At 41.3% G+C, this 115,343-nt stretch carries 89 protein-coding genes, 1 tRNA gene, 1 other RNA gene and 1 riboswitch (2 of these 92 only partly in view); of the genes, 13 read left to right on the plus strand and 78 right to left on the minus strand.

Annotation, left to right across the window (positions count from 1 at the left end; translation table 11 throughout):
* Positions 1–2,642 carry the 5' portion of a S8 family serine peptidase gene (locus tag ACYH0O_RS21440; RefSeq protein WP_482630252.1) on the minus strand. The gene continues 1,222 nt to the left of window position 1, outside the view, so only the first 2,642 of its 3,864 coding nucleotides appear in the window; it begins with the start codon at positions 2,640–2,642; its stop codon lies off the left edge, out of view.
* A gap of 1,276 nt (positions 2,643–3,918) precedes the next feature.
* Here ACYH0O_RS21440 and ACYH0O_RS21445 point away from each other — a divergent pair.
* From ACYH0O_RS21445 to ACYH0O_RS21455, 3 genes are all read left to right on the plus strand, one after another.
* Entirely contained in the window at positions 3,919–4,548 is a 630-nt protein-coding gene (locus ACYH0O_RS21445; RefSeq protein ID WP_482632639.1) for a YdeI/OmpD-associated family protein, read from the plus strand.
* Positions 4,545–4,709 (plus strand): hypothetical protein, encoded by a 165-nt coding sequence (locus ACYH0O_RS21450; protein WP_482630253.1) that lies wholly within the window; start codon positions 4,545–4,547, stop codon positions 4,707–4,709. Before ACYH0O_RS21445 ends, ACYH0O_RS21450 begins: the two co-directional genes overlap by 4 nt.
* Before the next feature lie 200 nt (positions 4,710–4,909).
* A complete protein-coding gene (locus ACYH0O_RS21455; protein ID WP_482630254.1) occupies positions 4,910–5,626 on the plus strand; it encodes a YwaF family protein in 717 nt (238 codons plus the stop codon).
* A gap of 161 nt (positions 5,627–5,787) precedes the next feature.
* Here the strand turns inward: ACYH0O_RS21455 and ACYH0O_RS21460 are convergent, their stop codons facing one another.
* The gene (locus tag ACYH0O_RS21460) at positions 5,788–9,879 is read right to left on the minus strand and encodes a S8 family serine peptidase (protein ID WP_482630255.1); all 4,092 of its coding nucleotides are present in this window, start codon (positions 9,877–9,879) and stop codon (positions 5,788–5,790) included.
* A 127-nt stretch (positions 9,880–10,006) separates the two neighbouring features.
* The gene (locus tag ACYH0O_RS21465; RefSeq protein WP_482630256.1) at positions 10,007–11,353 is read right to left on the minus strand and encodes a helix-turn-helix domain-containing protein; all 1,347 of its coding nucleotides are present in this window, start codon (positions 11,351–11,353) and stop codon (positions 10,007–10,009) included.
* Between the two features lie 144 nt (positions 11,354–11,497).
* Here ACYH0O_RS21465 and ACYH0O_RS21470 point away from each other — a divergent pair, with 144 nt between their 5' ends.
* Entirely contained in the window at positions 11,498–12,724 is a 1,227-nt protein-coding gene (locus tag ACYH0O_RS21470; RefSeq protein ID WP_482630257.1) for a helix-turn-helix domain-containing protein, read from the plus strand.
* 54 nt (positions 12,725–12,778) lie between these two features.
* Here the strand turns inward: ACYH0O_RS21470 and ACYH0O_RS21475 are convergent, their stop codons facing one another.
* The 5 genes from ACYH0O_RS21475 to ACYH0O_RS21495 all read right to left on the minus strand — a co-directional run bounded on the left by ACYH0O_RS21475 (position 12,779) and on the right by ACYH0O_RS21495 (position 23,725).
* Entirely contained in the window at positions 12,779–16,939 is a 4,161-nt protein-coding gene (locus ACYH0O_RS21475) for a S8 family serine peptidase (protein WP_482630258.1), read from the minus strand.
* A gap of 567 nt (positions 16,940–17,506) precedes the next feature.
* Positions 17,507–18,784 (minus strand): MFS transporter, encoded by a 1,278-nt coding sequence (locus ACYH0O_RS21480; protein ID WP_482630259.1) that lies wholly within the window; start codon positions 18,782–18,784, stop codon positions 17,507–17,509.
* A 95-nt stretch (positions 18,785–18,879) separates the two neighbouring features.
* Positions 18,880–20,784, minus strand: coding sequence for an alkyl/aryl-sulfatase (locus tag ACYH0O_RS21485; RefSeq protein ID WP_482630260.1), 1,905 nt, complete (start codon positions 20,782–20,784; stop codon positions 18,880–18,882).
* Positions 20,785–20,949: 165 nt separating this feature from the next.
* Entirely contained in the window at positions 20,950–22,158 is a 1,209-nt protein-coding gene (locus ACYH0O_RS21490) for an iron-containing alcohol dehydrogenase (protein WP_482630261.1), read from the minus strand.
* A 46-nt stretch (positions 22,159–22,204) separates the two neighbouring features.
* A complete protein-coding gene (locus ACYH0O_RS21495) occupies positions 22,205–23,725 on the minus strand; it encodes an aldehyde dehydrogenase family protein (protein ID WP_482630262.1) in 1,521 nt (506 codons plus the stop codon).
* A 449-nt stretch (positions 23,726–24,174) separates the two neighbouring features.
* On the opposite strand from ACYH0O_RS21495, the gene ACYH0O_RS21500 reads away from it, so the two are divergent.
* Positions 24,175–25,077, plus strand: a complete 903-nt coding sequence (locus ACYH0O_RS21500) for a LysR family transcriptional regulator (protein ID WP_482630263.1) — start codon at positions 24,175–24,177, stop codon at positions 25,075–25,077.
* Between the two features lie 115 nt (positions 25,078–25,192).
* Here ACYH0O_RS21500 and ACYH0O_RS21505 read toward each other — a convergent pair whose 3' ends face one another.
* The 7 genes from ACYH0O_RS21505 to aspA all read right to left on the minus strand — a co-directional run bounded on the left by ACYH0O_RS21505 (position 25,193) and on the right by aspA (position 43,815).
* Positions 25,193–25,417 (minus strand): hypothetical protein, encoded by a 225-nt coding sequence (locus ACYH0O_RS21505; RefSeq protein WP_282138535.1) that lies wholly within the window; start codon positions 25,415–25,417, stop codon positions 25,193–25,195.
* Positions 25,418–25,601: 184 nt separating this feature from the next.
* Positions 25,602–29,747, minus strand: coding sequence for a S8 family serine peptidase (locus ACYH0O_RS21510; protein ID WP_482630264.1), 4,146 nt, complete (start codon positions 29,745–29,747; stop codon positions 25,602–25,604).
* Positions 29,748–29,945: 198 nt separating this feature from the next.
* Positions 29,946–31,199 carry a helix-turn-helix domain-containing protein gene (locus ACYH0O_RS21515; RefSeq protein ID WP_482630265.1) on the minus strand — a complete coding sequence of 418 codons (1,254 nt, stop codon included), beginning with the start codon at positions 31,197–31,199 and terminating at the stop codon, positions 29,946–29,948.
* A gap of 218 nt (positions 31,200–31,417) precedes the next feature.
* Entirely contained in the window at positions 31,418–35,578 is a 4,161-nt protein-coding gene (locus ACYH0O_RS21520; RefSeq protein WP_482630266.1) for a S8 family serine peptidase, read from the minus strand.
* A gap of 494 nt (positions 35,579–36,072) precedes the next feature.
* A complete protein-coding gene (locus tag ACYH0O_RS21525) occupies positions 36,073–40,131 on the minus strand; it encodes a S8 family serine peptidase (RefSeq protein WP_482630267.1) in 4,059 nt (1,352 codons plus the stop codon).
* Positions 40,132–40,782: 651 nt separating this feature from the next.
* Positions 40,783–42,042: a helix-turn-helix domain-containing protein gene (locus ACYH0O_RS21530; protein ID WP_482630268.1), complete on the minus strand. Its 1,260-nt coding sequence runs from the start codon at positions 42,040–42,042 to the stop codon at positions 40,783–40,785.
* A gap of 342 nt (positions 42,043–42,384) precedes the next feature.
* On the minus strand, positions 42,385–43,815 hold the full coding sequence (aspA, locus tag ACYH0O_RS21535) for an aspartate ammonia-lyase (protein WP_482630269.1): 1,431 nt from the start codon (positions 43,813–43,815) through the stop codon (positions 42,385–42,387).
* A 218-nt stretch (positions 43,816–44,033) separates the two neighbouring features.
* On the opposite strand from aspA, the gene ACYH0O_RS21540 reads away from it, so the two are divergent.
* The gene (locus ACYH0O_RS21540) at positions 44,034–44,456 is read left to right on the plus strand and encodes a VOC family protein (RefSeq protein ID WP_482630270.1); all 423 of its coding nucleotides are present in this window, start codon (positions 44,034–44,036) and stop codon (positions 44,454–44,456) included.
* A gap of 76 nt (positions 44,457–44,532) precedes the next feature.
* Here ACYH0O_RS21540 and ACYH0O_RS21545 read toward each other — a convergent pair whose 3' ends face one another.
* From ACYH0O_RS21545 to ACYH0O_RS21575, 7 genes are all read right to left on the minus strand, one after another.
* Complete coding sequence (locus tag ACYH0O_RS21545) at positions 44,533–45,507, minus strand: alpha/beta hydrolase (protein WP_482630271.1); 975 nt, start codon at positions 45,505–45,507, stop codon at positions 44,533–44,535.
* Complete coding sequence (locus ACYH0O_RS21550; protein WP_482630272.1) at positions 45,507–46,145, minus strand: GNAT family N-acetyltransferase; 639 nt, start codon at positions 46,143–46,145, stop codon at positions 45,507–45,509. The genes ACYH0O_RS21545 and ACYH0O_RS21550 overlap by 1 nt, the downstream gene beginning before the upstream one ends.
* 206 nt (positions 46,146–46,351) lie before the next feature.
* Positions 46,352–46,651: a cytochrome aa3 quinol oxidase subunit IV gene (gene qoxD, locus ACYH0O_RS21555; protein WP_149156577.1), complete on the minus strand. Its 300-nt coding sequence runs from the start codon at positions 46,649–46,651 to the stop codon at positions 46,352–46,354.
* On the minus strand, positions 46,651–47,262 hold the full coding sequence (qoxC, locus tag ACYH0O_RS21560; RefSeq protein ID WP_482630273.1) for a cytochrome aa3 quinol oxidase subunit III: 612 nt from the start codon (positions 47,260–47,262) through the stop codon (positions 46,651–46,653). The genes qoxD and qoxC overlap by 1 nt, the downstream gene beginning before the upstream one ends.
* A gap of 2 nt (positions 47,263–47,264) precedes the next feature.
* Positions 47,265–49,229, minus strand: coding sequence for a cytochrome aa3 quinol oxidase subunit I (gene qoxB, locus ACYH0O_RS21565; protein ID WP_482630274.1), 1,965 nt, complete (start codon positions 49,227–49,229; stop codon positions 47,265–47,267).
* A gap of 16 nt (positions 49,230–49,245) precedes the next feature.
* A complete protein-coding gene (gene qoxA, locus ACYH0O_RS21570) occupies positions 49,246–50,271 on the minus strand; it encodes a cytochrome aa3 quinol oxidase subunit II (RefSeq protein ID WP_482630275.1) in 1,026 nt (341 codons plus the stop codon).
* Positions 50,272–50,686: 415 nt separating this feature from the next.
* A complete protein-coding gene (locus ACYH0O_RS21575) occupies positions 50,687–51,514 on the minus strand; it encodes a DUF2935 domain-containing protein (protein ID WP_482630276.1) in 828 nt (275 codons plus the stop codon).
* A gap of 160 nt (positions 51,515–51,674) precedes the next feature.
* Here ACYH0O_RS21575 and ACYH0O_RS21580 point away from each other — a divergent pair, with 160 nt between their 5' ends.
* Positions 51,675–52,166: a hypothetical protein gene (locus ACYH0O_RS21580; protein ID WP_149156574.1), complete on the plus strand. Its 492-nt coding sequence runs from the start codon at positions 51,675–51,677 to the stop codon at positions 52,164–52,166.
* A gap of 109 nt (positions 52,167–52,275) precedes the next feature.
* Here ACYH0O_RS21580 and ACYH0O_RS21585 read toward each other — a convergent pair whose 3' ends face one another.
* Positions 52,276–52,794 carry an undecaprenyl-diphosphatase gene (locus ACYH0O_RS21585; RefSeq protein WP_482630277.1) on the minus strand — a complete coding sequence of 173 codons (519 nt, stop codon included), beginning with the start codon at positions 52,792–52,794 and terminating at the stop codon, positions 52,276–52,278.
* A gap of 215 nt (positions 52,795–53,009) precedes the next feature.
* Between ACYH0O_RS21585 and ACYH0O_RS21590 the strand changes: the two genes are divergently transcribed.
* Positions 53,010–53,180 carry a hypothetical protein gene (locus tag ACYH0O_RS21590; protein WP_482630278.1) on the plus strand — a complete coding sequence of 57 codons (171 nt, stop codon included), beginning with the start codon at positions 53,010–53,012 and terminating at the stop codon, positions 53,178–53,180.
* Between the two features lie 146 nt (positions 53,181–53,326).
* Here ACYH0O_RS21590 and ACYH0O_RS21595 read toward each other — a convergent pair whose 3' ends face one another.
* The 4 genes from ACYH0O_RS21595 to ACYH0O_RS21610 all read right to left on the minus strand — a co-directional run bounded on the left by ACYH0O_RS21595 (position 53,327) and on the right by ACYH0O_RS21610 (position 58,241).
* Entirely contained in the window at positions 53,327–54,367 is a 1,041-nt protein-coding gene (locus ACYH0O_RS21595; RefSeq protein WP_482630279.1) for a Gfo/Idh/MocA family protein, read from the minus strand.
* A 112-nt stretch (positions 54,368–54,479) separates the two neighbouring features.
* Complete coding sequence (locus ACYH0O_RS21600; RefSeq protein ID WP_482630280.1) at positions 54,480–55,841, minus strand: ABC transporter substrate-binding protein; 1,362 nt, start codon at positions 55,839–55,841, stop codon at positions 54,480–54,482.
* Positions 55,842–56,307: 466 nt separating this feature from the next.
* Positions 56,308–57,453 carry a Gfo/Idh/MocA family protein gene (locus tag ACYH0O_RS21605; RefSeq protein ID WP_148970172.1) on the minus strand — a complete coding sequence of 382 codons (1,146 nt, stop codon included), beginning with the start codon at positions 57,451–57,453 and terminating at the stop codon, positions 56,308–56,310.
* Positions 57,453–58,241, minus strand: coding sequence for a sugar phosphate isomerase/epimerase family protein (locus ACYH0O_RS21610; protein ID WP_482630281.1), 789 nt, complete (start codon positions 58,239–58,241; stop codon positions 57,453–57,455). The genes ACYH0O_RS21605 and ACYH0O_RS21610 overlap by 1 nt, the downstream gene beginning before the upstream one ends.
* A gap of 271 nt (positions 58,242–58,512) precedes the next feature.
* Between ACYH0O_RS21610 and ACYH0O_RS21615 the strand changes: the two genes are divergently transcribed.
* Positions 58,513–59,274 carry a helix-turn-helix domain-containing protein gene (locus ACYH0O_RS21615; RefSeq protein ID WP_482630282.1) on the plus strand — a complete coding sequence of 254 codons (762 nt, stop codon included), beginning with the start codon at positions 58,513–58,515 and terminating at the stop codon, positions 59,272–59,274.
* A 428-nt stretch (positions 59,275–59,702) separates the two neighbouring features.
* Here the strand turns inward: ACYH0O_RS21615 and ssrA are convergent.
* The 15 genes from ssrA to ACYH0O_RS21690 form a co-directional block, all read right to left on the minus strand.
* Positions 59,703–60,066, minus strand: a transfer-messenger RNA (tmRNA) gene (ssrA, locus tag ACYH0O_RS21620).
* A gap of 150 nt (positions 60,067–60,216) precedes the next feature.
* Entirely contained in the window at positions 60,217–60,687 is a 471-nt protein-coding gene (smpB, locus tag ACYH0O_RS21625; RefSeq protein ID WP_044338267.1) for an SsrA-binding protein SmpB, read from the minus strand.
* 120 nt (positions 60,688–60,807) lie between these two features.
* Positions 60,808–63,153, minus strand: coding sequence for a ribonuclease R (gene rnr / locus ACYH0O_RS21630; protein WP_482630283.1), 2,346 nt, complete (start codon positions 63,151–63,153; stop codon positions 60,808–60,810).
* 27 nt (positions 63,154–63,180) lie between these two features.
* Entirely contained in the window at positions 63,181–63,927 is a 747-nt protein-coding gene (locus ACYH0O_RS21635; RefSeq protein ID WP_148970176.1) for an alpha/beta hydrolase, read from the minus strand.
* 326 nt (positions 63,928–64,253) lie between these two features.
* Complete coding sequence (gene secG / locus ACYH0O_RS21640) at positions 64,254–64,481, minus strand: preprotein translocase subunit SecG (RefSeq protein ID WP_148995353.1); 228 nt, start codon at positions 64,479–64,481, stop codon at positions 64,254–64,256.
* Positions 64,482–64,820: 339 nt separating this feature from the next.
* Positions 64,821–66,113, minus strand: coding sequence for a phosphopyruvate hydratase (gene eno / locus ACYH0O_RS21645; protein WP_044338271.1), 1,293 nt, complete (start codon positions 66,111–66,113; stop codon positions 64,821–64,823).
* Between the two features lie 13 nt (positions 66,114–66,126).
* Entirely contained in the window at positions 66,127–67,662 is a 1,536-nt protein-coding gene (gpmI, locus tag ACYH0O_RS21650) for a 2,3-bisphosphoglycerate-independent phosphoglycerate mutase (protein WP_482630284.1), read from the minus strand.
* Positions 67,655–68,419: a triose-phosphate isomerase gene (gene tpiA, locus ACYH0O_RS21655; protein WP_482630285.1), complete on the minus strand. Its 765-nt coding sequence runs from the start codon at positions 68,417–68,419 to the stop codon at positions 67,655–67,657. Before tpiA ends, gpmI begins: the two co-directional genes overlap by 8 nt.
* A 59-nt stretch (positions 68,420–68,478) precedes the next feature.
* On the minus strand, positions 68,479–69,663 hold the full coding sequence (locus ACYH0O_RS21660; protein WP_482630286.1) for a phosphoglycerate kinase: 1,185 nt from the start codon (positions 69,661–69,663) through the stop codon (positions 68,479–68,481).
* Positions 69,664–69,845: 182 nt separating this feature from the next.
* The gene (gene gap, locus ACYH0O_RS21665) at positions 69,846–70,853 is read right to left on the minus strand and encodes a type I glyceraldehyde-3-phosphate dehydrogenase (protein ID WP_148970180.1); all 1,008 of its coding nucleotides are present in this window, start codon (positions 70,851–70,853) and stop codon (positions 69,846–69,848) included.
* 54 nt (positions 70,854–70,907) lie between these two features.
* Positions 70,908–71,927, minus strand: a complete 1,020-nt coding sequence (locus ACYH0O_RS21670; protein ID WP_148970181.1) for a sugar-binding transcriptional regulator — start codon at positions 71,925–71,927, stop codon at positions 70,908–70,910.
* Between the two features lie 149 nt (positions 71,928–72,076).
* Entirely contained in the window at positions 72,077–72,322 is a 246-nt protein-coding gene (locus ACYH0O_RS21675) for a glutaredoxin family protein (RefSeq protein ID WP_482630287.1), read from the minus strand.
* 105 nt (positions 72,323–72,427) lie between these two features.
* On the minus strand, positions 72,428–73,768 hold the full coding sequence (rpoN, locus tag ACYH0O_RS21680; RefSeq protein ID WP_482630288.1) for an RNA polymerase factor sigma-54: 1,341 nt from the start codon (positions 73,766–73,768) through the stop codon (positions 72,428–72,430).
* 421 nt (positions 73,769–74,189) lie between these two features.
* Positions 74,190–74,447: a hypothetical protein gene (locus ACYH0O_RS21685; protein ID WP_482630289.1), complete on the minus strand. Its 258-nt coding sequence runs from the start codon at positions 74,445–74,447 to the stop codon at positions 74,190–74,192.
* A 508-nt stretch (positions 74,448–74,955) separates the two neighbouring features.
* A tRNA-Arg gene (locus ACYH0O_RS21690) sits at positions 74,956–75,027 on the minus strand.
* Between the two features lie 230 nt (positions 75,028–75,257).
* On the opposite strand from ACYH0O_RS21690, the gene clpP reads away from it, so the two are divergent.
* The gene (clpP, locus tag ACYH0O_RS21695) at positions 75,258–75,854 is read left to right on the plus strand and encodes an ATP-dependent Clp endopeptidase proteolytic subunit ClpP (RefSeq protein ID WP_098352025.1); all 597 of its coding nucleotides are present in this window, start codon (positions 75,258–75,260) and stop codon (positions 75,852–75,854) included.
* A gap of 177 nt (positions 75,855–76,031) precedes the next feature.
* Here clpP and ACYH0O_RS21700 read toward each other — a convergent pair whose 3' ends face one another.
* The 7 genes from ACYH0O_RS21700 to ACYH0O_RS21730 form a co-directional block, all read right to left on the minus strand.
* Positions 76,032–76,289, minus strand: a complete 258-nt coding sequence (locus ACYH0O_RS21700) for an HPr family phosphocarrier protein (protein WP_148970361.1) — start codon at positions 76,287–76,289, stop codon at positions 76,032–76,034.
* Positions 76,290–76,316: 27 nt separating this feature from the next.
* Complete coding sequence (gene whiA, locus ACYH0O_RS21705) at positions 76,317–77,264, minus strand: DNA-binding protein WhiA (RefSeq protein ID WP_148970193.1); 948 nt, start codon at positions 77,262–77,264, stop codon at positions 76,317–76,319.
* A 57-nt stretch (positions 77,265–77,321) separates the two neighbouring features.
* Positions 77,322–78,284 (minus strand): gluconeogenesis factor YvcK family protein, encoded by a 963-nt coding sequence (locus tag ACYH0O_RS21710; RefSeq protein ID WP_482630290.1) that lies wholly within the window; start codon positions 78,282–78,284, stop codon positions 77,322–77,324.
* The gene (rapZ, locus tag ACYH0O_RS21715) at positions 78,281–79,174 is read right to left on the minus strand and encodes an RNase adapter RapZ (RefSeq protein WP_113969146.1); all 894 of its coding nucleotides are present in this window, start codon (positions 79,172–79,174) and stop codon (positions 78,281–78,283) included. The genes ACYH0O_RS21710 and rapZ overlap by 4 nt, the downstream gene beginning before the upstream one ends.
* Before the next feature lie 48 nt (positions 79,175–79,222).
* Complete coding sequence (locus ACYH0O_RS21720) at positions 79,223–79,681, minus strand: 8-oxo-dGTP diphosphatase (protein ID WP_148970362.1); 459 nt, start codon at positions 79,679–79,681, stop codon at positions 79,223–79,225.
* A gap of 426 nt (positions 79,682–80,107) precedes the next feature.
* Positions 80,108–80,824 (minus strand): GDSL-type esterase/lipase family protein, encoded by a 717-nt coding sequence (locus ACYH0O_RS21725; protein WP_482630291.1) that lies wholly within the window; start codon positions 80,822–80,824, stop codon positions 80,108–80,110.
* A 132-nt stretch (positions 80,825–80,956) separates the two neighbouring features.
* Positions 80,957–81,271: a MerR family transcriptional regulator gene (locus ACYH0O_RS21730; RefSeq protein ID WP_148995369.1), complete on the minus strand. Its 315-nt coding sequence runs from the start codon at positions 81,269–81,271 to the stop codon at positions 80,957–80,959.
* Between the two features lie 182 nt (positions 81,272–81,453).
* On the opposite strand from ACYH0O_RS21730, the gene ACYH0O_RS21735 reads away from it, so the two are divergent.
* Positions 81,454–81,606, plus strand: coding sequence for a Fur-regulated basic protein FbpA (locus ACYH0O_RS21735; protein ID WP_482630292.1), 153 nt, complete (start codon positions 81,454–81,456; stop codon positions 81,604–81,606).
* Between the two features lie 53 nt (positions 81,607–81,659).
* Here the strand turns inward: ACYH0O_RS21735 and trxB are convergent, their stop codons facing one another.
* From trxB to uvrB, 21 genes are all read right to left on the minus strand, one after another.
* A complete protein-coding gene (gene trxB / locus ACYH0O_RS21740; RefSeq protein WP_482630293.1) occupies positions 81,660–82,607 on the minus strand; it encodes a thioredoxin-disulfide reductase in 948 nt (315 codons plus the stop codon).
* A 150-nt stretch (positions 82,608–82,757) separates the two neighbouring features.
* On the minus strand, positions 82,758–84,269 hold the full coding sequence (locus tag ACYH0O_RS21745; RefSeq protein ID WP_482630294.1) for a tetratricopeptide repeat protein: 1,512 nt from the start codon (positions 84,267–84,269) through the stop codon (positions 82,758–82,760).
* Between the two features lie 122 nt (positions 84,270–84,391).
* Positions 84,392–85,021 carry a bifunctional phosphoribosyl-AMP cyclohydrolase/phosphoribosyl-ATP diphosphatase HisIE gene (gene hisIE, locus ACYH0O_RS21750; protein ID WP_482630295.1) on the minus strand — a complete coding sequence of 210 codons (630 nt, stop codon included), beginning with the start codon at positions 85,019–85,021 and terminating at the stop codon, positions 84,392–84,394.
* Positions 85,018–85,776, minus strand: coding sequence for an imidazole glycerol phosphate synthase subunit HisF (gene hisF, locus ACYH0O_RS21755; RefSeq protein ID WP_482630296.1), 759 nt, complete (start codon positions 85,774–85,776; stop codon positions 85,018–85,020). Before hisF ends, hisIE begins: the two co-directional genes overlap by 4 nt.
* Positions 85,770–86,504: a 1-(5-phosphoribosyl)-5-[(5-phosphoribosylamino)methylideneamino]imidazole-4-carboxamide isomerase gene (gene hisA, locus ACYH0O_RS21760; RefSeq protein ID WP_482630297.1), complete on the minus strand. Its 735-nt coding sequence runs from the start codon at positions 86,502–86,504 to the stop codon at positions 85,770–85,772. Before hisA ends, hisF begins: the two co-directional genes overlap by 7 nt.
* Positions 86,501–87,136: an imidazole glycerol phosphate synthase subunit HisH gene (hisH, locus tag ACYH0O_RS21765; protein WP_482630298.1), complete on the minus strand. Its 636-nt coding sequence runs from the start codon at positions 87,134–87,136 to the stop codon at positions 86,501–86,503. The genes hisA and hisH overlap by 4 nt, the downstream gene beginning before the upstream one ends.
* A 3-nt stretch (positions 87,137–87,139) precedes the next feature.
* Positions 87,140–87,727, minus strand: a complete 588-nt coding sequence (gene hisB / locus ACYH0O_RS21770) for an imidazoleglycerol-phosphate dehydratase HisB (RefSeq protein ID WP_482630299.1) — start codon at positions 87,725–87,727, stop codon at positions 87,140–87,142.
* 51 nt (positions 87,728–87,778) lie between these two features.
* A complete protein-coding gene (gene hisD / locus ACYH0O_RS21775) occupies positions 87,779–89,053 on the minus strand; it encodes a histidinol dehydrogenase (RefSeq protein WP_482630300.1) in 1,275 nt (424 codons plus the stop codon).
* A 179-nt stretch (positions 89,054–89,232) separates the two neighbouring features.
* The gene (hisG, locus tag ACYH0O_RS21780) at positions 89,233–89,856 is read right to left on the minus strand and encodes an ATP phosphoribosyltransferase (protein WP_148995379.1); all 624 of its coding nucleotides are present in this window, start codon (positions 89,854–89,856) and stop codon (positions 89,233–89,235) included.
* The gene (locus ACYH0O_RS21785) at positions 89,853–91,040 is read right to left on the minus strand and encodes an ATP phosphoribosyltransferase regulatory subunit (RefSeq protein WP_482630301.1); all 1,188 of its coding nucleotides are present in this window, start codon (positions 91,038–91,040) and stop codon (positions 89,853–89,855) included. The genes hisG and ACYH0O_RS21785 overlap by 4 nt, the downstream gene beginning before the upstream one ends.
* 503 nt (positions 91,041–91,543) lie before the next feature.
* Positions 91,544–92,083, minus strand: a complete 540-nt coding sequence (locus ACYH0O_RS21790; RefSeq protein WP_482630302.1) for an acyltransferase — start codon at positions 92,081–92,083, stop codon at positions 91,544–91,546.
* Positions 92,080–92,730: a pyrophosphatase PpaX gene (ppaX, locus tag ACYH0O_RS21795; RefSeq protein WP_482630303.1), complete on the minus strand. Its 651-nt coding sequence runs from the start codon at positions 92,728–92,730 to the stop codon at positions 92,080–92,082. Before ppaX ends, ACYH0O_RS21790 begins: the two co-directional genes overlap by 4 nt.
* Positions 92,702–93,667: a nucleoside recognition domain-containing protein gene (locus ACYH0O_RS21800; protein ID WP_482630304.1), complete on the minus strand. Its 966-nt coding sequence runs from the start codon at positions 93,665–93,667 to the stop codon at positions 92,702–92,704. Before ACYH0O_RS21800 ends, ppaX begins: the two co-directional genes overlap by 29 nt.
* Before the next feature lie 19 nt (positions 93,668–93,686).
* Positions 93,687–94,523 carry a prolipoprotein diacylglyceryl transferase gene (gene lgt / locus ACYH0O_RS21805; RefSeq protein WP_482630305.1) on the minus strand — a complete coding sequence of 279 codons (837 nt, stop codon included), beginning with the start codon at positions 94,521–94,523 and terminating at the stop codon, positions 93,687–93,689.
* 68 nt (positions 94,524–94,591) lie between these two features.
* Complete coding sequence (gene hprK / locus ACYH0O_RS21810) at positions 94,592–95,527, minus strand: HPr(Ser) kinase/phosphatase (protein WP_148970214.1); 936 nt, start codon at positions 95,525–95,527, stop codon at positions 94,592–94,594.
* A gap of 169 nt (positions 95,528–95,696) precedes the next feature.
* Positions 95,697–96,053, minus strand: coding sequence for a phage holin family protein (locus ACYH0O_RS21815; RefSeq protein WP_324745413.1), 357 nt, complete (start codon positions 96,051–96,053; stop codon positions 95,697–95,699).
* Positions 96,053–96,256, minus strand: coding sequence for a PspC domain-containing protein (locus ACYH0O_RS21820; RefSeq protein ID WP_148970216.1), 204 nt, complete (start codon positions 96,254–96,256; stop codon positions 96,053–96,055). Before ACYH0O_RS21820 ends, ACYH0O_RS21815 begins: the two co-directional genes overlap by 1 nt.
* Before the next feature lie 21 nt (positions 96,257–96,277).
* Positions 96,278–97,411, minus strand: coding sequence for a DUF4097 family beta strand repeat-containing protein (locus tag ACYH0O_RS21825; RefSeq protein WP_482630306.1), 1,134 nt, complete (start codon positions 97,409–97,411; stop codon positions 96,278–96,280).
* 22 nt (positions 97,412–97,433) lie between these two features.
* Entirely contained in the window at positions 97,434–97,748 is a 315-nt protein-coding gene (locus ACYH0O_RS21830) for a magnetosome magnetite crystal formation protein family (RefSeq protein WP_426892372.1), read from the minus strand.
* Between the two features lie 211 nt (positions 97,749–97,959).
* Entirely contained in the window at positions 97,960–100,833 is a 2,874-nt protein-coding gene (uvrA, locus tag ACYH0O_RS21835; protein ID WP_482630307.1) for an excinuclease ABC subunit UvrA, read from the minus strand.
* Between the two features lie 7 nt (positions 100,834–100,840).
* Positions 100,841–102,823 carry an excinuclease ABC subunit UvrB gene (gene uvrB / locus ACYH0O_RS21840; protein ID WP_482630308.1) on the minus strand — a complete coding sequence of 661 codons (1,983 nt, stop codon included), beginning with the start codon at positions 102,821–102,823 and terminating at the stop codon, positions 100,841–100,843.
* Between the two features lie 623 nt (positions 102,824–103,446).
* Here uvrB and ACYH0O_RS21845 point away from each other — a divergent pair.
* Positions 103,447–105,444, plus strand: a complete 1,998-nt coding sequence (locus ACYH0O_RS21845; RefSeq protein ID WP_482630309.1) for an N-acetylmuramoyl-L-alanine amidase — start codon at positions 103,447–103,449, stop codon at positions 105,442–105,444.
* A gap of 72 nt (positions 105,445–105,516) precedes the next feature.
* On the opposite strand, the gene ACYH0O_RS21850 is transcribed toward ACYH0O_RS21845, so the two are convergent.
* From ACYH0O_RS21850 to ACYH0O_RS21885, 8 genes are all read right to left on the minus strand, one after another.
* Positions 105,517–105,747, minus strand: coding sequence for a CsbA family protein (locus ACYH0O_RS21850; RefSeq protein WP_148995393.1), 231 nt, complete (start codon positions 105,745–105,747; stop codon positions 105,517–105,519).
* Positions 105,748–105,819: 72 nt separating this feature from the next.
* Complete coding sequence (locus ACYH0O_RS21855; protein WP_148970223.1) at positions 105,820–106,461, minus strand: HD domain-containing protein; 642 nt, start codon at positions 106,459–106,461, stop codon at positions 105,820–105,822.
* 77 nt (positions 106,462–106,538) lie between these two features.
* A complete protein-coding gene (locus ACYH0O_RS21860) occupies positions 106,539–107,309 on the minus strand; it encodes an alpha/beta fold hydrolase (RefSeq protein WP_482630310.1) in 771 nt (256 codons plus the stop codon).
* Between the two features lie 70 nt (positions 107,310–107,379).
* Positions 107,380–108,555, minus strand: coding sequence for a phosphoglycerate dehydrogenase (locus ACYH0O_RS21865; RefSeq protein ID WP_482630311.1), 1,176 nt, complete (start codon positions 108,553–108,555; stop codon positions 107,380–107,382).
* A 2-nt stretch (positions 108,556–108,557) separates the two neighbouring features.
* Positions 108,558–109,637: a 3-phosphoserine/phosphohydroxythreonine transaminase gene (gene serC / locus ACYH0O_RS21870; RefSeq protein WP_482630312.1), complete on the minus strand. Its 1,080-nt coding sequence runs from the start codon at positions 109,635–109,637 to the stop codon at positions 108,558–108,560.
* 794 nt (positions 109,638–110,431) lie between these two features.
* Positions 110,432–111,547, minus strand: a complete 1,116-nt coding sequence (locus ACYH0O_RS21875; RefSeq protein WP_482629831.1) for an IS110 family RNA-guided transposase — start codon at positions 111,545–111,547, stop codon at positions 110,432–110,434.
* A 695-nt stretch (positions 111,548–112,242) separates the two neighbouring features.
* Entirely contained in the window at positions 112,243–113,565 is a 1,323-nt protein-coding gene (locus tag ACYH0O_RS21880; protein WP_482630313.1) for a TrkH family potassium uptake protein, read from the minus strand.
* 3 nt (positions 113,566–113,568) lie between these two features.
* Positions 113,569–114,225, minus strand: coding sequence for a potassium channel family protein (locus ACYH0O_RS21885; RefSeq protein ID WP_324745426.1), 657 nt, complete (start codon positions 114,223–114,225; stop codon positions 113,569–113,571).
* A gap of 242 nt (positions 114,226–114,467) precedes the next feature.
* A riboswitch (cyclic di-AMP (ydaO/yuaA leader) is annotated at positions 114,468–114,606 on the minus strand.
* Between the two features lie 734 nt (positions 114,607–115,340).
* Here ACYH0O_RS21885 and ACYH0O_RS21890 point away from each other — a divergent pair.
* Positions 115,341–115,343, plus strand: partial view of a DUF1206 domain-containing protein gene (locus ACYH0O_RS21890; RefSeq protein ID WP_482630314.1) — the 5' portion only. 843 nt of this gene lie beyond the right edge of the window; the window shows 3 of its 846 coding nt (coding positions 1–3); it begins with the start codon at positions 115,341–115,343; the stop codon falls past the right edge of the window.

Below are 115,343 nucleotides of genomic sequence, written 5' to 3' on the forward strand. Positions count from 1 at the left end.
TTGACTGATGCGTTCTCTACTCGTTCGCTAGATAAAGTTAGGTACTCGTTGCTTTCGTCCACAACGCCATCTTTGTCTAAATCGAATTCCTTCGTCATTGTACCATCTTTTAATACATCGACATATACGTCATATTCTGTTGGCTTTGTTACGTTAACAGCAAATGGTACTTGATATTTCTCCGTATCATCTCCTTCGTTTACCAACGTGAGATAACCTTCATATATCCCTTCTTCAGCTGTTTTTGGTATAGATAAGAAAACATTTGTTTTCTTTGATTTTCCAGCTTTCACTTTTATCTTGTTTGAAACGGAAAATTGTACTCCATTCTTTTCTGCGTCATTAGACTGGTCTGTATACTCAATAGTTGACGTGAACGTCTTATTTTCTGAACTTGAGTTGGAAATTTTCAGGGATGCAGATTCACGGATGTGAGCCCCTTCTAAATACTTCGTCTCAAAGTTTAGATTTTCCATTGATTGATGGATCACATCAAACTTAACGTCCGATCCCTCAAGGTTTCCTACTTTTTCTCCATTTTTGAATACACTAAATGTATTACCTTTTAATGGTTCTACATTTAGCGAAAAGTCGAATTGGCTTTCCACTTCTTTTAATGCAACAGAACCTGCTTGCTCTGATGAAGCTTCTTTATTCAATACGACCGCTGGTGTCGAGATCGCACTCTCGATTTGCATTAACCCTGCTCCTTGTCTTCTCGGAGAATAAGGTACTGTTGAATCTTGCTCGTATTGAACGATCGAAGTATTCATTAAGGCAAGCTTTGCCTTTAACGTAGTTTCCTTGGATTGAGTAAGTCCTTTCTCATACATTGATTGCAGTAATAAAGCAGCTCCACCAGCTACGTGTGGGGTAGCCATAGACGTACCACTCATCGTTTCATATTCATTGTTCAATACGGTTGAACTAATTTTCCCGCCAGGAGCTGTAATTTCCGGTTTAAAGCTTAAATCGGTCGGTGAGCCGTAGGAAGAAAAGTACGACATTGTTTCCGTTTCAGGATTTTGCACCCAAAGTCCTTCATCTGACAATTGAGCGGTCACCTTCTCTCCATTTTTTAACCTTTCCACCAATTGGATAGAAGTATCTTGGTCAGTTGTCACGGCTGGAATGGAGTTAGCAGAGAATATCAATGTAGAATATGGCGTAAGGTCATTTGGTGGAATAACAATTAGTGCTGCGGCACCCTTTTTCTTCAAATCATGTTGAAGCGTTGAATAGGTGGAATACCTTGCTGGTTTGGCAATAACAACTTTCCCTTCCAAGTCCAAACCTTCTAGATGTTTCCCAAATCCTTCACCAGCGAAAATGAGATCATACTCCTTATCGGCTTCTAACGTACCAATCAATTTTTTCGCATATGGCGATATCTGATATCCTAACAAGCTTCCATCACTTAGACGAAGAGTATCGACTTTCATCTGATCGTTCTCTGATGAAGCAACCTGCAGTGCAGCTGGTGCAATCCCTGGATCACCAACGAGTCCGATATCAGGATTTTTCGCTAATGGTAATTGAGAACGTTCAAGTATGTTCTGCTTCGTGCTATATGAAGCATTTCCTGCAGCAGCTACGACTAGCACTCCTTGTTCAGTAGCATATTGGATCGCTCGTTGGACAGGGTCGTTCGGATCCACCACCCCTGCATCAGATCCCAAGCTTAAATTGATGACATCCGCTCCGACCTCTACGGCATGATAAATACCTGCGACAATATCATCATCATACGCACCGCCGCTATTATCGGAGAACACTTTTTCAGCTAAAAGCTGTACATCCGGTGCGACTCCGATCGCCTTTTTCTGGGATTCTTCATAAGCCCCGACAATTCCAGCAACGTGTGTACCGTGGGAACTACTAGCCGGTATAACATTGGTATCTTTATCTGCCCAGTCATAACCTGTCGGTACTTTGTCCGTATACCAAATATCGTTTACTTCTGTTTCATTCAGTTTCGCTTGAATATTCTCTTCATTATACTTTGCTTTCTTCTTCCCTTTTGCGGAAAGTTTCAGAGCCTCATGCTCATAATCGATACCTGAGTCTACAATCGCAACGACCATTCCGTCTCCACTGTAATTGTATTTTGACCATACATTCATCGCTTCCACAAGTTCATTGCTCTTTACATCCATGTGTTCATACGTTTTCGCGATACGGATATCCTTTACTCCGTCTGCCTCTTTGATTTTATGTGCTTCTTTCATAGTCGTTTCCATACTGAATCCATAAAAACCTGTTGAATACGTATGTATGACTTTAGAGGAGCTATCTCTTTTTTTCACAAACGAATTTTTCACTTGTTCTACCTGTTTTTCAGGCATAGATTTTGCCTTTTCATTTACATCGACTTCGACGATTAAACGAACTTTTTCATTTGGATCAATTGAAGTCCCATCCTGTCCGTATAATGGATGGTCTCCACTATCTTCAGCTGAATCAGCTATAGGCAGTTCAGCTTTTTGTTTGTTAGGAACTGCTGATTGTCCGTCTTTTGAAAAATGGAATTCTGCACCTACTGGTGTTACAAAGCTGCTTAACAGTAAAACGAACATTAATGCAATAGATAGCCTTCTTTTCAAGGAACCCTTCATCTTCTCACCCTTTTTTATAAATTTCATTATTTATTACACATGATGAAGAATCTTAGAAGTAGATTAGGATTATGCTAGTACAGCATAGTCCCTAGCAATCAAGTAATATTTCTGTTTGAAACAGGATGCTCCAACTATTAGTAAAAGACATAGATAACAGATGCAAGCTACGTGATTTGAAATCTCCATGATAGATGCCGTCTATACTATTTGTGTCAAACTCCCCCTCCTTTTCTATCAATCTAGAAATAGTGAGCACCTCTTAATACATGTTCTACTGAAATCGACATTTTCCTATTGGGGGAAAATAAGAGAAAGTTTTATAAACAATAGGAGTTTTATCCTTGAATGCTTCATTAAATGTTTGTATTTCACCTGTTGACAGTGACAAAAGAACGAAAGAATAATTAATGATTTGGGGAAAACCCTCGAATCGTTGTGGAAAAAAGGAAGAATGATAGGATGAAGGATCAATTTATGATCAATAAGTTTCCAGTATGTTGAGAAGACTCTTTTCGCAAAGATTGTTGTTTTTTATCAAAATATCTGATTGGCTCTGTCTATTAGTGTGTGCTGGATGGTGAGGGAACTGCTACGCTTGCAGCTAGCGTTCGGCCAAGCCTCCTCAGCTTAGCCGAACGGGGTTCTCGGCACGACCGTACTTCTGCAGGGAGTCTACGCAGTTCCCCTCACCATATTCAAGAGAATTTTCGTGACATATCTAAAAGGTGTAAAAATACTCTTTAAAAAATGTTGTTGCTTAAAATTTTTGTTTTTTTATTTTTTTAAAGAAGCATGCTCAATAAGTTGATTGGAGCGGAAGGATGCTCGACTCCTCGGGAATAGCTGGACAGGTGAGACCCCGGAGGCGTACCGAGGAGACTCACCGCCAGCCCCGCGGAAAGCGAGCATCCTGTAGCGGAAATCAACTACTACTTTCTTCATTAAGATAGCAACAGACTTTGCGAAAAAAGTCATAAAAAAATGCTAAATTGGATAGATGAAAAGCTTCGCCGGGTTTCTTTACAATAAACATCTGGATTCTATAATAAATGATAGGTACAAGGGTAAGAATGGTACTTGTAGTATCAGGCGTTTTCGTAAACACTGTTGCTTTTTTAGCCAGGAGAGCAGTGGTTGATTCCGAACCAATTATGAAGGTCCCTACTCGTAAATCTTTGAATGGATCCACAAAATTAGAATTGCATTCGTTCATTAAAACTGTTCCACTCTACTCTAATTCTTGGAGGGGTTACAATTGACCACTATCATTGACAAACTAAAATTGACCAAATATAAGAATATGGCTGTCCTTCATCAGCCTGATGATTACACGATCTTTTTAGATATGACGGCGACTCTTTCGGAGAATCATGACGCTATCTTTATTTTTGTTAATACACTGGGGGAAATGACTGAAAATATAAACAAGGTCCTTCAGAACGAAAAAGTCCTGCTTCCAAAAGGGTATCTATTTTTCGCCTATCCGAAAAAAGGGAATACTCGATTTGACACCTATATTCACCGTGATGAGATTTTTCCGGCACTAAACGTTGGAGAAGATGGTTATATCGGGGACAGCGATATCAAGTTTTCACGTATGGTGAGTATGGACGATGTCTTTACGGTTGTCGGCATGAAACGTGAAAAGAAAAAAGTAGCAAAGACACCTGCTGCCAGTCAATGTGTTGCAGATTATGAGGATAATGTAAAGGATGTTGTAGCATTGCTAAAAGACCATCCGGCAGAGTTAAAGTTCTATCAAAACCTGACTCCTGGTTATCAAAAAGACTGGGCGAGACAAATCTTTTCTGCTAAACAGCAATCCACACGTGACAAAAGAACCCATCAGATGATTGAAATCTTGTCTGAAGGATATAAGACGCTGGATTTATATCGTAGAAAAAAGAAGCAGGAAGAAAGAATCGAGTGAGTCGACTTTGTGATTCACTCGATTTTCCCTATCCTCTTTACATCTTTTCTAAATATAAAGTGCCGATCACTAGAATCGGCGCAATGATCATTCATTATTTAATGGAAACTGGATTTGCATCAGAAATGGAAGGTGGGATAATCCCCATTTCCCCTCTTTAATGCTGCGGATTTTCTTTATCTTTCATATCACCTTCATTACTACCCGCGCTTGCCATATCAGCATACTCCCACTTTTTTAAATTTGCTTTTACCTTGATCTCACCTTCAATATTTTAGTTAAAAAGCATAATAGCCGTATAAAAACCTTCCAAAAAGCACACCATAAGTTTGCTCTATATTTCAACTAGGGGTGGGAAATCATGGATTGGTTTGGCCACAGTCATCAATCTTTCCATTTTAGCTTGTTTTCTGTAAGTCACGTTGTTACGTTATCAATCTTTATTCTTGTTGCAGTCATCATTTTTCTATACCGAAAAAATTTGAATGATAGTAAATGGAGAAGTATTGAAAAAGGAATAGCCTATTCCTTGATTTTAATGGAGATCATGAATCATGTATGGATGTATGTACATGGAGTATGGAAATTCGGCCGTTCCATGCCTTTAGAGTTGTGTAATATCGCTGTCATTTTATGTATCTGTTTACTATTGACCAGAAAAAAAATATTCTTTGAATTATTATTTTTTATTGCTGTTTTAGGTGCGACACAAGCAATCATTACTCCCGCATTGACATATGATTTCCCTCACTTTCGATTTCTTCACTTTTTTTATTCCCATTTGTTCGCCGTATGGGTAACGTTGTATTTTACGTTGGTAAAAGGGTATCTCCCAACATTCAGGTCGTTTACAAAACTTATTGTCTTTATTAACCTCCTAATGCCGATCATCTTGTTCGTAAATAAGCAGGCAAACGGAAATTATTGGTTTTTACGCCACAAACCAAAAAGCCCAAGTCTATTTGATGTACTGGGACCGTATCCATGGTATATCTTAACGCTTGAAAGTGTCTTAATTGTAATTAGCGTGATTACATGGCTCATCTTACGAAAAATGCGGGGAACGATCTCAGCCTGAAACAAGACAATGATTCTATTTGCACAGTGCTAAAAAAGAGATCCTTTGTTTCTTAGATGAGCGTTAGAGGAAAGGTTCATTCATAAAAAATAGAGTGTTTAAGGAATTAATTCCTAAACACTCTAACAGATTCGTATAATATTGCTCAATTTTTTGTAACTTTATTGGACTCCAAGTTCCTCCAGAATCCTCTCCAATGATTTGCCTTTGTAGTTCTTTGTCGCTTTCGGAGCATTCTCTGCTGATGGATTTTGCAGGAGGTAATTCTTCTGCACATAACCAATGTCTGCTGCATCGACATTGCCATCGAAGTTAATATCTGCATTACGGTCAGATGTCCCCCACTTCTCTTGAATGTAAATAGCATCCATCACATCAATGACATCGTCTTTATTTACATCACCAGCTTCGAGTGTTGTGAACAAGATATCTTTATTTCCATGAGTTCCTATCTTAAACGTTTTATGGAATGTGAAGTGTCCTGGTACATTCAATTCCATATTGAGTTGTTCACCAATTACTGTTAATGGTAAATTGAAGTCAAACCCTGGTCCATTTCCTATAGTTCCTTCATAAACTGTTCCTTCCTCACCAGTCATTTTTGCTTCTGCACTGAGTGTTGAATAATCAATATTCGTCGCAGGATCACCATTATATGGGTTCATGAATGCCTCCGCTTTAATGGTACCTTCAGCCATTGTACCGGGTTTCATTCGAAATTGAGGTGTTGCATTAAACAACATGTCTTGAGTGTTTCCTTCAGCATCGGTAATGGAAGTCCTCAGACTACTTGGTGAAAGCGTTCCTCCATACCACTCATCCTTTACCTTATACGTCACGTTAACTAAAGGCAGGTCTCCCGTTAAAGGCTCCTTTCCTTCCTTCAAGGTTGCGGTTACCTCTAACTGTGAGGAATAAGGATAAGTATTATCATTGTCAACCTTCACTGAAATTTTATCACTCATGCCTGGCGCTGGTTTAACCTCTGCAATATCAACATATTGATTATTATAATTTAATGTGTAAACAGCTTCTTTTACCTTTTCCACATTATTTAAGGACAGAGTGACATCCAAATTTTCACCCATACCTGCTGCCCGTTTGTCTGGCTGTGCAAGTGCATAAGGCTCCCCTTCTCTGATAAAGTAAATGTCACTGGTTTCTCCATAGTATCCGTTAGTCGCAGGATCGATCCCATCAAACACAAGATGCATTGGTCTTGTTTCGTCCATTGGAATGTCAACAGAAAACGTTCCATCCTCATTTATCGGCAGTTCTCCTCTGTTTCGGAAGTTCAAATTATCCTGATAGAGGACTTTATTATCTCCTTGAGTAAAACTAAAGCCTTCATCTTTCATGGCCTCAATTTCTTCATCGAAAATTGAACCTGTAATATTTACTGTTTTTTCTTCAGGCTTGTATTCATATACACCGGACTCAAGGTTTAGATCAAACTTTGGTGCAGTATAGTCAATGTATAGTGTATCTTCTTTCGAGAAGGTCCTGCCTTCATCATTTGTGGCAACAACTTTCACTTTATAAAAGCCAGGCTCAGCACGTTCCGGATGATGAGCAATTGGGTTATCCTGACTCCCTGTCATCGGATAGTAAACCCCATCAAAAGCATTTCTTAAAGACAAATCACCATTCGTTAAGCTCGAACCAAATCCATCAACTGATCCAATAAATCCGATTTCTTTATTTGTTTTTCCATCTACCAGGAAGAGGTCAAGTGTCTTCATATGTGATTTTAAATTGAAAGTTGCATCGGTAAATCGAGCCATACTTGAATTAAAATAGTTAAATGGATAGGTCATTGCTTCATGGCTAAGATTGTAATAATTGATTCCTTCTTCCACAGTCTGAATTCCAAATGGCACCTGGTAGGTTTCATCCGGATTGTCTCTATTTGTATACACGACATAGCCTTCATATGTGCCCAGTTCTGCTGTTTTTGGAATCGTAATGAATACATTCGTTTTCTTCTTGGCATTTCCGTTAACTTTTATTGTTGATTTGGTTGTAAGGTTTACTCCGTTCTCCGAAGCATCCTTTGAGCCTCTGCGATTCTTTTGGAACTGTACCGTTACATCAAATGTTTTGGATTCTTTACTGTTGTTGTAAAGGACAACGGAACGATCCTCTGTTAGATGTTGACCATTTGGGGCAAATGTACCGAAACTGATAGCTCCCGTGTTATTGTCTATACTTTTTTCTTTACCACCAACTGGATGCAACGTTTTGCCCAGCACTTCAATTCTTGTGTTTGAATGGACAGCCTCGTATGGATCGACAACACCGGCCCCTACTTCATACACACTGTAATCACCATTTAACGGATCTGCCGTATTCATTAAGGTTTCCTTAACTTCTGATGGTGATAATTCTGGATTTGATTGTAATAATAGCGCTGCTACACCCGCGGCATTAGGACTTGCCATTGATGTTCCGGATAATCGGTCGTAAGCGTATTCATACTGCCCTATTTGATCCTCTCCATGCATGTAGGATGGGATAGTTGAGAATACAGAAACACCAGGAGCTGTTACTTCCGGTTTAATGTCATATGTTGTACGAGCGGGACCACGGGAGCTGAAGTCTGCCAATTTGTTTCCTTCGGTCGTTTCTTGTCCCATTTCATCAAAAGAGAATGTTGCTTCTCCCTCTGTGACCTTCTTTTTCAGCTCATTTCCTTGTTCGTAAGATAAATTGAATGTCGGAACGAATTGATAGCCTTCCCCTAAATAGGTAGGGATGAAGCCTTCTTCCGGAATATTATTATAGAGCAAGACAGCTTTTGCGCCTTTTTTATAGGCTATAGTAATTTTATCAACAAAACTTGTAATGCCTCTTTGAATTAATACGATTTTCCCTTCCACATCTTTATTATTATAATGCGATTCATATCCGAGCGAAACATCAACAACTGGAATACTTTGTCCCTTTAGCTCCTCCAAGTTGTCTCCATACCCTTTTCCAAGCAATTTCAAATCTACAGGAAGCGTGGTGTCTGCATGAAGTGTTCCTTTCGCCGTAACAATATTTTCGGAAGTGTCACTGGCACCAACCGTTATAGCTAATGGGGCTGTTCCCGGAGAACCAAGTGTATACATGCCGCTGCCGCTGTTTCCGGCTGATACGACAGCTGTCACGCCGGCAAGTACGGCATTATTTACTGCTATACTTGTTGCATACATTGGGTTGTTGTAGTTTGCTCCAAGTGAAAGATTGATGACATCCAGTCCATCCGCTACAGCTTGATCAATTCCTGCCAATACATCTTCTGTATATCCGGAACCATAGGGGCCCAAGACTCGATAGACATATAAATCAGCATCTGGCGCTACCCCCGTTACTGCATGATCGACGCTGTTGTCCCCTGTACCGGCAATGATCCCCGAAACGTGTGATCCATGATGAGTATAATAGTATGCACCTGTGAGGGGATTCCTTTCTCCGTATCCTGAGTTCTTCCAGTCTTCATACGTCGTTTCCATCGGATCATTGTCATTGTCCACAAAGTCATAACCGCCTTTATAGGCATCCTTTAAATCAGGATGGTTATAATCCACGCCTGTATCCAATACCCCTACCTTTATCCCTTCGCCGGTAAGTCCTTCAGCATGTAATTTATCCACTCCTGGAAATGTACGCATTCCTGTTTCATTATTTTCGTTAGAGGATTCACCTTTTTGTACAGGAGGCTCTACATGTACCTCATCATTTGACCATACTGCTTTTACTTCGTTAGATTCCAATAAAGCCTTTACTTTGTTGGCAGGCAGTTCAATCGCAACACCATTAAAGGCATTTTTATACGATCTTTTTACTTTATAAACCTCTTTTTTCTTTTTTGCTTCTTTTTTATAAATCTTTTGCAGATCTGATTTGAATGTTTTATGTGCTTCTTCAGCTTTTTGTTTAGCCTCGTTAAGTGACAGCTTTTTACCATTAGCAGCAGCCTCTAATACCGCTGTCTCCGCGGGCTTGTCCTTAAATTCTACAATGACAGATATTTCTTCATTACTATCAAGATTAGTTTCTGGGGATAGCTGCAGTCCTTCTAAGTTGTTCACTTTTAATTGATTTAATGCTTGTCGCTGCTCGGGTGTCAATTTTGCCAGCACTTGGTCGATGGGTGATGCTGTTGATGCGGTGGCAACCTGGTCTACGGGAGTCTGTCCAATAGGATTAAATAATAAACCTGTGCCTAGCGTCAAAGTTGTTAAACTTTTTGTCAATTTGTACTTCATTCATCTCTTCCCTTCTATTTTTAATAACCCTCTTCATGATTATATTTGGACTTTACGGGATTTAATTTTCTGAAAATTAAATCAAATAAAAAAAGAGCCTTTTTTACAGCTCTTTTCCTCAAGACAATTATTCCATTTTTTCAGTTTGTAGCAGCTGAGAATATTTTTTATCATGTTGGGATGTCGCATGAACTCTATAATGCCAAAAAGCTAACAAACATTTTTTGAACCTTTCCATATTCCCAATCCTATTTGATAAATCCGCCACTTCTATAAGTTCATCCAAACCTTTTTCAAATTGTCTGTTTTTACATTGAAACAAGGCATGCGCATAGCGAAAGTCTAAATACATTTTTTCTTTCAGCCACGGTTCCTTGCTTTCGGCCATATCGTCGATTACATGTTTGAACCTTTCTATGAGTGTCTTGGCATCATTTAGACGATCTATTCGAATGTATGTCTCAAATATCCTAGGCAGTCCCACATATATATCTTCCCTGCTTTCCAGCCAGGAGAGATACTCATCTACATATTCCAACTTACCAAAATCCAACAGGGCCGCATAGCGATTACCTGCAGCAATTCCCGCATAATACTCGCTTATTATTGAGTATTCATCTATTATATTCAATACTTCTTCAAGGGAGTTCCCAACCCTTGAAAGAGCAAGTCCCTTATACATTAAGGCTCGTCCATAATAGTCGCCTTCTGGTGCCAGTTTCTTTAATTTTTCTGCGTAATTCAGCACCTGCCTCCATTCCTCACGCCGATAATAATCTGCCATAATCCACATGTAGGCCTCCAACCTGATCTCATTCGGCATATAAGCTAATTGATCTAACACAAAAGACAGGGCATGCTGTCCTTTGTCGGTCCCTCTTACAATATAGAATCTCCTGAAATAACTGATTGCAACTTTTTCTGAAAAGCGATCCGACTCACTTTCAATAATCACCTCATAGAGCGGGAGTGCCTTTTCGCCTATTCCTTCCTGAAAAAGATCTTCGGCAACAGTAAATATATATAATAGATTTTTCTTTCTGATCGTTTTTGACTGTTCCTCCAGCATTAAATTTATTAAGTCATTGTAAAGGTTGACATATCCTTCTGCTGCACACTTATACAAGAATTGTATACTTCTGCGTTTGTCCGCATGTTGACCTTTATTTAAGCATTCCTCTACATAGTACTGATAGAGAGTACCTTCAGATAAGCCGAGTGCATTTGTTATCGCATCCAGATTTTGCAAAGAAAGAGGCTGCCTGTGATTAAAGAGGCGGCTAATCTCGCTTATATGAATACCGGATCTCTTGGAAAGCTCTGTTTTATTCCAATTTTTCATTTGCATATACTTTTGTATTTCTTGATAGAGAGCAGCATTCATTTGATTCACCTGTTCCTTTTCATAAAACGAATTGAGCTGTTGCCATGAACAAACTCCCTTGATTGATGTTGATTTGATAGAATTTTTCAAAAACATTATCCCATCAAATTCAATTATAATCAAAGGAAAATGATAGAAAAGTAACAATAAGAGAGGACTAAACAGGCTTTGTTGATACCTTAAATGGAAGGTATTTATTCATTACTATTCTTTCAATCATGGAGTGGATGTGGCATGGATAAAGGAAAAATCATTAAATTTTATCGTCAGAAAGCCAAACTAACACAAGAACAGCTTGGATATGGGATTTGTTCAAATACACATGTTAGTAAAATCGAACAGGGGAAAACGGATTATTCTTCAGAAATCACCTCTTTGTTTTCTAAACGGCTCGGAATTAATATTGAAGAGGAGTTAATGCGGTACAAAAATATCAAGAGGCTCCTTCATTGTTGGCATGATGCGATGATCAGGCAACGCGCTGAAGAAATCGAAACGATAAAAAACGAACTGGAGAAAGAACCATTAATAACGCTCAGTGACTACCAAGTTCTTTATGAACTTCTGAATGCTAGATACCATCTACTACATCAAGAATTTAAACAGGCCGATAAAATCATAAAAGCTATTAATAAGAAGCATAAACATTTGCCACCGTACGAAAGAAACTTACTTAAGCATTTATCAGGCATGTATTACTTATCCAAAAAGGATGTATTAAAAGCATTCGCTACCTTAGGAACAATTAACGTTGATGATTACAATAATGAAGAGTACTATTTAACGTTAGCGACCTCCTACCTTGCCACAGGTTCAAAGGTAATGGCTTATTACTATGCAGAAAAGTCGTTGCGATACTTTATCAATAGTAATAATTTGCTAAAAATGATCGACGCAGAAATGATTATGTTGATGACTCGCGAAAGTGACGGATACAGTGATTTTCAACAAAAAGTCGAACAATACGATGCTTTAATTCAAACTTGTAATTTATGTCATGCTTTTGAGAAGAAGGCACGTGTGCTTCATAACTTAGCTTATGAATACTATAATAGAAATGAATATGAATCTGCAAAACGACTGTACGAACAATCCATGGACCTAAAAGAAAAAAAATCAACATGTTATTTAACTTCCCTGGAAGGTTTCATTTGGAGCTGCCATAAAGGTGATTTATTGGCGAATAACGAACTAGAAAACCTTGTACTTGAAGGGATTTCCATTGCAAGGGAGCTCAATGAATATTTATCTTCAATCAACTTTAAACTTCTTCATCTTCTACTAAACAACCAGCAAGCTGAATATTATAACTACCTAATCACTAACGCTCTACCCTACTTTAAAAAGCGTGGTTATGTATCGTTGGTCCAACAATACGAAAAGGAACTTTTTCATTATTACATGAAAACAGACGAAACCAATAAGGCTCTTGAGCTGGCGACAAAAGTATTTTCGGATTAATTAATAATGGAAAATAAATGCCAGGAATTTACCCCTGGCATTTATTTGTATTCACTAATTTAGTGTCTCAAGACCAATTGAGCGGAATAATTTTTCCAACGTAACTTTGCCATGTTTTTCTTTTGGCTTTTTGTTCTCTTTGGCATCAGGTCCTTTTTCCAAGAAATTCTTCTCGATGAAACGAAGGTCCGTTTCATCTACTTTTCCGTCTTGGTTCACGTCTCCCTTGTTAACTCCTACATTTTCTTTTCCGTATGAGAAAACGGAGATGATCGCATCTTGTATATCAACCACCTTATCCCCATTAACATCACCAGCCAGAGCTTTGCCCGCATCTACTAAGATCCGTACCCCGGCGAGATCTCCATCGACGTTTTTCACTAATTTCGCCGAGGCTTTGGTCATGAGGTGACCTGGTACCTTTACATAGATTTCATACTCTTCTTCTGATAACGGAAGGTTATCGATTATAAAGTATCCATTATTAGCAATTTTAGTTGCTTCGTAGGTTTTACCATCTGCCGCTTTTGCATATACTTTCGCTCCAAGCTTAGAATAGTCGATCGAATAATCCAATTGTCCATCTTCTTTGTAGAAAGCTTCAGGATAAATAAATCCATTCACACTAGATTTTCCAGCCAGAAGCGTAAATAACTTGTCCTTAAATACACGGATAATGGTAGGATCAGAATCTGATGTTTTCTTATATTTAAAAGTACGCGTTTCAAATGACAAGTCCTCTGGGGCATAGTATTCGTCACCTATGACTTTAAATGTGACATCTAAGAATGGAAGATCTTTATCGATTTTCAACTCATTTTGGTCAATCGAAGCCCCTACTTTCACGTTCCCTGCAGTGACTGCTGGTTCAGATAAATTAACCTTTACTCCTTTTTGCTCAGCATATTGCTTAAATTCCTCATTGACTTTGACATTTTCAAATTCAAACAAACTTTTATAAAAAGGGATGCTGAATTCCCCGGAGGCGAGCTGCTGAACATTGTTCAAATTCAATGTCATCTTAATTTCGTCACCTAAACGGACCTTTTCTTTATCATAACTAGGAACCACATATTCCGTTCCTTCCTTTATGAACATGTAGTTCTTAATGCCCTCTGGATATCCTACGGATGCTGTAGCATTATCGAAAATAAATAAGTTGGAATCCAGATAAGACATCTCGTCAAGTCTTGCCTTCGTTGCGGGGAATCTAAAGTTTCCTTCCCCATCAACTGCAAGGAAAAAATAGTTGTAGTACGCGTATTCCCACCATTGCACACCATTCACAGATTGATTAATATCCAAACCTTTGTTTTTGAGCGCATCGACAGTCGAATCATATACATTCCCATGTACCCATACGGCGGGGCCATCATATCCACCCTCTGTCGTATACATCGAATCGTTCACTTCATAAAGACCAGGTTCCATGGATAGCTCTACTTCCGGAGGCGTATTGTCAATCATAACAACCGCTTCCCTACTGTGTGGTTTACCTTGCTCATCATACCCAATCATTTCGAACGTATAATCACCTTCCGGCAGTTTCACCATTTTATCAGAAATCGGCTGTGAAGGATCATTGGTGAATGGGTATACCTGTCCTTTAAAAATTTTATCGCCCCAATAATCAATACCAGTCATTAAATGGCTTGCATCAATGGTTGCAATAAATCCAATTGCTTCTCCGGTTGTTCCATCTTTCACCAACATATCAATAGTTTTTAATTGGCTTGATAATTTGATGATTGCATTGGTAAATGGCGTATAATACGGATGTGTCTTCGAATCATTCGCAATCATCGGTCTTGTCAATACCATCTTCTCAAATCCTTTATCTGTCACACGGATGGCAAAAGGGATTTGGTAGTTCTCTTCTTCATTTTTCGAATTGACAAGGTGAATGTATCCTTCATACCGTCCGAATTCCGCATCTTCTGAAACGCGTATAGTCGGCTCAATCTCTGCAGAGTTTCCTGCTTCTACAGAAACCGTATCGGGTATCGTTACTTCTACCCCATTCTTACCGGCATCTTGAATCTGTCCCTTAGCCGGTATAAACTTAACATTTGTAATAAATTCCTTCGTATCTTTTTCATTTAGATTTTGAATTACGACTTTTCTGCTGTCTTCAATATGTCCTTCTTCCTCTTTAAAGTGAGTGCCAAAAGCAATGGAACCCGTTTCTTCATCAATTTCGACAAGGCTGCCATCTTGTTCATGCATCGTTTTGTCCAGAACCTTCACCAATGTATCCGCATGGACTGCCTCATGGACATCAATCCGGCCTGCACCAACTTCATTAACGGAATAGTCACCATTCATTTCATCAGCAGTATTCATCAAAGCTTCCTTCACTTCAAAAGGTGTGTATTCGGGATGAGCTTGCATGATGAGTGCTGCAGCACCTGCTACGTGAGGCGAGGCCATTGATGTTCCACTTAGACGGCCATATGCAGCATCATAACTTTCTCCCTCTTCGGGATGATTGATAAACTCAGGAAAAGTTGAGGATATCGCCACACCTGGTCCTACGACATCTGGTTTAATGTCATCATTTCCGTGAGCTGGCCCTCTCGAACTGAATTCCGCTAAGTGATCTCCCCCTGTCTTGACGCTTCCTAACGACTCAAAAGTAATTTCTGATTGTGATTTCAGTTGTTCCCCTTCAGCCTTTGATATGCGGAAAGCAGGTATATAATTAGTCCCTTTGCCTATAAAAGCTTCTATTTCACCATCGACATTGTTATAAATAATCGCCGCTTTAGCACCTGCATCTTTTGCATTTTGCACTTTTTCATCGAAAGTAATGAGGCCGCGTTCTATGAATGCTACCTTACCAGCTACATCTTTATTAGTAAAATCGCTTTTTGCACCGATTCCCACTTCAACAATTGGAAGGGTCATATTCTGGAGGTCTTCCAAGTTATCTGTGAAATTTTGTGCTAACAGCTTCATATCCTTAATTTCTTGATCTCCCCAATTGGCAGTAATGGTCGGGATCGTTACTGACACATCGCTGGCACCAACTGTTATTCCTAATGCAGCCGATCCTGGAGATCCCAGTGTTTTTTCATTAGGGCCTGTGTTACCTGCCGCAACGACCGTAACAACGCCAGAGAGCATTGCATTGTTAACCGCTATAGACGACGGATTAAGAGGGTCATTGATATTCGACCCTAGAGACAGGTTGATAACATCCATACCATCTGTTACCGACTTGTCAATCCCTGCCATTACAGCAGTGGTGGATCCACTCCCATATGGACCTAATACCCGGTATGCATAAAGATCGACATCAGGAGCTACCCCCTTTACGGCTGCTGGAGAGCTGTTTTCCTTGGATGCTGCGATGGACCCTGATACGTGTGTTCCATGGTATGTATAATAACTGGAACCATTGAATTCAGGCTTCCCAGAATCCTTCCACTCTTGATAAGTCGCCTCCATCGGATCTGAATCATTATCGACAAAATCGTATCCGCCTTTATAAGAGCCTTTTAAATCCGGATGGTTATAGTCAATACCTGTATCAATAACCCCTACTTTAATCCCTTCACCTGTAATATTCTCTTGGTGAAGCTTGTCCGCACCAATTTGTGAAAGACTGTCATCTACATGGGATGGAGTCCCTGAATTCATTTCTTTTGCCTCTTGTGGGAGATCAAGCTTAACTTCATTATCCTTCCACACTCGCTTCACGACTCCTGTACTAAGAAGCTCTTGAACTGCCCTGGCCGGCAACGTCATCGCTACTCCGTTGAAAGCTGCATGGAATTCTTTCGTTATCTTGGCATCCTCCATTTTTTCATCATCTGGTCTATTTAATTTTTTGACCTTTTTCCACACTTTTTTAAACGTATCATGCTCGCTTTCAGCTTTTTCTTTTGCAGAAGATAGAGACACTCTTTTCCCTTTGACAGCTTGCTTTGCCACCTCTACTTTGGCCGGAGCCTGATTGAATTCGACGATTACGTTAACCATTTCAGAGCTGTTTTGGTTTATCTCTGGTGATATGGTGAAACCAGGCGAGATTTCCAGCTCTTTCAACGCCTTCCTTTGCTGATCCGTTAAGTTCATCAACATCTGCTCTACGTTTTTCTGTTTATTCTGAAAATTTTCTTCAGCAATAGCTCCTGATGGAATACCTGCGGAAACTAACAAACTGGCAATTAAAGTGCCCTTAAAAATAGGTTTAAGCTTTCCTGTATTCATAACGTTCCCCCTGATTGTTTTTAATGGTTAAACACTACTAATACAACTGTTTACGGATGAATGAATAGTCAGACAACCAACTAATAAATAGATCAATTTAAAACAAATGGGTACCCTATTTCAAATTTTATATAACCTTCCATAATGCGACAATGGGGGGAATCGTTCGATAATATCCAACATTTTACAATAAAACCAAAATCGTCTACAGGAAAAAAGATCTACTTTTGACTTGATTGGTTCCCAACATTGAATATGTGGTCAATCAGCTTTTATTGGTTTTGAAGTTTTATGTGCATGTGACAATAGCTGTCTCCCTACAATATGGATTAAGGAACATAGAAAGAATACTATATGTCAGTCTGTTATCCTCTGAATCTGCAACCTATCAACACATTACAATAGTAATAGGTTTTAAGACCTGAAATTTTGTAATGAAATTCCCCCAAAAGGAACTATCATGTAGTCTAAACGGATTGTGACGAGACTTGAGCAGACGAAAAAAGCTTGGAATAATAGGATATCCCAAGCTTCGTTTATTCCTGATATCAATCTACCAAATAGAACCTAATTTACTATTCGCCCATTCACCTGAGCGGTTTTGATGGAAGAGCTATTAACACCTACGCTTCTTTCTGGATTAGCGAGAAGTAAGAAACAGATTCCAAAGATGAATAATAAGGCTGAAGATAATACAATAGCATGATTAAACCCTTGAACTGCGTGATTTCCTGCCGATTGTACAAAGTTTCCGACAACAGCCGACCCAACAATCCCTGCTAATGTCGCAATCCCCATCATTAGACCCGACATTAATCCTCCACGTTCAGGAAGTAAATGAGTGACAATCTGCGGTCCCATGATAAACATGAGAATCGATGAAGCCTGAACAAAACACATTACAGCAAAGATCCAGGCTGATTGAGATAGGAGTGTGAGAGAATAAAAGAGTATTCCAGCGAATATTAAAGACAACCCAGAGACAAAAACATGTGATTTTCTATAACTTTGATTCTTTCTGAATAAACGATCTGTCAGCCATGATAGCGTAATATATAAAACGCTTGCGATAACACCAGCTGCAGCTATAAAGTACCCCATGTTTGTTTGCGTAAAGCTTTTGACCTCAGTAAGATAAGTAGGCATCCATACAAGAATGAACGCCACCATCCAGTAAGCGGCAAACCCAGCAAGACTAGTAAATATAAAGGTTCTCGATCGTAAAATGACTACGAGTTCGGACCATTTAATTTTTTCTAAAGGTTCTTTGGTATCACTTGCCATTACCTTGTTCTCCGGTTTATCACGTCCTAACCACATCCAAAGAATAAACCAAACTAAGCTTATACATCCTAATATTCCATAAGCTATACGCCAGCCGCTGCTTACGATCAAAGCAACCAAAATCGGAGCGGATACCAACGCGCCAATTGAATTGCCGAAATTCAGGATAGAGAGCGGCAAACTGCGGGATTCTGGAGGAAACCATTTGTTCAGATGGTTGACAGCCGTTGCATAAAACGGGCCTTCCCCAATTCCTAATAGAACACGGGACAGTAGAAGTAAAGGGAGCCCCGTAATGATAAACGCACTAAATTGTACAACAGACCAAATGAGTGCCATAATAGCCAACATTTTCTTTGTCCCTATTCTGTCGGACAATGCAGCTCCGATCACACCAGCAATCGAAAAGAACCAAAAAAAACTGCTACCTACCACTCCCCATTGTGAATATGTCAGATTAAGATCTTTCATAATTGGAACAGCCGCAAGCCCTGCGATGGATTTATCTGCAAAGTTGATCACCGCAAGAAAAAATAAGAACGCAAGTATCCCCCAACGCATATTATTCCAATCCTCCCTTGATAACTAAATATACAACCCGTATGAAACTGATTGCGATATTCATTCCATTTCTTATAGTGAGCGATGAAATATGATTAAGGAGTTACGATAGCAGGAGACCAGCCGAACTCATCTAATAGTGATAAAAATTCATTCAGTATCGTTTGATCACCAGAAATGATTAATTTACCGGCAGCTACTGCTTGTTCTGGTGAAAGCAGTTTAAGACCGATTCCATAGAATGTCATTTGATCAAGAGCCAGGGCGACATCCGGATCAGCGTCTACATTACCTTCTTTATAGGTCAAAACAGCATTTTCTAACCTAATGGTATATGTTTGGTTAGAATTCGTAAGTGTAACATTCAATGTTATGTTTCTTCCATCTGCTTTTGGACCGTTAAGTTTAATAGCCATCAGCTTTAAAAAATCAGCTACTGGCATATAGTTAATAATTCCAGAAACATCTAATGGGGGAAGGTCTTTATTCATTCCATTTCTCAGTTCGGATGCTCCAACCAGATATATATTGCGCCAATTGGCTGATTCTGCTTGGTAACCTAATTGTTCGAATGCATCTGCTAATAAATGTTTCGCTTCCAGATTTTCTGGATCTGCCATGACTACATTTTTTAGTACTTGAGCGACCCATCGATATTCACCGATTTCAAAGTCTGCTTTTGCTTGTTTCAAAACAGCATTCGCGCCACCCATGTATTCTACATATTTACGACCAGCTTCTACTTGCGGCAATGGATCTAAATCTGAAGGATGTGCACTATAATAACCTAAATAAAAATTGTAAATTCCTTTTGAATTATGCTTTAAAGTACCATAATACCCGCGATTCCCCCAATACGTATCTAAAGAGTTGGGAAGTTTGATTGTTTCAGCTATTTCATCCATCGTATATCCGTGATTGGCCAGACGCACTGTCTGGTCGTGCATATACTTATACAAGTCACGTTGCAATTGTAAGTGTTGTATAGCACGATTTTTTCCCCATACTGGCCATGCATGAATCATGAGCAACGCATCAATCTCTTCATCTTCAAATAAATCGATTGTTTTTTCGAGTGAATTAGCCCAATGGAGAGCATCCCGGGTTTTTGCCCCTCTTACTGTGTAGATTTGATGCATCAATTGATTGGCGTTCTCTGATACAAATAATGCCTTATACTCTTGTATATAAAAATGCATTTCTGCTGGTGCTTCTGTGTTTGGAGTTAACAAAAATCGAAAGTTTATCCCATCGATTTCCATCGTTTGGACTTCATCTTCGATTTCAACAGTAGGCATTTCAAAACTCATGGTCCCAGAACTCATAGTCGGACCAAGCCCAATAGATACAGAACCCTTACTGCCATCTGGAATGTTTTTACCAAACTGATACTCTGCCCTGCGCGCCATAATCTTACCCAAAAGTACATTTTCACTTAATGCTTCTTCTGTAAAATGTTGGGGAACGACAATAGGGATATCCGGATTTTCTGCATACTTCAGAACTGCTTGAATACCAGCAAAATGATCCGCATGACTTTGACTTATAATGATGGCTGAAACTGGCTTCCTTGGACGATGTTTATAATATAATTCCATTGCAGCTTCAGCAGATTCAGTACTTGCTAATGTATCACAGACAATGACTCCTTGGTTGCCTTCTATAAAGAAAGTAGTGGCAATTGATTGCCCACGAATTTGATAGACTCCTTCTACCACTTCAAACAAACCAGATATAGCCTGTAATTGTGCATTTCTCCACAGGCTTGGATTTACAGTCTCAGGAGCAGTACCCTGTAGAAAATCCAGCTTATCGATGTCCCAGACGACTTCCCCGGAATCGTCCTTAATCATTGTAGATTCCAATGGTGCAATAAAACCTCGTTTGGCATCTTCGAAATCCTGTCGATCTTCAAAATTCAGAGAATCGTACACTTCTGAATTTGACTTTTTAGTATACGAAGTAGCGGGCATAGATTGATTTGATAGTTTGCTTATCATACAAACCTCCAATAATTGTTATTTTGTCATTAAGTAAAAAGGAAAACACTCTGAAATCCCTGGTACTTATGGTAGTTCCCCAACCATACATGAATAGTAGATTTTCAAGTGTTTTCCTTGTAACTGGAGTGCCAGATTTTGAATATAATTAGATTGCGACCGAAGCTAAGCCTTTATAGTCGTTTCTTCAAACACTTCGTTGGTCACTTTGGTAATAACCGTTGCTGGTATCTTATAGAAAACTCCGGCAGGGTCATTATGAACAGCCGGCACCAAATGTTGCAGCTGATCTTGATTACTTTCAAATTCAGCAAATGTGTCTGGTAAATTAACTGCTTTACGGAGATCCCTTATATAGTTGATAACATCCTCTAAACATTTTTCAGGTTGTTCTGAAAGATCCTTGATTCCTAACGCTTGGGCAAACCCAGTGATTCGTGGCAGATAGAATTCAGGCATTGATTCCATTACGTTCGGCAAAAGTACAGCATTTGCCAGTCCGTGAGGGATTTTAAATTTTGCCCCTATCGCATGGGCCAAATTGTGAACCGGAATCGCATTCAGGCACAGACAGAATGCAGATATCGCCATCGAACTCGCCATTAGCATATTTGCCCTCGCTGAAAGATCGTCTCCCTTTCGAACGGCAGTTTGTAAATTGTCTGCAATCAACCGAACCGATTGCAGGGCATAAGCATCTGTCATGGGGTTGGCCTTTGGTGAGAAATAAGCTTCTACTGCATGAGTCAAGGCATCAAACCCAGTAAATGCAGTGATCTTAGGAGGTAGTCCAACGGTTAAATCAGGGTCCAAAATAGCCATATCTGCACTGATGAACGGATGAAGAAGGTTTGTTTTTATCCCTAGCTTTTCATTAAAGATCACAGCTGCCGGTGATACTTCAGCACCTGTTCCAGCCGTTGTCGCAATGGCTACATGCGGAATCGGAATAAATTGGGCATCCGGCCACCACTCCATGACATTTCCGGTAAGAAGGGAATCACGGATATCATCCAGACCTTTATGTAACATCCACTTGATCCCTTTGACTGTATCTAAGACGCTGCCCCCACCAAGAGCAATCAAGGAATCACCGTTGCACTCTTTAAAGAAACGAGCTCCCCGATTAATAATTTCACCTTTTGCGTCCTGTTCGATTCCTTCAAAAACTCCAACGAGCTGAGGCGTACCAGGTATGATTTCAAATAATTCTTTTATCTGATCTGTAATTCCAGCCTGAGTTAACCCTTTATCTGTGTAGAGTACTGCCCGTTTACCTCCAAGCCCTTTAATCATCTCAGGAAGTAGGGTTCTGGATCCCGCCCCGCTATTAACAACAGTTCTAACAGAAAATTGAAAATATGATGTCGACATTGGATCACCTGCTTTTTTTATTTTTGTATTCTGAACGCGATTTGTATTATCCCAATAACATTTGATACCAAGGTCTTTGGCTTACTTCAGGTACGAGGGAGCAGTGAACATGCTTGACTTGAGAATATTCATCCAGCGCATGGCGTCCCAATTCCCTTCCAAAACCGCTTTGTTTGTATCCGCCAAATGGAGCATCACTTCTCATCATATGCCAATCATTGATCCATATCGTCCCAGCCTTTAATTCACGTGCTATTTTCATTGCTTTATTGACATCCTTAGACCAAACACCACCTGCTAATCCGTAAATCGTATCATTCGCAATTTCAATTGCCTCCTCAACTGTGGAGTATCGAATGACGGAAAGAACAGGGCCAAAAATTTCTTCTTTCGCAATCTTCATGTCATTATGAACATCTGCAAAAATGGTAGGTTCAATATAATATCCATTTTCAAATCCTTCTACTATCCTGCGCTTTCCTCCGCAAACCAATCGTGCACCCTCTTGAACACCGGATTCAATATAAGAAAGAACGCTGTTCAATTGTTGCTTTGATACAAGCGGCCCCATACCCGTTCCCATATCTAATGGATTTCCAATTTTAATCGTGCTTGCCATCTCTGATAATTGTTCGATTACTTGTTCATAAATGGAATCATGGACAAGGACACGGGTGCCTGATTCACAAACCTGCCCTGAGTGTGTCAAGAATCCGAATAAAATACCAGGAATGGTGATATCCAAGTCAGCATCCGGCAATACAATGGCTGGTGATTTTCCCCCTAATTCTAGAGTGACGCGTTTGACCGTTCCCGATGCCATTTGCATGATGCGTCTCCCGACTTCTGTAGAACCTGTAAAAGCGACCTTGTCTATACTTGGATGGGTCACAAGCTCCTCACCGATGCTTGCTCCAGGACCGGATACAACATTAAATACACCTGCCGGTATACCGGCTTCAGCAGCCAATTCTGCTAATTTCAAGGTAGACAACGGCGTATTGGATGCTGGCTTGATTACAATTGAGTTCCCCATCGCCAACGCAGGAGCCAACTTCCACATAGCAAGAATCATTGGAAAATTCCAAGGTGTAACGGCCGCTACAACACCAATTGGTTCCCGCCAGATCTGGTTATTACTTGGGCCAGGAAATGGTACTGTAGGAAGGGATTCGACGTAGGCATACTCTACAGTGAACTTTGCTGTTTGCTGCAGGAGATCTACTATGGATAGTATGTCTAGGTTTGAGATACGTCGAACGGTAGCTCCCGAGCTGATAGATTCTAAGTAACCTAGTTCTTCAGCATGTTCAAGAATCTTATTTCCAAAATGGACAAGTACGTCTGCACGTTCCTGAGGAGACTTTTTAGACCATACTCCCGAATCAAAAGCACGCCTGGCAGATGAAACAGCCTCCTCTACATCTTCTTTCCCGGCTTTCGCTACCTTTGCCGCCACTTCACCTGTTGCAGGGTTTACTACCTCAAACGTTTCTCCGCTTTTCGCCGGTTTCCACTCCCCGTTAATATAGAGTGGGTAATCTAGGATTTGCATCGCTGCTTCCATTTAGAAACTCCTCCTTTTTCATTCCTTTATAGACCACAAAATAAAATAATGCTCTCTATCAAACTATTTAACTTCAACTCGTTCAACTCGCAGAGCCCTTCTCAAAATTTCATCTGTACAATTATTAGATTCCTTCAAAACTTGATTGTGCCTCTGGTACTTTGCAAGCTTGTCCTCGCCAAGGAAGCGCTTTCAATAATATCTTCAGTTTCTTATTTATCATGCTTCCATGTTCATAGGGACTTAATGGAGACTGTGAAAATTACCATTCTCAAATTCTCTGGTTTCTCTCTCTATTTTCAACTCTATATTTATTTCCCCCCCCTACTTTTTATTTTTCAGAATATTATCAATTGCTTGAATTTAGTATATATATAATTTACACTGAAATAAATTTACTATTAATAATGAATACATTACCTACACTTCTATATTAAAAGGGGAATCCTATGCATATCGAACAACTGGAATACATAGTAAAAGTTGCGGAAACCAAATCGATTTCATTAGCTGCACAAGACCTTCATGTTTCTCAATCCGGTATCAGCCAATCCATTACGAAATTAGAAGATGAGTTGGGCGTTAAGCTATTTAAACGCTACAGACGCCTTGGTGCCATTCCAACAGAAGAAGGCAAAACATTAATTAAAAAGGCATATGAGGTGTTAATTAGACTTCAAGAATTTAAGGAAGAAGCACAATCTCTTAACACGATCGTTTCCGGAGATTTAAAACTTTCATCTATCCCCGGCTTTATGCTGCTACTGTTAGAACCATTATCTGCTTTTAAAAACGCTTATCCTAATGTGAATATAGAAATCTCTGAAAAAGGCACACAGCATATTATTGAGCTTGTGGAAAAGAATCAAATAGACATTGGCCTTATTACGATATATGAAGAATTGGTAAAAAAAAGAGAAGATTTATCATTTGATGCAATACTTGAAGGACAAATGAAGGTATATGTTGGTAGATCGTCACCTTTGGCTTCACTTAAATCAATCACTCCTGAACTATTAATGAGTCAAAATGTTATTTTATATAACGGGGATTATGTAAAAAGGTTTGCCGATCATTTAATTAGTACATTTGGACCAATGAATATTTTATTTACTTCGGATAATACAGAAGTAATAAAAAATGCGATTATTGAAGGATTCGGAATTAGCTTCGGGCCAGACTTTGCTTTAAAAAATGACCCTTTTGTTTTAAGCGGAGAAATCGTCCCTATTGAAATAAAAGGCTATGAACAAGTAACAATCTGTTTGGGATGGGTTCGTTCAGAGAATAATCATTTTTCCATAAACACAAAGAAATTTTTAGAACATTTCAAATTCCACTCCCGAATGTAAGTAAAGAAGGTGGAAGATTAGCTGAAACACTTGATAAATTAGTTTTCATTTTGGATATTATGACCCAGAGGGATAGTTTAATAGAAAAAAAGCCCTCCTAAGAGGGACGAATATGTTAATAAAGTGGCTGACTGTTCTGGCAAGGGGGAAATCCATTAATATCTTGAATCATATAATAATCATACTGTTTTAGGGCGAATTGCGTTTGATACAAATATTCAATAACAAGAACCTTGGATCCCGAAACACCGCACAGGACTCCTGATGTTCCCTGCCCATTTGTTAATGAAATTCCTACAGGCTGGCCCGTTAAATATCTGATCTTTTGTTGCCAAGGCATATCATCACTCCTTTATGTTAATCATATTACATTGGAAATGATTAGTGCCTGTATCGCTTATCTTCTTGATGATTTTGTTGAAAGCTGTGATTGGTTACCTCACACTTGATCAGTTGTCCATTATACCCACTGGAAGTTTTTCTCCATAAAAAAAGCAACGACCATTGGCCGTTGCTCTCTTTCCTTACTGAATATTTAATTCCTCCAACACACTTTCTAATGTTTGTCCATTTTGTGTTTTCAGAGGTTCTGGAGAGTTATCCATCCAAGGATTTTGCATCATATAATTATTGGTGACAAATTGCATATCCTTTGCGTCTACTACTCCATCAAAGTTAATATCTGCTTCGCGTTTGTCTGTGTTCCAATTCGATTGGATGGAAAGTGCGTCTTTCACATCAATTACATTATCTTGGTTCACATCTCCAGCAGGTGCAGGTTCAGGAAAGATTGCTTTCCCATAAGGTTTCACTTCTCCATTTTCTTTCAACCCGACTGTAAAAGTTTTCTTCACCTTGAAATGTCCCGGCATCTCTATCTCGAAAGTGAATGGTTTATCTGTTAGTGGTAACTTAGCTAAGAAGAAATCAGTATTCACCTCTCTGCTTCCAAAATCGGTTGCATATTCTTTCCCTGTTTCATCTGATACTTTCACTTTCGCGCCAGCTTTAACATAATCAAAGGTTTTTATTGGTTCACTTGGCACCCAAGGATTCTTAAATGCTTCCGGAAATACATGTGATTTCAAAAGAGAGTACGTCCTTTCCACATGAAAAGGAATACTAATACCAGTTGCTGATTTCGACGTATCATCTGTATTGGTGTACGATACATCGAATTGTTTAAAACCTAGATCCCCCGAATTAGAATCCTCATTTACTTTATATGTGATATCTACCATCGGAACCTTTCCTGATCCCCCAGTTTGTGCCCCATCACCGGTTAACTCCGCAGTAAGGTTCGTTTTTACCATTTTCTGTCCATCAATGGTTACATCTGAATTCACTGTCTGAATATCCAGTTTCCCATTCAATGTTGCGTGGGGTATAATGCTTGTTACATCTACGTTTGGTGGATTCACAAAGGAATACACTGCTTGCTTCATGTTTGTCATATTGTTCATCGAAAGGGTAACCGTCACCGAATCGCCCGCTGTTAATTTCTTTTTGTCTGGAATAGCTGTTCCATACTGAGTTCCTTGCTTCACAAAATATACCTGTTTATAACTAGAATAGTTTTGCACTGTTGCCATGTTTTCTGCATACATTTTCACTGGAAGTACTGATACACCTGGGATCAGTGTAAGCTCCGTCGAAAATTTCCCGTCAGTGTCTAATGGAACTTCAGTGTTGTATCTACCAAACTGATAGACAAACTTATTATTAGCTTGAGACACATCCATACCGCCAGCTATCATTTCTTCATTCCCTGGATCGTAAACAGAACCTGTTAATGGTACAGTTGTTTGATCCGGACTATATTCTACTACACCAGAGTCCACGTTGAGATCGAGGGTTGGCTGGGTAACGCTATAGTAAACCGGCGCATCTGAGGTAAAGGTTTTCCCTTTATCATTTGTCCCTACCATCCTGATATTGTATAATCCTGGTTCGGTTTGTTCCTTATCATACGCAATTGGCTGATCTGGATTCCCCGTTAACGGATGGTAATAACCTTCGTTCAGCACACCTCTTAGATAATATTCAATATTTTCATCAGCACCCATTCCGTCAAATGAACCAAGAAAACCGATTTCTTTGTTCGTTTTTGGATTGACAAGGAAGAGATCCATCGAACGCATATGAGATTTTAATTGGAAGTTAAGGCCGACTGACCATCGGATACCATCATAACCAGCCTCGACAGCGGTCGTAAAAGCAGGAGGATTTACCTCAATATGATCAATGCCTTCTTCCGCTGTATGAATGCCAAATGGTACACGATACGATTCATCCGGATTGTCTTTATTTGTATACACAACATAGCCTTCATAGTTTCCTACTTCAGCCGTTTTCGGAACTAACATGGTAACCGCAGTTTTCTTTTTCTTACCTGCCTTCACTTTCAACGTGTCCTTTGTCTCCACGGTGACACCGTTTGCCTTCGCATCGTTGGCCACGCGTGAATAATCGTTATCAAACCTTTTTCCAAGTGTTTGGAATTCGACTTTCACTTCGAATGTTTTCGTTTCTTCGCTGCTGTTGTACAGTGTGACAGAGCGGGTCTCTCTTATATGCTTTCCATTTACAGTCTTAGCACCGAAGCTAAGAGCTCCTGTCTTCTCTTTAATCGTTTGGATTCCCTCATCTGCAAGAGTCCATGCTCCGCCATTACTCGTTTTCGTCTCGTCACTTACTTGAATGTTTGCTTGTGCATGAATCGCTTTATACGGATCCACACTTCCTGCGCCAACTTCAAATACGCTGTAATCTCCATTTAATGGAGCTGCCGTATTCATGAGCCTCGTTTTAATCTCGGCAGGCGTCATGTCAGGATCAGTTTGTTTTAAAAGTGCCGCAACCCCTGCAACATTTGGCGATGCCATGGATGTACCAGATAAACGTTCATAAGCATTTTTGTAATTCCCGATTTGATCTTCTCCATGCACATAGGATGGTACCGTAGATAAGACCGACACCCCAGGAGCAGTTACTTCCGGCTTTATATCATATAAGACGCGGGATGGGCCCCGAGAGCTGAAGTCAGCTAATACATCCCCTCCGGTCACCACTGGATCACCTAACTCATCAAAGGAGAACGTTGCACTCCCAGAAGCCAGTGCTTCCTTCATTTCGGCTCCTTGTTCATCACTTATAGAGAATACAGGAAGAGAGTCAAAACCTTCTCCTAAATACACATCTTCCAGCGGATAGGCGTTGTATAACAGAAGTGCCTTCGCCCCTTCTTTTTTCGCATTATTTATCATAGAGCGAAGATCAATATATCCACGTGTGTCAAGGATCACTTTCCCATTCACATCTTTGTCAAAATAAGAGCCGTTTTCTCCATCTACAACCTGCAAATTTTGTCCTTTTAATTCTTCTATTTTATCGTCAAACCCTCTGGCAATCAGCTTTAAATCCGCTGATACATTTTCATCTGCATGGAGTGTTCCTGTAAATGTTGGAATCGTGACAGAAGTGTCGTTTGCCCCGACAGTTAGCGCCAATGGAGAGGTACCAGGTGAACCAAGTGTATACATTCCATTTCCTGAGTTTCCTGCTGACACTACTGCCGTTACACCTGCAAGGACAGCATTGTTAACGGCAATACTTGTCACATAGAGCGGGTCGTTGTAATTTGCACCAAGGGACATGTTAATGACATCCATATCGTCTTCCACTGCTTGATCGATCCCGGCTAAAATCGCACCAGTACTGCCTGTGCCTTCAGGACCTAACACACGATACGCATAAATATCAGCATCTGGCGCTACGCCAGTTACTGCAAAGTCTGATTCGTTCGTACCTTGTCCGGCAATGATTCCTGCTACATGCGTTCCATGCTCCGTGTAATATGGCGTTGCAGACCAAGGCTTTCCTGCTTTCACCCAATCATCATACGTTGTTTCCATCGGGTCATTATCGTTATCCACGAAATCATATCCGCCTTTATAGGCGTCTTTTAAGTCAGGGTGATCATAGTCGATTCCTGTATCAAGAATTCCAACCTTCACTCCTTCTCCTGTAAAACCTTCGTGATGAAGTTTCTCAATGCCAGGAAAAGTGGTATTCGTATGCGTTTCTTCCTTCTGCTTGGATTCTTTTTCTGTGACAGGCGGCTCGATGTGAACTTCCTTATCACTCCAGACAGCCTTTACCGCCTCAGAATCAAGCAGTGCTTTTGCTTTATTGGCAGGGATGGTCATCGCCACACCATTAAATGCATGCTTGTAAGTCTGCTTGATTTTGATAGAGGATTTCTTTTGTTTCAAATCATTCTTGAAAATCGTTTGCAGATCCTTATGAAAGGTTTCATGTGCTGCGTCTACTTTTTCTTTTGCTTTCGTCTTAGATAGTTTTTTTCCTTCTAACTCCGCTTCCAGCACCGCTGTCTTTTCAGGCTTATCCTTAAATTCTACAATGACAGAAATGGTATCGTTACTCTTTTGATCTACCTCTGGAGATAGCTGCAGTCCTCCTTGGACATTCGTTTGTAATTGTTTAATCGCTTGACGCTGCTCTGGAGTCAACTTCGACAGTACTTGATCAATACCTGAAGAGGGCTGTGCATGAACTTGGTGTGTTAGTGTGGCCGGTGCTAGACTACTGCCTACAAGACCTGCACTAAGTGCCAACATTGTGACATTTTTGGTGATTCTCTTTTTCATCCGTCTTTTCCCTTCTTTCTTAACTGGTGATATATTCATACTATTTAAATTTGATAGAATTTAACTTTTGCAAAATTTCATCAAATTCAGTTTTTTTATTCAAGAGAGTTTCAGTTTGTTAATTTTCTTTATCACATATCCTTAATTACCAGGATTATTAAGAAAATTAGATTGGCTATGTCGCTGTGTATTACTGCTTCAATAGATTTCTTCGTATTCATTTATACCTAACAGTTGTATATATTTGTTTCTTTGGTCATCTGTCGCATGGTGCCTATATTTCCAGTAAATGAGAAGACATTTTTTAAATCTCTCTATATTACCTATTTGATTTGCTGTATTCGCCACGTTCAATAGTTCATCCAATCCTTCCGGCAATAGAAGGGTTTCACATTGGTACAGAGCATAGGCGTACCGAAAATCTAAATTCACTTTCTGCTTCAGCCACAGCTCTCCACCAAAAGCCATGTCATCAATGATATGTTGATACCAATCCAAAAGCCGTTTGGCATCCTCTATACGATTCAATTGAACATATGCCTCGAGCACCTTTGGCAAACCAACATACGTATCCTCTCTACCTTCTAACCAAGCAAGATACTCATCTGCATACTCCAAATGTCCAAAATCTAAATAAGCAGCAAACCGGTTTCCTGCGGCTATTTCAGCAAAATATTCGTTTTCTTGAGCATATTGAGAAGTAAGAGCCAATACTTCTTCAAGTGAACCACCCAGGCGTACCAATGCAAAACTTTTATACATAAGAGCCCTGGCATAATACTCACCCTCCTTAATCATGCTTTCCAGTCTCTCAGCGTAATACAGAACTTCTTTCCATTGCTCACGTCGATAGTAATACGCTGTAATCCATAAATACGCTTCCATTCTAACTTCTCTTGGCAAACACATCAGATGCTCTAACACATGTGTAAGTGCCATTTGTGCGTTCTCAGTCATTCTCAGAATGTAAAATCGCCTAAAATAACTGGTTGCCAGTTGTGTTGAGAAATCATTCGATTCATTTTTAATGATCAATTCGTACAGGGGTAACGCCTTCTCCTCTTTTTTCGCTTTCAATAGCTTCTCTGCGACGGTAAAAATATAGGACAAATAATTGTCTGACGTTTCCGCTATCATGATAAGCAACATATCACTCTTCTGTTTTTCATAACCAAGCGTTATACACTTATACAGGAACTGAATACTTCTACGTTTGTCCAATAATTGGTTTTCGTTAAAGCATTCCTCTACATAAAACGGATAAAGAGAACCTTCCCCCAATCCAAGAGCATTTGTAATGGCATCCAGATGCTTTAGTGAAAGTGGTTGCTTGTGATTGAAAGTCCGACTTATATCACTCATATGAATCCCCGAGCGTTGTGCTAAGTCTATTTTTCTCCATCCCAACTCTTTCATAGAGTGCTGAATCTTCTGAAATAAAGTTGCATTCATTTTTCTCACCTGCTATTCGCATTCTAATTCTTTCTTTTTTCTGTGGGCACTATAAAATTTCATCTCTCACTAACCAGTTAGTTTCCATTTCATTCTATAGAGATTTGAGATGATATTATTTCTGAGGAATTTCATCAAATTTATTTAGTTTCTCATTCTCCGAAAATTCCACACAAGAAAAGAGGTGCCCCATAGGACACCTCTTTCTCCATTTCTTGTTATCCCTCTAATTCAAGACCAATTGAACGGAATAATTTTTCCAGAGTCACCTTGCCATGCTTTTCTTTCGGCTTTTTATTCTTTTTGGCACCTGGTCCTTTTTCTAAGAAGTTATTCTCGATGAATCGAAGATCTGTTTCATCGACCTTTCCGTCCTGGTTAATGTCTCCTTTATTGACGCCGATACCTTCTTTTCCATAAGAAAATACGGAAATAATGGCATCTTCAATATCAATCATACTATTTCCATCAACATCACCTGCAAGGTTTATCTTGTAACCTGTTGATATAAACTTCCCATAATGATTTCCTTTTAATGAATATCCGGATATAAAACTTGTGCTTGTTTTTAAGTGTCCTGGAACGTCCACTATTACATTGTACGTCCTACCGTCCGCAGGTACACCTGAAATGGAATATTTCCCACGCGAATCAATCGTTCCTTCGTACTTTTCACCATCCGGAGATAAAGCATATACTTCCGCTCCGATTTCTAAAGCGACTCCATATGGTAAAGTTGTTGAGCCTGGTTTAAGGAAGGCTTCCGGCTTCAAATACCCTTCTATTTCTGAATGTTCAGAAATGAAATCGAAGTAAGATGTACTATAATAGGGTAAAGACAACGGCTGAGAATCCCCCGCTTTTGTGTAGTTAGAAGTTGTTACATTCAGTTTGTCATTTCCATAGAACCACCTATCGTTAATGACCTTAAATGTAACATCCAAGAATGGCATATCTTCATTCAGCCCGGTAAATTCATCCCCATTTATCTCTGCCCCCACCTTTACAGTAGAGTAAAAACTGCCTTCTTTCACTTCGGCTTCTTGAAGGGATGCTTCAAGACCATTTTCTTTTGCATATTTCTTCACTGCCTCATTCAACTTAACTGATTCAAACGAATATTGTTCCCCTTTGAATTCGACAGTGTACTCTCCAGAAACCAGATTCTTTACGTTATTCAGGCTCAGTGTCATCGTAAACGTATCGCCTAATTTTACTTCTTTCTTGTTGTAATCGGAAGTCAGGTATTCAGTACCTTCTTGCAAGAAAATATATCGTTGGTAATTCACATTCGCTGCGATGTCAGTTGCTGCCAAACTTAACCTCAATGGTCCGTCAGCGATATCAGAAGGTTCAATACCAAATTCAGTATTCCCTTCTGAATCTGCAGGAGGGAAACAGCAATTAAAGTATTCACGTGTGCCTGTTGCGATCAAGAATTTGTTCGAAGATTGGTCATAGTCCAATCCTTTTGATTGTAAAGCGCTCACCGTTTCATCCTGTACATTTCCATGAATCCAAAATGCTTCTTTCCCAAATTCTTCTGTGTACATATCTTCACTGATTTCATACACATCAGGAGATTTATCAAAGGCTACTTCAGGCTTTGTATTGTCGATAAAAACAGGTGTGTCGACTGAATAAGTCTTTCCTTCCTCGTCATGCCCGATAAACCCTAACTCGTAGTCTCCTTCAGGAAGATCGATAGGTTGGTCTGATATCGGATTTTGTTTGTCATCAGTAAATGGATAAACTATTCCAGAGAAAACACCAGGAATGTAGTACCTAAAATCAGGTTTAGCACCTGCATCTGCGATTGAAGCGACAAACCCAATGGCATTACCTGTTTGACCATCTTTTACTACAATGTCTATCTTAGTCAGAGGACTTTTCATTTGGAAAGCAGCCGTCAATAGTGGATTGTAATATTGCCATTTTGGCGTATTGTTCGCAAGGGCTGGTCTATCTGTTTCCAGATAATCAAATCCTTTTTCTGTGACTCGAATGGCAAACGGAACCTGATAGGTCTCACTGGAATCACTTGCATTAATCAGATGAATGTATCCTTCATATCGCCCTTCTTCAGCATTTTCCGGGACGGTGATCGTTGGTGAAATTTCTTTAGAATTCCCACCTGAAACTACTACACTAGTTGGAAGATCTAAATGAATTCCATTTTCCACTGAATCACGAATGCCCGCACGGTCGCCATGATATTCGACCTCTACCTTGAATGACTTTTCTTCTTCGCCATTGTTTTCAATGGTCATTTTGCTGCTTTCTTCAACACCTTCTCCAGTTTTATAATGACTACCGAATGAAATCGAAGCAGTCTCTTCATCAATCTCTACCACTTCTCCATTTTCATTTAGATTTTCTGTTCTATCCATCACTTTAATGGACACATCGGCATGTACCGCATCATAAGCATCCACACGTCCTGCACCTTGTTCAAATACAGAAACGTCACCGTTCAAGTCTTCAGCTGTGTTCATCAGTGCGGCTTTTACATCAAACGGAGAATATTCCGGGTGTTCTTGTAGCATTAAAGCTACGACACCTGCCACGTGAGGAGTGGCCATGGAAGTTCCTTGAAGGCGGGCATAGGCATTTGAATAATCTTCTCCTTCTTCAGGGCTATTGATATATTCCGGAATGGTCGAGAAGATCGCGACTCCTGGTGCCACCACATCAGGCTTAATATCATAGCTTCCATTTACAGGTCCTCTTGAGCTGAACCCGGCGAGATTATCCCCTTCTGTTTGAATGCTGGATAAGTTACCAAAGGTAAGAGTTGCGTTATCTCCAAGTCCTTTTAAACGCTCACCATCTGCTTTTGTCATGCGGAATGCAGGGATGAATTCTGCACCTTCCCCTAAATAGGCCTGAATGTCTCCGTCTACGTTATTGTAGATGATGACAGCTTCTGCCCCTGCTTCTTTCGCATGTTTCATCTTATCCACAAATGTAAGTTCTCCACGCTGAATAAGGGCGATTTTCCCAGTGAAGTCTTTTCCTTCGAAATCTGCCTTATACCCAAGTCCTGCAAATACCACTTCCTTGGACTGTTTTTGAAGAGATGATAAATCATTTGTAAAGTTTTTACCCAATAATAAAACATCCTTAAATGATTCTCCATCTACACTAATAGATTCAAAGTTTGCAATATCCATCGCAAAATCACTTGCCCCAACGGTAATTCCAAGAGCAGCAGCTCCAGGAGCCCCCAGTGTTTTTTCATCCGGACCATTGTTACCTGCTGCGACTACTGCAACAACACCTGATAACATGGCATTATTAACGGCAACCGATGTAGGATATAGCGGATCATTGGTTGATGCCCCCAACGATAAGTTCATCACGTCCATCCCATCAGCAACCGCTTGCTCAATCCCTGAAAGTACACTTGTGGATGTTCCTGAACCATAAGGACCCAGAACACGATAGCCATATAAATCGACATCTGGAGCTACTCCCTTAACCGAATAATCGACCGTGTTCTTCTGATTTCCTGCAATCGTTCCCGAAACATGTGTGCCATGCTCCGTATAGTAGGCCGTTCCGGAAGAAGGGTTGATCTCTGGTTCACCGGATTCTTTCCAATCTTCATAGGTCGTTTCCATTGGGTCAGAATCGTTATCGATGAAATCATAACCACCTTTATACGCATCTTGTAGATCTGGGTGATGGTAATCTACCCCTGTGTCGAGCACAGCAACTTTAATACCCTCGCCTCTCACATTTTCATCATGAAGCTTGTCCACATTGATTTGTGGGATGCTATCCATCATTTTAGATTTTGAAGCAGCCTTCTCTATGTTAGGAAGTTCAAGTTGTACTACTTCATCCTTCCACACCCGCTTCACAACCCCGGAAGCAAGTAACCCTTCAATTTCATTCCCTGGTATCGTCATTGCCACCCCTGCGATCGCTGAACGATACTCCTTTGTGATTTTTGCCTCTTTCAGTTGGGGACCTGCACTCTTTTTATTTATCATCGCGTTAAAACTTTGCTTGAATTCACTATGTGCCTTTTCTACTTTTGTATCCGCTGCTTTTGTCGTTGTACGCAATCCCTTTGCAGCTTGTTTCATCATTTCAACTTTAGCAGGAGCTTGTTTGAACTCTACGATTACATCGACAAGCCCATCTGTTTCCGTATTAATATTTGGTGCGATTTCAAAATCCGGCTTTGCTTCGATTTGTTGAAGAGCTTTTCTTTGTGCATCCGTCAAATTGGATAAAACTTTTTCTACGTCTTTTACTTTAGTAAGTTCAGGCTTACTCTCTGCCATAACATTAAATGGAATTCCTGAAGTTCCTAATAAACTAGCAGCAAGCGCAACAGTTAATATTTTTGAATATCGTTTCCCGTTCATACATTTCCCCCCATATTTTCGTCAATCCAAGGTGTAAATCGTCTACTAAAGATTATTGTATTGCTTTTCGATAAATCTGTTAATTGGGAAATTTCTATATATTATTCTATTATCTACTTAATTTATCACCCTTTACTTAGTGAAAAACGGTAAGTCAATAGAAGATATGATCAATAATGTTGGGAAAGTTTTGTCGTATAGTGACATTACACCTATTTTTGTTCGCTGATCTTCCTTAGAATTGAACTGTTGGAATCGCACACCATTAGGTATAAAGATATGTAAAAATTCCACATTTCACAAATTCATGAAATTAAAAAAGCAACTGCTTTTGACAGTTACTTTTATATACTTGTTTACAAGGATTGAAAAGTGATATTTTTACAAATCAGCTATTTTTTGAGTTTTGCTGAAAGAAACAAAATGGCTTGAAAAAATTGACCTTTCAAACCATTTCGCATTAGCTATACTTCTAGTTAGATTATACTCTCATCTTAATTGATCCCTAAGTCTTTCTTTATGTCCTCTAGAGAGTCCCCATTGTACTTATCTTTTGGCTTCGGAGCATTCTCAACTCCTGGATCGGTTTCAAGGAAGTTATACTCTACTAATTCGAAGTCTTTCACATCAATTTTTCCGTCAAAGTTCAGATCCGCATTTTGATCATCTGTTCCCCAGCTGTTTTTCAATTCAATCGCATCCATGATATCAATCACACTGTCCTGATTGATGTCTCCTGCATCTTGCTTTCGAAGAGGCAACGTTCTCCAAGTGCCGACAATCTTGTCTTCCCGCTGTTCATAGACATGGAAAGTCGATTTAACAGGGAAATGACCAGGAACCTTGACTTCCATCTGGAATGGCTTATCTGTCACAGGAAGCTTGACTTTAAAGTCATTGTCTCTAGTGATCTCACCATCATAAATATTGCCTTCGAAATCCGTTACCTTCATTGAAATTGGGACATTTGAAAAGTCTGTTTGCCAATCGAACGAACCGTCAGTGCCAAAGAACCCTTGAGCCATCACATCTCCTTTCACTTCTGAGTGGCTGCGGTTCAGTTCAGTAATGGTTCCTTCAAAATATCCCTTTAAGTTGGAAGTGCTGCCATCAACATCACTATAAGATACTGAATAGGATGGCACTTTTAACATATTATTACTGGAAAATGGAGCATCTTTTACCTCAAAGGATGCTTCAACCATTGGAATATCTCCTGAGACTTCTTCTCCAGCGTCGTCAACTTCAACAGATATTTCTAAATTATTTCTGTAGCTGTTGATTACATTTTCTTCAAATGTCAGTTGAGCTGAACCAAGTTTGGCGAAATCCGGATGGATCCTCACGTCTATTAATTGTAATTGTTCGGTATCATATTGAAGTTTGAACGTGCCTTCTTTTAATTTCTCTACGTTGTCGACCGACAGTGTCATTTTAAGCTCGTCGCCAGCTTTCACCTCATCCTGATCTGTTGACACAGTAGCGTATTGGGTGCCTTTTTCGACGAAGGAATTCAGAATTGGTCCTTTTTGCGCGAAGTTCCCTACAGAATCGTATCCGAAGAAACCGACCGGATAGCTGCTAAGTATCGGGTCCATCAATATTTCATCCGAAATCGTTCCATTGGCATCCGGGTATAAATAGCCATCTGGATATGGAGAACCATAGTAATACTCGATGTAATTCTTGGATTGATCGATTTCAAATCCTGCTGCTTTCATTTCTGCAATATTTTTATCATACATGGTCATTGTGAACGGCAGCGTTTCTGTGCCTTCTTCATATTCATATACACCGTTTGGAAGAGAGCTTGAGAATTCAGGTGCCGTATTATCAATGTACGTATCGGCATCTTTCGTGAATGTCTCACCTTCATTGTCGATACCAATCAGCCTTAACTTGTAATGGCCTTCAGGTGCCAATATAGGATTGACTGAGATGCTGTTATCTCCATAAGGATAGTAGGAACCATTAAATGCAGGCTGTATAATGATCCTTCGCCCTTCTGGAAGACCTTCAGTGTTAAAAGTACCTAACAGCCCCAATTCTTCATTCGTTTTTCCATCAACCAGGACCACACTCATTCGCTTCATCGGTGATTTAAGGGCGAAATCCATAGGTGTAAAATTCTGTACCGGTCTGAATTGATGATTTTCTTTTGTAGAAAAATTCAATGCATTGGCGTATTCTATCCCCTTTTCAGAAACCCTGATACCAAATGGTATTTGATATTCCTCTGACTGATCATCTTCATTCACGTAACGGATATATCCTTCATAGTAACCTTCTTCAGCTGTTTTAGGGACATTCAAGAATACGTTTGTTTTCTTTTTCTTTCCCGCTTTTACTTTAATTTTTTTATCAAAGGTTAAGTGAATTCCATTTTCTGAAGCGTCTAGAGAATGTTTTGTAAACTCTACACTTCCATTAAACGTTTTCGTTTCTTCACCAGAATTTTCAATCATGATCGTACGATGATTTCTGAGTGATTTCCCTTCCACATACTGTAAACCAAAGCTGAGACCACCCGTCAGCTCATCAATCTTCATTTCCTCGCCATTTGCGATGGTTGTCGTCTCATCAATGACCTGGAAATTCATATCTGAATGAATGGCTTCATATGGATCTATTCTTCCGGCACCCACTTCATAGACACTGTAGTCGCCATTCAATGGATCTGCCGTATTCATGAAGATTGATTTCACATCAGCAGGTTCCAAATCAACATTTGATTGTAACAGCAATGCTGCCATACCTGCTACATGTGGGGAAGCCATGGACGTTCCGGACAATCTTGCATAAGCATATTCATAAGAACCATTCTCTTTGTCATTAATATAAGAAGGAACCGTTGACAGAACACCAACACCAGGAGCGACAATTTCAGGCTTGATGTCATAGTTCATTCTGGATGGTCCTCTTGAACTGAAATCGGCAAGGCTGTCACCTTCTGTCGTTATGGCACCAAGATCGCTAAAGCTGAACATTTTTCCCTCCTGGATGCTCGCCTTTAGTGCTTCTCCATCTGCCTTCGTCAAGGAAAATGTAGGGATATAATCGACTCCCTCACCTAGGTAATGGGGGATATGTCCTTCTTCTTCATTGTTATACAGAAGAATCGCTTTAGCCCCCCGCTGCTTTGCTGCCTTAATTTTATCGACGAAAGCAATTTCTCCTCGGCTGATTAAGGCGATTTTCCCCTCTATACTCTTACCTATGAAATCGCCTGGTTTCCCAAGATCAACATCAACGATTTCCAAGCTTTTTCCTTCTAAATCGTCCAAATAATCACTGTAGTTTCTCGCCATTAACTGAAGGCTTACTTTTTCAGAATCATATTGACCGTTGAACGTCGGGATATCTATTGGAACATCACTTGCTCCGACTGTTAAGGCTAGGGCGGCTGTCCCAGGAGAACCTAAAGTGAAGGAATCACTTCCGGCATTACCCGCCGACACCACAGCTGTCACTCCACTCAAAACGGCATTGTTAATTGCTACGGAAGTCGGGTACAACGGATCATTTACACTCGCACCAAGTGAAAGGTTAATGACATCCATTCCGTCTGCAACAGCCCGATCAATTCCAGCAATGACGCCTTCACTACTGCCGCTGCCATAAGGTCCGAGAACACGATAGCCATAAATGTCTGCTTCCGGTGCAACCCCTTTGATATTGTATTCGCTTTCATTATCGCCTTCACCGGCAATCGTTCCTGCAACATGTGTTCCATGTTCTGTGTAATAGCTATTTCCATTTGAAAATTCAGGACTGCCGGATCCTTTCCAGTCCTCATACGTCGCTTCCATCGGATCCTCATCATTGTCAATGAAGTCATAACCGCCTTTATAGACTTCGTCGAGGTCAGGGTGATTATAATCGATCCCTGTATCAAGGACACCCACTTTAATTCCTTTACCTGTAAAACCTTCACTATGTAGTTTGTCAACCCCTAAGTAAGGAAGGCTCTCCATCATGTAATCTTCAGCTTGCTCGTTTGAGAGAGTTTTTGTTTGGACTGGCGGGTCAATTTGAACTTCGACGTCGCTGTATACAGATCTGACGACATCAAGAGCAAGTAATTCTTCGATTCTATTAGCTGGAAGTTCCACGGAGACACCGTTCATAGCATTCTTATAGGTTTTCCCAACCTTGAAATCATTGCTTCCTTTGCCTTTGAACATTTTCGATATTTCATTTTTGAAGGTTTTCTGATCTTTTTCTACATCGACTTTGGCTTTACTTACGTCCAGTTTTTTTCCTTCCAGCTTTGCTTTTAATTGGGCGACTTTCTCAGGATGGTGGTCAAGCTGTACAATGACTTTAACAGAATCTTCACTTTCAAGATTTACAGTTTGAGATAAATAGAGTCCTTGTTTTTCAACTGACTGAAGCTGTCTATAGTTTTCCAGCTGCTGTGGAGTCATGTTAGCCAGTACGGATTCAATAGAAGTTGGCTTTTCTGCGAGGACATTAATCGCCGGGATATTCCCAGAACCAAGCAGAAGTCCTGCACTTAAAGTATAAACTAACATATTCTTTTTGCTCTTCATCTTACTTACCCATCCCCTTTATCTGAATTTTCCATCAATTAGAATATAGCATGGAGATGGATTGTTACATATAGGGGGAAAATGATAGGTTAATAGGCATGATTCCTTTGCCTCAATAAAGTAGTTTTATAGTTACTTCCACACCTATAGACACAATAGATAGCCTGTTATTATCAGGAATGAATTTCCTCAACCTCTTTTTTAAATTAGCTGTTTTTTCATTCAATCATTAACAACTGATGTAGGGGGAGGTCTGGACTTTGTTCCTGATTCATTTTCCCAATATGAGACTTATCATTTTAGAGAATTCTTTATAAGCTTTACACCTAGGAATTTCAGGGACTACTCCCCAAGAAAAACGCTATCATTAACAAACCTGCCACTACCAGGTTTCCCGAAGAAGTAATTTCCCCTAAATAATGTTAAACTTCTCCTTCCATATGAGTCTTACATACTATTTCCACAAGGTATATAATCCCTGTTTATTTTCATAAATGGCGCTATTTGTTCTTTATATAGGATAGAGTAGTAGTTGATTCCCGCTCCGGTTCGTTTTAATACTCCCTATAAAATTACACTCTTTTAGAAAAAAGCCTCATAAAAAGATAAAAACAGGCAACTGATTGACAGTTGCTTGTTAGAAAACCCATCTTAATTGGGATTACCATTATTAAAGATTAATTTCCTTAAGAGTTCATTCGATAACTGAAAGTATTTATTGGAAGAAGCAAGATCCCCTTTTTCTTTAAAAAATTCTGCTAATCGCTCGGAATATGAGACTGCTTTATAAAGGTTATCCTTTATCATCATAGGCAAACCATAATCGATTAGATAATTGGTAAGCCTATTGTCATCTTTTATTGCATCCAGATACAGTACCATTAACTCTACATACGTACTAGATTTTTGCTCTTTAAAATCCTTCAGAATGTCCTGCAAAAGATTTACGGCCCGATCGTTTTCCTCAAGATCTAACAAAACCTGTACAACTTCACCCAATGTACTGTAATAACCGATTGTATGCTTCTTTTTCAAATTAAGAGACTTTGTGAAAAACTCTAAAGACTCATGGAGTTTTCCTTTTTTATTATATAACAATCCAAAATTATGAAGGGCACTTATTTTAGTATCATTGTCCTTTAACATTTCTGCATCATTTAAAGCTGTTTCGAGCATGATTTCTGCCCGTTCCAGATCATTTATATATATTAAGTTAGCCGAAAGTCCGATTTTCACATGTAGGATTCGCAAGATATTCCCTGTATTCTGAAAGATACGTAAAGCTTTATGAGAGTAATGGAGTGACAATGTAAAATGCTTTAATAGTCCATGATTGGCGGCTTTGTAATAATAGTAATCCGTTACTTTTTCACTAAATAGATCTGCTTTATCCTCTATGCTATCTAAAATGCCTATCGCTTTAACATATTGCTGTTTCCGACCATAATAAATACCCTGAAAGAACTCCCAGAGAAACCGTTCAAATGTAGAAAATTTCGTCATATTTTTTTTAAGTTCAAAGGAAACATATTCAAATTCAGCTATATTATTAGTAAATAATAAATATCGAAGCATATAAAGCTCATATAAGTAAACCATTTCCGTACATTGAAGAAAATCTTTATGCTTCACTAGCTCTTGATAAAGTCTTTCGGCATGATCTCGATGCAGTCTCTCGATCGCTTCATAGAATTGGGCAAGCTGACGCTTTAAGAATTGCGTTTTCTTGGTTTCCTCTTCAATCGAAATACCTAGTCGTTTGCAAAGCATTTCCAAGGTTTCAAGATTCCCTTCTTTAGTACTATTCTCGATCTTACTTAAATGGGTCGTAGAGCAGATTCCTTGACAAAGCTGTTCTTGCGTCTTATTTTGTTTCTTTCGATGGTAATAAATAATCCTCCCGATAGACATCCTGAACACTTCCCCCTTTGTACTTACTCTTATTATACATGGGTTCACTTTATCTTTTAAGACTCCCTCTATAATTCTTGCAACAATGGATTATACTTTCCCTCACCCCACTTTCATAAGTAACTCGCTGACAAAGTCATTAAAGATTATTGATCTATATGGAGAAAAACCAACATACTATTAATCTAAAATAATTCATTCACAAATGTAATTGGAAAATTGGTTAAGAGAATATCTTTACCAAATAAATAAAAAAGCTTGCAGAGAAAAATGATTTTCCCTGCAAACCCGAAATCTCTTTTTTTATAGAGACTAATTATTGATACTTTTTTCTTGTATTTTCTATGCCCGATCAAATAACACCCTGCCCGCAATCCCGGGATTGGTCATTTCATAAGGATTCAAAATCAAATCAAGCTCTTCCTCAGTCAGAACATCATATTCCAGGCAAAGTTCTCTAACAGATTTCCCTTTTATAATGGCTTCCCTGGCAATCCGGGACACGACTTCATATCCTAAGTGTGGATTGACCGCAGTTATGATCCCCACGCTATTTTCTACATATTCTTTCATACGTGTTTCGTTCGCTTCGATTCCAACAAGACAGTTGTCCGTAAAGCTTCTGAAGGCATTGTTCATAATGCTGATGGATTGAAGGAGATTGAATACGAGTACAGGTTCCATCACGTTCAGTTCAAGCTGACCGGCTTCAGAAGCCAATGAAATGGTATGATCATTTCCAATAACCTGAAAGGCCACTTGGTTGATCAGTTCCGGCATGACCGGATTCACTTTACCAGGCATGATGGAAGAACCAGGCTGTCTGGATGGCAGTGATATTTCACCAAGTCCGGCGCGTGGCCCTGAAGCCATCATACGCAGATCATTGGCGATCTTGGACATATTGACCATACATACCTTCAGTGCAGCTGAAACTTCTGTGTATGCGTCTGTATTTTGCGTAGCATCGACAAGGTGCACAGCCCCGGTAAGTGGCAAACCACTGATATCAGCCAGATGCTTCACGACACTCTTGATATAAGCAGGATCCGCGTTCAATCCAGTTCCTACTGCAGTCGCCCCCATATTTACTTCATAGAGGTGATCCCGTGTTCGTCCGATACGTTTAATATCACGCTCCACTACCCTGCTATAAGCTTCAAACTCCTGACCAAGGCGAATTGGAACTGCGTCTTGAAGATGAGTACGCCCCATTTTAATGACGTGATCGAACTCCTGTGCTTTCTTTTTAAAGGCGTTCAGCATATGTTCCATCGTGACAAGAAGTTTCTCTAATAATTTCAGAGTGGAAATATGGATTACTGTCGGGAATACGTCATTGGTTGACTGTGACATATTCACATGACTGTTCGGGCTTACCTTTCCATATTCCCCTTTACGATGGGACATAAGCTCCAGGGCACGATTGGCAATGACTTCATTAGCGTTCATGTTGATGGAAGTTCCTGCCCCTCCCTGGATGGGATCGACGATAAAGAATTCATGAAGCTTCCCTTCCAAGATTTCATCAGAAGCTTGCACGATGGCTTGACCGATCCCGTCATAAAGACGTGTGGTTTCCATGTTTGCTAATGCTGCCGCTTTCTTCACGACTGCTAAGGCATCGATCATCTCTTTATGAATTTTATACCCGGTAACCGGAAAGTTTTCCACTGCCCGTAAGGTTTGAATTCCATAGTACACATCTTCAGGAACTTCTTTTTCTCCAAGAAAATCTTTTTCTACTCTATATCTGCTCGTTATATTTATCATAGGTACTCTCCCTAATTCAATTTATTCCCTCTACAAATGATGATTCTATCAATTCCCTTAATAAGAGGCAATGTTTTATGTCTTCATTTTTTATTATCAATGACTCAAATGAGATGAACTTTGATAAGTTCCGAATTTTCTTGATATTATTTCTGATTATATCATCAACATGCTATAATCCTTTTGTAAGATTATTTCAATTTATAGGAGTGATAGTAATGTCAGTGAATGCGTATCTTAATTTTAACGGTAATTGTAGAGAAGCTGTAGAGTTTTACGCTGAAGTATTTGAAACAGAGGCACCACATATTATGAGTTTTGGCGAAAATCCACCACATCCAGAATTCACTCTTCCAGATGAAGCGAAGAATTTGGTTATGCACACAAGACTGACGATTGATGGCAGTAACATCATGTTTTCGGATGTTTTTCCTGGAATGCCTTTTGTGGAAGGTACAAATATCACCCTTGCAATAGTAAACAATAATATGGAAGAATTGAAAACACGTTTTCATAAACTGAAAGAAGGCGGTAAGGTGGATATGGAGCTTCAGGAGACATTCTGGAGTAAGTTGTATGGTCAAGTTACTGATAAATTTGGCATTCAGTGGCAGTTTAACTATGAGAGTGAAGACGTATAAGTCGTTATATTTTTAGTGCACAAATGATTAAGGTTCCAGAAACTTTATTTCACCAAAGTTTTTGGAACCTTTTTTATTATTCGTTCACCTCGACAGTGTACAGCATACATTTAAGCTTTACAGTCATCTCATCCAGGGCACGTTTGGCTTCATCTACCGTTCCTATCATATTAATGAAACTATGAACCATATCTTCATAATGCAGCAGTTCGACGTTAATCCCAGCCTTCTTCAGACGTTCACCGAAAGCTAACCCTTCTTCCCTCAGAGGATCGAATTCAGCTGTAACAAGTAGAGTATTGGGCAAACTTTCCATGGAGTGTACTCTTAGAGGTGAAACATATACCTCCGAGCCTTCAGATGGGACATTCAAATAATGTCCCCAAAACCATTTCATTTTTTCATTTGTGAGATTATATGTATGCTTTTCTCTGTAGGAAAGTGTGTCAAAGTTATAGTCCATAACGGGGGTAATAAGAACTTGAAGGAACAACTTGTATTCTTCAGAACCCCTGAAGTATATGGCAGCAGCGGCCGCTAAGTTGCCTCCTGAGCTTTCACCACCGACGGCGATTCTTTTTATGTCCCCTTTCAATCTTTCCCTATTCCTAAATGTCCATTTAATGGATTCAATTACATCCCGAAACGCCGAAGGATATTTATGTTCAGGGGCGAGGCGATATCCGACTGAAACGACAACGATGCCGGCGTGCTTTGATAAATGCCTGCATAGGTTATCTGCACTATCTAAATCTCCAAATACCCAGCCTCCCCCATGGGAATATATGAGGACAGGGTAAGGACCTTCTCCATTTGGTGTATAGATTCGAACCGGAATGTCATGCCCCTCTGATGAAGGAATGAATTTATCTTCAACAACCAAACCACCGACGGAAATGGTAGTGAAGAATTCTCTGGCACTTTTATAAAATTTTCTGGATTGCTCTGGAGTCAGAATATCCAATGGGGGATGATTAAGTTCTTTCATTTTCTCACTAATCGTATGTAATAGTTCGCTTACTTGAGGATTAAGAGGCGTCTTCACTTTCATCAGACTAATTCATTCCTTTGCGAATTCATAGATTTCAGCCACTCTACCTGCATATCCTCATCTTTCATTTTCTCAATGACCGAATCTCTCTCTCCCACAATCAACGAAGCTTTTTTATTCTGAAGATTAATTTTATTGATTACTTTACCTCCTAATTTTTTCAATATCGGAATCACAATCCGATTGCGAATATCAGGTTCTCCTATAATTCTTCTTGCTCCCTTATAGTGATCAAATAAAAAAATGATCATTGATCTAATAATGGAAAGTCCGTCTTCTCTATTTAAATATTCCCTGGGACCAATCAGTAAGTGCATGCCTAAATCTCCATTCTGATACTCATAGAATTCCTTGATTGGATCTGTTTCAATGGAGTAGGCAATCAGGTAACACACTGGTTCACCGTTAAATGTTCCTATGTAAATATCTTTATGATTTGCTTCGATAGACTGCTTTAACCATTGTTTAAACTCTGACAGTGGCAGGTCCAACTTCCAAAATGGGGCAATATGAGGTTGTTGCATCCATTCATGGAGAGTGGACAAATCCCGATCGAAATCCACCGGACGGAACAAAAAGTTATCTGCCTTGTCTCCTTTTATAATAAAGAATTCTGATTCATTAACTGTTTTAATCATGGTCTATCCCCCTGTTCATTCAACTATAGTGATAATGATTATCATTATCACGCACATTGATATTATATGAATATGGGGTTACACTTGTCAACCAACCTTTTGACCTATGTATACTCTCTGACCAGGCCACCAGACTTGGCGAAAGGAAACTAAAATAAAAAAAGAGGCTGCTGAAATGAATTTCAATAGCCTCTTTCTATCATTCTTTAATGCATATTGCTCAATACCCAAATCGATCCAAGTACGATCACGAGGGCGATAAATGCAGCTGACATCATTTTTCCAACCTGCCATCTGCCTTCTCCTTCTGTTACGTGCATGAACATAAACAGTTGGATTGCAGCCTGGATAAAGGCAAGAACAAATACAAGAGCAACCATCACATTGTACGCCAGTCCTGCGTAAAGTCCGAACCAAACGGCTAAGAATGTCAATGCAATGGATAAGACAAAACCAATGATCTGCGTCCAAGGAATACGACTATGATTCGCTGTATTATGTTCCATTATCCCACCATCCCTAGTAAGTACACGCTTGTAAACACGAAGATCCATACAAAGTCCAAGAAGTGCCAATACAAGCTGGATACGAATAGTTTTTTAGCGGTATCTGGATTTAATCCTTGTCTTTTCACCTGGAACATCACCAGTATAATCCATAAAATACCTAATGATACGTGGAGACCATGCGTTCCGGTCAATAGATAGAAAGAAGACCAGTATGCATTGGTTCCCATGGCGGCTCCCTCATGGATCAGATGAAGGAATTCCGTGATTTCCATGTAAAGGAACCCTGCTCCAAAGAGCAGTGTGATGATCAGCCAGACCATCATCCCTTTGACATTTCTTCTTCTTAATTCATTTATTGATAACCCTGACGTGAAACTACTAATTAATAATAGTAACGTCATGATGATTGTATTCTTTAGATCAAACACTTCAGATGGAAGCGGACCTCCAACCGTGCCGCTTTCAAGGGCGAAAAATGTCGCGAAAATAGTGGCAAATAGAGCTACTTCCGCGCCCAGGAAAACCCAGAATCCGAAAATATTCAATTTGCCGATCTCCGATTGATATTCAAGTGGCGTATTTGGATCTACATCCGTACTATGTGCCATATTCACGCCTCCCTCTTATACGGATTTTCAGTTTTTTCTATTTCTTCCACACTTACATAATAACCAGCATCCTGTTTGTGTGAAAATAGTGAACGATAAGCCATGCATCCGAAGATACCAACAAGAGCCAGTATAGCCATCCACCACAGTTCAAACACCAATCCAAATCCACCAACGAAGAATAACCCGGACATGATGAAAGGTGTCCCTGCATTGCTTGGCATATGAATCGGTTTATACTCAACCTTTTCAGGCTTACCGGATTCTTTTCTTTCTTGTTTCATATAGTAGAATGCATCCGCACTCTTCACTTCAGGAACATGAGCGAAGTTATAATGAGGTGGGATCGCTGAGCTAGTCGCCCATTCAAGTGTACGTCCATCCCAAGCATCCCCTGATAGTTCCCGTTTCGCAAAACGGTAGCTATAGTAAACGTTATAGACGATGATCATGAATCCTACTCCCATTCCGAAAGCCCCGACAGAAGAGATGACGTTCAATGCCATCCAGCCATCTTCTGGTCCGTATGTGTACACACGTCTTGGCATACCGGAAAACCCTAAGACAAATTGCGGTAAGAAACATACATTGAAACCGATAGAGAAAAACCAGAAAGCCCATTTCCCTATGCGTTCATTCATCTTATGTCCAAACATTTTTGGATACCAATATACAAGTCCAGCGAAGCAGGCAAACACGACACCGGCAATCAACGTATAGTGGAAGTGAGCAACCAGGAAGTAGTTATTATGATATTGGAAGTCGGCTGCAGCCATCCCCAACATTACCCCTGTCACACCACCGATCAGGAATGTCGGAATGAACGCTACCGACCACATCATGGCGACGGTAAATTCAATCCGTCCCTTGTAAAGGGTACCCAACCAGTTAAATATCTTGATCCCGGTCGGTATGGCAATCGCCATCGTCGAAATCGAGAATACACTGTTAACCGCAGCACTTCCGCCCATCGTGAAGAAATGGTGAACCCACACAACGAAGCTTAACCCTGAGATCGCTACAAGTGAAATGATCATCGACTTATAACCAAACAATGTCTTTCTTGCAAATGTAGCAATGATTTCTGAGAAGATACCGAAAGCAGGCAAAATAACGATATATACTTCCGGGTGACCCCATAACCAGAATAAATTCGACCAGAGCATTGGATTCCCGCCGGCTGTAAGCGTGAAGAAATGCGTACCGAATAATCGGTCAAATGTCATCAACGCTAATGTCACCGTTAAGATCGGGAAAGCAAATACGATAATGAATGCAGTAATCAATGTAGTCCACGTAAACATCGGCATACGAAGAAGCGTCATACCTGGTGCACGCATTTTAATAATCGTAACAACAAAGTTGATCCCCGTTAATAACGTACCAATTCCGGAAATCTGCAAGCCAAGTAGGTAATAGTTAATTCCTGGTCCAGGACTTCCTTCAATCGCCAGCGGTGCGTAGTTCGTCCAACCTGCATCCGGTGATCCACCGAATACGAAAGACATATTGAAAAGAATCGCCCCAAACATGAATGACCAAAAGCTTAAGTTATTCAGGAATGGGAATGCGACGTCTCTTGCCCCGATTTGCATGGGAACTACGACGTTCATTAGGCCAAGTAAAAATGGCATCGCCATGAATAGAATCATGATCGTACCATGAGTAGTAAAGATTTCATTGTAGTGCTGTGATGATAAAAATTCATTATTAGGCACCGTTAATTGGGCCCTCATTAAAAGGGCATCGACTCCTCCGCGGAAGAGCATGATCAATGCAGCAATGATATACATGATCCCAATTTTTTTATGATCAACACTCGTGATCCAGTCATTCCACAGCCATTTCCATTTTTTAAAGTACGTAAGGGTCGCGACGATCCCAATAACGGTGAAAACAATGGAAATGTTGGCTCCCAGAATCAGCGGATCATTGAGGATTAAATTATCTTTAATAAAATCAAACATCTAGAGTCCTCCTTTCTTAGTGCTCATGTCCTTCGTTATTTTCGTGGTCTTTATGTTCGTCATTTTCATGGTCTTCATGGTTATCATGATCCCCCATGTCTCCGTGATCACCGTGATTTCCATGACTTGACTCAGCATCTTTATCCGCACCATGTGAAGATGCCTCCACTCCATATTTCTCACGGATCGCCATGGCATATTCAGAATTCTTCCCATGGTCAACGAAGGCTAAATGAGTGGATGAAAAGGTCATTTTATCAACCGTGTCAGGCAGCATGAGTTTTTCATATGTCTCTTCGGTTAATTTCGGTTCATTTTCCTGAGAATCTTTTACCCACTCTTCATACTCATCTTCTTCTAACGCAACAAAATCAAACTTTTGGTGTGTCATTCCTTCACCAGTGAAGTTTGAGTTTCTTCCATCATAAGTACCCGGCTCATCAGCCTGTAAGTATAAATCATTCACCATTCCCGGCATTCCATAAATCTGTCCGCCAAGTTGCGGCACCCAGAAAGAAGCCATGGAATCGGCAGCGGTCACTTTGAATAAAATCGGATGATCCTCGGGAACGTTGATATAATTAACGGTCTCAATCCCTTCCTCCGGATAACTGAAGATCCACTTCCAATCCGCAGCAGTGGCATGGATCACAATCGGATCTTTATGAGCCGTTGCTTTTGGAGCTTCCCTTAATTCATATAATGCCTTTGTATTTGGGATAGACAAGGCAATAACAATCAGTACAGGAATAAGCGTCCATATAATTTCTAATTTCGTACTCCCGTGCATCTCGGGCTTGTAATCACTATCCTTTTTACTGCTTCGATATTTTAGGAGAATAACAGTAAAGAAGGAAAGAACGACAACCATAATGCCAAGCATATAGTAGATTGACAGCATGATCAGATCTTTCTGCAAGGCCCCTACCGGCCCTTTCGGATCGAGAATGATCATTTCACTTCCCGAACTGAAAATAATGATGAAGAATAATGAAACCAGACTGATCAACACAATCAAGTATGGCTTAAATTTATTAAACATAGGGAAATCACCTTCCTTTATGTCGGATTTATCACTGTAGACCTATACTATCAAATTCTATTAAAAGGTACCCTTGTTTCACTCAACTTTAAACAGATTTTCGAAATTTCGTCGAAGTTTATTCACAGAACGGTAACAATGTTGGAAAGAAATGCTCAAAGGACAAAAAAATAACTCTCAAAATTATTTTAGAATAATTTTGAGAGCGTTTTACGAATTGATTATTTAAAATAATAAGTTTTTTTGTAAACCTTACTACTTTAATTCACTTTCTATGAATCCCATTCATATCCATGAACCTTCCCTCCTGATTATTAAAACAAAGTAGCAAGTGGGGCTGCCGAATATGAATGACTCCTTACCGTGATAAGCTCTTTATACCCATACTACTTTTTCTAGTACCCTCTAACAACTATTATAAATAGGTAGCTCTTTTTAAGGAGCAATTACCGGCTGCCTCCTTGAGCTTTGGAGAATAATCGCTGAGCTTTTTAATGAAATAACAGGTTTCTGGAAAATGATGCTCTAAAAAACGGAGAGTGGTTTTATTCAGCAGTTTTTTCTTATTATATTTCATGACCATTCCAGAGATATACTGACTCATTTCCAAAGTCGTTTGACCAACTTCATAGGCAAATTCCCTCTGCCGGGCGAAACCAGGCTGCTTAAATCTGAGATATCCTTTCAGATGCCGATTTTGAACGATATACACTTGATATTGGTTAATATAAGCCTCTGCCTGCCTGCTCGCGTTAATTTCAATGGGATCGAGTATGTTTTGAAATAATACCGCGTGCCCCAGCTGATCTTCAAGCCATAAATCCATCAAATCCACCAACGGAAGGGGCTCTGGCTCCTCCCCCTTCTGCAGATACCCTAAAAACCGCAAGTATTCCTGATTTTCTGCAAGCGTGCCGTTTAGGTAGGTAGGGGATAAATTAAGATTAACTTTATTATCGATCCTTAAAGATTGCAGTATTCCTTCAAATTCGAAATAGCCTTTGGCCACTGGCCACACTCTATTTGAAAACTGAACCATGGTTTCATCCTGGTGGTCTGCTGTACGCGGAACGCGGTTTAATTGGTCGATAAGCTCCCCAAATAGTCGAATGTACTGCTGTGAAACATCCACATACTCTGCTTCAGCTGCAGATAAGTGGTCTCTGATGAAATAAGCATGATCCTGTAATACTTCAAGCCAGAATAAGTGCTCCTCCCATGTCGTGATCATTTGATTAGCCACCTCTTTACCTCCTTTTTATATTATATATTTTAATAGTTGTTAAAAAAGAAGGACTTCCTTTAAACTACCGTTAGATTAAAGAATCGTGCACGAAGATACATAAATTTTTCATAAAAAAGGAAGAATATATTTACCACTATGATGAAAAGGGTGTCCTTCTATGAAGAATAGAAAACAACTGATTACGTTAATGACCTTGCTCCCCTGGTTGTCCCTTCCACTTCTGCGCAAAAAAACGTTAAAAAGATTTCTACCCGGCACACTATTTATGTGCGTATATTTAGTAGCAGAGGGCATATTAGCTACCCGGAGGAAATGGTGGTGGTTCCCTTTTTCCATAAAACCGAATGTATTGGCTGAACTGCCATTGATTCTAGGTCCCTTTTTTGTTGGATCATTTTGGATTTTTAAATACACTTACGGGAAGTTCTCGATCTATTTTCTAGTTAATTTGATTGTTGATTCTTTTTTTACCATCTTCATGTTGAATTGGTTCAAGAAAATCGGATATGTCACTCTGATCAGGTTTACAAGGATACAACTGTCATTACTCTTTTTATTAAAATCGGTATTGATGTATGGATTTCAGTATTGTTATGAGAAAGTTTTTTCCGACAGGGTTAAAAAGGATGAGGAATTGGAAAGTTTATAGGTCATTGCAAGAAATAAACCTCTCATCGCAGTTGAACGATGAGAGGTTTTTTTATGCAGTTGCTTATTTCTTATATTATATTTTCTACGCCAATGAAACAAATCTTCACTCAGTGCTGTGTTCCTTTATCAGTAAATTCACCAGCAGTTTTACCCACTACCATGCTGGTCATGGTGGCCATAATAGCACTTCCAATAATATCAGATGGAAAATGATGTCCCACCCAAATACGAGAAAAACCTGTCAACACTGATAATACCCACATGATTGAACCAAGGACACGATTATAAAGAAAGATGGAAGTAGAAACGGCAAATGCCAGTAAAGTATGCTTACTTGGAAATGAAGAATCTAATTTTGAGGGAATGAGTATGCCGACCCGATGTTTCACAAACGGACGTGGTTTAAAGTAAAAAAACTTAATCAAAGCGTGAAGAAGCAAAGTAATTCCCGAAGACATAACTGCATTAAGAGAAACTTTTCTATAATAATCATTTCTAAACCACATGAAAATCAAAACAATAATATACACATATCGAATCTTTTTTGAAAAGAATATCATCATAAAGTCAATGGGAGAACACCGGCCAGAAAACAGATTGATTGCCTTAAATACTTTGTAGTCCATAAGAGAATCTCCTTTTTTCAGGGATACAAATAAAATTCCCTTTTAAGCAAGAAATATGTATGATCGATAAAAGAATCTCTGGGATAAGTGCATTGAAATGATTAATTTTTTTAGTCCATTCATACTCTCTTTAGTAAGTTTGACATTCTTCACATAGAAAGAATTAAAATGGGGAAATTTAAATTGGAAAGCAAATACCTAAATATGAGGTGAGGATGATGTCAATCCAACGGTACCACAAGGAAAAGAATCAATTCAACCAAGATGAGACTAAGCATTCCGAACAACATCCCCCATACTTCGACTCTTCCTTACCAAAGGAAACCGTCATGATGGATGAAGATATGTCTAAAAATGCAACAAATGTTGATGATATTGAAATATAGTTTGATAAATGGACCGAAACGAACCTTATTTAATCACACATGGAAACAATCCATTTTGAAAAAAATTCAAAATGGATTGTTTATGGTGTATGGTTGTAAGATTCTAATAAATCGTTTATTCAAAAAATTATATAAACACTTTTTAACTACGCAAACATTTCCTTCTTCAAGGAAACAATTCGCTTCATTTCATGTGACTCAAGTGCTGCTAAAATAATCTGTAGCGATTTCATTCCCTCTTCGCCACAAATAAGTGGTTCTTTATTTTCTATAATACTTTCAACAAAATGGTTGATGACATTAGAAGTATTTTGTCCGCCTTCCTCATTTGTCTGAATCTTATCGAGCTTATGATATACGGTGCTTCCATCCCGATACTCTTCGATCAGTGAGTATTCAGGATCAGCTTCTAATCTCAGTATACCTTTTTCTCCGTAAATAATGGTCGAATTATCCCCACCAGAAACATAAGCCCAGCTTGCGGCAAGTGTTCCAATGATGCCTTTTTCTGTACGTAAAATACATACAGCGTTGTCATCTACATCTGTTTTTTGCTTCGCGTTCGTTTCAATGAATGCTCCTACTTCAGTAAACTCTCCAAGCAAATAACGTAATAAATCTGCTTTATGAACTCCAAGGTCACCCATTGCACCGATAAAGGCCTTGTCTTTTTGAAAGAACCAGCTTCCTGCCCCATCTACACTCCAACCTTCAGGGCCCGGATGACCGAATGTGGTTTTGAAGCTGTAGATTTTTCCAAGCTTGCCACTATCAATAATTTCTTTCGCTTTTTTATGAGAAGCAACAAAACGTTGATTATGCGCAATCATAAGCTTTTTATCATTTACTTTCGCTGCTTCAATCATCGTTTCCGCTTCTTCTTTTGAAGTAGCCATAGGCTTTTCACAAAGTACATGTTTTCCTGCATTCAATGCGTCAATGGATACAGGTGCGTGCAGGTAGTTTGGCAAACAGACGCTGATCGCATCAATGTCATCCAGCTTCAATACTTCATTGAAATCGGTAAATGCTTTAGCACCGTATTCTTCAGCCATTTTCTCTGCACGCTCCGCGATAATATCACAAACCACAACAATCTCTACATCTTTATTTATCTTATATTCTGGCAAATGACGGAATTTTGCTATACTTCCACACCCAATAACTCCTACTTTTAACTTACTCATATTCCTGTTCCTCCCGATCTTATTTAGTTATTGTCGAATATGGTTGCGTATTATACGCGCATCCAATACAAAATAAACGCGTTCCTATATAACTGCAATCTTACTATCCCTATTATTGACCAATCGCTTCATTGCCCTCTTGATACTTCAGATTTGCTAATTTATTTATTTGAGAAATAAAGTCTTCAATCTTTATTTCACCTTCTACAGAAGCTTCCAGAAGACCATGAATATTTGCATTCGGATTGCCCTCAATGCCTACCCCTGTAGGAGCCTCCCATCTAGACTGTACATATCCTGGAACTGCTTTAACTGGCTCAATAACACCTTTTTCTAAGTTTTCATATGCAGCACGTAATCCGGGAAGATCTTGAATCTCAAAGTAAGCATCCAATACATCTTCATCAGTGGTTACCGGTAAACCATTTAATACTTTGTCTTCTTCTACAGCAGTTTCAATACGTTTTAAATATCCTTCTTTTCCAAAAGACATCCACTTTATTAATAAGTATGCTTCTTCTGAATGTTTCGTGGTTTTTGAAATTCCCATATAATCATTTGCAACAACTGTTCTCCCACCAGGAATTCCAATGAAATCCCAATCAAATTCAAGATTATTCTCGTAGTTAGAGAGTGCCCATGTTCCATCCCATACGAGACCCATGCCACCGGAAGCCCAAACTTCACCAGGATTTTCTCCATTAAAGTTACTTTTTTGTTCATCGGTCAAAGATTCAAAGGAATAATTATTCGTTACAATATTCTTAGTCAAATTCAAGCCGTTAATAAATTCTTTGCTATCTAAGTGATATCCCTCCTCTGTGTATGTATACCACCCCAAGGTTTCACTTACTGCTGCCGGGTACCAGTCAAGTATGGCTAAAGGGTTATTGAGTCCCACCTGTCCTGATCTGATATTCGTAATATTTCTAACAGAATCAGCAAATTCATTCATGCTCAAACCATTTTCCGGGACATTTAAATTCTCTTGATTAAATAAATCTTTATTTACAAAATACCCCAAAAATTGTTGTCCTGCTGGTAATGCATAAAGAATGTCATCGTACGTTGCAGATTTTCGAACCACTTCAGGAACTTTTGCAAAATCTTCATCGTCAGCTGCTAAATCGGTAAGATCTAAAAGCCATTCATTTGCTATGCCTGTAGGAATCTGTGAAAGCATAAAGACATCTGGCATTTTATTTGAACTTGCGGCAGCTGCTAATCCATCGTTCCATTTTTCATTTGGGATAGAATCATCAATCTCTACTTTGATATGTGGATATTTTTCTTCGAATTCTTCAATCATCAACCTCTCAATATTCTTTTCTTCTTCTGTGCCTACATTCCAGCTTGCATACGAGATGGTTACTTCTTTATCTTCTTTACTTTCATTTAATGTATCTTTACTGCTGCAACCGATAAGAAACATAATGATTGTTAATATTGCCACCCAAGACTTAAACAGTTTCATAGACTGATACCCCTTTGTTTTGGTATGAATTAAAGGATGTTCAATAGGTCCGGAAAAAAATGCTTTGAATATCTTCGTTATCTCTTATCTAAACACCTCACCTATTAATTGGAAAAGATATCATCACAACAACTCTTTTATTAGTAAGTTTGCTTTCTAAGAGGGTGTTGTTTCAGGTATATTCGTGACCGTTGATTTCTGCTTGGATATGTAAAGACCCCAAAAACCCTTTTTGAAATGCTGTTTTCAATTAGTTTATTTTTCTGTCCCGATGAAGCTCTGTCACGAATTTTCTTATTGATGGTGAGGGAAACTGCATAGACTCAGGCGGATTTCGAACGTGCCGAGACCCCGTTCTGCTAAGTAGAGGAGGCTCGGCCGTTACAAAACAACAATCTTTGCGAAAAGAGCCTATTAGTAAAACCACGATACTTTTTGTTGAAATCGCTTACAATTCATTAGGAATTTATTTTTTTATCATTAAATTACTAGATTTTAAAACTTGAGTCTTTGACTTGGAAATAACTTCTTCAGCCGTTACCTCTCTATCTAAAAGATTCGACAGGTAAATCCCTTCACTAATCAACATGGTTTGAAGGGCAATTTCTGCTGTTGGCAACAATTCAACCCTGCCTTGGAGTGCAGCAATCCAATGATGTTGAGATGAATCATAGGCATCGGTATTCTCTTGCAGTTGATGCCATCTGTAGTCCGCTGCCCCTAAATCAAAGGTTCCGTCCATATCGATATCACATATTGATGTATGGTAGCTAAATGGGGTGCTCACTCCATTTGTATACCCTGGAAATTGGATTCCACCTTGGTTACCTACAAGATAGCTGCCTTCAAACCCATTAAGATGAATTGCCCAAGATTCTATTATGTCCAACGTTATACCATCCTCAAATCTGACAAAGCCTACACCGAGTTCCTCTACATCAAAACCGCTGGTCTGCCTCCTTTTTTCGTCCATATCAACTTCCTGGTACGTTTTTCCTGTAATCGTATTGACTTTAGGCATATTCATTAAATAAAGAATTTGTGAGATACGATACACTCCCATGTCGAACAAAGCTCCCCCGGAAGCCACTTTCTTCTGAAGAAATTCCTTTGTCCCGTAACCATCTACAAAAGGACGTCCTCGCCGTCTAAATCCAGTGGACCGGGCATGGTATAGGGTCCCAAGCTTCCCGTCATCTATTAATGATTTAGCTGCTTTCGTTTCTTTTGAGTACAGGAAGCTTAATTGGATGTGCAATTTTTTTCCGTATTCTTTTGCTGTATCTACCATTCGCTTACCGTCCAAGTACGAACCGGCGATCGGTTTTTCACAGTACACGTGTTTACCAGCCTGCAATGCCTCAATTGTTATCGGAGCGTGAAGGTTATTATGGAGGCAGACATCGACCGCATCAAGATCGTCACGTTTCAGCATTTCGCTATAATCCGTATACGTATGGGGAATGCTGTATCTTTCTGCTACCTGTTTTAGTTCATTCTCGTTAAGATCACAGATAGCAACAACTTCAGCCCCATCCAATTTCGCATAGTTATCTAAATGAGTTTTCCCAATGATACCGACCCCAATGATTCCAATCCGAATTTTTTTCATTAGATGATAGCCCCCTCTTCAATCCTATTCAATTGCATGTTTCTCCAAGTGTTTCGAGCTGTCGCAAGCTGCCATTCAACCTGGCTGTATTCGTTTTTACCGGAGTGATGCTCTATCCCAAGGTACCCTTGATAGCCGATATCTTGTAGAATTTTCAGTTTGTCTTGGCAATCCGGGATCACCCATGCAGCTAAATGGGTGTGGAACGCATATTTTGCGCAAAGTCTATCCCCATTTTCTTTGTCTATGTCCCAATTATCAAAATGCAGTAGGATTCCGAAAGACGGATGATCTACAGCCTCGTAGACTTTTCGAATATTTTCGGGTACCCTTGAAGCTCCCCAATGATTTTCGGGACCGACCATAAACCCGCAATCATGTGCAATTTTCGCATATTCTTGATAACGTTTCACAGTATATTCAAACTGTTCATCCGTCATCTCTAAATCCCTTCCGCCCATATCAATACGAACGGTACGAGCTCCCAAGATTTCTGCAGCTCGCAAATTCCCCAACGCATTTTGATACCATTTTTCCCTCGCTTCTGTGTCTGGATCCCATACTTCAGCGCAATCAACGCACAGATTAGCTAGATCCATTTCCTTTTCATCCATGGCTTCTTTTATTTTTTTCAAGTAATCCTCATCAAAGCTGGTTAGCATCATGTTCCAAATATCTGCTGAGTTAAGATGATACCGATATTTAACACTTTCCAGATAACCAAAAACATCCATTTTCCCTTGTTTGATCAGTCCGTTAAATGAATACGAAGCAATTGAATAGTTCATATTTCCCCTCCAGATTTTGTGATACTAACATCGCTTGTTCTGTTTGGATATTATATTATTAATAGTGATTCTTCAGGATAAATACCTTTTCTCTGAATGCTCTAATCAGTAGAATACACAAATAATCCGCAGATTCATCAGCCCCTCTTTCTGTTAATCATTAGCATTTATCTGACTATTTTGATAATATCAGGAGATAGGTGATAGTGAAATATACAAAACCTCTCGAATTTGTATATTTCATTAATAAATTTTCAAAGCGGTGGTGGAAATGGTGAATATACATGGGGTTTATCATGATGTCAATCCGAAATGGAGCATTGGAAAAGATCGAGGCTGTGATACCCTCGTTTATGTTTCTCAGGGGAAAGTAATGTATTGGATAAATGACGAATGTCTGGAACTGGAAAAAGGAGAAATACTATACATTCCTCAAGCCATGAATCGTGCTTGGGAAAACCATCCAGATGAATGGCACCAAAAATATACAGTTGTATTCCTATGGGAGGACCAATCGCTGGAAAACTCTTTGCACTTTACAAAACAAAACACGGTTTTCCGATTCAAGACTCCCAATGCCCCTTACTATGAACAACGATTTTCAACATTATTTATCCAATTTTTAGGAGGAAGACCATATTTCGAACTAATGTCAAGGTATGTCTTGTCCGAACTGTTAACACTAATCGCTCAAGAGTGCTCTGAACAAAGGACAACTCCAGCCAAAGAACGGATAGCACGGGAGATACAGGAATATCTTTTATGCAATTTCAGAAGGAACGTAACGATTGAAGAATTGGCTGCATTAGCAGGAATCTCGCCAAACTACGTAACCGTATTATTTAGAGAAGTGGTTGGCAACACCCCCATACAATACTTGCATCAAATTCGAATCAACACTGCATTGAATCTGCTTAATAATACGCAGATGTCTATAAGTGAAATCGCTGAATACCTTGGATACTGTGACCAATCTTACTTTAATCGAATGTTTAAAAAATGGATGGGAGTAGCTCCGAGCCACATTGTTTAAGTGACCACTGCAATCTTCACTCTGAGGGACTTGCAGAAGTTAAGTTTTCAAAAGATGAATGATTATAGGGGGGACAAAAATGTCTCCTTATATGATATGCCCACCTTAGAAACGATTAAGGAGGATCGTTTTTTCATTTTTAATATGGCTGCTTTCGTAAACTTTGTTGCTTTTGAAAAAGCGAGTAGTGGTTGATTTCCGCTCCAATTGCTCGCTTTCCGCGGGGCGTGAATTGAGCCTCGTCGGGCTTCTCCTTGTTAAAAATCAAGTCGCTGATTCAAAATGCCCTTTAACGTAAAAAAACCTACAGATTTTCACCTGTAGGTATGGAATAATTTAAACTCTAAGTAGTGTTTAAAGCAAAAGGATGTAATCATTACATTTTTATGGTTTAAGTCACATAAATAAAAAACCACCAAATATGTATTTGGTGGAGACGGTGGGAATCGAACCCACGTCCAGAAACATCGCCACTTAAGCGTCTACGAGCGTAGTCGATATATTCGCAAGTTCACTGCAGCTTCTGCCTATCGACGGGCGTCCGTGCAGCTAGTCTGATTGGTCTCTTCCTTTGTCCTCAGACGGTGGACTCCGGCGTAGCCTACTAAGAGTGAGTCCCTTACCCTACCACATAGGCGATGGAGGGAGGAACAGCTAAAGCGCTATTACGCAGCTAAAGCTAAGTTATTGTTAGTTTTGCCAGTTATTATTGGCTTTGACGTTTTATCGTGGACGATCCCCACGGCTCGCAACCCAAGCTCGAACTATCCCTGTCGAATCCGTAACGTCCCCATGATAGAAAGGGAAGAACGGGAAAGAATAAGTTCAGCGTGTAAGTCACTTATTCAATTGTTCTTACAGCCGCTTGATTACCTCGCGACATCTATTAGTATAACAAATCCTGAGATAATTGCAAATACCAGATTCCGGAAATCTGTACATTTACATCCCTTTTTGACGCTGAGCCAGTTCTCTTTGGATAGAGCGGTTTGCTTCTTTTCGTTTTAAATCTTCCCGTTTGTCATACTTCTTCTTACCACGTGCAAGACCGATCAGAAGCTTGGCTACACCATTTTTGATGTAAAGCTTTAATGGAACGATACTATATCCTGCTTCCTTCGAATCGCCGATCAGCTTATTGATTTGCTTTTTATGAAGCAGCAGTTTACGTGTTCTGAGAGGTTCGTGATTAAATCGATTTCCCTGTTCATATGGACTGATGTGCATATTATGAACGAAAATTTCTCCATTTTGAACACGTGCAAAGGAATCCTTCAAGTTCACGCGGCCGCCACGGATCGCTTTAATTTCGGTTCCTTGCAATACAAGACCTGCCTCATATGTTTCTTCTACGGCATAGTCATGACGTGCTTTTTTATTTTGGGCAATAAGCTTGCCTTCTCCCTTTGGCATTGGAATCCCCCTAGTCATTTCCGTCGGTTTACTCATTATTATCTCATATTTCTTAGAAAAATAGTATTGTTACACTTGGAAAAGAAAAGGAGCAAAGGTTATCCCATTGCTCCTGAACCTTTATTTCTTCTTTTTATGTTTGCTTCGAGGCGCATTTTCAAAGTGTTTCTTATTCGACTTTTTCTTCTTGTTGTTTTTCGGTGGACGCGTTGACCATTCTCCGTCCTTTTTTCGGTCTGAAGATCGATTCGATTTAGAGCGGTCTGAAGACTTCCCTTTGTCAGTTCGGATCGAGCGAACGCGGTCTTCACGTTCCTTGCGATTATTCTTCATTCCTACGATTTCAAAGTCGATGGCACGCTCATCTTTATTGACGCTCACGACACGAACTGTGATCTCGTCTCCGATACGGAATACGTTTGCCGTTCTTTCACCAATCATGGCAAGATGACGCTCATCAAACCGGTAGTAGTCGTCCGTCATATAACTCACATGGACAAGACCTTCAATTGTGTTAGGCAGTTCGACAAACATTCCAAAGTTCGTAACGGAACTGATGATACCGTCGTACTCTTCTCCCACTTTGTCTTCCATGTATTCTGCTTTTTTCAGCTCATCGGTCTCACGTTCTGCATCTACCGCTCGTCGCTCACGACTTGACGTGTGCTCAGCGATATGACCCATTTGGGCGCCCCATTTTTCCCGTGTTGCCTGATCAATCTTGCCTTCAATCAGGTAAGTCCTGATTAAGCGATGAACAATCAAGTCGGGGTAACGACGGATCGGTGATGTGAAATGAGTATAGAACTCTGTCGCCAGTCCAAAGTGACCTAAGCTTTCAGGATCGTATTTCGCTTGCTGCATGGACCGCAGCATCATTGTCGATACAACCATTTCTTCCGGCTGCCCTTGTACGTCCTCGACAATCTCCTGAAGAGCACGTGGATGAATCGAATTCGCTGTTCCTTTTACAATCAAACCGAAATTCGTAATAAATTCGAAGAAGCGTTGCAGCTTGTCTTCTTTCGGGTCTTCATGGATACGATAGATGAACGGTACTTCCATCCAGTGGAAATGTTCAGCAACCGTTTCATTCGCCACTAACATGAACTCTTCGATCAGCTTTTCGGCTACTGAACGTTCACGCAGGACCACATCCGTCGGTTCTCCCTCTTCATCTACAAGTACTTTCGCTTCTTTGAAATCAAAGTCGATGGCGCCACGCTTCATTCGTTTTGTGCGTAGAACCTGTGCTAAATCTTCCATTTCCTCGAACATCGATACCAATGGCTCGTATTTTTCCCGAAGTTCTTCGTCTTGATCGACAAGAATCTTGTTTACATCTGAATATGTCATTCGTTCGGTTGTCTTAATGACGCTTTGGAAGATTTCGTGTTTCACGACATCCCCCTCAGGTGAAATCTCCATATCACATGATAGAGTTAAACGGTCCACCTTGGGATTAAGAGAACAAATACCGTTTGATAATCGGTGCGGAATCATGGGGATGACCCGGTCTACCAAGTATACGGATGTACCTCTATCAAAAGCTTCCTGGTCAATCGGAGAGCTTTCTTTTACATAGTACGTAACGTCAGCAATATGTACCCCAAGCTTATAGTTTCCATTGGCAAGCTTCGTTACCGTCACAGCATCGTCCAAGTCCTTGGCGTCAGCACCATCTATCGTCACAATCGTCTGGTCACGCAGGTCTTTTCGATTCGGGATTTCTGATTCGTCGATTTCACTTGGCACATTATTCGCCTGATCCATGACCTCTTCAGGGAATTCAACGTCAATCCCATGCTTGTGGATGATAGAGAGAATATCGACTCCTGGATCATTTTTATGACCAAGGATTTCAATGACCTCACCCTCTGCACTCTTGCGCCCTTCAGGATAGGAAGTTAATTTAACGACGACCTTATGTCCCTCCGTTGCACCCATTTGAGCAGATTTCGGGATAAAGATGTCACTCGCAAACTTCTTATCATCCGGAATGACGAACCCAAAATGTTTACTTTCCGTGAACGTACCAACCATCTGGTCGACACCGCGCTCTACGATTCTCACGACGGTTCCTTCTCTTCTGGAACCCGAAGTAGAAGTAGACACTCTTACTAATACAATATCGCCGTGCATTGCGTTATTCGTTTCATTAGGAGGGATGAAGATATCGTCCATTCCTGATTCTTCCGGTATCACAAACGCAAAACCTTTTGCATGAGCGGATACTTTCCCTCTTACCAGATTCATTTTCTCAGGTAAGCCGTAGCGATTGCTCCTTGTCCGTACGACCAGCCCTTTCTCTTCCATTACGACAAGAGCCTTTACGAATTCCTTGAAGTTCGTGGACCCTTCAATTCCGAATGCTTCTTCAAGCTCCTGTACCGTCAATGGCTTGTATGCTTCTTCCTTCATGTAGGAAAGGAGCCTATCCACATGCTCTTTAATATTTTCGTCCATGACAATCCCTCCTGATCATCGAATTCATCAAACCGTCCAGTCTAATTTCTCTAAGAAACCGTAGACGTCTTCATGAAGCTGTTCTTTTTCTTTATCTAATGTAATCACATGACCGGACTCTTCGTACCACTTAATGTCTTTGTCATCGGATTCAACGTTATCATAGATGATATTCGCAGAATCCGTATTGATCATATGGTCATGCCTTGCCTGCACCACGAACGTCGGTGAATAGATCATATCCACATTTTCGCGCACGTCTGCAATCAATTCCTGCAGGGCCTTCAATGTATTCATCGGCGTTTTCTTAAACTCTTCTATTTCTTTTTCAATTTGTTCTTCTTTTTTTCCTTCAAATTTCTTAAATTCACGGGCGTAATCCACGACCCCTTTATACATGACTTCTTCACTTTTTATATACATCGGTGCACACATAGGGACAATACCCTTTACAGGTACAGTGTAACCTAATTTAAGAGAAAATACCCCTCCTAGAGAAAGGCCGGCAACCGCAATCTCTTCATATCCCTTACTCTTTAAAAGCTCATATCCGTCCATGACATCCTGCCACCAATCTTCAGGGCCTGTATGAACCAATTCTTCCGGCGGTACACCATGTCCTTTATAGTGAGGGGCATGGGATGAATAGCCTTTCTTTTCTAAGTAACGGCCAAGCATCCGGACATCGGCTGAGTTTCCTGTGAAACCGTGAAGTAATAGTACGGCCCGGGGACCTGCTTCAAATGTGAATGGTTTTGGTAATACGGTTTTCATAGCTAGTGACTCCTTTTATCTGATTTTAAACAAACGTTTGATTAGATGATTGGACCCTTGATTTGTAGTGCCTCAACCTGTTAAACAATTGTTTAAATGATTTCTTTATGTAATGTGATTTTCAATTGATTTTTGTTAAACAAACGTTTGATTAGTTGTGGAAAAGCTTGATATCACAGGCTTCTTTCTATTTAACGATCGTTTAAACCACTCTTCTTCTCTATTTTTAGCAAACATTGGTCAGACAATCCAATATTTCGCTTAAAATCAAACAGAAACCTTATAAATAAAAAAACCTGACCTTAATGATCAGGTTTTTGTCCGTATTAGATAGCTACGATGGCAATGGTAAGTACGAAGAATAGTACCGATAATACGATTGTGATTCTGTGTAGTACTAAGTCGATACCCCGAGCTTTTTGTTTTCCGAAAAGTTGTTCTGCACCACCAGAGATGGCCCCTGAAAGTCCAGCACTTTTACCTGACTGAAGTAATACAATGGCGATAAGTGCGATTGATACAATAATAAGTAAAGTGACTAATAAAGTGTGCATGAGTCCCACCTCCTGATACGAACATAACATTACTACTAGTTTACCATAGGGATTATGCAGTGGACAAGGTTATATTGTTTGAATTGTGGAAAGAGTTGGTTATGGGATTAGTGGGTACCCACACAGGATAATGGGATTAAACACGGTATTCAGTCGGATTACCCTCCGAATCGTCTGGATTTTCTCTCATATCCGCTGGATTCTCCTCGAAAACGGTCGGATTTTCACAGAAAACGGCTCTATTTTCATCAGAACCCCTTCAACCTGAGACCCTCATACGAATTCATGTCAAAAAAGCAGCCCCATCCAAAAACGGGGCTGCTTTTCAAATTGCTTGTATTAGCGATTTACGTTATAGAATGTTTTCGCTCCAAGATATTGAGCTGTGTGAGCTAATTGATCTTCGATGCGAAGAAGTTGGTTGTATTTCGCTACGCGGTCTGTACGTGATGGTGCACCTGTCTTGATTTGACCAGCGTTTGTTGCTACTGCAATGTCAGCGATTGTGCTGTCTTCTGTTTCACCAGAACGGTGAGAGATGACTGCTGTGTAACCAGCGCGTTTCGCCATTTCGATTGCATCGAAAGTTTCAGTAAGTGTACCGATTTGGTTCACTTTGATCAGGATTGAGTTACCGATACCTTGCTCGATACCTTGAGAAAGCTTAGTCGTGTTTGTAACGAATAAGTCATCCCCAACTAGTTGAACTTTCTTACCGATACGTTCAGTTAGAAGTTTGAAACCATCCCAGTCGTTTTCGTCAAGACCGTCTTCGATTGAAACGATTGGATATTTGTTGCACATTTCTTCATACCAATCAACCATTTCTGCAGATGAACGGACAACGCCTTCTCCTGAAAGATGGTATTTACCGTCTTCTTTGTTGTAGATTTCAGAAGCTGCAACGTCCATAGCAAGAAGAACTTCTTCTCCTGGCTTGTAACCAGCTTTTTCGATTGCTTCGATAATTGTAGAAAGTGCTTCTTCGTTAGATTTAAGGTTTGGAGCGAACCCACCTTCGTCACCTACTGCAGTGTTGTAGCCTTTACCTTTAAGAACTGATTTCAGGCTGTGGAAGATTTCTGTACCCATGCGCAGACCTTCTTTAAATGTAGAAGCTCCTACAGGCATGATCATGAATTCCTGGATGTCTACGTTGTTGTCAGCGTGCTCTCCACCGTTAACGATGTTCATCATTGGCACTGGTAGCTGCTTCGCGTTGAATCCGCCAAGGTATTGGTATAATTCCACTCCGAAGAAGTCAGCAGCTGCACGAGCTACAGCCATAGATACACCTAGGATTGCATTCGCACCCAGTTTACCTTTGTTTTCTGTTCCGTCAAGAGCGATCATCGCCTGGTCGATTGCTACTTGCTCAGTGATGTCATAACCGATCAGTTCTTCAGCGATTTCGTTGTTTACGTTATCAACTGCTTTTTGTACCCCTTTACCAAGGTAGCGGCCTTTTTCACCGTCACGAAGTTCAACTGCTTCGTATTCACCAGTTGAAGCTCCAGATGGAACTAGTGCGCGTCCGAAAGCACCTGATTGTGTATAAACTTCTACTTCAATTGTTGGGTTACCGCGTGAATCCAATACTTCACGAGCATATACGTCTGTAATAAATGGCATTTAGAATCTCTCCTTATTTTTTAATTAGTGATTTTCCAGTCATTTCAGCTGGTTGATTGACATTTAATAAATCTAGCATAGTTGGAGCAAGGTCTCCTAACTTTCCACCGTCACGAAGTTCGATTCCTTCTTTCGTTACGATGACAGGGACCGGGTTCGTCGTGTGTGCCGTCATAGGCTTGCCTTCTTCGGTCAGAACTTCATCTGCATTCCCGTGGTCTGCTGTGATGATGGCTGTTCCGCCTTTTTCAGTGATAAGGTCAATGATTTTCCCCAGACACTCATCTACTGTTTCAACCGCTTTGATCGTCGGTTCAAGCATTCCTGAGTGCCCGACCATATCCGGGTTTGCGAAGTTCAGGATAATTGCATCCTGACGATCTTCACGGATTTCTTCAAGTAAGGCATCCGTCACTTCATACGCGCTCATTTCAGGCTTCAGGTCATACGTTGCCACTTTAGGAGAATCGATCAATATTCGTTTTTCCCCCGGGAATTCATCTTCACGGCCACCGCTCATAAAGAACGTGACATGAGGATACTTTTCCGTCTCGGCGATACGCAATTGCTTCAGTCCGTTTTGGGAAAGGACCTCACCAAGTGTATTATCAAGGTTTGTCGGTTTGAATGCAACAAATCCATCAACTGTTTCACTGAATCGTGTTAAGCAGACAAAGTGAAGGTTCTTCGGATGCTTCTCTCCGCGTTCAAATGAACGGAAGTCTGCATTCGCAAAAGTATTCGATATTTGAATCGCACGATCAGGGCGGAAGTTGTAAAAGATCACAGCATCATCGTCTTTAATCGTTGCAACCGGCTCTCCGTTTTCCTTCGTCATCACGGATGGAATGACGAACTCATCGTAGATTCCATTTTCGTATGAATCGTTCACAAGCTCCATTGGATCATGATAGCTTGGGCCTTCGCCGTATACCATGGCACGGTAAGACTTCTCTACTCGTTCCCAACGCTTGTCACGGTCCATGGAATAGTAACGACCAGAAATCGTAGCAAATTGACCAACGCCGATTTCTTTCATTTTCGCTTCTGCATCTTCAATATACTTCCTCGCCGTTTGAGGACCGACGTCCCGGCCGTCAAGAAAGGCATGGACATAGACATCTTTCATTCCTTCTTTAGCTGCTAAACCAAGAAGGGCATAAAGATGCTCGATATGGCTGTGCACACCGCCATCCGAAAGTAGTCCGAAGATATGAAGATTCGTACCTTTTTCCTTCGCATGATTAATTGCGTCAAGGAAAGTGGCATTCGTTTCGAATTCACCTTCACGAATCGCTAAATTCACACGTGTTAAACTTTGGTACACGATACGTCCGGCACCAATATTTAAGTGACCGACTTCGGAGTTCCCCATTTGTCCTTCAGGAAGTCCTACCGCTTCACCACTTGCAGTTAATTGATTATGAGGGAACTGATTCCATAAGCGATCAAAGTTCGGCTTGTTCGCTTGGGCTACAGCGTTTCCTTCTTTTGTGTTACGGCAAGCAAAACCATCTAAGATGATTAACGCTACTGGTGACTTACTCATGTGTGCTGGCCCCTTCTAAAAGTTGCAAGAAGCTTTGTGGTTCAAGGCTTGCTCCACCTACAAGGGCACCATCGATATCTGATTGGGCCATGTATTCTTTAATGTTCCCAGGTTTTACACTACCACCATATTGTATTCTCACTGAGTCTGCTGCTTCTTGAGAAAATTCTCCTGTAACCACTTGACGGATATGAGCACATACTTCGTTCGCATCTTCAGCTGTAGATGATTTACCTGTTCCGATTGCCCAGATTGGTTCGTAAGCAATTACGGTATGTTTCACTTGATCTGCTGATAGACCTGCAAGTGCTTTTTTCACTTGGTTACCAACAAGTTCTTTTGTTTCATTATTTTCGCGTTGCTCGAGCGTCTCCCCTACACAAACGATTGGAGTTAACCCGTGTTTGAAAGCAGCAAGAGTCTTTTTGTTCACTGACTCATCTGTTTCATTGAACATTTCACGACGCTCTGAGTGTCCAAGGATGACATACTTTACGCCTAAATCAGAAAGCGCTACAGGACTGACTTCCCCTGTGAATGCTCCGTTTTCTTCAAAGTGCATATTTTGAGCACCAATTTCTACCTTGTATTCTTTTGAAATGTTCACTAAGCTTTCTAAAAATAGGGCTGGAGAACAGATGACAGAATCGACAACCCCTTGATCAGGAACTAATCCTTGTACTTCTTCAGTAAAAGATTTTGCTTCTGATAACGTTTTGTTCATTTTCCAGTTACCTGCAATAATCGGTTTACGCATTGTACTCATCCTTTCTGTTTTATAATCGGTTCCAAAAATTGTTGGTCTTTGAAAAGGGATTATTTATCGTTAAGAGCCACTACTCCAGGAAGTTCTTTTCCTTCCATGAACTCTAGTGAAGCTCCACCACCTGTAGAAATATGACTCATCTTATCAGCATAACCGAATTTCTCAACGGCTGCTGCAGAGTCACCGCCACCGATAACAGAATATGTATCTGTTGCATCAGCTAACGCCTCCGCTACGGCTTTCGTTCCATTTGCAAATGTTTCTAATTCGAATACACCCATCGGTCCGTTCCAGATTACAAGCTTAGAGCTTTTAATCGTATCCTGGAATAGCGCTCTAGTCTTAGGCCCGATATCAAGTGCTTCCCAATCAGAAGGAATCGAATCAATATCCACTTCCTTCGTATTTGCATCATTTGAGAAGTCATCAGCAACGACTACATCAACAGGCATAAGGAATTTAACACCTTTATCTTCTGCTTTTTTCATGAATTGCTTGGCTAAATCAATCTTGTCTTCTTCAAGAAGGGATTTTCCTACCTCATGGCCTTGGGCTTTCACAAATGTGTAAGCAAGTCCTCCACCGATGATCAGGTTGTCCACTTTATCTAATAGGTTGTCAATGACACCGATTTTATCTTTTACTTTTGCTCCACCAACGATCGCTGTAAATGGGCGTTCAGGGTTAGATAGAGCCTTTCCTAAAACGTCCAGCTCTTTCTCCATTAGAAGGCCTGCTACAGCTGGAATGTGCTTGGCGATTCCTTCAGTGGAAGCATGGGCACGGTGAGCAGCACCAAATGCATCGTTTACATAAAGATCAGCAAGAGCTGCAAATTCTTTTGCAAGTTCAGGATCATTCTTCGTTTCTCCCGGGTAGAAGCGGACGTTTTCCAGTACAAGAACGTCGCCTTCAGACATGTCGCTAATCTTGGATTGAACAGCATCACCATAAGCTTCGTCGGCTTTTGCTACATTATTCCCAAGAAGTTCGGAAAGTCTTTCGGCTACCGGGGTTAAGCGCAGTTCTTCCACCACTTCACCTTTAGGACGACCTAAGTGACTAGCCAGAATGACTTTCGCTCCGCCATCCACTAAGTACTTAATGGTAGGAAGAGCAGCTTGAATACGAGTTTCATCTGTAATCTTGCCTTCAGACATCGGTACGTTGAAGTCTACACGGCAAAATACGCGTTTTCCTCTTACATCGACATCTTTAATCGACTTTTTGTTCATCGTAAAAGGCCTCCTTTAGTTTTCAATTCCTACATCTTTTTCAAAAAAATAGAAATAGCAATAAGAAAAGGGAGAGGGGAATCTTCCCCGCTCCCCTTCATCACATCTTCATTATAGATGGTGGGACAAAATTTATCCATCAATCACCATGCTAATGATGTCAATTTACAAAACTTTATCGATTAAAGTCCTTTAGAAGCGATATAACCAGCCAGGTCTACTACACGGTTAGAGTATCCACTCTCGTTGTCATACCAAGAGATTACTTTTACCATGTTATCTTCAAGAACCATTGTAGATAATGCATCAATTGTAGAAGAAGCCGGGCTACCGTTGTAATCAGTTGATACTAAAGGCTCTTCGCTGTACGCAAGGATTCCTTTAAGATCGCCTTCAGCCGCTTCTTTAAGCGCAGCATTCACATCTTCAGCTGTTACGTTTTGATCAAGTTCAGCAACTAAGTCTACTAGAGAAACATTTGGAGTTGGAACACGAACCGCTCCACCGTTCAGTTTCCCTTTAAGCTCAGGAAGAACAAGAGATACAGCTTTCGCAGCACCTGTAGTTGTTGGAATCATGTTCTCAGCAGCTGCACGTGCACGACGGTAATCTTTATGTGGTAAATCTAAGATTTGTTGGTCGTTTGTGTAAGAGTGAATGGTTGTCATCATTCCACGCTTGATTCCGAATTTATCGTTAAGAACTTTAGCGAATGGCGCTAAGCAGTTTGTTGTACAAGAAGCGTTAGAGATAACATCGTGGCTATCTGCGTCATACTTGTCTTCGTTAACACCCATAACCACTGTGATGTCTTCATCTGATGCAGGAGCAGAAATAATGACCTTCTTCGCACCAGCTTCGATATGTTTCGCAGCGTCAGCACGCTTAGTGAAACGTCCAGTAGATTCAACAACGATATCTACACCAAGATCTCCCCACCCAAGTTGAGCAGGATCGCGCTCAGCTAATACTTTTACTTTTTTACCGCCAACTACAAGGTAGTCACCGTCAACAGTTACTTTCTCTTGAAGAGTTCCGTGAACTGTATCATATTGTAAAAGGTGAGCAAGCATGTTTGCATCAGTTAAGTCATTAACCGCTACTACCTCTACGTCGTTATTTTTAAGTGCTGCACGGAATACATTACGTCCGATACGTCCAAATCCGTTAATACCAATTTTTGTTGCCATGAATAATTTCCTCCTTTAGATAGTTAAGGATGATTTTTTATATTTCAAAAGGGCTTACCCTTTTAAAAGCTCTCTCGCTGCTCCTTCATCCGTGATGAGCACGGTTTTCGGTGGAGCACTCTTCATATACGCCCGAATCGCTTTCGCCTTCGAGCTGCCGCCTGCGACGGCGATGACGCTTTCGATGTGACTTAAATCTTCCAATTGCAGACCGATCGTTGGCACCTTATGTACCACTTCACCCGATTCGTTAAAATAATAACCAAATGCCTCCCCGACAGCATGACCATCTATGATTTTCTCAAAGTCCTCATCAGTGGTCTTTCGTCTTTCAGCCATTGTGATAGCATCTCCAATCCCATGGAGAACCATGTTAGCCGATTTGATCAAATTCAATACTTCTTTGATCATCGGTTCTTTCATGAAGGACTTGTATACCTCTTTACTAACCTGATCCGGCACATATAAAACACGATGTCGCGTTCTCGTATGCTCAGCCATCTTGGCACATATGGTGTTAGCCTGGTTTTTAACGTCTTCTCCAATTCCACCCCGAGCAGGAACAAACAAGGTAGAGTCAGAGAAATCCGGTGTAAGCATCTCTGCTACAGCGGCCATCGTCGAGCCTCCAGTCACAGCGATGATAGTATTTCCTTTCAGGCGACGTTTCATACTAGAAGCTGATGCACGCCCTAATTCTTCTTTTACCCAAGGAGACTCATCACTATTCCCAGGAACGATTACAATTTCATGAAGATTAAGTAAAGATTTTAATTCCTGTTCCATAACGTTGATTCCTGAAACTTCTCTCATCATGCTTTCAAGGCTTTCCAAAAGCTGAATGCCATCCTCCGTCATGATCATGCCAGAGGTTTTGATATCAATGAGATCTTGGTTGTTCAGAAACTCCACTTCGCTTCTCAGTACACGTTCGGTCAGGCCCATGTTCTGAGCAAGACTTCTGCGTCCGACTGGCTGCATGAACCGGATGGAACGAAGAATTTGATGCCTTTTTTGCATAACTTCAAGCAGGTCAGGTAATAATCGCTTTTGTATGTCAATTAAAGATTCCATAGATAAAAGCTCCTTCAAATGAAGTGAGTGGATATGATGGACTTTTTAAGTCCCGCATAGACATATTATGTCCCACTACCTTCAAAAAAAATTCATCCCTGCTTTCAAAATTCATTTTATCAGGGTATGAATCGTAATTCAACTAGAAACTATCGGGTTTTTTCATGTAAACGCTTGCTTAGCGTAAAATAATCAATTTGCCCATATTGGAGGATTTCCCCGTCCGACTCCACGACTGGAATCATCAATCCGAAACGTTCGGTCAAATCGTCACTTTCATCAATGTCGATTTCTTTTATTTCGAATCCAAGTTCATCCTGAAGTAACTTTAATGTAATTTTTGCGTCTTGGCATAGTCCGCATTGGTTTCGTGTATAGAATAGGACTTGTTTCATGCTTTTGCCTCGCTTTATTATTGGTTGAGAACTGGCTTGTACCAGGTACAAAATGAATTGAATGTACCTGGTACACGAGAGCGGGATTGTACCCTGGTACACCGTCTATTCATACCTCTTCCTCATCGTGGAAGAAGCAATTCCTAATTGATCGCGGTATTTCGCTATCGTTCTTCTAGAAACATCATACCCATTCTCCAATAATAGATTCACTATTTTCTGATCAGATAGGGGCTTTTTCTTGTCTTCTTTATCAATAAGCCTTTGCAGCTCATTTTTTACAGAAGTGGCAGAAGCTACTTCTGATTCATCGAGCTTGACCGATTTGATCGCCGAGGTAAAGAAGTACTTCAGTTCAAAAATCCCATATGGAGTTTGCATATACTTACCCTTAACAGCCCGGCTGATGGTCGATTCATGAACATCGATTTCGTCTGCCACCTGTCTCAAGGTCAATGGCTGAATCGCTGATGGTCCCTTTAAAAAGAAGGATTTCTGCTTTTCGGCGAGCATCTTCCCCACTTTCAGGATGGTTTGCTTTCGCTGGCGTAAACTTTGCAGCAGCCACTGGAAGTCCTGCTCCTTTTCCTGGAGATAAGACTGAACTTCCTTGTCGGGATGATGTTTCAGAAAGTCCGTATACTCTTCATTATAGGTGACATTGGTCGTAGTCCCGTCATATAAGGATACGGCTACCGTATGACCATCGATCACTTTTACAACAAGTTCAGGAATAATATATTCAGCGACATGCTGTGAATACTTTGAACCTGGTCTTGGGTTACAACACTGAATATAATCAGCCGCATGCTGTATGTCTTTTAATTCAACATTAAGTTCCCTGGCGATTGTTTTCCATTTCTTTTCGGCAAAAGCCTGAAAATGGTTTTCTATGATCATCGTAACCAGAGGAGGGACATTGGCTTTACGTTGCAACTGAAGAGATATACACTCTTGCAAAGATCTGGCTCCAATCCCGGCAGGCTCTAAATCTTGCAACCTATTAATATAGGCTCCCAGTTGAACCATCTCCAAATGATGGTTTTCAATGAATGATTCTTCATCTATACGTAAATACCCGTTGTCATCCAGGCTGTAAATTAGTTCTTTCATTACCTTTTCATCCCGAGAAGTAAGCGATTTCAAATTTAATTGAACAGATAATGCATCCGCAAGGGATCTCTTTGGCACGGAAACATATTCGTACCAATCCACCGTGTTTTCGCGATTGCCGGCGTTTCGTTTAAACGTGTGAGGTTCTCGTTGATGAAGGGGGTCTTGCTTAGGCGGTTCTATTTGTATAAGGGGATTCTCCAATTGCTTAGCTTCTAGATAAGCATTCAGTTCCATCGTAGAATATTGGAGGATGGTGATGGCTTGAGAAAGCTGTTGCGTCATTTGAAGTTTTAATTGTTGATTTTGAAAAAGTCCTGCTTTCAAATTCATGATTCTTTACCTCCCATTTATTTATTCTACAATAAAAAACGTTGTTCGTTAATGGGAATTAGTTGGTAGTTGGTGGGGTTGTACTATATATATGTCTCCCCATAACTTTCATAGCGTAGGTTTGTTTAAATAAAAACTGTAATAACAACAGGCTTTTTAGTAAATACAAATTAAAGTAAAGAATACTCAAAGAAAAAAAGCCCCAACGCTTGTAAAATATCCCTACAAACTCAGGAACTAATTTGAACTACAGTACACCCCCAGAGGGGATCGAACCCTCATTTCTCAGAACAGGAAACTTAAACGTATTTACAGCCTCCAAATGTCATCGGAGTATAATAGTGAGTATACTTGTCCTAAATATTTCTATAAGACACTCCCTTACGCTATAATATTTTTGGGAATTATTAAAGTGCCTTTTTTAAACTTCATCAACATCATCGGAAACTGGAACGAACCCAATAAGATGTGGTATGGAGTAAATTCCTTTTCGATTAGGAGGACCAGACAGCTCTAGTACAAATGTTCCACAACTTACTTTTTTGACGACACCTCTAATATTTGGCGGCCTACCAGCTGGTGGGGGTGCAGCCGTTATCAATTCAATTTCAATTCCTTCTTCCTTAGCCTTCATCAATGCGAACATCAATTCATTAAAGCTTTCTTCTTTTATCGACATCTACAATCACCCCCCTTCCTTAACTATATTATTAAGAAAATAGGATAATCGTGTGAGGAAAAAGTGGAGAATATTGGTTCTATTTTACGTAAAAAAACGAGGCTGGGATAGAACTAAAAAACCACGATAAAAAGACGAACAATAGAAGTGTAGGTTCTTCATACCGCTAATGATTTCCGTGCAAGACTACGCTTTCCGCGGGTAGCCCGTGAGCCTCCTCGGCAAGCCTGCGGGGTCTCACATAATCTCCTTTCCCGCAGGAGTCTTCGTCTTGCACTCCAATCAACCGCTGGAAACAGCTAAAATCAAATTTCGAAAATAAATAATAAACCCGAACAAATCTGCACTCTAAGAAGCAGGTTTGTTCGGGTTTGACTTAGGCTAAAAAACTTTTGTCCCAGCCTCGTCTCAAAGAGAGGATCTTATGTAGACCCCCAAATACAAAAAAGCTCCTATGCTTGTAAAAACTCATTACAAACACAGGAACCGGAACTCATTAGATTTAGTACGCCCTCGGAGGGAATCGAACCCCCATTTTAAGAACCGGAATCTTACGTGCTATCCGTTGCACCACGAGGGCATGAAATGAATGACTGTCACGAATATATATTATAAGCTAGAAATTGCTTGTTTGCAATACGTTTTATTGTTTAAAAAAGGAATGAGTGGGTATGATGTAGAAAGGATTTATATACAGTGTAATAAAGGAAGCGTTTAGTTTGACCTTTATTGACCATGGGTGTATGATTACAGTACAAAGTGAATAAGTTATTCAGAAAAATAAAAAAGGATTTCTAAGGAGGAACGAGGATGAATTTAATTCCTACAGTAATTGAACAAACAAACCGCGGTGAACGTGCGTATGACATTTATTCACGTTTATTGAAAGACCGTGTAATCATGCTTGGAAGCGGCATTGATGACAATGTGGCAAACTCTATTGTAGCACAGCTTCTTTTCCTTGAATCTGAAAACCCGGAGAAGGATATTTCAATTTACATAAACTCTCCTGGCGGAAGTATCACAGCGGGTATGGCAATCTATGATACGATCCAATACATCAAGCCTGATGTACAAACGATTTGTATCGGTATGGCTGCTTCAATGGGTGCGTTCCTTCTTGCAGCAGGTGCGAAAGGCAAGCGATTAGCCCTTCCGAACGCTGAAGTCATGATTCACCAACCACTTGGTGGAGCTCAAGGTCAAGCTACAGAAATCGAAATCGCAGCGAAGCGTATTCTATTCCTACGTGAAAAACTGAATCAAATCCTGGCTGATCGCACTGGTCAACCACTTGAAGTGATTTCAAAAGATACAGATCGCGATAACTTCATGACAGCTGAAAGAGCGCTTGAATATGGATTGATCGATCGTATCATCACTCGTAACGATATGAATAATAAGTAATCATGAAATCCCCCTTGCACAATTTCGCAAGGGGGTTTTTATTTTGACCCGCGGAGGTTTAGCGTCTAAAAATTTGAAACAGTGAACTGAAGGATTGATCCATTCTCGAAAGTAGAACTAAAAAAAGCCAATGACCACTCCCAGGTCATCAGCCTTTTCAAGGGTATGAAGTTGATCTTATGCTTCTTTTTGAACGAAACCTTCGAGGGCAACCAGTGCTTCTTCTTCGTCGCTTCCGTCCGCTACCAGCGTAATGGAAGTACCCGTAGAAATGGCTAAACTCATTAAGCCCATGATGCTTTTCGCATTAACCTTTTTCCCATCCTTTTCCAAGAAGATTTCAGATGAGAAGCGGTTCGCCTCCTGTACGAATAATGCAGCCGGTCGTGCTTGAAGACCTGTCTTCAATTTTACTTCTACTTGTTTTTCCACCATAATCATTTCTCTCCCCTTTGTCCTTATTTAGGTTTGAATCTTTTCTCCCGCCCTGAGTTTCTCAGCAAGCTGGTCAATTTTACGTAAGCGGTGATTAATCCCTGATTTACTGATAGTGCCGCCTGACACCATTTCCCCTAGTTCTTTCAACGTAACATCTTGATAATTCACTCGTAATTCTGCTATCTCCCTTAATTTATCGGGTAATATCTGTAAGCCTACATGCCTTTCAATAAACTTAATGTTTTCGACCTGTCTTAAGGCAGCACCGATGGTTTTATTCAGGTTAGCCGTCTCACAGTTTACAAGACGGTTAACGGAATTTCTCATATCCCTGACAATCCGTACATCCTCAAATCGCAGCAGGGCATTGTGAGCCCCGATGATATTCAAGAACTCCGTAATTTTCTCTGCTTCCTTCAAATACGTAATGAAGCCTTTTTTTCGTTCAAGGGTTTTACTATTCAACCCGAAGGAATTCATCAGCTCGGACAACGCATCGTTGTGTTCAGAATAAAGTGAAAAGATTTCTAAATGATACGATGAGGTTTCCGGGTTGTTTACCGAACCACCTGCAAGGAACGCTCCTCTCAAATATGAACGTTTGCAACATTTCTTTTTGATCAAGTCTTCCGATATATTATGGATAAAGGTGAAATTTTCACCCAGGATTTTCAGTTCTTCAAGAATCTTTTTAGTATCTTCTTTGATTCGTACAATGTAGACATTGTTTTTCTTCAGCCGCATCTTTTTTCGAACCAGAAGCTCTACCGGGGTGTCGTACCCCTTTTTGATCAATGTATAGATTCTTCTGGCAATGGCGGCGTTTTCGGTTTGAATATTGACGACGAGCATTTGATTTGAGAATGACAGCGAACCATTCATTCGGATCAATGCGGATAATTCTGCATTGGCGCAGCAATCTTTCACTTCAATATTGGTCAGTTCTTTTTTTGTTTCGGACGCAAACGACATCCCCATCACCTCCTAGCAAACGCTTGCACAACCTTATACAAAAGAAATTTTTGTAGTTTAGCTGGTTGATTTTTTAAGATAAGAATATATGATATCAGCGACCTTCTCCGTGTTATGGCGAACAAGATGGTTGTCATAGGAGAGAATCTCTTCTGCAATCACTTCTAAGCCCATGGATTTCAATTTATCTACATCAAAGTGGACAGGACTCGCTTGTTCTTCACTATATCGGGCCTGCACCTCATCGGGTACCTGCTTTTTGTTGACCAGGATATAATCAATACTTGGCGTTTCCAAATGATCATATAATGCCTTTACGTGATCACTTGCTGAATAATCCAATGTTTCCCCTGCCTGGGTCATGATGTTGCAAATATACATTTTCTTCGCTTTCGCCCTGCATACAGCATCGCCAATTCCCGGAACAAGAAGATTCGGTAAAATACTAGTATATAGGCTTCCCGGACCCATCACAATTAAGTCGGCTTCCTTTATTGCCCGCAAGGTTTCACCCAGTGGCTTGATGCAATCCGGCTTTAAGAAGACCCTTTTGATCTTCTTACCGGCTTTCGGAATGGTCGATTCTCCCGTGACAATCGTTCCATCCTCCATTTCCGCCTTTAAGATGACGCTTTGATTGGCTGAGGGCAGCACCTTCCCCTTCACGTTCAATACCCTGCTCATTTCCTGAATCGCATGGACAAAATCACCTGTAATGGAAGCAAGGGCTGCAATAATCAAGTTTCCTAAAGCATGGCCGGAAAGTTCATTCGTTGTTTCAAATCGATGCTGAAACATTTGTTCCACCAGTGGCTCCACTTCTGAAAGAGCAGCCAGGACATTTCGTATATCTCCCGGGGGAGGAATATCCAGGCTGTCACGCAAACGTCCGGAACTGCCACCGTCATCTGCGACAGTGACAATGGCCGATATATCAATAGGGTGCCGTTTCAATCCCCGGAGAAGGACCGGTAAGCCCGTTCCTCCTCCGATCACGACGACCTTGGGTGTATGTGTCATGTTGTTAGACCCTTTCTCTTCTGAATATCCCGATGAGAAATTTTCGTTTGATAGTCATTTTCAAAATGATGGCCAAGATACTCTGCCAATGCAACCGACCGATGCTGCCCCCCAGTGCATCCTATCGCTACCACAAGCTGGCTCTTTCCTTCCCGCTTGTATTGAGGAAGCATGAATGACAATAAATCGGTTACTTTCTCGATGAATTTATTCGTTTCATTCCATTTCAATACGTAGGTGGACACTTCTTCATCCAATCCCGTTTTCGGTCTCATATGATCGATATAGTGAGGATTTGGCAGGAAACGTACATCAAACACCAAATCAGCATCGATCGGGATTCCGTGCTTGAAACCGAAAGACACGACATTCACCGTGAAAATCGTCTTCTTGTTCACCGAGAATTCCGTTAGAATCTTTTCCCGAAGCTCTCTTGGCTTCATGGTTGAAGTCGTATAAATTAACTGCGCACGTCCTTTTAACTCTTCAAGGAGCTCTCTTTCCTGACGAATCCCTTCAAGAGGCAATCCTGAAGGAGCGAGCGGATGAGAACGGCGCGTTTCCTTGTATCGTCTGACAAGAGAAGAATCATCTGCATCAAGATATAAAACCTGCGGTGTCACCCAGGAGGTTTCCGCTAATTCATCCAGTGCTTTAAATAGATGATCAAAGAATTCCCTTCCCCTAAGGTCCATCACAAGGGCGACCTTATTCATTTTATTACCGGACTCTTTCATCAGTTCCAAAAATTTTGGCAGAAGAGTCGGCGGCAGATTGTCCACACAGAAGAATCCCAAATCCTCGAAGCTCTGAATGGCAACCGTTTTACCAGCTCCGGACATCCCTGTTATGATTACTAATTGAACATCGTTTGTAGAACCTGTACTCATACTCTTCCCCCGCTTTTATCGTAATGTTGTATTTAAAAAGTTCGTTGATCAACTTGGATCTAATCGATAAGACAATAACTTAAAATCAGGAGTATAGGTAAACGTTCCATAAATCGTATTTTTCCCGTGTAAGAGGTAGTCCAGAATATGATAATCTCCTTCAGCCATCGGAAGGTTCTTAATATCCTCAATCGGATGCCATTTAATCTTACCTTCTTCCGATTCCTGAAGGTTGACCCCATCCGCTTCGGTTGCAAAGAAAGAAAACATCATCCACTCCGATTTAATCTGATCGCCTTCTTTAATAATGAATGTAAAGACACCTTTCAAATCAGGATTCTTTAAATAGATGCCCGTTTCCTCACGATACTCACGAATGACAGCATCCCGGATTGATTCGCCGGACTCCATTTTCCCACCTGGAGCGACCCACCAATTCCTTCTTGGCTTTTGGAGAAGGAGCACCTTGTCTCCATCCAGATATAAACAATTTGTGACACGTTGCACTACCTTCACCTCGATCTTGATGATTAGGGAGCCAATGAATACACTAGTCCCACTTTCAGTCATTCTCATTCCTTATATTATACTATGATTGTAGACAAGCTACAATGTCTTGGCTTGTTGTTTGAAGGTTGTCGATTGAAATCGAAAGATATTGGGACATGTTTCTACAAGAAGAGGGATAGGTACAGATATATATGTGGCACTATAACAGGGGAAAAAGCAAGCAAAAAAAATAGACACAGGCGAGTCCTGTGTCGTCTACGGGATTTATTACTTAAAAGGGGGTCAATTTCTTATTCTCTATATTACCCGAAAATTGTTTCACTAGTGTTACAACAGATTTAAAACGGTATTACGGAATTGTTAATGTATCACAGTGGAATTTGCGAATTACGACGAACGCTGTAAGAACCTGTCATTTTCCGGTTAAAAGTCATAATTCTTCATAATTTGATCCGCCATTAATTCGTATCCCTTACCATTGGGATGAAGAGAATCATGGAAATAGTTTTCCTTGGACTTCCCTTTAAACAACGGATTGGTTGAAACGTACTTTACGTTCTCGTGTTTTTCGGCTTCTTTCATCATGGACTTATTCCAATCATCGACGTACGCTTCGATTTTATCACTGTCTTTATCAGGGTATGGATTGTATAAGCCCAAAACGATGATGTCCGTTTCTTTATTCGCAGTTCCGACAATATTCAAGATCTTATCCAGGTGGTCCAGATAGTCCTTTTTCGCCTCCACGATTTCTTCATGGTGTAAAGGGAACAGATCCCCACCATTATTCTTTATTAAATCATTGGTACCAATGTTGATGATATATACGTCTGCTTCACTTAAATCCTCCACGACCTCCGGCTTAACGATCTGCCCCAGCAGCTGATCCGATTGCTGCCCCGGTACTCCAAGGTTTTGAAAGTTATATGACATCTTTGTATGTTTTTCATTTACTTTCTCTTCTAAACGCCCGATATATCCTGCTTCTTTTTTATCCCCATACCCATAGGTGAGGGAATCTCCCAATGCGATCACCCGTTTATTAGATGATGACTTGGTCTCATCGGCAAAAAAACTAAAATACACGATGGGGATAAGTGCAACCAATGCCACTAAAGAAACGATTTTCCATATTTTCATTCATGATCCGACCTTCCGAAATAAACTAGGATGACTTTCATAATGTTGGTTATTCCCTTTTGTGAAGGTTGTAACCCTGTTTATTTATGGAAGAAATGAACCGTTGGAATCGCTTTAAGAGGTCCGTCCCCCTTACTTCTTCTGAACCCCAAACCGCGCATTGAGCTGACCTCTTATCATTTTTTGCTTTGCTTCTTTTCTCTCTTTTCTGGATAGTTCATGCTTGATTTCTTTCGTGGTGACCCCTTCTTCTCGCTGGTCGGCAATGTCCATCAATCGTTCCACGTCGGAAAAGGAGTACTTGCGATAGCCCCGATTGGAACGTTGTGGAAAGATCAGATTCTTCTCTTCGTAATAGCGGATCTTTCTCTCGGTCAAACCAGTCAATTCACTGACGACACCGATCGATATTACTTTTTTATCCTTATAGGAAGGCTCATTGTCCACGTTCTCCTCATCCTCCTAAGCAGGGAATATCTTGATTATACATGTCTCTCTTACGGATTTGGCCTATTATGTTAGAAAACCTGACAAAGAATTCTAAATTGGAAGAAAACTTTACAAGGTAGATGATTTTCTATGGAGATCCACTTACACTACCCTTAAGAACCCAAAAGGAGTGAACACGGATGCCATTTTTACGTGAAGCCGTTGAACGACAGAGGCAGCAATTTATTCGTCGGTTAGTAAAAGCTGGTGTTTACAAGCCATGTGATGAGAGGTTGAAGAAGCTGACGCTGTCGGAATTGGTGTATGTGTTTAATAAGCATAAGAAAAGTTGAATTCATCAAAAAAAGCCTTACGAAGGAAATCTCCCTTCGTAAGGCTTTCTTGATTAACCGTTTTTGACTTTTTCTTTCAGCTCTTCAATATAATGCTGAGCCGTTTGAGCGGCGATACTTCCGTCACCTGTTGCTGTAACGATTTGGCGAAGTTGTTTTTCGCGGACATCTCCGGCTGCAAAGATTCCTGGAACCTTTGTTTCCATTTGTTCGTTTGTTTCAATGTAACCTTCAGAGTTGATGATTCCAAGGTTAGCAAATGGCTTTGTTAGTGGAAGCATTCCAATGTAGATGAAAACACCATCCGCTTGGAAATCAGTTTCTTCTCCATTTTCAGTGGATACAAGGGTCACACTGCCTACTTTTCCATCTTTATCATTGATTTCTTTCACCGTATGGTTCCAGATGAAATCAACTTTATCGTTATCAAAGGCGCGCTGTTGCAGGATCTTTTGAGCACGAAGCTCACCGCGACGGTGAACGATCGTTACTTTGTTAGCAAATCTTGTCAGGTAAACCCCTTCTTCTACAGCGGAGTCTCCTCCACCTATAACAACAAGGTCTTTTCCTTTAAAGAATGCTCCATCACATACTGCACAATAAGATACTCCGCGCCCGCCAAGCTCTTTTTCACCGGGTACACCGATTTTTTTGTACTCTGCACCCGTTGTGATGATCACGGCACGGGCTTTAAATTCTTTCGAACCGGTTTTGACAATTTTAAACTCTTCTCCGTCAACGATCTCTTTAATATCTCCGTATGCGTATTCCGCACCGAATTTCTTCGCATGATCAAACATTTTATTAGAAAGATCAGGTCCCAGAATATGGTCGAAGCCTGGGTAGTTCTCCACTTCTTCCGTATTCGCCATTTGTCCGCCCGGTACTCCTCTTTCAAGCATAAGCGTTGAAAGACTTCCACGTGACGTATAAACAGCTGCAGTCATTCCTGCAGGGCCTGCACCTACAATGATTACATCATAAATTTTTTCTTCAGACATAATGACATTCTCCTTCCGAACAGTCGTAAGCATATTCTTTATTAAAATACTATGGTTAGAGGTAATAATGGTGCTTGAGCCTTCCACCCATAGTATTAACTTCCTACACCTATCCTATAAAAAACAAGGTCACATCGTCCAAAAATATGCTCACGGAAGGTAACTTTCAACGACTGAGATGTATTTTGTCAGCGTACTTGCAGATAAATTGAATCGATCACATAGCTGCTTCTTCGTGACCTTTTCATTTCGCAGCCGATTCCATACGAATTCTGTTGCCGCTGCAAAAGCTTTGGCATTCTTGAAGGTTTCCCGTTCTTTTATCCCTCTATAGGCGATCGTAAACCAAGTAAGGAACAATCCGGACTCTACGCTCGTGATCGGTCGATGACCTCCATAAAGGTGCAGAGCCACTTGATGCATATTCTGAATCTCCTGGTTCACCTTAATCGAGCTATTTCCGTTGCTATTTAACACTTGTGCTAAATAAACCTTTTCGACAATGGACAGGTCCTCCACATCACAAAAGTCAGCGTGGGTGAGGATAGCTCTCTGATTATCCGAAATAGACGTAAGAAACAGACCGAATAATTTCTCTTCCGTATATTCACTTTGAAGCTTCTTCAAAATCGATGTGACATGATTTTCGAAGCCCTCTTCCTGCTTTTTATCGTTCCAAGGCTCGAGTCCCTCTTTTTCAGGGTTGATTTCTAATACCCTTTTCCACGCATTACGGGCTGTATCCTCATGCCCCGTTTCATAAGCAGAATAAGACAACCAATAATAGAAGCTCGCATCGCCCTCGAAGCCAATCTTCTGAAGGGACTTCAACCAATCATAAGCACGCTTCGAGTGACCAACCAACGCAAACGTAGCCCCCAGCTTGTAACGATGCTCATGAAGTAAGGGACGGACCTTCTCAAGCCCCTGAATCAATTCATCCAACTCGGCATGACGCTTTTGATAGAAATAAAAAACAGCCGTATTGCACAGGGCATGAAGATTTCCAGGATTCTTCTCCAGCACCTCTTCCAACGTAGCAGCTGCTTGATCGACTTCTCCTAAATAGAAGTAGGCAAGTGCTAAATTATTATAAGCTGACCAGAATTCCGGATAGTCTTTAATGACCTTCTGTAAAGTTTCCACGGCTTTTTGAAAATGCCCTGATTCAAGAAGATCTCTTGCTTTCTCCTGTTGGACGATAAGCTCATCATGCTCGTATAAATCGTCCACAATCAGATCGGAATCGAGCTCGAGAAGCTCTAATAAGTCTTCTGCGTCTTCAACGAATTCACCATATTCTTCTTTGTCAAGATAAGCTGAAACCTGTTCGTACGCCTCTTTAAATAAGCCTAAATGGGCATAATTATTGGCCAGAAAATAATGACATTCTGCCATACGGGGATCCAGATCATCCAAAATTTGATGCAATAAATCATTTGAATGCTTATATTCACCAAGCTCTGTATACACAATCGATAATTGACAGGCAATCATCGGTTCTACTGGTTCTAATTGAAATGCTCTATTTAAATATTTTAATGATTTCTTAAGCTCTCGACGTTGATAAGCCTTCATCCCTTTATTGTAGTAATACTCGCCAGTCGGGACAAAAGACAACACTTTCGCTTGCTCACTACCTAATTTTGACCCTATTCTCATCAAAGTCCTCCGAAACGTTCATAGTATAACTACAGTAGTATATCATACAATCCCCCTGTACTAAACTACCATATTTTGAGGGACGGACCTTTGCGCGTGCGCAAGGTCCGTCCCTCAGGGAGTTATTTATTATGACGTTCCACAAGGACTTCTAACACATCTTCGAGTGGAAGTTTTTGTTCTCTTAAAAGGACGAGTACGTGGTAGAAAAGGTCAGCGACTTCCCATTTCAGTTCTTCACTGTCTCTGTTTTTCGCAGCGATGATCACTTCTGACGCTTCTTCTCCTACTTTTTTAAGGATTTTATCGACACCTTCTTCAAAGAGGTAGGTCGTGTATGCTCCATCTGGCCTCTCGATTTCACGATTTTCAATGAGTTTTTCCAGAGTGAGGAGGATATTTTCTGTTGATGATTTCTCCTCACCATACACTCCTTCATGGAAGCAGCTTTCTTCACCTTTATGACACGCAGGGCCTTTCTTATCAACGAAGACAAGGATGGCGTCTTTATCGCAATCCCACGTGATATTTTTGACGGTTTGGGTGTTCCCGCTTGTCTCACCTTTATGCCACAGCTCCTGGCGTGAACGGGAGTAAAACCACGTTTCTCCTGTCTCAACCGTTTTTTTGAGAGACGTTTCATTCATATAGGCCAGTGTTAAAACCTCTTTTGTCGAAGCGTCCTGGATGATGGCAGGTACCAATCCTTTATCATCGTACTTCACGGATGCGATCCAATCGTCATTTGTCATCGTACATGCACCTCCTGTTCTCTTAAGTAGCTCTTTACTTCTTCCACGCTCGTTTCTTTATAGTGAAAAATGGAGGCTGCAAGTGCCGCATCGGCTTTACCTTCTGTGAATACTTCTTTGAAGTGCCCCGCATTTCCAGCACCGCCTGAAGCAATCACCGGGATCGAAACTGCTTCGCTGACTGCCTTCGTCAGGGCAAGGTTGAACCCCTGCTTCTCTCCATCGCTATCCATGCTTGTTAACAAAATTTCTCCCGCACCAAGTGATTCTACTTCCCTCGCCCATTCAACGGCATCCAGGTCTTTCAGCTTTCTGCCTCCATGGGTGTACACCTTAAAGCCTTTGCTCTCTTCATCGTATTTGGCATCGATGGCCACTACGATACATTGAGATCCGAAGTAATCCGCTCCTTCACGGACAAGCTCAGGACGCAGAACGGCTGCTGTGTTAAGGGAAACCTTATCTGCCCCTGCGCGAAGGATGGCTTTCATATCTTCTACTGAGTTAATCCCACCACCTACTGTAAAAGGGATCGCCAATTCCGCAGCTACACGCTTAACGACTTCCACCATCGTTTTCCGTCCCTCATGTGAGGCTGAAATATCCAGGAAGACGAGTTCATCGGCACCTTGCTCATCGTACACCTTAGCAAGTTCAACAGGGTCTCCTGCATCTCTCAGCTCTACAAATTGAATGCCTTTTACCACCCGGCCGTCCTTCACATCCAAGCAAGGGACAATACGTTTCGTTAACATGCCTTCACCTCATTTACAGCCTCACTCACCGTGAACTTCCCTGTATAAAGTGATTTTCCGCAAATCGCCCCGGAGACGCCCTGGTTTTCGTATTGTTTTAACGTTTTCAAGTCTTCCAATGAGCTAATGCCTCCAGAAGCAATCACTGATTTCCCTGTTTGTTCAGCAAGATCCACAACCGCTTCAACATTGGGACCAGATAGCATTCCGTCTGTGGCAATATCGGTGAAAATGAATATTTCTGCACCGGCTTCGGCCAGTTCTTTTCCAAGATCGACAGCTTTAAGGGCGGATGTTTCCAACCAGCCATGAGTGGCAACATAGCCATCCTTTGCATCAAGTCCAATGGCAATCTTATCACCATATTCCGACAGCCATTCCTTCACTAATTCTGTGTTGGAAACAGCGATACTGCCAATGATCACACGATCCACACCTCGGTTTAAATAGTGCTCGATGTCCTCTTTTGACCGGATCCCTCCCCCGATCTGCACCTTGGCATCCAGCTTTTCAGCAACGGCGATCACAAATTCATCATTGATCCGGGAGCCTTCCTTTGCCCCATCAAGATCCACCATATGAATCCATTCGGCCCCTTCATCAGCGAATTTCTTCGCCATATCAAACGGAGAGTCTCCATAAACCGTTTCCTGATTATAATCACCTTGAATGAGGCGAACGCACTTTCCGCCCCTCATATCGATGGCTGGATAAATCGTAAAACTCATGAGACCGCCTCCATCACTCGTTTTGTAAAGTTTTCTAACAGTTTCATTCCAAGCTCCCCGCTTTTTTCAGGGTGAAACTGCATTCCGTATATATTTTCCCGACTTACGACTGCCGGGATTTTCACTCCCGCATAATCAGCACTCGCTTCGATCACGTCTTGGGATCCTTCGTGCACATAATACGAATGAACGAAGTAAACATAGCCTTCAGATAACCCTTCTAAAAGAGGGGAGTTTTTTTGGTAACGCAGAAGATTCCACCCCATGTGAGGGACTTTGAATGAGTTACCTTGACTGTCCTCTTTTGGGATGTGAAGCACCTCACCTGGTAGAAGAGCCAATCCTTTTGTTGATCCATTCTCCTTACTTTCTTCAAAGAGGAGCTGCATGCCTAAACAAATGCCTAAGAGCGGCTTCCCGCTTTGGGTAAAAGTGAAGATGGTTTCTTTTAAATGTGTGGTTTCGAGAAGATTCATAGCATCTTTAAATGCTCCCACTCCCGGTAAAATCAACCCATCTGCGCTCAGTAATTCCTCTTGTTGATCACTGATAAAATAAGGAATGTTCAACCGTTCAAGTGCTTTACTGACGCTGAACAGATTGCCCATCCCATAGTCTACAATGCCGATCATGAATTATAACATTCCCTTCGTTGACGGAACCCCTTTTACCCGGGGATCGATCATGGTTGCTTCATCCAAGGCACGTCCCAGTGCTTTAAAGATTGCTTCAATGATATGGTGGGTATTGTGACCATAATGAACGATGACATGAAGATTCATTCGTGCTTCAAGAGCAAGCTTCCAAAGGAATTCATGAACAAGCTCCGTATCGAAGGTCCCGACTTTCTGACTTGGAAGTTCTGCACGGAACTCGAGGTGCGGACGGTTACTCAGGTCCACCACGACTTGGGCAAGAGCTTCATCCATCGGAACCATGGCTGAGCCGTAACGCTTAATCCCTTTTTTGTCTCCCAGTGATGCAAGTAACGCCTGTCCCAAGCAAATGCCGATATCTTCAGTGGTGTGATGGTCATCCACTTCAATATCGCCATTTGCCTCAATCGTACAATCAAATTGCCCATGTTTTGTGAACAAATCCAGCATATGACTCATGAATGGGACGCCTGTCTCTACTTTAGAGTTTCCCTCTCCATCGACTCCAAAATTCAAACGAATATCCGTCTCATTCGTCTTTCGCACAATCTCTGCACTTCTCACCATGATGTCCTCCTTTTTGGAGGGACGGACCTCATGGAGGTCCCTCCCTCTTCCCTATTTGTCTTGATCGAATCGAATCTCCACTGCCCTTGCATGGGCTTCAAGACCCTCCAAGCGGGCAAGTTTTGCGATTTTTTGATAATTTTGCTGCAGTGCTGTTTCACTATATGAAATGACACTTGTCTTCTTCATAAATTCATCTACATTTAACGGACTTGAAAAACGTGCTGTCCCGTTCGTCGGGAGTACGTGATTAGGTCCTGCAAAGTAATCACCTACAGGCTCCGAGCTGTAACGGCCAAGGAATATCGCTCCGGCATGACGGATTTTCGCCATCGTTTCAAACGGCTTCTCCGTTAAAATTTCCAAATGCTCCGCTGCAAGTTGATTCACAACATCGATTCCTTCTTCAATATCTCTCGGCACGTAGATGACTCCGAAATCATTGATGGACTGACGGGCAATGTCTTCTCTTGGAAGAGAAGAGAGCTGTCGTTCCACCTGTGTCGATACCTCTTCAGCCAGTGAAGATGAATTCGTCACAAGAACGGCAGAGGCAAACACATCATGCTCTGCCTGTGAAAGAAGGTCTGCGGCAATTTCATCCGCACGCTGATTCTCATCGGCCAGAATCACGATTTCACTCGGGCCGGCGATCATATCAATATCCACATCACCGAATACTTCGCGTTTAGCCAGGGCTACATAAATGTTCCCCGGTCCTGTTATTTTATCCACAGGAGTGATGGATTCCGTTCCATACGCCAGTGCGGCTATGGCTTGGGCACCGCCGACTTTAAAGATGTCTTCCACTCCGGCAATTTTAGCTGCAACCAACACGCCGGCAGATAGTTTCCCATCATTTCCAGGAGGAGAAACCATCGTGATTCGTTTGACTCCAGCGACTTTAGCAGGCAACACATTCATTAATACAGAGGATGGATACGCAGCTGTTCCACCCGGCACGTACACGCCGACTGAATCAAGGGGGGTCAGCTTTTGGCCAAGCATGGTTCCATCCTCTTTCGTTGTAAACCATGAAGATCTTTTTTGTTTCTCATGAAAGTCTCGGATATTATCGGCAGCTTCTTCAATGATCGAGATCATCTCAGAATCCAGAGAAGCGAAGGCTTCCTCTATCTCACCTTGAGAAACACTGTAGTCTTCTAATTGGACACCATCAAATTTCTTCGTATATTCACGGACTGCCTGGTCGCCATTTTTCTGCACAGAAGAAATAATCCCCTGAACCGCTCTTCGCTGCTCCTCCGTACCACTATCGACCGAGCGCTTAATCGACGCCCCGCTTATATCCTTCACAATCTTCATCACATCCACCAACCTTCGAGAGGGACGGACCTGCTTACGAAAGCAGATGCCGTATTCCCTATGTAATCTATATTTGGAGGGACGGACCTTGCCTGAATGAACAAGCATCCGAACCTCAAATTCTCTTTATTAGTATTGATATTCCTGTATTGACCTGCTCCAGGCAAGGTCCGTCCCTCTTACCCGATGATGCGTGTCAGCCGGGTGACGAGGTCTTCTATTTTTTCGTCTTTCATTCGGTAGCTGACGGGGTTGACGATAAGTCTGGAGGTGATGTTAACGATGGTTTCGTATTCCACCAGTCCATTTTCTTTCAGGGTTCTTCCCGTTGAAACGATATCGACGATGCGATCAGCAAGTCCGATTAATGGAGCAAGCTCAATGGAACCGTTTAGTTTAATAATTTCCACTTGTTCACCCTGCTCACGGAAATAGGATGACGCAACATTCGGATATTTCGTAGCAATTTTCGGTGCCACATCACTCATTTTTGTATCCGGCAGTCCTGCGACCGCCAAGTAACAGCCACTGATCCGCAAATCAAGCAACTCATATACGTCTCGCTCTTCTTCCAACATAACGTCCTTCCCGGCAATCCCTAAATCAGCGACTCCATGCTCCACATATGTCGGAACGTCCATGGGTTTTGCCAGGATGAATCGTAAATCTTCCTGGGGAACTTCGATGATCAGCTTCCTTGAGTCATCAAATTCGGGCGGCAGATTGTAATCTGCCTTCCTTAATAGTTCCACGGCTTCTTCAAATATCCTGCCTTTAGGCATGGCAATGGTTAACGCACTCATGATGTTTCACCGCCTTTCGGGTCCTGTCCCACAACAAAGTGCACATTGCTGAAGCCCTTCGTAAACTCGTCCACATCTCCTACGCCTTTCCAGTTCTGCAGCACCACTTGGACTCCCTCACTTCGCAGCTCATGAGCAATACCGATAGCCTCTTTCCTGCGCTCATCACTAAACAGCACACATTGCTGAAGAGTGGAAGTTAACTCAACCTGCATCGCTTCAAGAACATAATCAAGACGCAATCCAAAGCCTGTCGCACCGGAGTTCTTTCCGAATTTTTCAAGTAGCTTGTCGTAGCGGCCGCCATTTCCGATCGCAAACCCTACATTTTCTCCGTACACTTCAAATAAAATACCTGAATAATAACTCATGTGGCTCACCAGGCTCAAATCGAACTTCACAAATTGCTCCACTTCGTAATCTTTTAAAATACTCCAAAGATCTTTCAGCTGTTCTAATGCATACAGTCCTTTTTCCCCTTCTAGAAGAGAATGGGCTTCACCCAGAACATTTTCTGATCCCCGTAATTGCAAGAAACGGAACAATCTCTGCTTATCAATGGATGAGAGAGCCAACTCGTTGACATGCTGGCGATATCCAACATAATTCTTTTCATATAAGTATCTTCTTAACGTATCCGCCCGTTCTTCTGTCCCGACGATTTGAGTGAACAGCTCCTGCACAAATCCGATGTGGCCGATGGAAATCTTGAAATGTTCCAATCCAGCTTCTTTTAATACCGAAACCATCAGGGCAATCACCTCAGCATCGGCACTGACTGAGTCGTCACCGATACATTCAATTCCCACTTGTTCAAATTCTGCGGGACGCCCGCCTTCCCGCTGCTGGGCCCTGAACACAGAATTCGAGTATGCCAATCGCAGCGGTGCTTCATCCTTTAATAATTTTGACGCGGCAATCCGGGCAATCGGCGCTGTCATATCCGGCCTTAACACAAGGGTGTGACCCTGTTGATCCAGAAGCTTGAATAGCTGCTGATCTAATATCGCCGATGCCTCACCAACTGTTTCATAATATTCAAGGCTGGGAGTCTCAATAAACTTGTAACCCCACAGTTTCATCACCTGTTCCATATTCTTTTTCGTCTGATCTTTGATTTCATATAAATCAGGGAATGTATCTCTCATTCCCAATGGCTTCTCGAACATGAATAACTTAGTCATAAGAACCACCTTTGGTGTATTAATTCATCTATTTTCCCCCGATTTGAGGATTGCTACTAATTCTCGATTATTCAGAAATCCTTTAGTTCGCTAATGTGCTAATAAAATAAAGTTATTTGTAGTGTAGCGTTTCTTTTTTTATTCGTCAACCGTTTGATTTGTGGATTTTCAGGGATTGGTTAATAGTACGTTGCTTACATAGTAATTGGACGAACATTTACCACAGGTATTGCAATCGTGATCATTTCACTGGGCATGGAGTAGTTGATTTCCGCTACAGGCGCTCGCTTTCCGCGGGGCGTGAGTTGAACCTCCTCGTGTTTTGCCCTGCGGGGTCTCAACTTTCCCGCTATTCCCGCAGGAGTCGAGCGCCTTCCACTCCAATCAACTTTCTGAGAATCGGTTACTTAATAAAAAATCATAAAAACAACAATCTATTTTAAAACATCCTTTACAAAACAAAAAAGGCAAAAATAGAACTCATTCTATCTTTGCCTTTTCCCTTATTCTTCTTTTTTCAATCCGTAGATTGCATCTTCTCGCCAGCGTGCGGCGAGTTCCTCTTTAGTGTAGATGATCCTCATTGGGTTACCACCTATGAACGCTCCTGCCGGGACGTCTTTATGTACGAGGGTTCCTGCTGATACGATGGCTCCGTCGCCAATCTGAACACCCGGTAATATCGTGGTGTTTGCCCCGATCATCACTTCCGATCCGATTTCCACATCACCTAATCGGTATTCCTTGATTAGGTATTCATGGGCCAGGATCGTCGTATTGTACCCGATGACCGTATTACGCCCAACGGATATTTTTTCCGGGAACATAACGTCTAGCATCACCATCAGGGCGAATGACGTGTGTTCACCGATCTTCATCTTCAAAAATTTCTTGTACAACCAATTTTTCATCCCCAAAAAGGGTGTGTACCTTGCCAGTTGAATCACGATGAAATTTTTGACGACCTTCCCGAAAGGAACGGTTTTGTAAACATGCCAGAGAGAATTTGCTCCTTCTACAGGGTAGCGGGTCGTTCGTCTCATGCAGTCGGAACTCCAACAATCGGTAATAAGTCTTTCATATTATCCAGCATGAAGTCCGGTTCGTAGTGGGCCAGATGCTCTCTCCCCTTCGCACTCCACGCGACACCTGCCGATAGCACTCCTGCATTTTTCCCGGCTAAAATATCGTGGTGATTGTCACCGATCATAATTGCTTCTTCAGGTGAGGACCCCAATGCTACGAGAGCTTTCTCAATCGGTTCAGGATGCGGCTTCGCGTTCTCGACTTCGTCCAGGGTGATGATGACTTCAAAGAACGGACGAAGATTCATAAGGTCCAATCCTTTTAACACAACATCACGGATTTTCGTTGAGACAATCGCTAATTTGTATCCATTTTCGTAAAGGGCTTGAACGGTTTCATACACCCCTTCAAACTCAGTGACAAGTGCGTCATGATGCTCATGATTATAAGTTCGGTAATGAGCACACATTTCTTCCATCATGTCAGGATTCAGTCCTCCAAATGACTCCTCTAATGGTGGCCCCATAAAAGGATGAACGTCCTTTTCTTCATACTGCCCCGGATAATAATGATTCAATGTATGCAAAAAGGAAGAAATGATTAAATCATTGGTGTTGATCAATGTTCCGTCTAAGTCAAATAATATTGTTGTAATCCTGCTCATAATGTCTCTCCTTTTCTTTCTTTGCATCGACCCTGTTCCAAATGTAAGCAACCGCCATCGTTAACAAAATCGCTGTGACAAGCCTGATGATCAGGAGTGGCAAAACAGGGATGCCAAGCGGGATAAAGATTAACGTATCCTCCACCACGGCGTGACAGGCGACTAAAAAGATGAAGGCAATCGTGACATCCTTCTTACTCACACCATCTTCTTTTACTGCCTGAATCATGACTCCTGCTCCGTATGCCAGCCCGATGACGAGTCCCGCCACCATCGTAGATGATGTATTTGCATTCATGCCCAGCGCCCGTGTGGCAGGGGACATCCATCGTGAAAAAACATCCATCCATTTCAGATCTTTCATCACTTGAATAATCATCATAAGAGGTATGACGATAAGAGCTAATTGCAAGACACCAAATCCCGCTTTTTCAAGTCCCAGGAGAATGATTTCCCCCCACCCGTCCGGCTCGGCTTGTTGTGGGGGCATCATTCCGTACTTGGCGATTTCAGACCCACCGTTCCAAACCAGATTGATGACAATCGCCGATACCAGGGCCAACCCGCCCCTAACTGCGACAATCAGCCAAATCTTCACGCCAACCTTTGCGGCTACCGTTGATTCAATGAACAAATTATGAGAGAAGGAGAGCATCACAGCAATGATGAATACTTCTTTCACCGTTAAATCAAGGGATAGGATCCCACCGATTCCTGCGTACAAGTTAAGAAAATTGCCCAATACAAGAGGAATGGCCGCATCACCTGAAAGCCCGATGAGTTTCATGAACGGAGAAATCTTCTCCATGACCCAAGGAAGGACAGGTGTATATTGAAGCAAAAACACGATCAGCGTGATCGGAAAGATGACCTTTCCCAGTGACCACGTTGTTTTCAAACCTGTGATTCCGCCATTTTTCAAAGATGATATCCACATACGCCCTACTCTCCTTTTGTTAAGCATTTACGCTATCCGTCTTTTCATCATATGCCTTCTTCGCAAGGCCGGCTTTTCTTCTGTAAAAGAATACACCAATCGCACCAATGATAAGAAGAATCGAAATCACTTGTGCAAATCGTAAAGAACCCAGCATCAGACTGTCCGTTCTCAATCCTTCAACAAAGAATCGACCGATGGAATACCAGATCACATATGTTAAGAACAGTTCTCCACGACGAAGACTGCTTGCTTTTCTTCTCAGGACAAGAAGAAGAATCAATCCGGCAAAACTCCAAAGAGATTCATATAGAAATGTAGGGTGGTAGTACACTCCATTAATATACATTTGATTAATGATGAAATCGGGAAGCATCAGGCTTTCAAGAAACGCACGGGACACTTCTCCACCATGGGCCTCCTGGTTTACAAAGTTACCCCAGCGGCCGATTGCCTGACCTAAAATAATGCTCGGTGCCGCAATATCAACGAGCTTCCAGAACGACAGCCCTTTTATTTTGGCAAACACGATCGTAGTAAGGACAGAACCGATCAATGCACCATGGATGGCGATTCCACCATTCCAGACTTTAATGATATCCCCGGGGTGATCGGCATAATAATTATCCCACTCAAAGATGACATAATAAGCGCGTGCACAAATGATAGCGATGGGAATGGCCCAAACGAGCAAATCGATGAATGTATCGGGGTGAAGACCCAGTCGTTTGCTCTCACGAATGACTAAATAGAGTCCTAATGCAATCCCAAGTCCGATGATGACACCGTACCAGTGTACTTGGATCGGACCGAGTGATATGGCAATAGGGTCGATTGGCGTAATGTTCTCGTTCATTTTGTCTCTCCTTTTTTTCCATTAAGATAGCATATGAATGTAAACTTCATTCACGTTCTATGTAAGGATTAGATATCTTCATTCTCTCCATCTTCAATCACATCAGACAATCGGTTTGTAAATTGCTCTGCTGCATTTACGCCCATACGTTTCAGACGGAAGTTCATGGCAGCCACCTCAATGATAACCGCGAGATTTCGTCCGGGACGAACAGGTACAGTGTATTTTGTAATATCCGTATCGATGATTTTCATTGTCTCTTCTTCCAGTCCAAGCCGGTCGTACTGTTTCGTTTTATCCCATAGCTCGAGATTGATGCAAAGGGTAATGCGCTTATGGCTGCGGACGGCTCCTGCACCAAATAACGTCATGACATTGATGATCCCCAAACCACGTATTTCCAACAGATGTTCAATCAATTCAGGAGAACTGCCGATTAACGTATCCATGTCTTCCTGGCGAATCTCGACACAATCATCTGCTACAAGACGATGACCTCTTTTCACTAGTTCTAGAGCAGTTTCACTTTTACCAACACCGCTTTTCCCCGTGATCAACACTCCGACTCCATAAATATCCACCAGTACACCATGGATCGCCGTTGTTGGGGCAAGCTTACTTTCCAGATAGTTTGTCAGCCTCGAAGAGAATCGTGTTGTCTTCATCGAAGAACGCATGACAGGAACATCATAACGATTCGATGCTTCTACTAGCTCAGGCGGAATCTCAAGGTCTCTGGAAATGATGATACCAGGCGTAATATCTGTACAGAGAGCTTCCATTCTGCGCTTACGTTCCGCTTCATCTAATAGCTCCAGAAAAGATAACTCGGTTTTTCCCAATAGTTGTATCCGCTCTGCAGGATAGTAGTTGAAATAACCGGCCATCTCCAAACCTGGACGGGAAATGTCACTCGTTGTAATAGGTCTATGTAAGCCTTCTTCTCCACCGACAAGCTCTAATTTAAACTTATCGACAATATCTTTTGTGCGGACCTTTGCCACATGCAGCTCCTCCTTCACGTTACACTCGCTTCATATTTATAAACGATTCTTTCTCTAACCTATTTTAGCAATTATAGAAAAAAGCGCAAGGCAGCTTACTTGTAACAGGTGCACGTTTTATCCCCACAAAAAAACTCCGGCTCAACAATCAAGCCGGAGTTTTTTCCTATTACTTCTCTTTCATCGGATCCATCACTGTTTTTTGAATCACCAGGTTGGCAAGGGACAAAATGATCGATGCCAGAAAAGCCATGCCAAATCCGGATAACTCAAAGCTGCTTCCCATCAGGCCATCCGTCAGCAGTAACGTAATGGCATTAATGACGAAGAGAAACAGCCCAAGTGATAAAATAGTCACCGGCAGAGTCAAGATGATCAAAATCGGTTTCACCAGAACATTCAGTATCGAAAGAATAAAGCTGGCTCCTATTGCTGCCCCGAACCCGGATACTTCAAATCCTTCAAAAAACCCTGCCAATGCAATAAAGATTACTGCATTGATTAAAATTCCAATAATCCATCTCATTATTTGATGGCTTCCTCCTCATTTGGGAGCACGAAGGCCAATAAACCGTATACGACGGCCAGAGGGAAGAATCCCGTCGGAATGAGCAGGATGATAAAAATCACCCTTAGAATCGTTGCATCGATCCCCACATAACGGGACAAACCTCCAAGCACCCCGGCGAGTTTTCTGTCAGACCTTGATCGTGCCAATTGTTTTCTCATTGTTATTCCTTCTTTCTCATCTTATGCGTTGTCCTTATTAACATTCTTCTGTTCATGCTTTTTTATGAGGACAGATCCCGCTTTTGTTTCCGCAAAAAGATGAAGCTTATCGTCTGAATCGGTTTTACGACTGAAACGAATCGACTTTTGGACCACTTCATTTTTTTCCTCTAGTACATCAATACCCTGCAACTCAAGCTTAAAACCACCGAAGTTTGATTTTGCCTCTCCGGAGATGTTGATGTTTTCAGGAACGAATAAATCAATGTTGCCCGTTACCGTCTTTGCGTGAAGCGTGTCGGCTTTCTCCCCGGTCAAGGCACAAACCACGTTTCCGTTCAGGGATTGCACATCTGATATTGAGATATCCCCTTCGACATAGACCTTTCCATTAATGGATTCTGCTTCAACATGGTGAGCTTTCGCGTTCAGGATTGAAATCGCACCGTTGGATGTTTCCACTTCTGCTTTTTTCGCTGTCAGGTGATCGATATGAATCTTTCCATTAGCAGCTTTGGCACGAAGATCCTGGACATCTAAATTCTCTGCATTTAATCCACCATTAAATAAGCGGATCGAAATCCTTTTATATTGATGCTTTGGAATGTAGAGTTTAGAGTCTACCTTCATCCACTTTAATTGGGTGGAGTAATACAACGTATCCCCGTCTACAGCAAAGGACGTATTCTCCATGAACTGCTTTCTGGCTTCCTCATGATCTTCTGTACGATAAACCTTGGCCTCACATTCCACCCGGACTTCCTCACCATCCCAAGGGATCAGTTCTACCTTTCCATTGGCCACATCTACATCGATTTTCTCGAAATCCGTATTGGGCTGTTGATACACATGAGACAGCTCCACCGATTGATTCCACTGAAAATCAAAGTCAAAATTCTTAATCTTGTTCAACGCGCTATTCATGAAATCAAGAAGCTTATCTTTCGGATTTCCCGAATGGGTAGAGTGTTCTTTCTCACCCTTTTTATCCTCTTGAAAGATGGACACAAAATCATCAAGGAAATCCTTTTCCTTTGCCTTTTCTTTTGATGTATTTGGCTTTTGATCAATTGCTTCCAATAATGCCACTGCTTCCTGTGCCGAAATCGTCCCATTTTCCAACATATCCAAAATGCGTTTGCGTTCTTCATTCATACTCTTTCATCCCCTTTGTTGATTATAAAAGTACTTTAATGCCTTTATACACATTCCAAATGACCACGACAACACTAAGTAATATGGCTAAACCGATCATGATGACGGTGAATATCGGCAATCCCGCACCACTCGCGAAAACCCCCATATCCAAAAACAAGCCTGCAATCACAAGGGGCACCGCAACAACCGGTAATAAGTGAGATAAAAAGGCTGCTTTAGCGTCCTTTTTCACATAAGGATGATCTGATACAAAATAAACGATCAGCGGAAAAAGGAAGCCTGCAAAAAATATACTGAAATAGCACAGGGCTGATAATACCTTATTGGTCTCCATCTTCATCATCTCCTCTACTATTATTTACGATACGTGAAGCAAAAGGTTTCAATGCATTTGTTTGTAATCTTATTTTCACATAGTGGGAATGTTCTTCACTCCAACTTGAGGCTGATTTTAGATAGGTATGGAGTTGTGGTTTTGGTTGGGGATTGACGACGGGAATTGTTTTTTATTAAAAAGAGAGATGCACTTTGCATCTCTCCCATCATTAATTCGTCACTTCTTCTTTTTCCCTAATCCTCTTCTTCATCCGTTCACGATCGCGCTCAAGCACAGGTTTCAGGTACTTTCCTGTGTAGGAGCCTTGTACTTCGGCCACTTTTTCAGGGGTTCCGCTTGCAACAATCGTACCACCTTTGTCCCCGCCTTCAGGACCAAGATCTACAAGGTAATCGGCTGCTTTAATGACATCAAGATTGTGTTCGATGACGAGGACCGTATCTCCGTTTTCAACAAGTCGTTGAAGAACAACTAAGAGTCTAGCAATGTCATCCACATGAAGTCCCGTTGTCGGCTCATCCAGAATGTATAGAGAGCGGCCAGTAGAACGACGATGCAATTCTGAAGCAAGCTTCACACGTTGGGCTTCTCCCCCTGATAACGTAGTGGCTGGCTGACCTAACGTGATGTAGCCAAGTCCAACATCAAAGATGGTTTGCAGTTTACGTTTAATCTTCGGAATGTTCTCGAAGAATTTCACTGCGTCTTCGACTGTCATCTCGAGTACATCAGAAATATTTTTATCTTTATATTTCACTTCAAGTGTTTCCCGGTTGTATCGTTTCCCGTGACAAACTTCACATGGAACGTACACATCTGGAAGGAAGTGCATTTCGATCTTGATGATCCCGTCTCCGCGACATGCTTCACAACGTCCTCCTTTAACATTAAAGCTGAAACGGCCTTTTTTATAGCCCCGAACTTTCGCTTCATTGGTTGTGGCAAATACATCCCGGATATCATCGAATACCCCGGTATAAGTAGCCGGGTTCGATCTTGGGGTACGACCGATCGGTGATTGATCGATATCGATGACCTTATCAAGGTGGTCAATCCCCTTCACTTCTTTATGCTCACCAGGTTTTGATTTTGCATTATGAAGCTTTTGAGCCAGTGACTTATGCAGGATTTCATTGATCAACGTACTTTTACCGGATCCGGATACTCCAGTCACAGCGGTAAAGATTCCTAATGGCAGCTTCACTTTGACGTTGTTCAGGTTATTTTCTTTCGCTCCCACAATCTCTAAGTACCGGCCATCAGGTTTACGTCTTTCCTGTGGAAGAGGGATGAACTTCTTCCCTGAAAGGTACTGACCCGTCAATGAGTTCGAGTCATCCATCACTTCTTGTGGTGTTCCAGCAGACACCACTTCTCCCCCGTGAACACCCGCTCCAGGTCCGATATCGATGAGGTAGTCTGCAGCCATCATCGTATCTTCATCATGCTCGACTACGATCAATGTGTTTCCTATTTCCCTCATGTTCTTTAAGGTGTCGATCAGTCGGTCATTGTCCCGTTGGTGCAATCCGATGGACGGCTCATCAAGAATGTAGAGGACCCCCGTCAGACGGGAACCGATTTGAGTCGCTAAACGAATCCGTTGAGCCTCTCCCCCCGAAAGCGTGCCTGCTGCCCGGCTTAATGTGAGGTACTCAAGTCCAACGTTGACCAGGAATCCGAGGCGTTCACGGATCTCCCTCAAAATAAGATTGGCGATCTTCATATCTTTTTCAGATAGCTCGAGCTTATGGAAAAACTGCTCTGCTTCTTCTATTGAAAAGGCTGTTACTTCCCCAATATGAAGTGAGTCTACTTTTACTGCTAAGCTCTCTTCTTTCAAACGGTGGCCTTTACAGGTTGGGCAATCCTGCTGCGCCATGTATTTCTCCATCTGTTCACGGATATAATCAGAGCTTGTTTCACGGTAACGGCGCTCAACATTCGGGATGACTCCCTCGAAACGAAGATAGTTTTCACGAACTTGACCAAAATCGTTCTCGTAACGGAAGTAAATCTCATCTTTGCCGGATCCATACAGGACCTTATCCATTTGTTGTTTCGGAATGTCCTTCACAGCAATATCCATCGGAATTTCATAGTGATCACATACTGCCTTAAGAAGAGACGGATAGTATTGAGAACTGGTTGGTTCCCACGGAGCAATCGCATGCTCGTTCAGAGTGCGATCCCAATTTGGGATTATCAACTCCTTATCAACCTCAAGCTTTGTTCCCAATCCGTCACAGCTTTGGCAGGCACCATACGGACTATTGAAAGAAAACATTCTTGGCTCAAGCTCTGTGATAGAGAAACCACAGTATGGACAGGCGTGATGCTCACTGAATAGAAGTTCGTCCTCACCTATTACATCAATGATAACTTGACCGTCTGCCAGTCTAAGTGCAGTTTCAAGTGAGTCGGACAGACGTGCTGCGACACCTTCCTTCACGACGATTCGATCAATAATCACTTCAATGGAGTGCTTTTTATTTTTTTCCAGCGAGATTTCTTCTCCAAGATCCTGGACTTCACCATTGATACGTACTCGAACAAACCCTTGTTTCTTTATTTCTTCAAGGGTCTTCACGTGAGTTCCTTTACGGCCTGATACAACTGGTGCCAGTACTTGAAGCTTCGTTCTTTCCGGGTATTCAAGAATACGGTCGACCATTTGTTCAATCGTTTGGGAGGAGATTTCGATCCCGTGATTTGGACAAATCGGTTTCCCTACTCTTGCAAACAACAGTCTTAGATAGTCGTAAATTTCTGTTACCGTCCCTACAGTCGAACGGGGATTACGACTCGTTGTTTTTTGATCGATGGAAATCGCCGGGGACAACCCTTCGATGGCATCGACATCAGGCTTATCCATTTGACCTAAAAATTGACGGGCATAGGCAGAAAGGGATTCGACATAACGTCTTTGTCCTTCTGCATAAATGGTATCAAAGGCAAGGGATGACTTACCTGAACCCGAAAGCCCCGTTAAAACGACCAGTTTATCCCGGGGGATTTTAATATCTATATTTTTTAAATTATGAGCTCTAGCTCCTTGTACGATTATTTGATCTCGCGCCATATATCGTTCATCCTTCCGCCTTGAGCTCAAGAATGGTATCACGAAGCTGTGCAGCGCGCTCAAAGTCCAATGCCTTGGCTGCTTCCTTCATTTCCACTTCTAAGCTAGCAATAAGTTTTTGTCGCTCCGGTTTAGACATTTTCGAAACTCTTGTCTGTTCTCCTTCATAAACCCCTGCTTCTTCTGCGGCATGAGTTGCCCTGATGACATCCCGGATTTCTTTTTGTATGGTCGTCGGGGTAACGCCGTGTTTTTCATTATATTCTTCTTGTATCGTTCGACGACGTTCTGTCTCATCAAGTGCTTTTTGCATAGAGTCGGTCATTTTGTCCGCGTACATGATGACTTTACCGTTACTATTACGAGCTGCACGGCCAATCGTTTGAATGAGGGAACGTTCAGAACGCAAGAACCCTTCTTTATCGGCATCCAGTATGGTGACGAGTGATACCTCGGGAATGTCCAATCCTTCACGAAGCAGGTTGATTCCCACTAAAACATCATATTTACCTAAACGGAGGTCGCGAATAATTTCAATCCGTTCCAAGGTTTTGATTTCTGAATGCAAATATTGAACTTTAATACCCATTTCCTTTAAATATGCAGAGAGATCCTCAGACATTTTCTTCGTAAGGGTAGTCACAAGGACACGTTCATTTTTCTCAATACGTTCGTTGATTTCACCCAGAAGGTCATCGATTTGTCCTTCGATGGGACGTACCTCGATGATCGGATCTAACAGTCCTGTCGGACGGATGATCTGCTCAACCATCTCAGGACTATGCTCCAACTCATATGGTCCAGGAGTTGCCGAAACATAGAGGAGCTGCTGTGTTTTCTTTTCAAATTCTTCGAAGCGCAGGGGACGATTGTCCATGGCTGAAGGCAGACGGAAGCCGTGATCCACAAGCACTTTTTTACGGGCCTGATCCCCGTTAAACATCCCCCTGATTTGAGGTAATGTCACATGGGACTCGTCGACAACAATTAAGAAATCGTCTGGAAAATAGTCCAGAAGAGTATACGGTGTCGATCCGGACGGCCTTAGTGTCAGGTGACGGGAGTAGTTTTCAATCCCCGAGCAAAAGCCCATCTCCCTCATCATTTCGAGATCATAACGGGTCCGTTGCTCCAGACGCTGGGCCTCGAGCAGTTTATTTTCTTCTTTCATGATGACTAATTGCTCTTCAAGTTCTTTTTCAATATTCTTGATGGCGACCTGCAATTTTTCTTCACGGGTTACGAAGTGGGAAGCCGGGAAAATCGCGATATGATCTCGTTCGCCCATGATTTCACCTGTCAGGGCATCCACTTCACGAATCCGGTCAATTTCATCTCCGAAAAACTCTACACGCATACAGTGTTCATCCCGGGAAGCCGGGAAAATTTCCACTACGTCGCCTCGAACACGGAAGGTTCCACGCTGAAAGTCGATGTCGTTTCGTTCATATTGAATATCCACAAGCTTACGCAGCAATTGATTTCGTTCGATTTCCATTCCTGTACGCAGGGAAAGAACGAGCTCCCGGTATTCCTCCGGGTTACCTAAACCATAAATACAGGACACGCTGGCAATGATGATGACATCTTTTCGCTCAAACAAAGAAGATGTGGCAGAGTGCCTGAGTTTATCGATTTCATCATTGATGCTTGCATCCTTCTCAATAAACGTATCCGTTTGAGGAACGTATGCTTCTGGCTGATAATAGTCATAGTAACTGACAAAATATTCAACGGCGTTATCAGGGAAAAACTCTTTAAATTCACTGTAGAGCTGCCCCGCCAATGTTTTATTATGAGCAATGATAAGGGTCGGCTTTTCAACCTGCTTGATCACATTGGAGACAGTGAATGTCTTTCCTGTCCCTGTAGCTCCAAGTAAGGTTTGATGGCGTTTCCCTTCATTTATGCCTTGAACTAATTTCTCAATCGCCAGTGGCTGATCTCCCTCTGGTTTATATTTAGACTTGAGCTCAAATTGATCTTTCACCGTGAAACCTCCTATTATAAAGGACTGCTACCTTGTATTTACCTACTTATACCCATCTTAAACACTGTCCATTCTTCTATACACATTCTACCACATTTCCTACAGTATTAACCAATAATAAGCGAACAAAAGTTCGTTTTTTTTATTTTTGTAGGAATAACATCATCTTGGTTGTGGATAACTTTTGATGAAGAAATAGTTTAGAGGCTTAAATCATGATTTCGACATTTTACAGCAGGCAGCAAGGAGCTTATAAGAAATTTTCGACATAATACGAGACATTTCTATACACAACCTGTGCACAACTATGTGTATAAGTCGATATTACTTGTGGAAAATCCCTAAGTTTATTCACAATTCGTCAAATTTCTTGTGCACAATGTTGATGAATGCGGATTCAATCTGTGAATAACATGTGTACCCTCTTACTTATTCACACTATTCTTTATTTATCCACAATTAAGAATCTCTATTTGAATATGCTTTCTGCCACATCATTAAGCTTTTCCCGACACAAATATTCATCTAGGCATATACCTGATAATTGATTGACTATTCTGTCTTATTTCCAATAAGCTTTCTTATAAGTTCAACAAAAAATACATATTGTTTAGGAGGAATGTATGAAAAAATCTAAATGGCTACAAGTTGCCGGTTCCCTTAGTTTAACGGGATTCCTACTTAGTTCCACAATCACCCCGATGTCACCATCGATTACCTCTCATGGAGTGGCACAAGCTGAAGTTGTCGATTCACTCGAGTTGCAAAAAGCGTTTCAACAAGCAGCGCAGGAATTCAATGTCCCGGTTGAAATTCTACTTGCAGTGGGTTATAACGTATCACTATGGGAGCATCATGACGGAAAGCCAAGTGCTTCCGGAGGCTACGGTTTGATGCATCTTACGGAGGTTAATACTGATAGTTTAGAAGATACCCACAGCGATGAACCCGCTCATATGTTTTTATCCGGTAAAGAGGACGCAGACTCTCAACCGTTAGAAAAATCAATACTGAAAATCGAGTCTACTTTAGACATCAATGATTCAAGACTTCACACTCTGAATACCGCAGCTGAACTACTCTCTCTTCAACCAGAAACGTTGAAACAAAATAAACAGCAAAATATCCGTGGCGCTGCAGCACTTCTGGTGCAGTATGCCATAGATACCTCTGGGGAGACACCTTCTGATGTAAATGAATGGTACGGGGCAGTCGCTAAATACAGCGGTTCATCCGACTATACGGGAGCAAAGGACTTTGCGGACCGTGTATACGAGACAATTAACGAAGGAGTAACTAGACAAACAGAGGATGGCTCTTCCTTAACCTTAGCCCCAAAACAAACCAAACCGAATATAGAATCAATCCAATCATTAAACTTAAAAAAGGACACTGAAGAAACCGAAGCCGATTGTCCGAATGGCCTCGCATGCCATTACGTTCAGGCAGCTTACAAGAAAATTGACTGGGGTGGCGGGACCTACTATGAAACTTCATATGGCAATTACGATATTGCAAACCGCCCACATGACAATCAGGAAATCAAGTACATCGTCCTCCATGACACAGAGATCAGCTATGACTTAACCAAAACTGTGTTCCAGAGGGAATGGACTCAAGCTTCCGCTCATTATGTGATCCGTTCTTCCGACGGTGATATCACCCAAATGGTGGACAATAAAGATGTAGCCTGGCATGCTGGCAACTGGTATTTCAACTCCAAGAGCATTGGTATCGAGCACGAAGGTATCGCCATTGAAGGAGCAGCATGGTATAACGAACAGTTGTATCATGCATCAGCCAGATTAGTTAAACATCTTTCTAAAAAGTTCAATATTCCATTAGACCGCGATCATATCATTGCACATGATGAGATACCTGGGACGACTGCTGCAAGACAACCTGCTATGCACTGGGATCCAGGTCCATTCTGGGATTGGGCACATTATATGCAAATCCTTGGAGCTCCCCTGGAGTCAGGAAAAGGACAAAAAGGCATCGTCCAAATCCGTCCGAATTTCGAAACAAACAAACCAATCCTTCAGACTCCATCAGGAGAACCTGTACCTGAACAATCGGCAAATTTTGTGTATTTGTATACAGCTCCAAGCTTTGATGCTCCGTTAATCAAAGACGCTGCCCTACCAAACGCCCACCCACTCGATGCGTCCAATTGGGGTAACAAGGCGGTTACAGGGCAAACCTTTTACAAGGCAGAAGAACAAGATGACTGGACAGCAATTTGGTACGCAGGACAAAAAGCATGGTTTTATAACCCTAAAGGAAGGAATACAACAAAAGGATCAGGTATTGTGATCACACCTAAGGCAGGAACTCCGGGCATCCCTGTTTATGGACTTGCCTATCCAGAAGAAGAAGCTTTTCCTGATGACATCCCGGTAAGAGGAATGTCTCCTCTTCAGTACACACTTACCTCTGATCAAAAATATGTAGCAACCGAGAAAGTAAAAGGAAGCTACTACAGTGCACCTGTTTACACGTACAATCCAGAGACGACTCATAAAATCGTCTGGGGGAATGATGAATTCTATCTTATTCACTTAAACCACCGCCTGGCCTTTGTAAAAGCCAGCGATGTCGATGTTGTAGCTACTCCATAAAAAAACATGGGCTGTCTTTTAAAAAAAGACAGCCCATGTTTTTCAAGAACTTCTATTCATCTGTCACCCAAATCATGCACTTCTCTTCGCTTTTTTCATCATCCGGTCGCTATACCAGAATCCGACAGTCAACGAAGCCGCGTCCACGACAATAAGGAACCATGAATCCGTATAGCCCTTTGAAACCGAAGCTGCAATAAGGGCTACGGTCAAGATCAATCCGACATAATGATTGTAAGTAACGCGTGTGAACAGAACGACAAGCAATCCTGGTAAAAATAAACCTAAAATGATTTTGGACACGTTCAACTCTCCTTAAAGATAAGGGAATAACACATATTCTACCGAAGTTTTCCCTATCTGGAAAGGGTTTTCCTACTCCTCACCCTGCTGAATTAATCTCTGGGTCCTTTCCTTCAACTCACTATGGGGGATGAATTTTTCAGACAGCATATCAGGCAGAATGTATTCCAAGAAGTATTGTACGCACTCCAGGTCCTTGTATTTCACAATCGTAGATAAGGCTTCTTGATAAATTTCAATAAATAGAGGTTCCGGATTCCCTTTTTGAATTTCTCCAAAGGATTCATACAGAAGATCGATTTTGTCTGCGACAGATAAGACCCTTCCTTCAAGGGTATCGTCTTTTCCCTCTTTAAACCGTTCTCTGTACACTTCTTGAAATTGCGGGGGAAATTCTGTAGTAATGAATTTATTGACCATCTGATCTTCCACCTGGCTGAAAAGTTCACGTAACTCTCCCGATGCATACTTCACAGGGGTCTTGATATCGCCTGTAAATAACTCTGCGTAGTCATGATTCAGTGCTTTTTCATACAGAGCTTTCCAATCGATTTCTTTCCCGTTCTGTTCCTCTACAGTCCCAAGAAATTGGGCTATTTTAGTTACCTTAAATGAGTGGCTTGCTACATTGTGCTCATGATACTTAAATCGCCCCGGACAGCGAATGAGGGTTTCAAGGTCCGATAAGCTCTTAAAATAATGATGAATTCCCATGTTATTCTCCTCTCGTTGATCGACTTTACTTTATGAAAATAGTATCAAGTTGAAGGAGCAAGGGCAAAGATTATCCACTAACCCTTAGCTTCCAACCCTTTTATTTCTCCTAACAGTATATTATTTAGAGCATCGTGATAACGTGTGGGAATTTGATGAGAGGCTCCTGGAATGATATATATTTTCTTAGGATAGCAATCGTTATACAGTTTTAGATGAGAATTGATCCAATCCGACCTTTCACCATAAATTAAGAGTAGAGGTATGGGAAGCTTCTCGACCTGCTTTATCCCATCATAATGAAGGGATTGCTCGTAGAACTGATACCAAATATGGGGGTTCGCCTTATTCATATGACCCCTGAGCTTCTCACGCTCAAACTTGTCTTTGAAATGTGCTCTGGAAATAATTCCCGATAAGCGGGCAGGATGGTCACGAACCATTTTCATGCCCATATGGTGCATCCATATCAGCTTGGGATTCGTGACTTTCGGATATCCACCTACTAGAATGAGGGCGGAAACCCGATTTTCATAGGTACAGGCGAATGTTTGTCCTACTATTCCCCCTGCAGAATATCCAAGCATCACACATTCAGCAATGTTCAGGTGGTCGAGGATCGCCTTTATGTCCTCTACAAACTCAGCGATACTTATATTCTGATCCAAGGTAAAGGAGTCTCCATGTCCTGTTAAATCCGGAATGATGAGGCGAAAATGCCTGGAAAGCACATGCTGCTTTATGAAGGTCATCCTTCCCATGCCCGGGGGATGGATCAAGACCAGGGGATTCCCCTCTCCTATATCGTCAAAATAAAGATCTCTACCCTTAAAATGAATCATCGCCATAAAAATAAATCCTCCCTCAACCGCTTTACTACACATTGTTCTCGGGTTAAGGGAGTTCTAGTCACTTTATTTAAATGAGACGGACGGAAACAATACCGTGTATTTCTTTCATCCTGCTTTTCACTTGATATTGTTCTTCTTCGAGGAGTTTTTGATCCAAATCAATCATGGTATAGGCCCACGTATGTTTACTGCGGTTAATCATATCTGCGATATTAACTGCGTACCCTGAGAGAACATTGGCGATTTGGCTGACCATATTCGGGATGTTTTGGTGCATGACCGTCACTCGCATTTTTCCACTATAAGGAAGTTCCACATCAGGCAGGTTCACAGCATGCTTAATATTACCCGTTTCAAGATATGTTTTCAGCTGCTTTGTCGCCATGATGGCACAGTTTTCTTCAGATTCTACGGTAGATGCACCCAAGTGAGGAACAGGGACGACGTTTTTCATGTTCAAAACCTTTTTATTAGGGAAATCCGTCACATATTTACGGACAATTCCTGCTTCAAGGGCCTTTTCCAGAGCATCTTCTTCTACTAGCTCACCTCTTGAAAAGTTTAAGATCGTCATACCCTTTTTCATCTTAGTGAAGCCTTCTTCACTCACAAAGCTTTCCGTTTTGTCTGTTAATGGAATGTGTAGCGTCACAAAATCACACTCTGCCCATACTTCTTCAATATGATGAGCACGCTTCACATCCTGGGATAAACGCCACGCTGCGTCCACTGATATAAATGGATCATAGGCGACCACATCCATCCCAAGAGCCAGGGCATCATTTGCGACAAGGACGCCAATCGCGCCTAAGCCTACGACTCCAAGTTTCTTCCCTTTAATCTCGCTTCCTACGAATTCTTTTTTCTTTGCTTCTACGACACTTGGTACATCTTCCTCTGTTTCTCTTAAAGTGTTTGTCCAGCCGACAGCAGAATATAGGTTACGTGAAGAAGCGATCAAATTAGCCAGTACGAGCTCTTTCACGGCGTTTGCATTCGCACCGGGTGTATTAAAGACAACAATTCCTTTTTCCGTACAGTGATCAATCGGGATATTATTGACTCCTGCTCCTGCCCGGGCAATGGCTTTGACTGACGCCGGAAAAGAGTAATCATGCAAGTTCTTGGATCTGACCAGGATTCCATCGGGATCACCATTTCCATTCAGATGGTAGTTCAGGTCATCCTCGATCAGTGAAAGTCCGCTTTGACTTATTGCATTGTACGTATTGATTGAAATCATCCTTATAATCCTCCTTGCTCAGACTCAAATTTTTTCATGAAATCGACCAGTGCTTCCACTCCTCGTAGCGGCATGGCATTATATAGACTCGCTCGCATTCCACCAACAGAACGGTGTCCTTTTAAAAATTCAAACCCTTCTGCCTTGGCTTCTTTTAGAAACCGGGAGTCCAGCTCCTCATCACGTGTTGAAAAAGGAATGTTCATTAAGGAGCGATTTTTTTCCGGGACAGGGTTGTGGAATAAAGATGATCCGTCTATACAGGTGTATAGGAGACCGGCCTTCCTCTCATTTTCAGCCTGCATCCCTTCCACTCCACCATTTTCCTTCACCCACTCCAGTACAAGTTTTAATACGTATATAGAGAAGGTTGGGGGCGTGTTAAAGAGGGAATCATGCTTTACATATGTTTCGTAATCCAACATCGTTGGACACGCATTCGATGCTTGACCAACCAGACTTTCATGAATGATCGCCACCGTTACACCAGAAGGACCCAGATTCTTTTGAGCACCTGCATAGATCATCCCAAAGGAGGAAACGTCTATTTTCTCCGAAAGGATATGGGAGGACATATCGGCTATAAGTGGAATGCCTCCTGTTTCAGGCCATTTAGTGTAACGTGTTCCTTCAATTGTATTGTTGGAGGTAATATGTACGTAGCTTGACTGTGTTGAGAAATCTTCTGGTGTATAAGCAGGGATCTCAAACTTTTCTTGAGGTGATAAAGTACGGACATTCCCAACCTTTTCTGCTTCTTTGACAGCTTTCTTTGACCAGCTGCCTGTCAGGACATAGTCAGCTTCTTGATCTGAACCCAGTAAGTTTAGAGGAAGCATGGAAAATTGCAGGGATGCTCCTCCTTGCATAAACACGACATGGTAATCATCTGGAATCGAGAGCAGTTCACGCAATAAACCTTGAGCTTCTCCTATTATATTTTGGAAAGGGGCAGATCGATGACTTAATTCCATTACAGACATGCCCGTTTCTTGATAGTTCAATAATTCGCCTTGAACCTTTTTTAGAACAGGCTCAGGTAACACCGCAGGACCAGCAGAAAAATTATACACACGCTTCAACAACAGCACCGCCTAAAGTTCAGAATTTTTCAACAGTATAATCGCGCACAGTCGTTTAGTCAATATCAAAAACGAATGATGAAAACGCTTAACATAAACGTTTTTAGACTCATGCGTGGTTATGGATTGATTCTTTGTCGTTTTTAAAAAAGGCTCTTTTCATAAACATTGTGGCTTTGCATAACTTCCCAAAAGTGAATTTTTGTTTTGGATGAGTAGTAGTGCGAAAACATGGACCGTTCCTTTCCGCTCCAGGCACTTCCTTTCCGCGGGGAGGAAGTCGAGCCTCCTGATATGAACGAAACTGTCAATACTCATATCCTACATCGATTTGGAGGCAACTTTAAGAAGAGAAGCTCCTTTCGCTTCTTCTCTATATGTTGCGTTAAAGCCATTACTGGCTAGACTTTTTCCTTCTTTAGCTTACTGACCACTTCTCACCTCATCAAATAGCTGTCAAGTGATCTTCTTGATAGCTATTTGATGAGGTGAGATACTTATTGAGCTAAAGAAAATGAATTTTTCCTCCTTACTTTTTTTAGAATAGAAGGTAAGAACACGGCACGAAGGCAAAAATTCTACTGCGGTTAGCACTCTGATATTCGTGGGTTTTCACATTTTATCTTTCCGTATAAAGGACTGATCCACTAACTCGGGTCGTGCGTTAATCTAAATAGATATAGCACAGAGGAGGCCACGTGGGTTTTCCTTTCCGGTTTTTCTCTTTGCCTTCGAGCCCTATTCTCATTCTTCTAAGGGGTTACCTTACTCTTCGAGCTACGGGAATACGTTCTTTAATTTGTTTTCGGTGTTTCTTCTACTTCTTGCATCACTGCCCAAATAAAACCTGCCAATTCTCTGGCTACAGCCGTTATGGCTTTACCTCCTTCTTTCCCTCTGGATAATAAACGATAATACTTCTTATGAAGTCGATTTTGTGCTTTCCAAGAGATCGCTTGAATGGTAGGGGATTGGCCACTCTGTCTTCGTTTTAATTCGCCCTTGACTGCTGGTTGATATCGATAGCTCCAAGCTGATTCCACCAACAACCTTCGAACGTGTCGATTGCCTGTTTTGGTAATGTTCCCTTGCATGCGCCTCTCTCCACTAGAATATTCACTAGGAATTAATCCAACGTAGGCCATAAATTCGCGAGGGGTAGAAAAACGTTTGAAAGATCCGACTTCAGCTACAATACTTGTCGCTGTGACAAGCGCAACTCCTCTTAGTGCTTGAAGTGCTTGTATTTTCGGCGCCTGGATTCCTTCATTCGCATAGGTTCTTATTTCTTCTTCTAATCGTAGGACCCTTTGTCCCAACTCTTTCAGTTGGTGATAATATTCTTGAAACACCACCCGTAAATGAGGATTTTCAAATTTTAATGTATCCAGCCACTGCATATATTTTACTGTCCATTTTCTCACTCCTGAAGGAGGATTGATATTATTTCGTAGTAAAAATTTACTTAAGCGGTGTTTGGACCTTAACTCATCTTCCTTTGCGTCTTCTCGACATCTGACAAGATCCCGCAGTGCCTCATCTTCTTGTGTCGGTATATAAATAGATGTTAATTCACCGGCTCGGAACAACTGTGCGAGCCGAATAGAGTCTCTACGATCTGTTTTTATGCGCTCTCCTGGTCTTTGAGGAATAAGAGATGGGGCAATGACCTCACAGTAAATCCCTAAGGTTAGAAATAATCGATATAAGGAATAACCTGTCGGCCCTGCTTCATAACACACTCGCACTGTCTCTGAACTTCCTATTTTCTTTATCAATTTCTTCACAGCTTCCGGGGTATGAGGAATCATTCCCCAGTATCTCGGTTCTTGTCGTCCTTCATCCGCTATCGCGACAGCAATTTTTTCTTTGGATACGTCTAAACCAACGTATTTTATGGTATCCTTCATAGTAACTAGCTCCTTCCGTAATGTAGCTCTGATTTGGTTTTTGTTTTTACTTCAGAAACAGTCTAACCAAATTAACCTACGATGTTACGAGTAAGGAGCTAGTTTTCGTTCATGATAACTCGACGTTCCGTCTGTGGGTTCTCGACCTTTCCTCTATTTCCCGCAGGAGTTAAGTGCCTTCCGCTACAATCCACTCTGTGCTTCTCCTAATGACATATAGACAATACAAAAAGCTCCTATTGTAGAAATGTTGAGCGTTTTTTTTCCAAAAAAATATCTACAAAGGAGTAAAAGAAAATTTTATGTTTACTCATGAATCGAAGGATCATTAAACTATCTTTTAAATGGACCAAACAATGCTCCCACCGAAAATAAACTCATTTAAAGTGAGCAGTAGTCCGTTTTCTATATTAAGCTTTGTCATGAATTTTTTTATAGATGGTAAGGGGAACTGCGTAGACTCCTGCGGATTTCGGGCGTGCCGAGACCCCGTTCGGCTAAGCTGAGGAGGCTCGGCCGAACGCTAGCTGCAAGCGGAGCGGTCCCCCTCACCATCCAGCACACATTCATTGACAGAGCCCTGGCAGATTCAATTATATTCATCAAACTTCACGAAAAGAGCCTAAAAACAATAAAAAACCGGCTCCCCCACTTACCCGCGAAGGGCAAAATGAAGTGAGCCGGTTGGTTGAGTGTTAACCTGTTAATATATCTTCTTTTGGATAGCGGATCTTTTCTTTGTCCGGTCTTGATAGAGAGAAAGCCAGTGTAAGTGGGCCCAGTTTCCCGACAAACATCACGATGATAATGATCCATTTACCTATCGCTGTCAGAGAGCCGGTAATCCCCATGGACAAGCCTACCGTTCCGAAGGCTGATACCACTTCAAAGAGAATAGCCAGGAAAGAAGCATTCTTTTCTGTCATATCAAGGAAAAACAGAGCCGTAAAAACAAGGAGCACACTGATCATCGACACAGCCAAAGCTTTAAAAATATAGTTTTGATCAATCGTACGACGGAAAATACGAATCTCTCTTTTCTCCTTTAAGAAAGCAAACACACTCAATGAAATCACGACAAAGGTGGTCAGCTTGATTCCTCCACCCGTTGAAGCACTCCCGGCCCCGATGAACATCAAAAGAATCGTGAGCAGCAATGTTGAACGTTCCATGCTTCCGTAATCAAGTGAGTTAAAACCAGCCGTGCGGGGGGTGACTGCTTGAAAATAAGAAGCGAATAGTTTATCAAGGAATGGTAACTGAGCCAGTGTGTTCGGGTTATTATACTCCAGGATGAAAATCATCATAAAAGCGAATATATTGATAACAAATGTCCCAACTACCATGATTTTCGTATGGAGTGACAGTTTTCGAATCGTTTTTGATTTCCATAAGTCCACTAAAACGGTGAATCCGATCCCACCTACAATAAACAGAAACGAAATCGTGATATTGACGATGGGACTTCCCACATAACCCATTAAACTATCGGACCAAAGAGAGAATCCTGCATTATTAAACGCGGAAATAGAATGAAATATACTGACGTAAAGCCCTCTTCTCCAACCGAATTCAGGAACCCATTCTGACGCCAATAAAAGAACGGCGAAACCTTCAACAAGGAAAGAAAAGATAAATAAATATTTTACAAGCTTGATGACTCCTCCTACAGACGTCTGATTTAATGCCTGTTGAAGAAGAAGTCGTTCTTTAAATCCGATTTTCTTTCCAAGCATCATAAAGATCAAGACAGCAAAGGACATGATACCCAGTCCCCCGATTTGGATCAGACTCATAATGACCACTTCACCAAAAAGAGTGAAGGACCCTCCCGTATCAACGACCGCAAGCCCCGTGACCGTCATAGCGGAAGTCGTCGTGAACAAGGCATCAAGCCATGTAATCGATTCTGTGGTGGCAAACGGCAGCTTAAGCAAACCCATTCCTACTATGATAAAGAATAGAAATGTCACAACAAGAAGTTGAGGAGGGCTTAACCGGATCACCCTATGTTTCATAGGTTATACACCTTCTTTTTCAAATCGATTGATATCCCTGTTATGTCCAATGACGATCAATAAATCTTCAATTTTTATGACTTCATCGGCAGAAGGAGATACAATGACTTCCTCCCCGCGGTGAATGGCAATGATATTACAACCGAATTTCGCCCGGACATCGAGATCAATTAACGTTTTGCCCGCGACTTTTTTAGACGCACGCACTTCTACAATGCTGTGCTCCTTCGAAAGCTCTATATAATCAATGATCTTTTCTGATGTAATGTGGTGGGCGATTCTTCGCGCCATGTCACGTTCCGGGTGAATGACTTTATCTGCCCCGATCCGGTCCAACACCTTCTGATGATAGGAGTTCGAAGCTTTGACCCATACTTCTTTAACCCCTAATTCTTTTAAAAGTAAGGTGGTAAGAATACTTGCTTCTATATTATCCCCAAAGGACACGATCACGTGATCAAAGTTTCTGAGACCAAGGGATTTCAATACAGATTCATCCATGGCATTCGCCTGCACGGCATGCGTGGCAATGTCTATATAATGCTGGACGACATCGTGATGAATATCAATGGCTAACACTTCAACATCCAGATCAGCCAATTCCTGAACCAGATTCCCTCCAAATCTCCCTAATCCAATAACTGCAAACTGCTTTTTCATGATGAAATCCTCCAAAACCTTTTTAATAGCTTAACCATCTAGTACTTCTTCATTACATCAAAAGCCCATGCGGCTAGAACAGAAGCAGCAACATAAGACGAACCCGACGGAAGGATTCCTTTTCCTTTTTGCCAGGTTTGACTCATGACCTCTGGACCCCAGCCTCCAAGGACAGACATCTAAACAACGCAAAAAGACCAGCAGGAACTAAGCCTGTGGTCATCCATAATCGATCACAAGTATCATCCTCTCCCATTACGCTTACGAGGTTAGCTGACGGATTCGGGTTATGGAAGTAGCCCTACCTTTCAAAAGAAAGGATTCACCCCTTTAAAACACTCGGGTCCCCCGCTTCAAAAATGAATTAAGCGATAAAGAATATTCATTTGATGATAGATATATTACTCCTCTCCTAATTCGTTGTAAATAGGTTTTTTGTAAAATTTTTTAGGCTCTTTTCCTAAAGTTTGTTGCTTTTAAAAAAGCGAGGAGTGGTTGATTTCCGCTCCAGGTGCTCGCCTTTCCGCGGGGCGTGAGTTGAGCCTCCTCGGGCTTTGCCCTGTGGGGTCTCAACTTTCCCGCCATTCCCGCAGGAGTCGAGCACCTTCCGCTCCAATCAACTTTCTGAGCATGCATGTATCTTTAAAAGAAATGAATAAATACTAGAATTTCAGCAAACAACCTCATTTAAAATGAGGAGAGATTATTTTCTTTTTAAAAAAGACCAATTTTGTTTTGTATTAGATTTCCTTTAACACCTTATAGCTCTGTCACGAAAATCTCTTAAAGATGGTGAGGGGAACTGCGTAGACTCCTGCGGAAGTACGGGCGTGCCGAGACCCCGGAAGCGAAGTTAGGAAGGCTCAGCCGAACGCTAGCTGCAAGCGAAGCAGTTCCCCTCACCACCCAGCACATTCTGATTGACACAGCCAAAGCGGACCATTTGTTAAAAACAACATTCTTTGAGTAAAGAACAATTTTTCAAAAGAAAATAAGGTAAAATTAAATCAATCCATCCAGCATTTACTGTTCGTTAAAAAGGTTTCTCTTTTCTACATCAGGGGAATAGCATACATAAGTATTACGAAAATAGAACCAGAAGGGAAGAAGTGTATATG

Source organism: Rossellomorea sp. H136, from assembly GCF_056838065.1.

Bases quoted from the DNA above. Each gene is read 5' to 3' on its own strand.
- ACYH0O_RS21445 (WP_482632639.1), top strand. From the start codon at position 3,919: ATGGCTGTCCTTCATCAGCCTGATGATTACACGATCTTTTTAGATATG.
- ACYH0O_RS21455 (WP_482630254.1), top strand. From the start codon at position 4,910: ATGGATTGGTTTGGCCACAGTCATCAATCTTTCCATTTTAGCTTGTTT.
- ACYH0O_RS21460 (WP_482630255.1), bottom strand. From the start codon at position 9,879: ATGAAGTACAAATTGACAAAAAGTTTAACAACTTTGACGCTAGGCACA.
- ACYH0O_RS21470 (WP_482630257.1), top strand. From the start codon at position 11,498: ATGGATAAAGGAAAAATCATTAAATTTTATCGTCAGAAAGCCAAACTA.
- ACYH0O_RS21475 (WP_482630258.1), bottom strand. From the start codon at position 16,939: ATGAATACAGGAAAGCTTAAACCTATTTTTAAGGGCACTTTAATTGCC.
- ACYH0O_RS21480 (WP_482630259.1), bottom strand. From the start codon at position 18,784: ATGCGTTGGGGGATACTTGCGTTCTTATTTTTTCTTGCGGTGATCAAC.
- ACYH0O_RS21485 (WP_482630260.1), bottom strand. From the start codon at position 20,784: ATGATAAGCAAACTATCAAATCAATCTATGCCCGCTACTTCGTATACT.
- ACYH0O_RS21490 (WP_482630261.1), bottom strand. From the start codon at position 22,158: ATGTCGACATCATATTTTCAATTTTCTGTTAGAACTGTTGTTAATAGC.
- ACYH0O_RS21495 (WP_482630262.1), bottom strand. From the start codon at position 23,725: ATGGAAGCAGCGATGCAAATCCTAGATTACCCACTCTATATTAACGGG.
- ACYH0O_RS21500 (WP_482630263.1), top strand. From the start codon at position 24,175: ATGCATATCGAACAACTGGAATACATAGTAAAAGTTGCGGAAACCAAA.
- ACYH0O_RS21505 (WP_282138535.1), bottom strand. From the start codon at position 25,417: ATGCCTTGGCAACAAAAGATCAGATATTTAACGGGCCAGCCTGTAGGA.
- ACYH0O_RS21510 (WP_482630264.1), bottom strand. From the start codon at position 29,747: ATGAAAAAGAGAATCACCAAAAATGTCACAATGTTGGCACTTAGTGCA.
- ACYH0O_RS21515 (WP_482630265.1), bottom strand. From the start codon at position 31,199: ATGAATGCAACTTTATTTCAGAAGATTCAGCACTCTATGAAAGAGTTG.
- ACYH0O_RS21520 (WP_482630266.1), bottom strand. From the start codon at position 35,578: ATGAACGGGAAACGATATTCAAAAATATTAACTGTTGCGCTTGCTGCT.
- ACYH0O_RS21525 (WP_482630267.1), bottom strand. From the start codon at position 40,131: ATGAAGAGCAAAAAGAATATGTTAGTTTATACTTTAAGTGCAGGACTT.
- ACYH0O_RS21530 (WP_482630268.1), bottom strand. From the start codon at position 42,042: ATGTCTATCGGGAGGATTATTTATTACCATCGAAAGAAACAAAATAAG.
- aspA (WP_482630269.1), bottom strand. From the start codon at position 43,815: ATGATAAATATAACGAGCAGATATAGAGTAGAAAAAGATTTTCTTGGA.
- ACYH0O_RS21540 (WP_482630270.1), top strand. From the start codon at position 44,034: ATGTCAGTGAATGCGTATCTTAATTTTAACGGTAATTGTAGAGAAGCT.
- ACYH0O_RS21545 (WP_482630271.1), bottom strand. From the start codon at position 45,507: ATGAAAGTGAAGACGCCTCTTAATCCTCAAGTAAGCGAACTATTACAT.
- ACYH0O_RS21550 (WP_482630272.1), bottom strand. From the start codon at position 46,145: ATGATTAAAACAGTTAATGAATCAGAATTCTTTATTATAAAAGGAGAC.
- qoxD (WP_149156577.1), bottom strand. From the start codon at position 46,651: ATGGAACATAATACAGCGAATCATAGTCGTATTCCTTGGACGCAGATC.
- qoxC (WP_482630273.1), bottom strand. From the start codon at position 47,262: ATGGCACATAGTACGGATGTAGATCCAAATACGCCACTTGAATATCAA.
- qoxB (WP_482630274.1), bottom strand. From the start codon at position 49,229: ATGTTTGATTTTATTAAAGATAATTTAATCCTCAATGATCCGCTGATT.
- qoxA (WP_482630275.1), bottom strand. From the start codon at position 50,271: ATGTTTAATAAATTTAAGCCATACTTGATTGTGTTGATCAGTCTGGTT.
- ACYH0O_RS21580 (WP_149156574.1), top strand. From the start codon at position 51,675: ATGAAGAATAGAAAACAACTGATTACGTTAATGACCTTGCTCCCCTGG.
- ACYH0O_RS21585 (WP_482630277.1), bottom strand. From the start codon at position 52,794: ATGGACTACAAAGTATTTAAGGCAATCAATCTGTTTTCTGGCCGGTGT.
- ACYH0O_RS21590 (WP_482630278.1), top strand. From the start codon at position 53,010: ATGATGTCAATCCAACGGTACCACAAGGAAAAGAATCAATTCAACCAA.
- ACYH0O_RS21595 (WP_482630279.1), bottom strand. From the start codon at position 54,367: ATGAGTAAGTTAAAAGTAGGAGTTATTGGGTGTGGAAGTATAGCAAAA.
- ACYH0O_RS21600 (WP_482630280.1), bottom strand. From the start codon at position 55,841: ATGAAACTGTTTAAGTCTTGGGTGGCAATATTAACAATCATTATGTTT.
- ACYH0O_RS21605 (WP_148970172.1), bottom strand. From the start codon at position 57,453: ATGAAAAAAATTCGGATTGGAATCATTGGGGTCGGTATCATTGGGAAA.
- ACYH0O_RS21610 (WP_482630281.1), bottom strand. From the start codon at position 58,241: ATGAACTATTCAATTGCTTCGTATTCATTTAACGGACTGATCAAACAA.
- ACYH0O_RS21615 (WP_482630282.1), top strand. From the start codon at position 58,513: ATGGTGAATATACATGGGGTTTATCATGATGTCAATCCGAAATGGAGC.
- smpB (WP_044338267.1), bottom strand. From the start codon at position 60,687: ATGCCAAAGGGAGAAGGCAAGCTTATTGCCCAAAATAAAAAAGCACGT.
- rnr (WP_482630283.1), bottom strand. From the start codon at position 63,153: ATGGACGAAAATATTAAAGAGCATGTGGATAGGCTCCTTTCCTACATG.
- ACYH0O_RS21635 (WP_148970176.1), bottom strand. From the start codon at position 63,927: ATGAAAACCGTATTACCAAAACCATTCACATTTGAAGCAGGTCCCCGG.
- secG (WP_148995353.1), bottom strand. From the start codon at position 64,481: ATGCACACTTTATTAGTCACTTTACTTATTATTGTATCAATCGCACTT.
- eno (WP_044338271.1), bottom strand. From the start codon at position 66,113: ATGCCATTTATTACAGACGTATATGCTCGTGAAGTATTGGATTCACGC.
- gpmI (WP_482630284.1), bottom strand. From the start codon at position 67,662: ATGAGTAAGTCACCAGTAGCGTTAATCATCTTAGATGGTTTTGCTTGC.
- tpiA (WP_482630285.1), bottom strand. From the start codon at position 68,419: ATGCGTAAACCGATTATTGCAGGTAACTGGAAAATGAACAAAACGTTA.
- ACYH0O_RS21660 (WP_482630286.1), bottom strand. From the start codon at position 69,663: ATGAACAAAAAGTCGATTAAAGATGTCGATGTAAGAGGAAAACGCGTA.
- gap (WP_148970180.1), bottom strand. From the start codon at position 70,853: ATGGCAACAAAAATTGGTATTAACGGATTTGGACGTATCGGACGTAAT.
- ACYH0O_RS21670 (WP_148970181.1), bottom strand. From the start codon at position 71,927: ATGGAATCTTTAATTGACATACAAAAGCGATTATTACCTGACCTGCTT.
- ACYH0O_RS21675 (WP_482630287.1), bottom strand. From the start codon at position 72,322: ATGAAACAAGTCCTATTCTATACACGAAACCAATGCGGACTATGCCAA.
- rpoN (WP_482630288.1), bottom strand. From the start codon at position 73,768: ATGAATTTGAAAGCAGGACTTTTTCAAAATCAACAATTAAAACTTCAA.
- ACYH0O_RS21685 (WP_482630289.1), bottom strand. From the start codon at position 74,447: ATGTCGATAAAAGAAGAAAGCTTTAATGAATTGATGTTCGCATTGATG.
- clpP (WP_098352025.1), top strand. From the start codon at position 75,258: ATGAATTTAATTCCTACAGTAATTGAACAAACAAACCGCGGTGAACGT.
- ACYH0O_RS21700 (WP_148970361.1), bottom strand. From the start codon at position 76,289: ATGGTGGAAAAACAAGTAGAAGTAAAATTGAAGACAGGTCTTCAAGCA.
- whiA (WP_148970193.1), bottom strand. From the start codon at position 77,264: ATGTCGTTTGCGTCCGAAACAAAAAAAGAACTGACCAATATTGAAGTG.
- ACYH0O_RS21710 (WP_482630290.1), bottom strand. From the start codon at position 78,284: ATGACACATACACCCAAGGTCGTCGTGATCGGAGGAGGAACGGGCTTA.
- rapZ (WP_113969146.1), bottom strand. From the start codon at position 79,174: ATGAGTACAGGTTCTACAAACGATGTTCAATTAGTAATCATAACAGGG.
- ACYH0O_RS21725 (WP_482630291.1), bottom strand. From the start codon at position 80,824: ATGAAAATATGGAAAATCGTTTCTTTAGTGGCATTGGTTGCACTTATC.
- ACYH0O_RS21735 (WP_482630292.1), top strand. From the start codon at position 81,454: ATGCCATTTTTACGTGAAGCCGTTGAACGACAGAGGCAGCAATTTATT.
- trxB (WP_482630293.1), bottom strand. From the start codon at position 82,607: ATGTCTGAAGAAAAAATTTATGATGTAATCATTGTAGGTGCAGGCCCT.
- ACYH0O_RS21745 (WP_482630294.1), bottom strand. From the start codon at position 84,269: ATGAGAATAGGGTCAAAATTAGGTAGTGAGCAAGCGAAAGTGTTGTCT.
- hisIE (WP_482630295.1), bottom strand. From the start codon at position 85,021: ATGACAAATGACGATTGGATCGCATCCGTGAAGTACGATGATAAAGGA.
- hisF (WP_482630296.1), bottom strand. From the start codon at position 85,776: ATGTTAACGAAACGTATTGTCCCTTGCTTGGATGTGAAGGACGGCCGG.
- hisA (WP_482630297.1), bottom strand. From the start codon at position 86,504: ATGAGTTTTACGATTTATCCAGCCATCGATATGAGGGGCGGAAAGTGC.
- hisH (WP_482630298.1), bottom strand. From the start codon at position 87,136: ATGATCGGCATTGTAGACTATGGGATGGGCAATCTGTTCAGCGTCAGT.
- hisB (WP_482630299.1), bottom strand. From the start codon at position 87,727: ATGGTGAGAAGTGCAGAGATTGTGCGAAAGACGAATGAGACGGATATT.
- hisD (WP_482630300.1), bottom strand. From the start codon at position 89,053: ATGAAGATTGTGAAGGATATAAGCGGGGCGTCGATTAAGCGCTCGGTC.
- hisG (WP_148995379.1), bottom strand. From the start codon at position 89,856: ATGAGTGCGTTAACCATTGCCATGCCTAAAGGCAGGATATTTGAAGAA.
- ACYH0O_RS21785 (WP_482630301.1), bottom strand. From the start codon at position 91,040: ATGACTAAGTTATTCATGTTCGAGAAGCCATTGGGAATGAGAGATACA.
- ACYH0O_RS21790 (WP_482630302.1), bottom strand. From the start codon at position 92,083: ATGAGACGAACGACCCGCTACCCTGTAGAAGGAGCAAATTCTCTCTGG.
- ppaX (WP_482630303.1), bottom strand. From the start codon at position 92,730: ATGAGCAGGATTACAACAATATTATTTGACTTAGACGGAACATTGATC.
- ACYH0O_RS21800 (WP_482630304.1), bottom strand. From the start codon at position 93,667: ATGTGGATATCATCTTTGAAAAATGGCGGAATCACAGGTTTGAAAACA.
- lgt (WP_482630305.1), bottom strand. From the start codon at position 94,523: ATGAACGAGAACATTACGCCAATCGACCCTATTGCCATATCACTCGGT.
- ACYH0O_RS21815 (WP_324745413.1), bottom strand. From the start codon at position 96,053: ATGAGATGGATTATTGGAATTTTAATCAATGCAGTAATCTTTATTGCA.
- ACYH0O_RS21820 (WP_148970216.1), bottom strand. From the start codon at position 96,256: ATGAGAAAACAATTGGCACGATCAAGGTCTGACAGAAAACTCGCCGGG.
- ACYH0O_RS21825 (WP_482630306.1), bottom strand. From the start codon at position 97,411: ATGAATGAAGAACGCAAACGCATTTTGGATATGTTGGAAAATGGGACG.
- ACYH0O_RS21830 (WP_426892372.1), bottom strand. From the start codon at position 97,748: ATGGAGACCAATAAGGTATTATCAGCCCTGTGCTATTTCAGTATATTT.
- uvrA (WP_482630307.1), bottom strand. From the start codon at position 100,833: ATGGCGCGAGATCAAATAATCGTACAAGGAGCTAGAGCTCATAATTTA.
- ACYH0O_RS21845 (WP_482630309.1), top strand. From the start codon at position 103,447: ATGAAAAAATCTAAATGGCTACAAGTTGCCGGTTCCCTTAGTTTAACG.
- ACYH0O_RS21855 (WP_148970223.1), bottom strand. From the start codon at position 106,461: ATGGGAATTCATCATTATTTTAAGAGCTTATCGGACCTTGAAACCCTC.
- ACYH0O_RS21860 (WP_482630310.1), bottom strand. From the start codon at position 107,309: ATGGCGATGATTCATTTTAAGGGTAGAGATCTTTATTTTGACGATATA.
- ACYH0O_RS21865 (WP_482630311.1), bottom strand. From the start codon at position 108,555: ATGATTTCAATCAATACGTACAATGCAATAAGTCAAAGCGGACTTTCA.
- ACYH0O_RS21875 (WP_482629831.1), bottom strand. From the start codon at position 111,547: ATGAAGGATACCATAAAATACGTTGGTTTAGACGTATCCAAAGAAAAA.
- ACYH0O_RS21880 (WP_482630313.1), bottom strand. From the start codon at position 113,565: ATGAAACATAGGGTGATCCGGTTAAGCCCTCCTCAACTTCTTGTTGTG.
- ACYH0O_RS21885 (WP_324745426.1), bottom strand. From the start codon at position 114,225: ATGAAAAAGCAGTTTGCAGTTATTGGATTAGGGAGATTTGGAGGGAAT.